This window comes from Duganella sp. CF517 (genome assembly GCF_900110275.1).
Lineage (GTDB): Bacteria > Pseudomonadota > Gammaproteobacteria > Burkholderiales > Burkholderiaceae_D > Rugamonas.
Window position 1 is genome coordinate 111115 of sequence record NZ_FODC01000008.1, and the last position, 115343, is coordinate 226457.

Below are 115343 nucleotides of genomic sequence, written 5' to 3' on the forward strand. Positions count from 1 at the left end.
AGCCATCACAATGCATGACCGCAGTCATCGTTTGTAGATAAAATGGCACAATAGGCGGAAAAGCAAAGCCGTTCGCCACCTCAACGGTGGGATCGGCGGCCGAAGATCGGCTATGATGGAAGATCGAGCGCCGATTTCACGCCTTAGGAACAATGGGAAAGATACACACTCACTATGACAACCTGAAAGTGTCGCGCATGGCGCCTCAGGAAGTCATACGTGCCGCCTACAAGGCCCTCAGCCAGAAATACCACCCGGACAAGAATCCGGGTGATGAAAAGGCTGCGCGCATCATGGCCATTCTCAACAGCGCCTACGACACCCTGTCCGACACCCAGCGCCGCCGCGAGCACGACGAGTGGATCGCCGCCGAGGAGTGGGAAATCGAATGGCTCGAGAGCACCCGCAACGAGGACCGCGGCGATAAAATGCGCCACGACGCCGACCGCTGGAATCCGGAGCCGGTCGACGACCCGCAACCGTTGCCGGCGCCGCTGCGCAAATGGAAGTGGTGGGCCGGGCTGGCCGGCTGCCTGGTGGCCGGCTGGATCGGCGGCACGATGGCGTCCGAGTCGGCGCTGCTGGAGGCGGCGCTGGGCGGCAAGGTGCGCAGCGGCGCCAAGGCCGAGGCGCAGCGCGCCGCCAAGGCCGAACCGCGCGAGCGCGACGACTGGGCCGGGCACAAGCCGTTCTACCCGGAGGCCGACACCTCGCCCGCGCCCAAGGGCGCGCCGGTCAAGGTGGTGGCGATGTCGCAGATCGTGCTGCCCGGGGTCACGCCCGATTGCGACAACGACAGCCAGACGCTGGTCGCGCCCAACGGCGAGCCGTGGCCGGCCAACTCCGGCTATATCGAGGGTTTCACCATCGGCAACAAGGGCGACGACATCCAGCTGATGCTCGACAACGCCAACAACGCCTCGGCGGTGTTCATCAAGGTCTACGACGTCGAGCGGCGCGCCAACGTGCGCTACGCCTACGTGCAGGCGCACGACAAGCTGATGGTCGACAAACTATCGAACGGCAAGTACGAGATCCGCTACCAGAACCTCGACCCGGGCGGCGGCCGGGGCGGCTGTTCCGGCGCCGGTCCCGGCACCGCCGCGGCGCCGAGCCGCACCGCCGCCGCCGGCGGCGCAAACACGCCGCCGCTCGGCAACTAGCCGGCCACCGTCTCCATCAATCCCATCTCCTCGCTCGACATCAGCTTGTCGATATTGACCAGGATCAGCATGCGCTCGTCGATGGTGCCCAGGCCGATCAGGTAGTCGGAGCTGAAGGCGGTGCCCATCTCCGGCGCCGGCTTGACCTGCTCGGGCGTCAACGTGGTCACGTCGGACACCGAGTCGACCACCATGCCGACCACGCGGCCGTTGATGTTGAGGATGATGACGACGGTGAACTGGTCGTACACCGGCTCGCCCAGGTTGAACTTGATGCGCATGTCCACCACCGGGATGATGATGCCGCGCAGGTTGATGACGCCCTTGATGAACTCCGGCGCGTTGGCGATGCGGGTGACCGCCTCGTAGCCGCGGATCTCCTGCACCTTGAGGATGTCGATGCCGTATTCCTCGGAACCGAGCGTGAAAGCGAGGAACTCCCTGCCGGCGATATCGGATGCGTTTTCTTGCATGGCGATGGTCCTTTTTTGTGTCCTTGTTGTGGTCCTTGAAATGTTGATCCGCGTCGGCGGCCTCCCGCTAAGAGTATCAGAGTCGGCGCGCCGTGACGAGCGCTGAAAAGGCGCCGTTTGGTAAACGGCGGCGCGCTGTTGCTATCGCTTCCAAGGAGCTTGTCACAGGGGGGGAATCTGATTATGCTAGCCTTAGCCCAGGCACGCGGCGCGGCCGGACGCCGGACCTTCCAGGAGACTTGTGTATGACAGATTCAACCGCCTCAGACGACGACTGGCTGATCGAGGAAGACGAGGAAGCACAGCCGGCCGATGGGGCGGGCGCTCCCGACCAGCGCCAGTGGCGCGTGCTGATCGTCGACGACGACGTCGACGTCCACGCCGTCACGCGCCTGGCGCTGCGCAACGTCAGCTTCAAGGGCCGCGAGCTCGAACTGTTCTCCGCCTACAGCGGGCGCGAAGCGTTCGACATCCTGCGCGACACGCCCGACATCGCGCTGGTGCTGCTCGACGTCGTCATGGAGACCGACGACGCCGGCCTGATACTGGCGCGCCGCATCCGCGAGGAGCTGCACAACGCCATCGTGCGCGTGGTGCTGCGCACCGGCCAGCCGGGCCAGGCGCCCGAGCAGCGCGTCATCATCGAATACGACATCAACGACTACAAGGCCAAGACCGAGCTGACCACGCAGAAGCTGTTCACCACCGTGATCTCGGCGCTGCGCGCGTACGAGAGCCTCAACATGCTCGAACGCAGCCGCATCGGCCTGGGCAAGATCCTGGCCGGCGCCACCAATTTGTACCAGATCCACTCGCTGCGCGAATTCGCCTCCGGCGTGCTCAATCAGGTCAGCGCGATCCTCGACGTCGGCTCGGACGGCGTGCTGTGCCTGATGCAGGGCGACACCGGCGTCACCAGCGTGGTGGCGGCCACCGGCGGCTACGCGCAACTGAGCGAGGCGGAGCTGATGCCGACCGGCCATCCGCTGTGGCCGACCATCGCCAAGGCCTTCGCCGAAAAGAAAAGCCAGTTCGACCACCCGGCCAACGTGCTGTTCATCCACACGCGGGAAAACCGCGAGGTGGCCATCTCGGTCACGCCGCCGTGGCCCCTGGCGCAGATCCAGCGCGACCTGCTGGAGGTGTTCTGCCAGAGGATAGCGGCGGCCTTCGACAACCTGTACATGTTCGGCCAGTTGCGCAAGGCGCAGGAGGCCACCGTGGTGGCGCTGGCCGACCTGGCCGAGTTCCGCGACAGCGGCACCGGCGGCCATGTGCGGCGCGTGCAGCAGCTGTCGTCGTCGCTGGCGGCGCGGCTGGCCGAACGCGGCTCCTATCCCGACGAGGTCACGCCGCAGCTGCTGGAGATGATCGGGCTGGCGAGCATCCTGCACGATGTCGGCAAGGTCGCCACGCCGGACCACATCCTGCTCAAACCAGGGCCGCACACGCCGGAGGAGCGCGCCGAGATGCAGACCCACGCGGCGGTGGGGCGCGCGATCCTGGAGCGCGCCGCCGGCATGGTCGACGGCGTCAGCTACCTGACCTACGGAGCGGCGATCGCCGGCGGCCACCACGAGCATTTCGACGGCAACGGCTATCCGAACCAGCTCAAGGGCACCGCCATTCCGATCGCCGCGCGCATCGTCGCCGTGGTCGACGTCTTCGACTCGCTGCTGCACGAGCGGCCCTACAAGGAGCCGTGGCCGCACACCGAGGTGATGGCCTACATCACCGAGCGCGCCGGCAAGCAGTTCGATCCGGAGGTGGTGGCGTCGCTGCTGGAGCTGATCGAGCGCGATCCGACCATCGGGCGCACGCCCGATTGATCGCCGCCGATTGAGCGCCGCCGATTGAGCGGCGTGGCGGCCGTTACGCCAGGTTGATCCGGCTCACGCGGTTGCGCTGCTCCGCGTCCTCGCCGTTCTCGTTCGCCGCCATCGCTTCGAATTGCGCGGCCGGCATCGGCCGCGCGAACAGATAGCCCTGCGCCTCGTCGCACTGCTTGGCGCGCAGGAAGTCGCGCTGCGCCTCCGTCTCCACCCCTTCCGCCACCACGCCCAGCCCCAGCGAATGGGCCAGCGCGATGGTGGCCGCGACGATCACCGCGTCGTCCGGATCGGTCTCGATATCCTTGACGAAGCCGCGGTCGATCTTGATGCGGTCGATCTCGAACAACTTCAAGTAACTGAGCGACGAATAGCCGGTGCCGAAATCGTCGATCGCCACCTTGATGCCGCGCGAGCGCAGCTCGACCAGCAGCGCGCGGCTGCGCTCCGGGTCCTGCATCGCCGCCGATTCGGTGATCTCCAGTTCCAGCAGCGCCGGGTCGATGCCCTGGCTGGCCAGCAGGTGGTCGAGGTGCGGCAGCAGGCCGGCGCCGTGGCACTGGCGCGCCGACAGGTTGACCGCCAGCCGCAAATGCGCCAGCGGCGTGCCGCGCCACGACGCCAGCAGGCCGGTGGCGCGCTTGAGCACCCAGTCGCCCAGCGGCAGGATCAGCCCCGACTCCTCGGCGATCGGGATGAAGCGGTCCGGCCCCACCATGCCCAGCTCCGGATGGTGCCAGCGCAGCAGCGCCTCGGCGCCGATCACGCGCTGCGTGGCCAGCTCCACCTGCGGCTGCAGGTACAGCTCGAATTCGTCCTGCTCGAGCGCCTGCCACAGGCGGTTCTCCAGCATCAGCCGCTCGTGGGTGGCGATGTTCATCTCGGCCGAGAAGAACTGGAAGTTGCCGCGTCCCTGGCTCTTGGCGGCGTACATCGCGGTGTCGGCGTGGCGCATCAAGGTGCTGCCGTCGTCGCCGTCGGACGGGAACATCGCCACGCCGACGCTGGCGCCGCTGTGGATGCTCTTGCCTTCCAAATCGTAGGGCGCGGTCAGCGATTCGACGATGCGCACGGCGATGTGGGTGACGTCGTCCGGCGTGATGCCGCCGGAGGCGACGACGATGAATTCGTCGCCGCCCAGGCGGGCGATGATGTCGACCTCGCGCAGCAGCTCGCGCAGGCGCTGGGCCACGGCGACCAGCAGCAGGTCGCCGGTCTGGTGGCCGTGCGTGTCGTTGATCTTCTTGAAGTGGTCGAGGTCGATGAACAGCACCGCGGCGGCGCCGTGCGCGCGCCGCGTCTGCGCCAGCAACTGCTCCAGGCGCAGGTTGAGCGACAGGCGGTTGTCCAGGCCCGTCAGGGTGTCGTGGTGGGCCAGGCGGTGGATGCGCTCCTGCGCCATGCGCTGCTCGGTGAGGTCGTGCAGGATGGCGACGAACAGGTGCTCGTCGGGCAGCTCGACCTCGCTCACCGAGATCGCCAGCGGGAATTCGCCGCCGTCGCTGCGCCAGCCGGTCAGCGTGTAGTCGTGGGTGACGCCGCAGGCGATCATGCGCAGCAGGCCGGCCGCGTCGAGGCCGTCGGACTCGCCGACGCCGACCGGGATCAGGCGCTCGAGCCGCAGGCGCGTCATCTGCTCGGGCGTGTAGCCGAACAGGCGCCCGGCGGCGGCGTTGGCCGACATCAGCAGGCCGTCGCCGTCGATGGTGAGGATGGCGTCGGCGGCCTTGTTCAAGATCGCCTGCAGCCGCGCTTCGCGCTCGCGCAGGCGCGCCGTGCTGTCCTTGACCTGCGCCTGGATGCGCGCCCGCTCGCCGCTGATGAGCAGCATCAGCGTGCCCAGCAGGCCGGTCAGCAGCAGGCCGCAGGTCAGCACGGTCCAGCTTTGCCAGCCGCGCTGCTGTTGCAGGTAGGCCGGCGTCGGCGCCAGGGTCAGCTCGTAGATGCGCCCGCCGAAGTGCAGCTGGTGCTGGAAGTCGCCCGCCGCCGGCGCGCGCAGCAGGCTGTCGCGCAGGGCGCGGCCCGGGGTGTCGTCGTCCATGTCCTCGAAGCGCACCAGGAAGTGCTCGAACTCGGAGCGCTTGAGCGCCTGGTCGAGGTAGGCGTCGAACTGCAGCGCGATCAGCAGCGCGCCGACCGGCTGGTGCTGGGCGTTGTTGGGGTACACCGTTTGCAGCAGCAGCACGCCGTGGCCGGGCAAGGTGCGCGCGAACTGCAGCGGCGCCGTCGCCGTCGGCTGGCCCGACTGGATCGCCCGCTCCAGCGCGGCGCGGCGCTGGTCCTCGGACAGGAAGTCGAGGCCGACGTAGTCGCGGCCCTCGGCCGGTTCGACGAAGGTGACCGGGAAGTAGTGCGGGCGCCGCGCCGCCGCGCGCAGCGCGCCGCTCAGCGAGCGCTCGCGGATTTCGAACGACGGCGCCACGTGCTGGCGCGCCCAGGCCTCGAACGTGGCGCGCTCGGCGCCGGCCACCGGCACCAGCCAGCCCATCGACAGCAGCTCGGGGCGCTGGTCGAGGTAGCCGTGCGCCAGGTTGCTGAAGTCGTCCGCGCCCAGTATCCGGCTGGGATCGTTGAGCGCCTTGGCCATGGCGTAGATGAAGCGTTCGTGTTCGCTAAATTGCGCTTGCAGCAGATCGCCGGTCTGCTGCGCCTTGAGGCGGAAGGTTTGCAGCTGCTGGTTGCTCTCCCATTTGTCGGCCTGCACGTAGATGGCGATGAAGGCGGCCGCCGACAGCACCAGCGGCAGGCCCACCAGCATGCGGCGGCGCTCCCACAGCGCGCGCGGGCGGCCGATGGCGATCCACGTCAGCGGCGCGGCCAGCAGCACGCCGATGGTGTCGCCCATCCACCAGGCCAGCCAGTCGCCCACCAGGCCGTCCCAGCGCATCACGCCGGCCAGCAGCATGCCCGACAGCGAGACGGTGCAGCTGATGACGGTGACGCTGGCGGCCAGCAGGATGAAGCGCACCACGTCGCGCCCCGAGCCGAGCGCCGGATCGATGTGGCGGCGGAACAGGCTGGCGCCGACCCAGGCTTGCAGGGTGGCGCCGGCGGCGGTCGCCAGCGCGCCCAGCAGGGCGGACGCGGTGACGCCGCCGAAGCCCTGCCAGGACGGCAGCAGGTTGACCCACAGCGAGCCGAGCGCGACGGCCGGCAGCAGCCGCAGGCCGCCGATGGCGCAGGCGGCCAGGGCGATGCCGGCGGGCAGGAAAATCGGCGAGGCGTAGCCGGGCGGCAGCGCCAGGAGCAGGCCGAGGCGGCCGGCGATCACATAGGCGGCCAGCAGGGCCAGCATGGCCGGCATGGCCGGCACCACGGTACGTCGGTCGGCGCCAGGGGGCGTCAGCTGCGGGTTGTTCAACTGCGGTGCTCCCGGGTCGCGTGGAGGTTGGTCGAAAAGCGTCGAGTGGCGTCGAAAGCGGGTCGATCGGCGCGCCGATCTGCGACCGATTGTATAGGAAATCATTCGACGTAAAAACAACACTTGCACTTTTGCACGCGGTCCAGTTAAAATCTCGCCCCGAAGCAGACGGTTCATCCTCACGGACGCAAAATATCGCAGTCCAGGCGTTATTGGAGGGTTGACAGGTCAAAGTAATTGCTTCATACTCTGCGGTTCCTCGCGGAGGGGTGGCCGAGTGGTTAAAGGCGACAGACTGTAAATCTGTTCTCTATGAGTACGCTGGTTCGAATCCAGCCCCCTCCACCAAGTTGTTGCGGTGAGACTGAGTAGCAAAAGTGAAATGAACGATACCTCGCGGGTGTAGCTCAATGGTAGAGCAGAAGCCTTCCAAGCTTACGACGAGGGTTCGATTCCCTTCACCCGCTCCAGTGTTGTTGCAATGCAGATGCGCAGGCAGGGCATCAAATAGCAGTACCCCATCAGCCCTTTTAGCTCAGTGGTAGAGCACTCCCTTGGTAAGGGAGAGGCCACGTGTTCAATCCACGTAAAGGGCACCAGAATTCGCAGTGCATAGTAATCAGCAGCACGTCGGCAGAGATAGCAGCATGTGCAGCAAAAAATGCAGCAAAAAATCAGCAGCAAAAAATTCAGCAGCAAAAAATTCAGTAGCAACAAATTCAGCAGCATTCACAGACAGTCGGGCGCGAGCCCGGGCAATCACACCAAATCGTTAGGAGTCTAAAATGGCAAAAGGTAAATTCGAACGGACCAAGCCGCACGTCAACGTCGGCACCATCGGCCACGTCGACCACGGCAAGACCACCCTGACCGCTGCGATCGCAACCGTTCTGTCGAAGAAATTCGGCGGCGAAGCTAAAGCATACGACCAGATCGATGCGGCTCCGGAAGAAAAAGCACGCGGCATCACCATCAACACCGCGCACGTCGAGTACGAGACCGCCGCTCGCCACTACGCCCACGTTGACTGCCCAGGCCACGCCGACTACATCAAAAACATGATCACCGGTGCTGCCCAGATGGACGGCGCGATCCTGGTTTGCTCGGCGGCCGACGGCCCGATGCCACAGACCCGCGAGCACATCCTGCTGGCCCGTCAAGTTGGCGTTCCATACATCATCGTGTTCCTGAACAAGTGCGACCTGGTCGACGACGCGGAACTGCTGGAACTGGTCGAAATGGAAGTTCGTGAATTGTTGTCGAAATACGAATTCCCAGGCGACGACGTGCCGATCATCAAAGGTTCGGCCCGTATGGCGCTGGAAGGCAAAGAAGGCGAAATGGGCGTTGACGCGATCATGCGCCTGGCCGACGCGCTGGACAGCTACATCCCTACGCCAGAGCGCGCAGTCGATGGCGCCTTCCTGATGCCAGTGGAAGACGTGTTCTCGATCTCGGGTCGCGGCACCGTGGTGACCGGTCGTATCGAGCGCGGCATCATTAAGGTCGGCGAAGAGATCGAAATCGTCGGCATCACCGACACCGTCAAGACCACTTGCACCGGCGTGGAAATGTTCCGCAAGCTGCTGGACCAGGGTCAAGCCGGCGACAACGTCGGTCTGCTGCTGCGCGGCACCAAGCGTGAAGACGTCCAGCGCGGCCAGGTTCTGGCCAAGCCGGGTTCGATCAAGCCGCACAACCACTTCACCGGCGAGATCTATGTCCTGTCGAAAGATGAAGGCGGCCGTCACACCCCGTTCTTCAACAACTATCGTCCACAGTTCTACTTCCGTACGACTGACGTGACCGGTTCGATCGAACTGCCAGCGGACAAAGAAATGGTTATGCCAGGCGACAACGTGTCGATCACCGTCAAGCTGATCAACCCGATCGCGATGGAAGAAGGCCTGCGCTTCGCGATCCGCGAAGGTGGCCGTACCGTTGGTGCAGGTGTTGTTGCGAAGATCATCGCTTAAGGAATATCCTGATCTACCACCAGGGGCGTCTCTGGTGGTATAATCGATATCCTTTGTAGTTTTACGTAGGGACGTAGCTCAATTGGCAGAGCGTCGGTCTCCAAAACCGAAGGTTGGGGGTTCGATGCCCTCCGTCCCTGCCACCGTTTTCAGGTGCAGGGCACCGAAAGTAAATTAAATGTCAAATCAATCCGTGCAGACCGTCAGCACGTCGAATGACAAGATTAAGGTTGCGCTGGCAATAGCCGTTGCAATCGCAGGCGTGGTGGGGTTTTATTACCTGTCAGACAAACCAGCTCTCGTACGCGCAGGCGCACTTGTAGCTGGTTTGGCTTTTGCCGTTCTGCTCTTGTGGACTTCGTCGACTGGCCGTGATTTCCTGAATTTCGCCAAAGAAGCCGTGCGCGAGACGAAAAAGGTCGTTTGGCCCACCCGTCGCGAAGCGGCCCAGATCACGGGCATCGTGTTCGCCTTCGTGCTGGTGATGGCGCTGTTCCTGTGGGGCACGGATAAGACGTTGGAATTCCTGTTGTACGATCTCATTCTGGGCATACGAAAATAATGAACGAAAACGTGCAAGATGATGCGGCAGGCGAATCGGTGACCGGTGAAGCGCCGGCGACCGAAGCCGTCGCGGCGCCGGTAAGCGTTCCGGTGAGCAACAAGCGCTGGTACGTTGTTCATGCGTATTCCGGTATGGAAAAAAGCGTGCAGCGCGCGCTGACCGAGCGCGTCGAACGCGCCGGCATGCAAGACCAGTTCGGCCAGATCCTGGTGCCGACCGAAGAAGTGGTCGAAGTCAAGAACGGTCAAAAGTCCGTCACCGAGCGTCGTTTCTTCCCGGGCTATGTCCTGGTCGAGATGGAAATGACCGACGAGACGTGGCACCTGGTGAAAAACACCAACAAGGTGACCGGCTTCATCGGCGGCAAATCGAACAAGCCGACGCCGATTCCGGCGCGCGAGATCGACAAGATCATGCAGCAGATGCAAGAGGGTGTCGAGAAGCCGCGGCCGAAAGTGCTGTACGAAGTGGGCGAGCAAGTCCGCATCAAGGACGGCCCGTTCACCGACTTCAACGGCAACGTCGAGGAAGTCAACTACGAGAAATCGAAAGTGCGCGTCTCGGTCACCATCTTCGGCCGCGCCACACCAGTCGAGCTCGAATTCGGCCAGGTCGAAAAAGTATAAATACCGTTCGCCAGAACGGGCGACGGTGTAAAAACCCCGACAATCTGGCACCAGAGGAGCCCCGCCATGCAATCGATCGCATGGCGGGGCGCTACTACTCATACCCAAGATAGGAGCCATCATGGCAAAGAAAATCATTGGTTTTATCAAGCTGCAAGTGCCAGCTGGTAAAGCAAACCCATCCCCACCGATCGGTCCAGCGCTGGGTCAGCGCGGTCTGAACATCATGGAATTCTGCAAAGCGTTCAACGCGCAGACCCAGGGTATGGAACCAGGCATGCCGATTCCGGTCGTCATCACCGCGTTCGCCGACAAGTCGTTCACCTTCGTGATGAAGACGCCGCCAGCGACCTACCTGATCAAGAAGCACTCGGGTATCACCAAAGGTTCGCCGAAGCCACATACCGACAAAGTCGGCAAGCTGACCCGCGCGCAAGCTGAAGAAATCGCTAAATTGAAAACCCCAGATCTGACCGCTGCCGACATGGATGCCGCTGTACGCACCATCGCCGGTTCCGCACGTTCGATGGGCATCACGGTGGAAGGTCTGTAATCATGGCAAAACTGTCCAAACGCGCTAAAGTTATCAAATCCAAAGTTGATAGCACCAAGACCTATGCCTTCGACAACGCCGTCGCGTTGATCAAAGAGCTGGCCACCGCCAAGTTCAACGAATCGATCGACGTGTCGGTCCAGCTGGGCGTCGATCCTAAGAAGTCGGACCAGGTCGTTCGCGGTTCCGTCGTGCTGCCAGCCGGCACCGGCAAGACCGTTCGCGTCGCCGTGTTCGCTTCGGGCGAAAAAGCCGAGCAGGCCAAAGCCGCCGGCGCCGATGTGGTTGGTATGGAAGACCTGGCCGAGCGCGTCAAAGCCGGCGACATGCCTTTCGATATCGTCATCGCGTCGCCAGACACCATGCGTATCGTCGGTACCCTGGGTCAGATCCTGGGCCCACGCGGCCTGATGCCTAACCCGAAGGTCGGCACTGTTACCCCTGACGTCGCTACCGCCGTGAAAAACGCGAAAGCCGGTCAAGTCCAGTACCGTACCGACAAAGCCGGTATCATCCACGCAACGATCGGCCGCAAATCGTTCGCCGACGCCGATCTGAAGAGCAACCTGGTTGCCCTGATCGACGCGCTGAACAAAGCCAAGCCGGCCTCGAGCAAAGGTGTGTACCTGCGCAAGGTATCGCTGTCGTCGACCATGGGCGCTGGCGTCCGTGTCGACCAGGCTACCCTGGCTGCTTAAGTAAAAAATCAAGTCGTCGAGCTGTCAAGCTTGGCGCAGTTCTTTGGGCTGGTCGGTGTTGCTTGCAATGCCGGCCAGACAATCAAAGACCGTTGGGCTCGGCGCAGCAGGCAGGCGCCGGGTTAATTGGATTTTCCGCCCAACGCAGATGGTGTACCCGATCAAGTTTCGTAGTCCATTGGACTCCTAAACCTCGGACGCCGTTGTTCGAACCGATGGCAGGCAGTCGCCCGTCATCATTTAAGGAGGTTGACCGTGGGTCTCAATCTGAATGACAAAAAGGCCGTCGTCGCCGAAGTTTCCGCAAAAGTAGCAACTGCGCAAACGATCGTCGTGGCCGAATATCGTGGCATCCAGGTTGCTCACTTGACGCAACTTCGTGCCAAAGCGCGCGCTCAAGGCGTGTACCTGCGTGTGTTGAAAAATACGCTCGCTCGTCGCTCCGTCGAAGGCACGCAGTTCGCCAGCCTGGCAGACAGCATGACCGGTCCGTTGATCTACTCGATCTCGGACGATGCCGTTGCAGCAGCTAAAGTCATCGCCGACTTCGCTAAAACCAACGACAAACTGGTCATCACCGCAGGCAACTACGCAGGCAAGCAGCTGGATAAAGCAGCTGTTACCGCGTTGGCGAGCATTCCTAGCCGTGAAGTCCTCATTTCGCAGTTGTTGGGCGTTATGCTGGCTCCGGTGTCGGGCTTTGCACGTGGTCTGGCTGCTCTGGCAGCGAAAAAATCCGAAGGCGCTCCTGCCGCAGCTGAAGAAGTTGCTGCAGAAGAAGCCCCAGCCGCTTAATAGCGACTGTGTCCCGGCCTGGCCGGGGCGGATTTTTCTCAAGTACCAATCTGATGTACTAACGAATCAATAAATTATTGGAGTTTCAAATGGCAATTAGCAAAGACGACATCCTGGCAGCAGTTAGCGAAATGTCCGTAATGGACCTGAACGAACTGGTCAAAGCTTTCGAAGAAAAATTCGGCGTTTCGGCCGCAGCAATGGCAGCTCCAGCAGCTGGCGGCGCCGCAGCTGGCGCGGTTGCTGAAGAGCAAACCGAATTCAACGTTGTTCTGACCGAAATCGGCGCGAACAAAGTTGGCGTGATTAAAGCTGTTCGCGAAATCACCGGTCTGGGCCTGAAAGAAGCCAAAGACGTGGTTGATGGCGCTCCTAAGACCGTCAAAGAAGCCCTGTCGAAAGCTGACGCTGAAGCCGCTAAGAAGAAGCTGGAAGAAGCTGGCGCCAAGGCTGAACTGAAGTAATCAAGTTGTACGGCGCCTAGCTAGTAATTAGCGCCTCGAGCCAAAGCTGCGGATTTCCTTCTGAAAGGGAGGAAATCCGGCTTTGGCTCCTTTGTCGTCCTCGTCGTATTTGTAGCGTTTTGTCCGACGCTGCAGTGGTTAGTAGTTTATTCAAATCAGCTGGAAATGGTAGAGATTTCAGGTTTCGTCTGTGTGACATGCAGCCGAGATTGTTGCTGAAGTGGCTGTGGATCGATTGATATTGGTCATCCGCGCACTGGCAAAACCTGAATTTTTTATCCTTTCTGTCACTCACGGAGTGTCCATGCACTACTCATTTACTGAGAAGAAACGCATTCGCAAATCATTCGCGAAGCGCGCCAACGTTCACCACGTTCCGTTCCTGCTGGCTACCCAGCTCGAGTCCTACCATAGTTTCCTGCAGGAAGACGTCGCACCGTCGACCCGCAAGAACGACGGCCTGCAGTCGGCCTTTACCTCGATATTCCCCATCGTGTCGCACAATGGCTTTGCGCGTCTCGAATTCCTGTCGTACGTCCTGGGCGACCCCGCCTTCGACGTCAAGGAATGCCAACTGCGTGGCCTGACGTTCGCGTCGCCGCTGCGCGCCAAGGTGCGTCTGGTGATCCTGGACAAGGAATCGCCGACCAAGCCGGTCGTCAAAGAGATGAAGGAACAGGAAGTCTACATGGGCGAACTGCCTTTGATGACGACCACCGGTTCGTTCGTCATCAATGGTACCGAGCGCGTCATCGTTTCGCAGCTGCATCGCTCCCCTGGCGTGTTCTTCGAACACGACCGCGGCAAGACCCACTCGTCGGGCAAACTGCTGTTCTCCGCGCGTATCATTCCTTACCGCGGCTCGTGGCTGGACTTCGAGTTCGACCCGAAAGACATCCTGTTCTTCCGCGTCGACCGCCGCCGCAAAATGCCGGTCACGATCCTGCTCAAAGCCATCGGCATGTCGCACGAGCAAATCCTGGCGAACTTCTTCGTCTTCGACAATTTCAACCTGCGCTCGGAAGGCGCGGAGATGGAATTCGTTGCCGAGCGTCTGCGTGGCGAAGTCGCCCGCTTCGACATCGTCAACAAGGAAGGCAAGACCCTGGTGCTGAAGGACAAGCGCATCAACGCCAAGCACGTGCGCGACATCGAATCGAACGGCATCAAGCATATTTCCGTGCCGGAAGACTACCTGCTCGGCCGCGTGCTGGCCAAGAACATCGTTGATCCGGAGACCGGCGAAGTCGTCGCGTCCGCCAACGACGAGCTGACCGAAGACGTGCTGGGCCGCCTGCGCGAAGCCAACATCAGCGAAATCCAGACCTTGTACACCAACGATCTGGACCAGGGCGCCTACATTTCGCAAACCCTGCGCATCGACGACACCGCCGACCAGATGGCCGCCCGCGTCGCGATCTACCGCATGATGCGTCCTGGCGAACCGCCAACGGAAGACTCGGTCGAAGCGCTGTTCAACGGCCTGTTCTACAGCGCCGACCGCTACGACCTGTCCGCCGTCGGCCGCATGAAGTTCAACCGCCGCATCGGCCGCGACGAACTGACCGGCGCCATGACCTTGTCGAACGAAGACGTGCTGGCCGTGATCAAGATCCTGGTGGAACTGCGCAATGGCCGCGGCGAAGTCGACGATATCGATCACCTGGGTAACCGCCGCGTACGTTGCGTCGGCGAACTGGCCGAAAACCAGTTCCGCGCCGGCCTGGTGCGCGTCGAGCGCGCCGTCAAGGAACGCCTCGGCCAAGCCGAAGCGGACAACCTGATGCCGCACGACCTGATCAACAGCAAGCCGATCTCGGCCGCGATCCGCGAATTCTTCGGTTCGTCGCAGCTGTCGCAGTTTATGGACCAGACCAACCCGCTGTCGGAAATTACGCACAAACGCCGCGTTTCCGCCCTGGGACCTGGCGGTCTGACCCGCGAACGCGCCGGCTTCGAGGTGCGCGACGTGCACCCGACCCACTACGGCCGCGTGTGCCCGATCGAAACGCCTGAAGGCCCGAACATCGGCCTGATCAACTCGCTGGCGCTGTACGCCCGCCTGAACGAATACGGCTTCCTGGAAACCCCGTACCGCAAGGTCGAAGGCTCCAAGATCACCGATCAGATCGACTACCTGTCGGCGATCGAAGAAGGCCGCTACATCATCGCTCAGGCGAACGCGACCATCAGCGCCGAAGGCACGCTCAGCGATGAGCTGGTCTCGGCCCGTGAAGCCGGCGAAACCATTCTGGTGTCGCCGGAGCGCATCCAGTACATGGACGTGGCCCCAGGCCAGATCGTGTCCGTCGCCGCGTCGCTGATTCCGTTCCTGGAACACGATGATGCGAACCGCGCATTGATGGGTGCCAACATGCAGCGCCAGGCCGTTCCTTGCCTGCGCCCTGAAAAAGCACTGGTCGGTACCGGTATCGAACGCACCGTGGCAGTCGACTCGGGCACCACCGTGCAGGCTCTGCGCGGCGGTATCGTCGACTACATCGATGCGGGCCGTGTCGTGATTCGCGTCAACGATGACGAAGCAACCGCCGGCGAAGTGGGTGTCGACATCTACAACCTGATCAAGTACACCCGTTCGAACCAGAACACCAACATCAACCAGCGTCCGATCGTCAAGGTTGGCGACCGCGTCGCCAAGCGCGACGTGATCGCCGACGGCGCATCGACCGACCTGGGCGAGCTGGCGCTGGGCCAGAACATGACCGTGGCCTTCATGCCGTGGAATGGTCTGAACTTCGAGGATTCGATCCTGATCTCGGAAAACGTCGTCAAGGACGACCGTTACACCTCGATCCACATCGAAGAACTGAGCGTCGTTGCTCGCGATACCAAACTGGGCGCGGAAGAAATCACCCGCGACATCTCGAACCTGGCTGAGAACCAGCTGGCTCGTCTGGATGAGTCCGGTATCGTCTACATCGGCGCCGAAGTGCAAGCCGGCGATACGCTGGTCGGTAAAGTGACGCCGAAGGGCGAAACCCAGCTGACCCCGGAAGAGAAGCTGCTGCGCGCGATCTTCGGCGAGAAGGCTTCGGACGTCAAAGACACCTCGCTGCGCGTGCCTTCGGGCATGATCGGCACCGTCATCGACGTGCAAGTGTTCACCCGCGAAGGCATCGTCCGCGACAAGCGCGCGCAACAGATCATCGACGATGAACTGAAACGCTTCCGCCTGGACCTGAACGACCAGATGCGTATCGTCGAGGGCGACGCCTTCCAGCGTCTGGAAAAAATGCTGATCAACCAGGTCGTCAACGGCGGTCCGAAGAAGCTGGCCAAGGGCGCCAAGATCACCAAGGAATACCTGGACGATCTGGACAAGTACCACTGGTTCGACATCCGTCCTGCCGACGACGCCGCCGCCACCGCCCTCGAAGCGATCAAGGAATCGATCAACGAGAAGCGTCACCAGTTCGATCTGGCCTTCGAAGAGAAGCGCAAGAAGCTGACGCAGGGCGACGAGCTGCAACCTGGCGTGCAGAAAATGGTCAAAGTGTATCTGGCCGTTAAGCGCCGCCTGCAGTCGGGCGACAAGATGGCGGGTCGCCACGGTAACAAGGGTGTGGTTTCCCGTATCGTGCCGGTCGAAGACATGCCATACATGGCCGACGGCACGCCGGCCGACGTGGTGCTGAACCCGCTGGGTGTTCCTTCGCGTATGAACGTGGGTCAGATCCTCGAGACCCACCTCGGTTGGGCTGCCAAGGGCCTGGGTATCCGTATCGGCGAGATGCTGCAACAGCAGATCAAGGTCGAAGAGATGCGCAAGTTCCTGACCACCGTCTACAACGAGAACGGCCGTCCGGAAGATCTGGACCAGTTCGACGACGAAGAGATCATGAAGCTGGCGAACAACCTGAAAAAGGGTGTTCCGTTCGCCACCCCGGTGTTCGACGGTGCGCACGAATCGGAAATCCGCCGCATGCTGGACCTGGCGTACCCGGACGACATCGCCACGAAGCTGGGCATGACGCCGTCGAAGAACCAGGTCACGATGTACGACGGCCGCACCGGCGAAGCGTTCGAGCGCAAGGTCACCGTTGGCGTGATGCACATGCTGAAACTGCACCACTTGGTCGACGACAAGATGCACGCGCGTTCGACCGGTCCGTACTCGCTGGTGACGCAGCAGCCACTGGGCGGTAAAGCCCAGTTCGGCGGCCAGCGCTTCGGTGAGATGGAGGTGTGGGCACTGGAAGCGTACGGCGCATCGTACGTGCTGCAAGAAATGCTGACCGTGAAGTCCGATGACGTCAACGGCCGTACCAAAGTGTACGAAAACCTGGTCAAAGGCGACCACGTGATCGACGCCGGTATGCCGGAATCGTTCAACGTGCTGGTCAAGGAAATCCGTTCGCTGGGTATCGATATCGACCTCGAACGAAACTAAAAGACAGTCCACTGTCATTTGGTTTGAGAAACACAAAGCCCGGCTGGGTAACCAGTCCGGGCGATGTAGTCTCAGGAATTAGAAGTTTAATCACCTCTGGAGTGATACATGAAAGCACTGCTCGATCTATTCAAGCAAGTACAGACGAACGAGACCTTTGACGCGATCAAGATCGGTCTCGCTTCGCCTGAAAAAATCCGTTCGTGGTCCTACGGCGAAGTTAAAAAGCCGGAAACCATCAACTATCGTACCTTCAAGCCTGAGCGCGACGGCCTGTTCTGCGCCAAGATCTTTGGTCCTATCAAGGACTACGAATGCCTGTGCGGCAAGTACAAGCGCCTCAAGCACCGCGGCGTGATCTGCGAAAAGTGCGGCGTTGAAGTCACCCTGGCCAAAGTGCGCCGCGAGCGCATGGGCCACATCGAGCTGGCCTCGCCGACCGCGCACATCTGGTTCCTGAAGTCGCTGCCGTCGCGTCTGGGCATGGTCCTGGACATGACCCTGCGGGACATCGAACGCGTGCTGTACTTCGAGGCATACGTGGTCACCGATCCGGGCATGACCCCGCTGAAGAAGTGCCAGATCATGTCGGAAGACGACTACGCCGCCAAGTACGAAGAGTACGGCGACGACTTCACCGCCTTCATGGGCGCCGAAGGTATCCGTGAACTGCTGCGCTCGATCGACATCCATCGCGATGCCGAGACCCTGCGCGTGGAACTGAAGGAATCGAAGTCCGAAGCGAAGATCAAGAAATACGCCAAGCGCCTGAAAGTGCTGGAAGCGTTCCAGCGTTCGGGCATCAAGCCCGAGTGGATGATCATGGAAGTGCTGCCGGTGCTGCCGCCGGAACTGCGTCCGCTGGTCCCGCTGGACGGCGGCCGTTTCGCGACCTCGGATCTGAACGATCTGTATCGCCGCGTCATCAACCGTAACAATCGCCTCAAGCGATTGATGGAGCTGCGCGCGCCTGAAATCATCACGCGCAACGAAAAGCGCATGCTGCAAGAAGCGGTCGACTCGCTGCTGGACAACGGCCGTCGCGGCAAAGCGATGACCGGCGCCAACAAGCGTCCGCTGAAATCGCTGGCCGAGATGATCAAAGGTAAGGGCGGTCGTTTCCGTCAGAACTTGCTGGGTAAGCGCGTCGACTACTCGGGCCGTTCGGTCATCGTGGTGGGTCCGCAGCTCAAACTGCACCAGTGCGGTCTGCCGAAGCTGATGGCCCTCGAGCTGTTCAAGCCGTTCATCTTCAACAAGCTGGAACTGATGGGCTTGGCGACGACGATCAAGGCCGCCAAGAAGCTGGTCGAGATCCAGGAACCGGTCGTCTGGGACATCCTGGAAGACGTGATCCGCGAACACCCGATCATGCTGAACCGTGCGCCTACGCTGCACCGTCTGGGCATCCAGGCTTTCGAGCCGGTCCTGATTGAAGGCAAGGCCATCCAGCTGCACCCACTCGTCTGCGCGGCGTTCAACGCCGACTTCGACGGTGACCAGATGGCTGTGCACGTTCCGCTGTCGATCGAAGCGCAGATGGAAGCGCGCACCCTGATGCTGGCGTCGAACAACATCCTGTTCCCGTCGAACGGCGAACCGTCGATCGTTCCGTCGCAGGATATCGTGCTGGGTCTGTACTACGCGACCCGCGAAGCGATCAACGCGAAAAACGAAGGCATGCTGTTCCAGGACGTGTCGGAAGTCATCCGCGCGTACGACAACAAGGAAGTGGAACTGACGACCCGCATCACCGTGCGTATCGTCGAGAATCCGAAAGATCCAGTGACCGGCGAATTCGTCCGCACCGTGACTCGCTACGAGACCACGATCGGCCGCGCCATCCTGTCGGAAATCCTGCCGAAAGGCCTGCCTTTCTCGGTGCTGAACCGCGCGCTGAAAAAGAAAGAAATTTCCAAGCTGATCAACACTTCGTTCCGCAAGTGCGGCCTGCGCGCGACGGTCGTGTTCGCCGATCAACTGATGCAGTCGGGCTTCCGCCTGGCGACCCGCGCCGGTATTTCGATCTGCGTTGACGACATGCTGGTACCGCCACAAAAAGTCACCCTGATTTCGGCCGCCGAGTCCGAAGTCAAACAGATCGAGCAGCAGTACGCCTCGGGTCTGGTGACCTCCGGCGAGCGTTACAACAAGGTCGTCGACATCTGGGGCAAGACCTCGGACGAAGTCGGCAAGGCCATGATGGACCAGCTGAAAGTGGAAGACGTCATCAAGCGTGACGGCACCAAGTCGACCCAGGAATCGTTCAACGCGATTTACATGATGGCCGACTCGGGCGCCCGCGGTTCGGCGGCGCAGATTCGCCAGCTGGCCGGTATGCGTGGTCTGATGGCGAAACCGGATGGTTCGATTATCGAAACGCCGATCACCGCGAACTTCCGCGAAGGTCTGAACGTTTTGCAGTACTTCATTTCGACCCACGGCGCTCGTAAAGGTCTGGCCGATACGGCGCTGAAAACCGCGAACTCGGGTTACCTGACCCGTCGTCTGGTCGACGTGACCCAGGATCTGGTCGTCATCGAAGATGATTGCGGCACGACCAACGGCACCCTGATGAAGGCGATGGTCGAGGGTGGTGAAGTGATCGAAGCGCTGCGCGACCGTATCCTCGGCCGCGTGGTGGTCAACGACGTCGTCAATCCGGAAACCCAGGCTACCTTGTACGAAGCCGGCACCCTGATGGACGAGGACATGGTTGAAGAGATCGAGCGTCTGTCGATCGACGAAGTCAAGGTCCGTACCCCGCTGACGTGCGACACGCGCTTCGGCCTGTGCGCCAAGTGCTATGGCCGCGATCTGGGCCGTGGCATGCTGGTCAACGCCGGCGAAGCCGTCGGTGTGGTCGCCGCGCAGTCGATCGGTGAACCAGGTACCCAGCTGACCATGCGTACGTTCCACATCGGTGGTGCGGCGTCGCGTGCGGCGGTGGCCTCGTCGGTCGAAGCAAAGTCGAACGGTACCATCCGTTTCACCTCGACCATGCGTTACGTCACCAACGGCAAGGGCGCGCAAATCGTCATTTCCCGTTCGGGCGAAGTACTGATCACCGACGACCACGGCCGTGAGCGCGAGCGTCACAAGGTGCCGTACGGCGCGACCCTGATCGTCAAGGACGGCATGGTCATCAAGGCCGGTACGGCCCTGGCGACCTGGGATCCGCTGACCCGTCCGATCATCACCGAATACGCCGGTGTGGTGCGTTTCGAGAACGTCGAAGAAGGCGTGACCGTTGCCCGTCAGGTGGACGAAGTGACCGGTCTGTCGACGTTGGTCGTGATCGATGCGAAACGTCGCGGTTCGTTGACCAAAACGCTGCGTCCACAGGTCAAACTGTTGAACGACTCGAACGAAGAAGTCAAGATCGCCGGCACCGAACACTCGGTGGCGATCGGCTTCCAGGTCGGCGCGCTGATCATGGTGAAAGACGGCCAGGCGGTATCGGTCGGCGAAGTGCTGGCACGTATCCCGACCGAATCGCAGAAGACGCGCGATATTACCGGTGGTCTGCCGCGCGTTGCCGAGCTGTTCGAAGCACGTTCGCCGAAGGACGCCGGTATGCTGGCTGAAGTGACCGGTACGGTTGCATTCGGTAAGGAAACCAAAGGTAAGCAGCGTCTGGAAATCACGGACATGGACGGCAACAAGCACGAGTTCTTGATCACCAAGGACAAGCAAGTGCTGGTCCACGACGGCCAGGTGGTGAACAAGGGCGAGATGATTGTCGACGGCCCGGCCGATCCACAAGACATTCTGCGTCTGCTGGGTATCGAAGCGCTGGCGCGTTATATCGTTGACGAAGTGCAGGACGTTTATCGTCTGCAGGGCGTTAAGATTAACGACAAGCACATCGAAGTCATTGTGCGTCAGATGCTGCGTCGCGTTCAGATCGTTAATGCCGGCGACACCAACTATATCGTTGGCGAGCAGGTCGAGCGTTCGGAACTGCTGGATGAAAACGACCGTATGAATGTGGAGAATAAGATTCCCGCAACCTACGAAAACGTTCTGCTGGGTATTACCAAGGCATCGTTGTCGACCGATTCGTTTATCTCGGCCGCATCGTTCCAGGAAACCACCCGCGTTCTGACGGAAGCCGCGATTATGGGCAAGCGCGATGGTCTGCGCGGTCTGAAAGAAAACGTCATCGTTGGTCGTCTGATTCCAGGCGGCACCGGTCTGGCATTCCACCGCGCTCGCAAAGAGAAAGAGCAGTGGGAAGTGGAAGAGCGTCAAGCTCTGCTGCTGGCAGAAAAAGCCTCGATGTCCGGCGGCGATGTGGAAGCGACCGAAACGGTTGCCCCGCACGACGGCGAAGCGTAATAGAAATAAAGCGCAATATAGAACGGCACCTTCGGGTGCCGTTTTTTTATGCCCGCGCTTAATAACCAGCCGCCAAGCGCCGCCAACCGCGCGCGCGCGCCCACGCCCCTACGCTATAGTCCGTGTAGCAATGGCAGGCCTGATCCCGGGGTTTGCGCCAGTTACGAGTTCGTTCATGCTAAGATCTGGCTCATGATTGCTCAAGCCCTCTTCACTCCCGCCCAGCAGAAACTGCTGGGCTTGCTGTTTGTACGTGTCAATCAAGGTTTCCACTTGAACGAGATCATGCGACTGACCGGCCTGGGCAGCGCCTCGGCGCAGCGCGAGCTCAAGCGCCTGCACGAATCGGGCGTCATCACGTCCGAGCGCATCGGCAATGTGCGCCGCTTCAAACCCAACAAGGAATGCATCGTCTTCGGGGAATTGAGCAGCCTGGTCAAGAAAACCTTCGGCCTGGTCAGTGTATTGAATTCCGCATTGGCGCCGCTGCAGCACGTATTGAACGTGGCGTTTGTTTATGGCGCGACCGCCAAGGAACAAGAGGGCATGGATACGCCGGTGGAGTTGCTGCTGATCGGCGAAAACACCAGCTACGGCGAGCTGTTATCGCGGCTGCCGGTCGCCGAGCGCCTGTTGCGCCGGAAAATCAATCCCAACCTGTATTCGATTCCCGATTTTAAGCGCCGTCTGCGCGAGCAGCAGCCTTTTATCTTGCAGGTATTACGGGAACAGAAAATCTATGTATTGGGTGATGAAAGCGATCTGGAAAAGGTCAGCGGCGAAGAGGGTGCCGCTTAATCACCCGGCGGGTTTATTCAGTGGCCTGGCCATCGGCGCCGGCGTCGTCACCGGTTTATGTGGAAACGATAAAGAAAATCGCGTGTACGATCCCGCCTGCGATTCACATTGAATTTGTCCGCCGAACGCGGTAATTACCCGCTGGCAAAACGCCAGGCCCATACCGGTGCCGCCGCCATTATGCCGGGTGCTGTAGAACGGTTCGAAAACATGCGGCAGGACGTCATCCGGAATTCCCGAGCCGGTATCGGTCACCAGCAGTTTATTCACTCCGCCGGTATTAAAGAATTCGATCTCCAGTTCGCCATGGCCTGCCGACTTGATCGCGTGTAGCGCGTTTTTGAATAAGTTGTACAACACGTAAACCAGCAAAACGTCCGAACCGTAAAAGGTGAAATCGTACCCGCCCTTGACCACGACCTTTTCGCGCGTTGTACTTTCGAACGGATAACAAGCCAGCGCTTCATCCACACATTTCTTGATCGAATAATTGGCGAAGTCGCTGCGGTCGAGCGTGCCCGCGCGCGCCGAGGCCAGCATCATGTCGACGACGAAATTCGAACGGCTGATCTCGGCGTCGATGTGCTGCGTCAGCTTGCTGAGATAGGCAAGTTGCGAAGCCTGCAACGTCGGCTCCATCAGATTGTGTTCGACCGCGCGGTGGTACCCGGCCAGCAGCTCGGGCAGGTATTTCGCGAGCACCCGCGACTGGCTGCGGATGGTCGCCAGCGGCGTGCGCATTTCGTGCGCGATCGTGGCGGCCACCTCCATCGGGTCGGCCAGCAGGTTGTGGCGCACCATCGCCTGGGCGATCAGTCCGAGACTGGCGGCAACGAACAGCACCCCCGGCGGATAAAATTGCACGCCGTAATTGCAGAGATAGTCGACCGCGGCGAAGAAGTAGATCAACAGGCTGACCAGACAGTAGCGCAGCCGGGTTTTCTCGGTGGAGACCGCCTGCAATTGTCGGCGGTATAACAGCCACAAGCCGCGACACACGACGACGCCGGTCTGTAGCAGGTGCAGCGGGTGCAGCACGCCGGCCTTGGGGTAAAAGCCGAAGAAATAAGAATGGAGCCCGGCGACGATCCAGTCGCTGCTCAGCAGGACCACGCCCAGCAGCCCGGCGATCACGTACGACAGCTCGACCCAGCGGCGGTCGCCGCGTTGGGCGGTGAGTTCGGCGATGAAGTGGTACAGGGTGGTCGGCAGGAACAGGATCAGTAAGTAGCCGAGCTTGGCCGCCGCGAGGGCCTCGTCAGGGTCGCGCAGCAGGAACAGCACCGCCCACGAGAACTGCCAGCAAAAGGTGGTGGCGCACAGCAGGAAGAACGTCAGGCTGATGCGGCTGACGCCCCGCGACCGCAGTACATATATCCCGTAGGACAGAAATAGCAGCGAGACGACGGCGGGCAGGAGAGAGTGCATGTGCGCGTTTGGCTTGGACAATAGTCGCAGTATTGCGCGACATGCGGCAAGTTGCTTGTATTTCGGAAAAACACTTGCGTTACATCAAAGAAGCCGCATTCCATCCCGCATTAAGTGGACGGGCCCGGTCACCGGGCGACGCCGCCGGCCGCCCGGCCGGGGCACACTTCAAAGGGGATTACCATGTTACTGCACGCCACCGAAGTTGAAATCGCCGACATCACCGCCTCCCTCGCCGCCAACGCCAGGCAGACGTTCACCCACGCGCTGACGGTGTATCTGAAGGATTCCAACGCCTATGGCAACACCTACTTCGCGCGCTATTTCGAGTGGCAGGGGATTTGCCGCGAGAAGTGGTTTTACGATTGCATCGCGCGCGACATGTTGCAGAATGAAGGGGTGTTCATCACCAAGCACGCGCAGCAGGACTACCTGCGGGAGACCGTCCCGTTCCAGGACGTTCATTGCGAGATGAATGTTTATGACGTCAAGAAGTGCTCGTTTTGGCTGGAGTTCCGCTTCTTTTCGGGTGGAATGCCGGTCTCGGTCGGACGTCAGCAGATCGTCTTCGCCAACCATGCCAAGCAAATTACCGCGTTGCCCGAGTTGGTGATCAAGCGCATTAAACGCTACGAAAAGTAATCGGCAAGGCGGGCTGGCCGGCTCGACGCCGGCCGGCCCGCCCGGCATTTATCGCTGGGACGCGATCCAGCGGTCGACCTTTTCCTCCAGCAGGGCCAGCGGCACGGTGCCGTCGCCCAGCACCACTTCGTGGAACTTCGGCAGGCTGAAGCGCTCGCCCAGCGCTTCTTCCGCGCGATGGCGCAGCTCGACGATCTTAAGCGAACCGATCTTGTAGCCCAGCGCCTGGCCCGGCCACGCCATGTAGCGCTCGGTTTCGGTCTTGGCGTAGTCGTCGTAGCCCAAGGTGTCGCGCATGTACTGGATGCTTTGCTCGCGGGTCCAGCCCTGCGCGTGCATGCCGGTGTCGACCACCAGGCGGGTGGCGCGCAGCAGCTCGTCGTTCAGGTGGCCGAAGTACTGCGCCGGATCGTCGAACAAGCCCATCTCCTTGCCCAGCGTTTCGGAATACAGCGCCCAGCCTTCGGTGAAGGCATTGTTGCCGCCGTATTTGCGGAAGTCGGGCAGGTTCAATTCCTGCATCAGGGCGATATGGAAGTGGTGGCCTGGCTTGCCCTCGTGCAGGAAGAGTGTGGTCATGCCGGTGCTGCCGTATTTGGCCGGGTCGTTGACGACCGACCAGAACACGCCCGGACGCGAGCCGTCGCCGGCCGGCGCCGTGTAGTGGTCGGACGCGGTGGCGCGGCTCAGTTCCGGCTCCAGGCGCAGGTCCAGTTTGGCTTTCGGCATCAAGGTGAACATTTGCGGCAGCTTGGTGTCGAGCACGTCGTTCAGCTTGTGGAACACGGCCTGCACTTGTTCCTCCGTCTTGAACGGGCGGAACTTGTCCTGCGCGGCGACCCACACCGGCAAGCCCTTGGCCGGGCCGTTGTAGCCGAGCTTGGGGCCGAGTTCGGCGAATTGCTGCTGGATGCGCGCCACTTCGCGCAGGCCGATGGCGTGGATCGCGTCCGGTTTGAGCGTGGTGGTGGTGGCGTTGGCCACGCGCGCCTGATACCAGGCGGCGCCGTCCGGCAACGCGCCGAGGCCGGTCGAGCCGCGGCAGGCCGGCAGGTAATCTTTTTCCAGGAAGGCGGCCAGGCGGGCCAGCGCCGGCATGATGTCGTCGCCGACGGTCTTGCGGTAGGCGGCCGTCAGGCGCTGCTTGTCGGCGTCGCCGAAGCCGGCCGGCAGTTTCTTGATCGGCGTGTAGAAGATGTTCGCTTCGGCCGTGTCGCTGACCAGTTTCTTGAACTGCGGCAGCGCCGAGATCATGATCGCCTTCGGCTGCGTGATGCCTTTTTTCATGCCTTCGCGCATGTTGGCGATGGCTTGGTCGATCCACGCAGGCATTTGCGAGATGCGGCGCAGGTAGGCGTCGTATTCCTTGACGGTGGCGATCGGCTGCGACGCCTCGCCGCCGGCGTAGTTGGCCAGCACGACCGGCACGCTGTCCATCTGCGTGATCGGCAACAGGTGCTCGGGGAAGCGCTCCATCGCCAGCAGGCCGCGCAGCTCGTAGGCGAGGATGTCGTAGTTGATGCGGTCGTCGGCGTTCAGGTGGGCGCGCTTGATGGTCTTGAGCCGCTTGCTGAAATCGCGGTACATCTTGAATTGCAGCGCGCGCTTGCCCGGCGAGATGCTCAGGCCCAGCTGGTCGTCGTAGCGGTTGTCGCCGTTCTCGGTCGCGCCGATCGGCTCGTAGCGGGCGACGGCGTCGTAGTATTGGTCGGCGATGGCCAGCAGCGCCTGGTGCGCCGGGGTGGCGCTGACCCGTGGCACGGCGGCTTCCGGCGCCGCCATGCTATTGCTGATTGGAACGAAGACCAGCGCGAGCGCGGCCGCGACGCTGGCAAGACGGGTTGCATGCTTCATGTTTGTTTCCTGGTCAATGAGAACTCTGGCGGCGACTAGCATAAAGCATAGCGTCGACCGCCCAAGAAACAAATTGTATCAAGCCCCGTCAGGCGGCCGCTTCGGCGAAACGGCTTTCGTACAGCGCCGCCACCAGGTCCGATTGCGTGATGATGCCGGCGAAGCGCTGCTCGTCGTCGACCACGGGAATGTGATGGAAGCCGGAGTCCGCCATCAGCGGCACCAGGTCGACGATGGGCGTGTCGAGCCGCGCCGTGGTCGGGTGGTGGCTCATGATCTGGCCGACCACCTCGGCTTTTTCGGTGTGCGTGACGCCGCTCTTGCGCAGGAAGCGCCGCAGCTGGCTGCGGATATCGCCGTAATTATCCAGCCCGCCATGGTCGAGGAAGTCGGTTTGCGTGACGATGCCGATCACCCGGCGCGCGCGGTTGAGCACCGGCAAGGCCGCCACGTGATGGCGCCGCATCAGCTGCCACGCCTGTTCCAGATCGGTGCCGAATTCGGCGCTGACGATGTCGCGCGACATGATGTCGGCGCAGTTGATGATGCCGAAGCGGCGCTGGTAGGCGCGCTGCTCGGTCTGCATGAACAGCGATTCCAGATCGTCGCGGCTGATGTCGAGCACCTGGTCGTGTTGCTTGAGCACGGCATCCAGGTCCTCGGGCTTGAAGCCCAGCCGCACGGTCGGCACCGCGTCCCCGGTGCCGTGCGGATTCGGATGGACGGCCTGCTGCGTGTGCGGATAGCGGCGTCCGGTCAGGTTGTTGTAGAGGATCGCCACGCCGGTCAGCAGCGCGGTATTGACCAGCACCGTCAGCAGCGCGAATTCGAACCCGGCCGCGTGCACGGCGGGGCCGCCGATGACGGTGGTCAGCGCCACCGCGCCGCCGGGCGGATGCAGGCAGCGCAGCGCGAACATGGCGGCGATCGCCGCGCCGACGGCCACGCCGCACAGCACCGGCATCGGCAGCGATATGGCCGACCCCGGCCCCAGCCAGCGCACGCAGGCCGCGCCCACCAGTCCGCTAACGACATTGCCGCCGATGGCGGACCAGGGCTGGGCCAGCGGGCTGGCCGGCAGCGCGAACAACAGCACGGCCGAGGCGCCCACCGGCGCGACCATGAAGATGGCGGCGCTGCTGGGCTCGAGCAGGAAATGGCTGAGGACGGCGGTGATGAGCAGGCCGCACAGGGCGCCGACGGCGGCGCGCAACTGTTCGGCGCCGCTGGCGGTGGTCGGGCTGGGGAGCCAGCGGTCGAGGAAAGCGCGCATGGGCTTAATGAGTATTTGAAATAACTATTATCCCATGCCGGGCCGGCCCATGCACTTTCCCTGCACCTTATTGGTGCGTGTCGCGGTGGGCCACCAGCTCCAGCGGCAGCGCGGTCGTGTATTTGATCTGCTCCATCGAGAACGCCGACGACACGCCGGTGAGCTGGCCGACCTTGATCAGACGCTTGTAGAACGCATCGTAGCCGTCGATGTCGGTGGTGACGACCTTGAGCAGGTAATCGACGTCGCCGCTCATGCGGTGGAATTCCTGCACTTCCGGCAAGGCCATGACGGCGGCGGCGAAGCGGTCGAGCCACTTGGCGTCGTGCTGGCCGGTGCGCACGCTGACATACACGGTCACCGGCAGGCCGACCTTGCGCCGGTTGACGATGGCGACGCGGCTTTCGATATAGCCGTCCTCTTCCAGCCGCTTGACCCGTTTCCAGCAAGGCGTGCTGGACAGGCCGACCTTTTCGCTGAGCGCCGCGATCGAGAGCGTGCCGTCAACCTGGAGCGCGGCCAGGATGGCACGGTCGAATTTGTCGAGTGAATTCATGTCGAATCTGGTGAAAAATGAGGATGAACGTTCCGTACCTTATCAATTTAGGGCATGGAGCCGCGTTGCAAAAGATGATTTCTACCGAATTGATCGGTAAACCAGCATGCCCATGCTGCCAAGGGTGTCAATCGCAGACTATTTTGGCATATTTTCTCCAGGTCGGCTGGGTAAACTGTCCAGCTGACTTGTCCATTTCCTCAGCCAACCCCATGACCACTGAAATCTACCTCGACGGCAACGCCACCACCGCTGTCCTGCCCGCCGCCATCGGCGCCGCCATCGACGCCATGGGCCAGCGCTTCGGCAATCCCAGCAGCACCCATGCCACCGGGCTCCAGGCCAAGGCGGTGCTGGACCAGGCGCGCGCCTGCGCGGTGCGCCTGCTCGGCGTCGGCGACGGCCGCATGATGTTCAACAGCGGCGCGACCGAAGGCATCCAGACCTCGGTGCTGTCGGCGCTGGTCGCCGTGCGCGAGCGCCAGGCGCGCGGTGAGGCCATCGGCAGCCTGCTGGTCTACGGCGCCACCGAGCACAAGGCCGTGCCGGAAAGCCTGGCGCACTGGAACCGTCTGCTGGGCTTGAATCTGACCCTGCACAAATTGCCGGTCGACGCGGACGGCGCCCACGACCTGGCGCTGCTGCGGCAAGTGGCCGGCTCGGCCGCGTTGATCTGCACCATGGCCGCCAACAACGAAACCGGCGTCGTCAGCGATCTGGACGGCATCGAAGCGGTCATCCGGGAAACCGGCACGGCCGCCTATTGGATGGTCGATTGCGTGCAGGCGCTGGGCAAGCTGGCGTTGGACCTGGCCGCCACCCGCATCGATTACGCGCCGTTTTCCGGCCACAAACTGTACGCGCCCAAAGGCGTGGGCATGCTGTACGTGCGCGCCGGCGCGCCGTTCACGCCGCTGATCATGGGCGGCGGCCAGGAATCGGGCCAGCGTTCCGGCACCGAGAACATGGCCGGCATCGCCGCGCTCGGCGTGGTGCTGGCCGCGCTCGAACGCGGCGACACCTTCCGCGGCCATGACGAGCTGTGGCGTTTCCGCGCGCGCCTGGCCGATAGCCTGCGCGCCGCCTTGCCCGGCGTGGTGTTCAACAATCCGTTCGACAAGGCGCTGCCGACCACGCTGAACTTCTCCGTGCCGGGCCTGTCGAGCCGCGAGTTGATGGACGTGTTCGACGCCGCGCAGGTGCGCGTCAGCGCCGGCAGCGCCTGCTCGTCGGCCAAGGCCGCGCCCAGCTACGTGCTCGACGCGATGGGCGTGCCGCTGTGGCGCAGCGCCGGCGCCATCCGCATGTCCTTCGGTCCGCTGGCCGACGCGGAGCTGATCGCCGCCGCCTGTGCCCGCATCGAGCGCTGCGGCGCGGCGCTGCGCGCCAGTTGCCTGATCGCTTCCGACTCCGCCGCCGTGGCGCATGACGGCTTGCTGCAACTGGGCGTCGAAGGCGCGTGCTGCTGGCTGGTGCAGGACGCGGCCAGCGGCGCTTGCGTGGTGATCGATCCGTTGCCGGAACTGACGTCGCGGATCGCTTCGTATGTGCGCTGCCAGGACTATCGGGTGCTGGCGGTGGTCGGCACCTTGCCGGACGCCGCGCGCCAGTCGCTGGTGGAGGCGTTGGGCGCGCACTATGTCGCCGGTTGCGTGGACGAATTCGGTTGGCCGGCCGCCGCGCCGCTGGCGTTCGACGTGGCGCTGGAGAACGGCGCGGCCGCGCGCGCGATCGGGCTCGGCGCGCAAGTGCTGGCCAGCGTGGCCGCCGGCGCCGCGCGCGCGTATCTGCTGGGAACCGCCGACGGTGGCCGCTTGCCGGCGGCGTCGGTTCGCTTCGCGTTCAGCGCCGGTGCGCGGGAGCCGGTGCTGGCGGCGGTTGGCGGACCGCGCACATTGCTGTGTCCGACCCGCGACGACCAGAATCAGTTCTGCGCCAGCATGCCGAGTCACTCGCCGGCAACGTCGACTGCCGAGCCGCAACTAACCATGCATTCGGACATGCAACTCGACAGCGCCGACCTCGACGCTTTTCTGAGCGCGCATCCGGACGCCGTGTTGATCGATGTGCGCGAGGCCTACGAATTCGCCGCCACCGCCGTGCCCGGTCCGGCAGGCCGCGTCGCGCACAGCGTGCCGTTGAGCCGCCTGGCCGGGCAGGCCAGCGTCTGGTTGCGAGAGCAACAGCGCCCGCTGGTGTTTTTCTGTCGCAGCGGCAATCGCAGCATGAAAGCGACGCAATGCCTGCGTCGGCTGGGCCACAAGCAAGCGTACAGCCTCAGCGGCGGTCTGGCGCTCGCGGCGTAGCGGGATACCCAAATATGCAAGCGACAAAAAGGGCCGGGATGGCCCTTTTTTATTTGCCCCATATTTAACACTCACCTGCTGTATGTTCGGCAGCGTACAGTTCACTTCCGTGCGCCCCAGTACGATGCAGTAGCACATAATTTCCCATTCGCAGATTCGTCGCGCCTGTACCCGGAGCGCGGCCGCGTCTCGCATGCAACATAGCGAGGTATAAGTTGAAAAAGTCCAATCCCCTAATGCCCGACCTGACGCTCGGATTCCGCGAATCAACGACGGCCTCCCTGGTCTCCGACGAAGACGATGAAGACCTGCCCTTACGCGCCGAACTCTTCAGCGCCGCGCAAATGGGCGCGCACGGCAGGACGCTGGCCGCCCACCACGAACTGAGCACGCGCGGCGGTCCCGACCAGCTGCTGTCGCGCCTGTCAGAGAATGCCGACTTCATCAACACAACCTGCGACGAACTGACCGAGGCCGTCAAGGCCGGCAGGCAGATCACGCCCGCCTCCGAATGGCTGCTCGATAATTTCTATCTGATCGAAGAGCAGATCCGCATCGCCCGCCGCCACCTGCCGAAGGACTACAGCAAGGAGTTGCCGCGCCTGAGCCGAGGCGCGCCGGAAGGCTGCCCGCGCGTCTACAAGCTGGCGCTGGAGATCATCTCGCACGGCGACGGCCGCGTCGACTTCGAGTCGCTGTGCCGCTTCGTCGCCGCCTACCAGGAAATCGCGCCGCTCAAACTGGGCGAATTGTGGGCGATCCCGATCATGCTGCGCCTGGCGCTGATCGAGAACCTGCGCCGCGTCGCCGTGCGCGTGGCCGACAACCGCGCCGACCGCGATCTGGCCAACAGCTGGGCCGACCAGATGACCGAGGTGGTGGAAAAAAATCCGAGCGGCCTGATTTTGATGGTGGCCGACATGGCCCGCTCCAATCCGCCGATCACCAGCGCCTTCGTCGCCGAACTGGCGCGCCGCCTGCAGGGCCAAAGCTCGGCGCTGACGTTGGCGCTGTCGTGGATCACGCACCGCCTGGCCGAATCGGGCCACACCATCGAACAACAGATCCAGGCCGAGATCCAGCAGCAGGCGGCCGAACAGGTGTCGATCGCCAACAGCATCGGCAGCCTGCGCTTCCTCGGCACCATGGACTGGCAGGAATTCGTCGAGACCATGAGCGTGGTCGAGCAGACGTTGCGCCAGGACCCGGCCGGCGTCTACGGCCGCATGGAATTCGCCACCCGCGACAATTACCGCCACTCGGTCGAGAAGATCTCCAAGCATTCGCGCCTGTCGGAAGTCGAAGTCGCGCAGCATGCCTTGCAACTGGCCGTGGCGCACGCCAACAGCGGCGATGAGCGCCACAGCCACGTCGGGTTCTATCTGATCGGCGGCGGACTGCCGGCGCTGGAGAAGCAGACCGGCATGCGCCGTCCGTGGCGCGAAGTGTTCCGCCACACGTCGGGCGCCTCGCCGCTGACGTCCTACCTCGGCGCGATCGCCGCCATCACCTTCGTCGCCACCGCGCTGCTGCTCGAACGCGCCGCCTTCCATGGCGTGAGCGGCATCGTGCTGGTGGCGCTGGGCGTGCTGGCGCTGCTGGGCAGCAGCCAACTGGCGCTGAGCCTCGTCAACTGGGTGACCACGCAGATCACCCGTCCCAATCCGCTGCCGCGCATGGACCTCGAAGACGGCATTCCCGCCGAGGGCAGGGCGCTGGTGGTGGTGCCGACGCTGGCCTACAGCAAGGACAACATCGAGGAGCTGTGCGAACAGCTGGAAGTGCGCTTCCTGGCCAACCGCGATCCCAACCTGGTGTTTTGCCTGCTGACCGATTTCGCCGACGCCTCCGCCGAGACGCTGCCGGGCGACGCCGCGCTGCTCGACCAGATGCAGCACCGGATCGAACAACTCAATCGCAAGTACGCCGTCCATCCGAGCGGCGACCCGGCCATGCCGTTCCTGCTGCTGCACCGTCCGCGCCTGTGGAATCCGCAGGAAGGCGCCTGGATGGGGTATGAGCGCAAGCGCGGCAAGCTGCAGGACCTGAACCGCTTCCTGCGCGGCGGCGCGCGCGACAAGTTCTCGGTGGTCGTCGGCGACGTCGGCCAGCTCGAAAGCATCAAGTACGTCATCACGCTCGACACCGACACCCAGCTGCCGCGCGACGCGGCGGCCCAGTTCATCGCCACCATGATGCACCCGCTGAACCGCCCGCGGGTGGACGCGGCGCGCGGCTGCGTGGTCGAAGGCTACGGCATCCTGCAACCGCGCGTGGCCGTCAGCCTGCCCAGCGAAAACGCCTCGCATTACGAAAAACTGTGCGGCGGCGAGCCGGGTATCGACCCGTACACCCGCACCGTCTCCGACGTCTACCAGGACGTGTTCCTCGAAGGTTCCTTCATCGGCAAGGGGATCTACGATGTCGACGTCTTCGAGCAGGTGCTGGGACACCGCCTGCCCGACAACCAGGTGCTCAGCCACGATCTGCTGGAGGGCTGCTATCTGCGCGCCGGCTTGCTGAGCGACGCCCAGTTGTATGAAGAATATCCGAGCCGCTACAGCGACGACGTCAGCCGCCGCCAGCGCTGGATACGCGGCGACTGGCAGCTGATCTCATGGCTGTTCGGCCGCGTGCCGGGCCCCGGCCGCAAGCGCGAGAAAAATCCGCTGTCGCTGCTGTCGCGCTGGAAGCTGTTCGACAACCTGCGCCGCAGCCTGACCGCGCCGGCGCTGGTGCTGTCGCTGGTCGTCGCCTGGCGCTGGCTGCCCGACCCGTGGTTGTGGACCGGCGCCGTGCTGACCGTGATCTTCCTGCCGCCGTTCGTCAGCGCGCTGCACGACCTGCTGCACCGTCCCAAGGACACCTTGTGGAGCCAGCATCTGAGCGCCACCATGCGCCGCACCGGCCTGCATTTCTCGCACGCGGTGCTGATGCTGGTGTTCCTGCCGTACGAGGCTTACTTCAGCCTTGATGCGATCGCGCGCAGCGTCTATCGCATGACGGTGTCGCATAAACACATGCTCGAGTGGCGCGCCTCGGCGCTGTCGCGCAGCGGCGCCAACGCCAGCACCTGGGTCAGAATGTGGCCGGCGCCCGTGCTGGCGCTGTTCATCGGCGGCATGCTGCTCGGCTGGCGTCCCGCCAGCCTGGCGCCGGCCGCGCTGTTCCTGCTGGCGTGGCTGGTGGCGCCCGCCGTGGCGGACTGGATCAGCCGCCCGATCAAGCGCAAGGACGCGCAACTGTCGCCTGAGCAGAACGTATTCCTGCACAAGCTGGCGCGCCGCACCTGGGCCTATTTCGACCGCTTCGTCGGCCCGGACGACAACTGGCTGCCACCCGATAACATGCAGGAGCATCCGGTGCAGGTCATCGCGCACCGCACCTCGCCGACCAACATCGGCATGGCGCTGCTGGCCAACCTGAGCGCCTGCGACTTTGGCTACATCACCGTGTCGCAGCTGATCGCGCGCACCGGCGCCACCCTCGATGCGATGGATAAGCTGGAGCGCCACCAGGGCCACTTCTATAACTGGTACGACACGCAAACCCTCAAGCCGCTGCATCCGATCTATATCTCCACTGTCGATAGCGGCAACCTGGCCGGCCACCTGTTGACATTGCAGCCCGGCCTGACGGGGATGTTCGACCAGCCTATCCTCGGCCCGCAAATCATCGACGGCATGCTGGCCACCGCGCGCGTGCTGGAGGAGACGCTCAACGACGCCGCCGCCGCCGGCGCGTCCGCCACCGGCGGTGCCGCCGCGACCGCGACCAGCACCGCCGCCGTAGCGGCTGTGGAGGGCGCCGCCGACCGCGTCCTGCCAGCCACCGTCGACCAGGGCGTCGAATCGATCGCCACGCCGCCGGATCTGGCACCGCTGCTGGCGCTGCTGGCCGCCAAGCCCGATCCCACCCATCTGCAGCAACTGAATGCATGGCTGGTGCTGGCCGCGCAGGCCGCCGAAGCGCTGCACGCGCAGATCGACCCGCAAAGCGACGCCGCGATGTGGAGCGGCTCGCTGGTCGAGCAAAGCCACGCCGCCCTCGACGAGCTGGCGGCGCTGACGCCGTGGGTCAACCTGTCGGCCGACACCGTGTTCGACACCAGCATGACGCGCGTGCCGACCCTGCGCGAACTGGCCAGCCTGTCCCACGCCAGCGACGCCATTCCGGTGACCGACCTGGCGCCGGCCGAGCGCGAACGCCAACAACAACTGGCGCAGCTGCTCGAACAGGGCAGCGCCGCCGCGCATGAACGCATGCGCGCGCTGGCCGAACTGGCCCAACGCAGTTGCGGCTTCGCGCAGATGGAATACGGTTTCCTGTACAACCCGACCACCAATCTGCTGGCGATCGGCTACAACGTCAGCGAGCGTCGCCTCGACGCCAGCTACTACGATCTGCTGGCGTCCGAGGTGCGCCTGGCCAGCTTCATCGCCATCGCCCAGGGCCAGCTGCCGCAGGACCATTGGTTCGCGCTGGGCCGCCAGTTGTGCATCGTCGCCGGCAAGCCGGTGCTGCTGTCCTGGAGCGGCTCGATGTTCGAGTACCTGATGCCGCTGCTGGTGATGCCGAACTACCCGAGCACCTTGCTCGACCAGACCTACAACGCCGTCATCGACGCGCAGATCGATTACGCCAAACGCCGCGGCGTGCCGTGGGGGATTTCCGAGTCCGGCTACAACACCGTCGACACCAGCCTCAATTACCAGTACCGCGCCTTCGGTGTTCCCGGCCTGGGCCTCAAGCGCGGCCTGGCCGACGACCTGGTGATCGCGCCGTACGCCACCATGATGGGACTGATGGTGCAGCCGGAAGCGGCCTGCCTGAACCTGCAGAAGATGGCGGGCCTGGGCTTCATGGGACGCTACGGCTTCTACGAGGCGATCGACTACACCGCTTCGCGCCTGCCGCGCGGCCAGAGCTGCGCCGTGGTGCGCTCGTTCATGGTCCACCACCAGGGTATGGGCCTGCTGTCGCTCAGCTATCTGCTGCACGACCGGCCGATGCAGCGCCGCTTCGAATCCGATCCGCTGCTGCAATCGACCTTGCTGGTGCTGCAGGAACGCAGCCCGCAGGCCGGCGCCTTCTACTCCAACACCACCGATCTGGCGGTGCTGCGCTCTGCCGCGCCCGACCAGCAGGCCGCGCCGATGCGCGTGCTCACCCAGCACAGCACGCCGGTGCCGGAAACCCAGCTGCTGTCGAACGGCCGCTATCACGTCATGGTCACCAACGCCGGCGGCAGCTATAGCCGCTGGCGCGACCTGGCGGTGACCCGCTGGCGCGAGGACAGCACCCGCGACAACTGGGGCAACTTCTGCTACGTGCGCGACCTGGACGACGGCCAGTTCTGGTCCACCACCTATCAACCGACCCTGGTCGATCCGCGCAAGTACGAAGTGATCTTCTCGGAAGGGCGCGCGGAGTTCCGCCGCTCCGACCGTGGCCTGGAGCTGTACACGGAAATCGTGGTCTCGCCGGAAGACGACATCGAACTGCGCCGCACCCGCATCACCAACAAGAGCGACAGCGTGCGCACCATCGAGGTGACCAGCTACGCCGAAGTGGTGATGGCGCCGGCCGCCGCCGATGCCGCCCACCCGGCGTTCAGCAAGCTGTTCGTGCAAACCGAGATCCTGCGCGGCCAGCAGGCGATCCTGTGCACCCGCCGTCCGCGCGGTGCCGACGAGGCCATGCCGTACATGCTCCACTCGATGACGGTGCATGACGCGCCGGTGGTCGAGGTGTCGTTCGAGACCGACCGTTCGCGCTTCCTCGGTCGCGGCAACACCGCCGCCGCGCCGCGCGCGCTGCTGGAAAGCGGCCCGCTGGAAGGCGCCGAAGGCTCGGTGCTCGATCCGGTGGTGGCGATCCGTTACACGATCACCCTCAAGCCGGACCAGACCGCGATCGTCGATATCGTGACCGGCATGACCGAGCAGCGCGACGCCGCGCTGCACCTGATCGACAAATACCAGGACCGCCACCTGGCCGACCGCACCTTCGAACTGGCGTGGACCCACAGCCAAGTGGTGCTGCGCCAGCTCAACGCCAGCGAGGCGGACGCGCAGCTGTACGGCCGCCTGGCCAATTCGGTCATCTATCCGAACGCCGCGATGCGCGCCGACGTCGGCACCCTGGTCAAGAACCATCGCGGCCAGTCCGGCCTGTGGGCGTACGCGATCTCCGGCGACCTGCCGATCGTCCTGCTGCAGATCCGCGACCCCGCCAACATCGATCTGGTGCGCCAGATGGTGCAGGCGCACGCCTACTGGCGCCTCAAAGGCCTGGTGGTCGACCTGGTCATCTGGTACGAGGACCAGTCGGGGTATCGCCAGCTGCTGCACGAGCAAATCATGGGATTGATCGCCTCCGGCATCGACGCCCAGGCGGTCGACCGTCCGGGCGGCATCTTCGTGCGCCTGGCCGACCAGATCTCCAACGAGGACCGCATCCTGCTGCAATCGGTGGCGCGCGCCATCCTCAGCGACAGCCGTGGTCCGCTGGCCGAGCAGATCAAGCGTCCCGGCCCGCAGTCGATGCGCATGCCGCCGTTGCTGGCGGACGGTCGCGGCGAGTATGGCGACGTCGTGCCGGTGGCCCGTCCCGCGCGTCCGCTGATGCTGGAGAACGGCATCGGCGGCTTCACCCCGGACGGCCGCGAATACGTGATCACCACCCGCGAAGGCCAGCGCACACCGGCGCCGTGGTCGAACGTGATGGCCAATCCGCAGTTCGGCACCGTGATCTCGGAAAGCGGCCAGGCCTACACCTGGCACGAGAACGCGCATGAATACCGCCTGACGCCATGGCACAACGACCCGGTCAGCGACGCCAGCGGCGAAGCGTTCTATTTGCGCGACGAGCAGACCGGCGAGTTCTGGTCGCCGGCCGCGCTGCCCGCGCGCGGCGCTGGCGACTACGTCACGCGCCACGGCTTCGGCTACAGCGTGTTCGAACACAGCGAGAACGGCATCGCCACCGAGATGACCACCTTTGTCTCGACCGACGCGCCGATCAAATACACGGTGATCAAGGTGCGCAACGATACGCTGGTGGCGCGCAAGCTGTCCGTCACCGGCTACGTCGAATGGGTGCTGGGCGACATGCGTTCCAAGTCCGGCATGCATATCCTCACCGAGGTCGATGCGGTCAGCGGCGCGATGTTCGCCCGCAATCCGTACAACACCGAGTTCACCGGCCGCGTCGCCTTCTTCAATTGCGACGCAAGCCTGCGCTCGATCACCGGCGACCGTGGCGAATTCCTGGGCCGTAACGGCTCCCTCGCCGCGCCGGCGGCGCTGCGCCGCTCGCGCCTGTCCGGCAAGGTTGGCGCGGGGCTCGACGCCTGCGCCGCCATCCAGGCGCCGTTCGACCTGTTGCCGGGCCAGGAGCGCGAGATCGTCTTCGTGCTCGGCGTGGCCGGCCGCCGCAACGCCGACGCCAGCGGCATGGTGCAAAAGCACCGCAGCGCCGGCGCCGCGCAGGAGGCGCTGGCCGCCGTTCACGCCCATTGGGAGAAGACCCTGGGCGCGGTGCGCATCGAAACGCCGGAACCGGAGCTCGACGTCATCGCCAACGGCTGGCTGATGTACCAGACCATCGCCTGCCGCATCTGGGCCCGCAGCGGTTACTACCAGTCCGGCGGCGCGTTCGGCTTCCGCGACCAGCTGCAGGACGCGATGGCGACCATTCACACGCAGCCGCACCTGTTGCGCGACCAGCTGCTGTTGTGCGCCGCCCACCAGTTCCTGGAAGGCGACGTGCAGCACTGGTGGCATCCGCCGTCGGACCGTGGCGTGCGCACGCACTGCTCGGATGATTATCTGTGGCTGCCGCTGGGCGCCTGGCGCTATGTCGCCAGCACCGGCGACATGAGCGTGCTGGAGGAAAGCCTGCCGTATCTGGAGGGCCGCGCCGTCAAGCCGGAGGAGGACTCCTACTACGACATGCCGAGCCGCTCGGGCCAGAGCGGCACGCTGTACGAGCATTGCGTGCAGGCGATCCGCCACGGCCTGCGCTTCGGCGAACACGGGCTGCCGCTGATCGGCAGCTGCGACTGGAACGACGGCATGGACAAGGTGGGCGAGCATGGCAAGGGCGAGAGCGTGTGGCTGGCCTTCTTCCTGTGCGAGGTGCTGCAACGCTTCGCCGACGTCGCCGACATGAAGGACGACACGGTGTTCGCCGCCGAATGCCGCGAGGAGGCCAGGAAGCTGGCGGCCAACGTCGAATTGAACGCCTGGGACGGCGAGTGGTATCGCCGCGCCTATTTCGACGACGGCACGCCGCTCGGCTCCCACACCAACGAAGAATGCCAGATCGATTCGATCTCGCAGAGCTGGGGCGTGCTGTCCGGCGCGGCCGATCCGGCGCGCGTGCGCGGCGCCATGGAGCAGGTCAACCAGCGCCTGGTGCGGCGCGACTCGGGGATCATCCAGCTGCTCGATCCGCCGTTCGACAAGGCCGGCCCGAACCCGGGCTACATCCGGGGCTATGTGCCGGGTGTGCGCGAGAACGGCGGCCAGTACACCCACGCCGCGATCTGGACCGCGATGGCGTTCGCCCGCCTGGGCGACACCGAGCGGGCCTGGGAGCTGGCGCGCATGATCAATCCGGTCATGCACGGCGGGACGGCGGAGGGCACGGCCAAGTACAAGGTCGAACCGTATGTTGTCACGGCCGACGTGTATGCCGTGGCGCCGCACGTGGGGCGCGGGGGCTGGAGCTGGTACACCGGCTCCTCGGGCTGGATGTACCGCCTGATCATCGAGTCCCTGCTTGGCCTGACGCGCAGCGCGCAGCAACTGACGCTGACGCCGCGCATGCCGGCCGGCTGGAACAGCTTCACGCTGACCTATCGTTACGAGAGTTCGTCGTACGTGATCCGCGTGCTGCATGACGACGGCACGGGCGCCGGCACCAATGCGGTGCCGGTGTTGACGGTCGACGGCGTGCCGCAGCAGGAGCAGGCGATCGCGCTGGTCGACACGGGCATGACCCACCAGGTCGAACTGCGCCTGCCGGCGCGGTCCGCAATCCTCGGAACGGAACCCGCGTGATCGTTGACTCGCTCTAGCGGGCGAAGGCCTGCCCGCCGAGTCAGCCAACCAGCGGGGTCAGTGCCGACATTCGGACACGGCCTCATGCTCAACAGCGGGGTCAGTGCCGACATTCAGACACGGCCTCATGCGAAATGGCGCCGCTAAGGCTGAGCTCGTGTCCGAATGTCGGCACTGACCCCGGGGGGGGAGACGATAAGGCTGAGCTCGTGTCCGAATGTCGGCACTGACCCCCGGGGGTTAGACGCCGATGCTGGCGCCGGCGCCGAGCAGCGTCGCCACGCCCAGCACCGCGAAGACGGCGGCGGCGATGCCGTGCACCAGCTTGAGCGAGACGCGCCCGGCGATCCGGTCGCCAAGGTAGACCGCCGGGACGTTGGCGATCATCATGCCGAGCGTGGTGCCGCAGACGACGGCGATGAGCGCGTCGTAGCGCGCCGCCAGCGCCACCGTGGCCACCTGCGTCTTGTCGCCCATCTCGGCGACGAAGAAGGCGATCAGCGTGGTCATGAACACGCCGTAGCCCGCCAGGCGCGCGTCCTCGTCATCGAGCTTGTCGGGCACCAGCGTCCATACGGCCATCGCCAGGAACGACGCGCCCAGCACCCAGCGCAAGATGTCGGGGCCCAGCAGCCCGGTGATCCAGGTGCCGATGGCCGCCGCGAACGCGTGGTTGGCGATGGTGGCGATGAAGATCGCGGCGATGATCGGCAGCGGACGACGGAACTTGGCGGCCAGGACGAAAGCGAGCAGCTGGGTTTTGTCGCCGATTTCCGCGAGAGCGACAATGCCGGTGGAGACGAGGAATGCTTCCATTGGGATGATGTGTGTAGTACGCGGGCCGGAAACGATTAACCAATGATCCAGGCGCGACTCCGGCCCATCATGGCCGCCCCTCGATCATGGTCTCGTCAAGTTTTTCAACCACCTGCACCACGGTCTGCGGACCGATTATGTTGATACAGGTTCCTGCGCCGGGAGGCGCAAGCCGACTACTCCCCAATTACGGCGCGTATTTTAACACAGCCGATCGTCACGACACTGCGCCGCTCCCGTTGGCGGCTTTACACATATCCGATACATGCCTGTGATATTCTGCATCGCGCTTCAGACCAACATTGAAAAGATCACCATGCCTATCAAGAAGACACTGTCCGCGTTGGTGCTTACCGCACTGACGTCGCTTGCCGCCCACGCCGATCCGCTGAGCTACGCGCGCTACGACCAGGTCCGCACCAGCGACCTGTATCTGGACCTGAAGGCCGATTTCGGCCGCAAGACGCTGGGCGGCTACGCCGAGCTGACATTGAACTGGATCGACAAGTCGGCCCGCACCCTGGTGCTGGACACGAATGAGCTGAGTATCGCCAAGGTGCAGGTGCTCAATCCGAACGGCCGCTGGACCTCGGCCTCCTTCATGCTCGACAAGCTCGATGTGCAGAAGGGCCGGGCGCTGCGCATCGCGCTGCCGTTCCAGCCGCAGAAGGTGCGCGTCTACTACCGCACCGCGCCGTCGGCCGCCGCGCTGCAATGGATGTCGCCGGCGCAGACCATGTCCGGCAAGCGTCCGTTCATGTTCAGCCAGTCGCAGGATATCAACGCCCGCTCGTGGGCGCCGGTGCAGGATACGCCCGCCGTGCGCTTCACCTACAGCGCCCGCATCGACGCGCCGGCCGGCCTGCGCGTGCTGATGAGCGCCGACAACGATCCCGCCGCCACCGGCGACGGCGGCTGGAAGTTCAAGATGGCGCAGCCGATTCCTTCCTACCTGCTGGCGATCGCCATCGGCGAGATCGAGGTGCGCAAGCTTGGTCCGCGCTCGGCGGTCTACGCCGAGCCGGCCCGCATCGAGGCCGCCGCCAGCGAACTGGCCGACACCGAGAAGATGATCGGCGCCGCCGAGAGCCTGTACGGCCCTTACCGGTGGGAGCGTTACGACATGATCGTGCTGCCGCCGTCGTTCCCGTACGGCGGCATGGAAAATCCGCGCCTGACCTTCCTCACGCCGACCATGATCGCGGGCGACCGCAGCCTGGTCGACCTGATCGCGCACGAACTGGCGCACTCCTGGTCCGGCAACCTGGTGACCAACGCCTCGTGGAAGCACATGTGGCTCAACGAGGGCTTCACCACCTACGTCACCACCCGCATCGTCGAAAAGATCTACGGCCCCGAGATCGCCGAGATGAACCTGCAGGTCGAACAGGAGGAGGCGCTGGTGTCGCTGTTGACGGTGCCGGTCTCCAAGCAGGCCCTGTCCACGCGCGGCCCGGACACCGATCCGTCGACCTACGCCGACGGCGGCCTGATTTATCCGAAGGGCGCCTGGTTTCTGCGCACCATCGAGCAGCGCGCCGGACGCGAAGTGTTCGATCCGTTCCTGCGCGGCTGGTTCGACCAGCACGCGTTCAAGTCCGCCACCACCGACGAATTCGTCGAGTACCTGAAAAAGAACCTGCTCGACGCGCACCCGGAGTACATGCCGCAGGCGGAGCTCGATGAGTGGCTGTACGCGCCCGGCATTCCGGCGAGCGCCGTGCGCGCGGCCTCGCCGCGCCTGGCGGCGCTCGACGCGCAGCGCGCCGCGTGGCTCAAGGGCGAATTGCCGACCGCCGAGTTGGGCGGCAAGGGCTGGATCGCGCTCGAGTGGATGCACTTCCTGAACGCCATCGAGGGCAAGGCCAGCGCCGCGCAGATGCAGGAGCTGGACCAGGCCTTCGGCCTGGCCAAGACCGGCAACAACGAGATCGCGTACCGTTTCTACCTGGGCTCCGTCAAGGCGGGCTACAACGTGCGCGATCCGCTCAACAAATTCCTCATGAGCGTGGGCCGGCAGAAGTTCGTCGTACCGCTGTATGGCGCGCTGCTGAAGAACCCGGGCGACAAGGACTGGGCGCGCGCGGTCTACGCCAAGGCGCGCGACCATTATCATCCCGTGACACAGGCCTCGGTCGACAAACAATTCAAACTGAATCGATGATGAAGTTCTCCCGCACCTTCGTATCGGCGGCGCTGACGGCGGCGCTTTGCACGGCCTCCTGCACGGCGCTCGCCGCGCCGGACGCCGCCACCGCCACCGCCACCACTGCGGCGGCGCCCGCGTTCGACCTCGACGCCGACGTCAATCGCGCCCTCAAGACCTTCGGCGTGCCGGGCATGGCCATCGCCATCGTCAAGGACGGCAAGGTGGTCGCGGCCAAGGGATACGGCGTGCGCAAGCTCGGCGAGCCCGCACCGGTCGACGCCAATACGCTGTTCGAGGTGGCGTCCAATTCGAAGGCCTTCACCGCCGCCGCGCTGGCGATGCTGGTCGACGAGGGCAGGATCGCGTGGGACGATCCGGTCACCAAGCACCTGCCGGGCTTCCAGATGTACGACGCCTACGTCACCGGCGCGATGACGGTGCGCGACCTGCTCACGCACCGCAGCGGCCTGGGTCTGGGCGCCGGCGATTTGCTGTGGTGGCCGACCACCAGCTTCAGCACCGACGAAATCATTTCGCGGCTGCGCTACATCAAGCCGGCCACCAGCTTCCGCAACAGCTACGCCTACGACAACCTGCTCTACATCGCGGCCGGAAAAATCATCGCCGAGAAGGACGGCAAGCCGTGGGGCGACGCCATCCGCGACCGCATCCTGACGCCGCTGGGCATGGACGGCACCACCACCAGCGTGGCCGCGATGCTGGCCAGCGCCGACCACGCGGCGCCGCACAGCAAGGTCGATGACAAGCCGGTGGTGGTCAGGCCGATCCCGGTGCCGAACGCGGTCGGCGCGGTGGGCATCAACACCAGCGCCGCGGATGTGGCGCGCTGGATGAATCTACTGCTCAACGACGGCAAGGCGCCGGACGGCAAGCAGCTGATCGGCGCCAAGCAGCTGGCCGAGATGTGGACCCAGCAAACGCCGATGCGCATCCGCGAACCGAAACCGGCGCTGGCGGCGACCAAGCCCAACTTCTCCGCCTACGGCCTGGGGTTCAGCCTGCGCGACTACAAGGGCCGCAAGATCGCCATGCACGGCGGCGCGCTGGTGGGATTCTATTCGACGGTGTTGATGGTGCCCGACGAAAAACTCGGCATCGCGATCCTGACCAACGCCGAAAACGGCCCGGCGATGGCGGCGCTGTACTGGCGCATCCTCGACCAGTACCTGAAGGTGCCGGCCACCGACTGGATCACGCTGTACGCGGAGCAGGAGGCGGCCTCCCACAAGGAGGAGCTGGAGCGCCTGCGCAAGGAGCACACGGCGCGCGCTGCCAGGTCGTCGCCGTCGCTGCCGCTGGCGTCCTACGACGGCGCGTATGAAGACCCGTGGTACGGCAAGGTCACCATCGCGGCCGAAGGCGGCAAGCGTGTGATGCGCTTCGCCCGCACGCCGGACCTGACCGGGGAGCTCGAGCACTTCCAGCACGATACCTTCATCGTGCGCTGGAAGGAGCGCAGCTTCAACGCCGACGCCTATGTGACGTTCGCGCTCAACCCCGACGGCAGCATCGAGCGCATGAAGATGGCGCCGATTTCGACCGAGACGGACTTCAGCTACGACTTCCGCGATCTGACCTTCACGCCGTCGCCTAAATAAATGGCAGCAGTAGCCGCATGAGTCCGGCTAGTGATATGATATCGCCCTCGCATTGCATCGAGTCCCGCAAAGGTACTTTGGCAAGCTTGAATGATTACTAATCGAGGGATGAAGAAGATGTCTATGCAACGAGTTATGCTGCGTGCCAAGCTGCACCGGGTTACGGTCACGCAGGCGGATCTGAACTACGAGGGTTCGTGCGGGATCGACATGGATCTGCTGGAGGCGGCCGATATTCTGCCGAACGAGCATATCGATCTGTATAACGTGAACAACGGCGAGCGTTTCGCGACCTACGCGATCCCGGGCCTGCGCGGCACCGGCGAGATCTCGCTGAACGGCGCGGCGGCCCGCAAGGCGCACCTGGGCGACCTGCTGATCATCTGCACCTACGCGCCGATGACCGAAGAGCAGATCGCCGACTACAAGCCGAAGATCGTGTTCGTCGACGCGCAGAACAAGATCACAGGCATGAAGAAGTAAGACCGCTACACCGGTCAGGAAAAAGCGTCCCGCGGGACGCTTTTTTTTCGCCCCGCGGTTCGCGTCGGCGTATGGCTAATTGCGTTGGTTGTCGGCCGCGTCCTGGCGCAGCAGCTGCGACATGTACTGCGGCGTGACGCCGAGGAACGACGCCACCACCTTTTGCGAGATGCGGTGCTCCAGGCCCGGATAGTCGCGCCGGAACGCCGCCAGCCGGCCCAGCGCCGGACACACGCTCAGGTAAAGCCGTTTGCCCTGGTCGATGATGCCATGCTCGGAGGCCTTCAGATAATAGTCGCGCAGCACGCCGTGGCGCTCGGCCAGACCGGTCAGCGCGACCCAGTCGATGCGGTAGCCATGGATCGCCGTTTCGGCGATGACGAAATTGTGCGACAGCTCGTTGCGGTTGGCGCGCAGCAGATCGTCGTGGGCGGCGGCGGCCTCGCCGTCGGTGCGGAAGTACAACGTGACCTCGTTGCCCGCGTCGCTGACGAAGCCGGTGCGCGCGACGCCGCTGTGCAGCCAGAACACGCTGTGCGCCAGCACGCCGATGCGTTGCAGGTACTCGCCCTTGCGCATGCTGACCGGTGCGGCGATCGGCGCCAGCAGGTGCGATACCTCGTCGTACATTTCCGGGGTCACGCGATAGCGCTGTGTGACGACGTCCCGGTACCTTGCCCTGTGCTCTAAGAATGCCTGATTCATGTTTCGATGGCGCGGCTGAAGCAACCGGCGATGGTGGAATGGATGCCGGTATGTGAATAGCCGACCACGCGAGGGTGCAGTGTAAACCTTTTCGCGCCGGAGGGTGCGGCGGTGCGCGAAAGCGCCGGAGCGGGGCCGGTCCGGGCCGGAGCGGCGGGACGGATCGAAGGAGCTGGCGAAGCCGCCCGCCATGTCGAAACCGGCCTTGCCGGTGGCGGTCACATACCGCACGCCCATGGGGGGGGCGAGGCTGCCATGGCAGCTATGCAACCTTGCCAATTTACCTCGAGCGCCGAAATTTTCGCGGAGCGACGGTCCGCTGCGGCCTCCACGAAAGTACCGTTTTGCTAGTCTCTATAAGGCTCCGTTCGTGGTTGCGCGGGTGCAACAGGATGTTGCAATCGACGTATCGGATTTAAAGTTTATGAGAACAAACGCGGTTCAAGTGCGATAGAGTTGGGCCTTCAGGCGCTCCCATCGGCGGCGTTTTTGAGACCTCATCGGGTGGTGGTTAGTGAAGACAAGATCATTTGTAATGGACAAAAGCGTGGCGGCGCCGTTCGCGCTCGCCGGCGCCGGCGCGGTGGGAACGATGGCCGCCGGCTGGGGTGCGTGGGGCTGGTATACCGTGCTGTGGGCCGCGCTGTTGTTGGGCGCCGCCGCGTGGTGCGCGTTCGCGCAGGGCGCCGTCGCCGCCGGCGGTGGTGGTGGATCGTCGATGGTCGACGAATACCTCGACGGGCGCGAACGCTTCGGCGACGCCGTGCTGCCGATCTGGTGCCGCCATATCGAAAACTCCCGCACGCAAATGGAGGAAGCCGTCGCCGACCTGGCCGGACGCTTTTCCAGCATCGTCGATAAGCTCGACAACGCGCTGCACGTCTCCAGCCTGGAGGGCGGCAAGGGCGCGCCGTCGATGACCGAGGTGTTCGCGCGCAGCGAGTCCCAGCTTGGCTCGGTGGTGACGTCGATGAAATCGGCGATGACGTCCAAGCACGCCATGCTGGCGCAGATCAAGGACCTGGAGCGCTTCACGCGCGAGCTGCGCGACATGGCCGAAGGGGTGGCCAGCATCGCCGCGCAAACCAACCTGCTGGCGCTCAACGCCGCGATCGAGGCGGCCCGCGCGGGACCGGCGGGACGCGGCTTCGCGGTGGTGGCGCAGGAGGTGCGCAACCTGTCGAGCCGCTCGGCCGAGACGGGCCGCAACATCTCCAACCGGGTCGGCTTGATCAGCAGCGCCATCCTCGCCGCCAGCCAGGCGGCCGAGCAGTCGAGCGAGCAGGAAGACCGCTCGATGCAATCGGCCGAGGGCATGATCGACACCGTGCTGGCCGACTTCCGCAGCATGACCGACGCGCTGGTGCAGTCGTCCGACCTGCTCAAGCAGGAGAGCATCGGCATCCAGGGCGAGGTGGGACAGGCGCTGGTGCAGCTGCAGTTCCAGGACCGCGTCAGCCAGGTGATGGCGCACGTGCGCGAGAACATGGAGCTGCTGCCGTCGCTGCTGCGCGAGAACCGCGTGCGCTACCAGGCGGACCATGTGCTCGAGCCGCTCGATCCGCAGCCGCTGCTGCACGAGCTGCAAAAAACCTATGCGATGGCCGAGGAGCACGCCGTGCATGGCGGCTCGAAGCACGCCGCGCCGGCGCCGGCCGACGCCGACGAGATCACTTTTTTCTGAAACCACAAGGTAGATAGGGTATATAAGCCATGGCAAAAACGATTATGGTGGTCGACGATTCCGCGTCTCTGCGCCAGGTGGTGGGCATCGCGCTCAAGGGCGCGGGCTACGATGTCATCGAAGGCCGCGACGGTGTCGACGCGCTGTCCAAATGCACCGGCCAGAAAATCCATCTGGTGGTGTGCGACGTGAACATGCCCAACATGGACGGCATCACCTTCGTCAAGGAGTTCAAGCAGCTGCCGAACTACCGCTTCACGCCGGTCATCATGCTCACCACCGAATCGCAGGAGGGCAAGAAGGAAGAGGGCAAGGCTGCCGGCGCCAAGGCGTGGGTGGTCAAGCCGTTCAAGCCGGAGGTGCTGCTCGGCGCCGTGGCCAAACTGGTGCTGCCGTGAGTGAGGACGGCGACACCGGCGCCGCCGGGGTGACCCGCATCGCCGTCGACGGCGAGCTGACGATCTACCGCGCCGCCGATCTGAAGGTGACGCTGCTGGAGGCGCTGCGCAAGTCGCCCGTGCTCGAAGTGGACCTGTCCGGCGTCACCGAGCTCGATACGGCCGGCCTGCAGGTGCTGATGCTGGCCAAGAACACGGCCGCCGCCGACCAGCGCGAACTGCGCCTGCTGAACCACAGCCCCGCCGTCGTCGAGATTGTCGAGATGCTCAACCTGGGCGCCTTCTTCGGCGACGCCCTGCTGATCCACAGCTAGAATCATCGGAGGGCCAGTCATGAACCTGGACGAAGCGCTACAGACCTTCATCACCGAAAGCCGCGAACTCCTGGAGGACATGGAGAACGCGCTGCTCAACATCGACATCGCCGGCGACCAGGGCGAGGCGATCAACGCCATCTTCCGCGCCGCCCACACCATCAAGGGCTCGGCGGGCCTGTTCAGCCTCGATCACATCGTCGCCTTCACCCACGTGGTGGAAAGCCTGCTCGACGAAGTGCGCGACGGGCGCGTGGTGATCAACGATGAAATGATCGTGCTGCTGCTGTCGTGCTGCGACTATTTGTCCGGCATGACCGAGGCGCTGGCCGCCGGCCGGCTGGAGGCCGATCCCGACACCGCGCCCGAGGGTGAAATGCTGCTGCACCAGCTGCGCCGGCACATGTCGGGCGGCCATGGCGGGGATGATCCTGCCCAGGGGGCATCCCATGCCCCGGCGTCGGCGCAGTCGCTGACGGTGCAGTCGGAGCCCGGCGTCGAACGCATCGACAAGGTGGCCGGCGACAGCGACTACTGGCACATCTCGCTGCGCTTCGGCCGTGGCGTTTTGCAGAACGGGATGGACCCGATCGCGTTCCTGCGCTACCTGGCCAAACTGGGCAAGATCGTCGGCATCGCCACCGTCCCCGACGCCATGCCGGCGGCCGAGGAGATGGACGCGGAGCTGTGCTACCTGGGCTTCGAGATCGCCTTCGACAGCAACGCCGACCGCGAGGCCATCGTCGGCGTGTTCGAGTTCGTGCAGGACGACTGCGAGATCCGCATCATCCCGCCGCACAGCAAGGTGTCGCAGTACGTCGATTTGATCCGCGCCCTGCCGGAACAGCCGGCGCGCCTGGGCGAGATCCTGGTCCTGTGCGGCAGCGTGACCGCGTCGGAACTGGCCGGCGCGCTGCAACAGCAGTCGAGCGGCGAGGCCAATGGCAAGGGTGACGGCGACGAGCCGCCGCCGCGCCTGGGCAGCATCCTGGTCGCCGCCGGCAATGTGCCGCCGGTGGTGGTGGAGGCGGCGCTGGCCAAACAGAAGCAGGTGGTCGAGCAGAAGGCGCAGGAGAGCCGCTCGATCCGTGTCGACTCCGACAAGCTCGATCGGCTGATCGACCTGGTGGGGGAGTTGATCATCGCCGGCGCCCGCGCCAGCATGATCGGCCAGCAGATCCACAACACCGACCTGCAGGAGTGCACGTCGACCCTTTCGGGCCTGGTGGAGGAGGTGCGCGACGCCGCGCTCGAACTGCGCATGGTCAAGATCGGCGCCACGTTCAACCGCTTCCAGCGCGTGGTGCACGACGTCGCGCGCGAGCTGGGCAAGGACATCGGCCTGATGGTCGACGGCGAGGACTCGGAGCTGGACAAGACGGTGGTGGAAAAAATCGGCGATCCGCTGATGCACCTGGTGCGCAACGCGATGGACCACGGCATCGAGCCGGCCGACGTGCGCGTCGCCGCCGGCAAGCCGGCCAAGGGCATGATCAAACTGAACGCCTTCCACGAATCGGGCAGCATCGTCATCGAGGTGAGCGACGACGGCGGCGGCCTGCGCAAGGAGAAGATCCTGGCCAAGGCGGTCGAGCGCGGGCTGGTCGATCCGGAGCGCAAACTGAGCGACAGCGAAATCTACAACCTGATCTTCGAGGCCGGGTTCTCGACGGCGGAGAAGGTCACCAACCTGTCCGGGCGCGGGGTCGGCATGGATGTCGTCAAGCGCAACATCACCGCGCTGCGCGGCAGCGTGGACGTCAGCAGCAGAGAGGGCGCCGGCACCACCGTCACCGTGCGCCTGCCGCTGACGTTGGCCATCATCGACGGCTTCCTGGTGCAGGTCGGCGGCTCGGTGTTCGTCATCCCGCTCGACATGATCGAGGAGTGCATCGAGTTCGCCACCGAGCCGGGACAGGACTACTGCAACCTGCGCGGCCAGGTGCTGCCGTTCATCCGTCTGCGCTCGCTGTTCCGCATCGACGGCGCGGCCACGCGGCGCGAGAGCATCGTGGTGCTCAAGCTGGGCACCACCCGCGCCGGGCTGGTGGTCGACACCTTGCTGGGCGAGTTCCAGACCGTCATCAAGCCGCTCAGCCCCATGTTCAGCGAAGTCAAATGCATCAGCGGCTCGACCATCCTTGGCAGCGGCGAGGTGGCGCTGATCCTGGACGTGGCCTCGCTGATGCAGGCCGTCGGCGGCAAAGGCACCGTGGCCCTGGCGGCCTAGTGAAACGAGGAGACTACGCATATGGTTAACCAGCCGGCCAACGCCGCCGCCAGTCCGCTTTCGGCGAACAACGTCGTCACCTACGGCAGCAGCGCGATCGTCGCGCTGCAAAGCGGGGCGGCGCTGCCGAGCCAGTTCCTGACTTTCATGCTGGGCGAGGAGCAGTTCGCCGTCGGCATCCTGCACATCAAGGAGATCATCGAATACGGCAGCCTGGCGACGGTGCCGATGATGCCAACCTGCGTGCGCGGCGTGATCAACCTGCGCGGCGCGGTGGTGCCGGTGATGGATTTGTCGGCGCGCTTCGGCCGCAACCCCAGCGCCATCACCAAGCGCAGTTGCATCGTCATCGTCGAAGTCGCGGGCGCCGGCGGCGACGGCAAGCAGGTGCTGGGCATGCTGGTCGACGCCGTCAACGCGGTGGTGGAAATCGCCGCCGGCGACATCGAGCCGGCACCGTCGTTCGGCACCCGCATTCGTCCCGACTTCATCGCGGGGATCGGCAAGTTCAATGGCAAGTTCGTCATCCTGCTGGCGATCGACCGCGTGCTGTCGACCGAGGAGGTGGTGGAGATGGCCCGTTCCGGCGCCGGCGACGCCGCCGCCGCCCACCCGCTGCTTTCCTGATTTTTCCAGTCTTCTGAATGTGACGCATCATGCCTTTGGTAGCCATTTCCGACCGTGAGTTCATGCAGTTCCAGCGCTTCATCTACGACGCCGCCGGCATCACCATGTCCAACGGCAAACAGGCGCTGGTCAGCGGCCGCCTGGCCAAGCGCCTGGCGCATTACCAGCTCGATAGCTACAGCGACTATCTGCGCCTGCTCGAAAGCCGCTCGGACCCCGCCGAGCTGCAGATGGCGGTCGATCTGCTGACCACCAACGAAACCTATTTTTTCCGCGAACCCAAACACTTCCAGCTGCTGCGCGAGCTGGCCGTGGAAGCGCGCGAGAAGCGGCAGACGATGCGCGTGTGGAGCGCCGCCAGCTCCAGCGGCGAAGAGGTCTACAGCATCGCGATGGTGCTGGCCGACGTGCTGGGCGACGCCGCCTGGGAAGTGCTGGGCACCGACATCAGCACGCGGGTGCTGCAGCGCGCGCGCAGCGGCCACTATCCGATGGAACGCGCCAGCCAGATGCCGCAGGATTACCTGAAGCGGTTTTGCCTCAAGGGCCAGGGCAGCGAGGCCGGCACCATGCTGATCGAACGCGCGTTGCGCCAACGGGTCCAGTTCCAGCAGGTGAACCTGAACGAGCCGCTGCCCAAGATCGGCTGCTTCGACGTGATCTTCCTGCGCAACGTGATGATCTACTTTAACCTGGAGACCAAGCGCCAGGTGGTGGCCCGGTTGCTGTCGCAGCTGCGCCCGGGCGGCTATTTCCTGATCGGCCACTCCGAGACCCTGAACGACATCAATGACACCTTGTCGGTCGTGGCGCCATCGATCTACAGGAAAGCATAGCGGCGCCATGCCCGATTCCAAACTTATCGATATCTTTCTGATGCCGGGTGATTATTTCGTCGGCGACGAGCGCTATCGCGTGCGCACGCTGCTGGGGTCCTGCGTCTCCGTCGCGCTGTGGCATCCGGCGCGGCGCATCGGCGCCATGTCGCATTTTCTGCTGCCGGGCACCCCGCATCGCAAGTCCCACGACAAGCCGGGCATCTACGGCGACGATGCCATGCGCCTGCTGCTCGACGGACTGGCGCGCCACGACGTGGCGCCGTCCCAGTGCCAGGGCAAGATCTTCGGTGGCGGCGCCATGTTCCCGCGCAATCCGAAGGCGCGCGACATCGGCCTGCAGAACGGCGACTTCGCGCGCCACATGCTGCACGAGAACGGCATACACGTGGTGTCCGAGAGCCTGTTCGGCGAAGGACACCGGCAATTGATCTTCACCATCCGCAGCGGCGAGGTACTGAGCCGCCAGATTCCGCCGGAATCGCAAGCAGTGCGCACCAGGGAAAACGCATGAGTGTAATCAACGTCATGATCGTCGACGATTCGGCTGTAGTGCGGCAAGTCCTCAGCGGCCTGCTCAACGCGGCGCCGGGCATCGCCGTCAGCTACGCGGTGGCCAATCCGCTGCTGGCGATGGAACGCATGAAGGTGCAGTGGCCGGATGTGATCGTGCTCGATGTCGAGATGCCCAAGATGGACGGCATCACCTTCCTGCGCAAGATCATGGCCGAGCGGCCGACGCCGGTGGTGATCTGTTCGACGTTGACGGAGAAGGGCGCGCAGACGTCGGTCGAGGCGCTGGGCGCCGGCGCGGTCGCCATCATCACCAAGCCGCGCCTGGACCTCAAGCAGTTCCTGCACGATAGCGCCGATGAACTGGTGTCGGCGGTGCGGGCGGCTTCCGGCGCGCGCGTGGGCAGGCTGGCGGGGCGGGCGCCGGCGCCGCCGGTGGCGGCCAAGCTCAATGCGGACGCCGTGCTGCCGCCGGCCGACGCCAGGCCGATGACCGCCACCACCGAGCGCGTGGTGGCGATCGGCACCTCCACCGGCGGCACGCAGGCGCTGGAGGAGGTGTTGACATCGCTGCCGCGCGTGTGTCCCGGCATCGTGGTGGTGCAGCACATGCCCGAGAAATTCACCGCGGCCTTCGCGGCACGCCTCGACAGCGTGTGCGAGGTGCGCGTCAAGGAGGCGGCCAACAACGACCGCGTGCTCCAGGGCCAGGTGCTGATCGCGCCTGGCGGCAGGCATATGCTGTTGCGCCGCACCGGCGCCCAGTACTTTGTGGAGGTGGTCGACGGCCCGCTGGTCAACCGCCACCGGCCGTCGGTCGATGTGCTGTTCCGCTCCGCCGCGAGGGCGGCCGGCGCCAACGCGCTGGGCGTGATCATGACCGGCATGGGCGACGACGGCGCCGCCGGCATGCTGGAGATGCTCAAGGCGGGCGCGCGCACCGTCGCCCAGGACGAGGCCAGCTGCGTGGTGTACGGCATGCCGAAGGAAGCGGTCAAGCGTGGCGGCGTCGAAAAAACAGTGGCACTTAATGCGATCTATCGCGAAATCCTGCAGCAACTGTCCCTATAAATCGCTTTTATCCGCATTAACACGGAAGGAAATCATCATGTTATCAACCTTGACGGTCAGGACCAAGATCCTGGCATTGCTGGCGGTGGCCATCCTGTCGCTTGTCGTTGTGGTCTTCATCGCCTTCTCCGGCCTGAAGACGCAAGGAGCGATGCTCAATGAACTGGGCAAGAACCGCATGCCCTCGATACGGGCTCTGATGGTCATCAACGAAGCCCAGACCGCGCTGCGCTCGTCGAGCCGCCACATCGACGCCATGGGCATGTTCCCGGAGGACGCCAACGACATCGCCGACGAAGTCAAACGCAAGCAGGATATCTGGCGCGCGGTCGATGCGGCCTGGAAGGAGTACGACGCCCTGCCGCAGGAGACGGAGGAGGCGAATGTGTGGAAAACCTTCGTCAAACAGTGGGAGACGTGGAAGGCGCGCGACATGGCCGTCACCGATCTCGCGGCGCAGATAACCCGCGCCGAGCCGGGCAAGCGCAAGGAATTGTTCGCGCTCCTGCATAAAACTCTGCAGGAGAACCGCCCGGCGTTTCTCGCCGCCGAGGAGAGCCTGAACAAGCTGGTGGCGCTGAACATCCAATACGGCGATAACGACGTCAAACAGGCCGATGCCGGCTCCGCCAGCGCGATGAGCAGCATGTACGTCAGCGGCGCAGTGGCGCTGGCGCTGCTGGCGGCGATCGGATTGATCATCCTGAACGGCATCATGCGCCAGCTGGGCGGAGATCCGGGCTACGCGGCGGAGATCGTGCGCAAGGTGGCCGACGGCGACCTGAGCGCCGACGTGCACGTCAAGGCGGGCGACACCACCAGCCTGCTGGCGGCGATGAAGGGCATGATCGACAAGCTCTCGCAGGTGGTGCAGGACGTGAACAACGGCGCCGAGTCGCTGGCCAGCGCCTCCGAGGAGGTCAGCGCGACGGCGCAGTCGCTGTCGCAGGCCGCCAGCGAGCAGGCCGCCGGCACCGAGGAGACCAGCGCCTCGGTCGAGCAGATGACGGCGTCGATTTCGCAGAACACCGAAAACGCCAAGGTCACCGACGGTATCGCCAGCAAGGCGGCGGTGGAGGCGGTCGAGGGCGGCGAGGCGGTCAAGTCGACGGTGGCGGCGATGCAGCAGATCGCCAAGAAGATCAGCATCATCGACGATATCGCCTATCAAACCAACCTGCTGGCGCTGAACGCGGCGATCGAGGCGGCGCGCGCCGGCGAGCATGGCAAGGGCTTCGCGGTGGTGGCGGCCGAGGTGCGCAAGCTGGCCGAACGCAGCCAGATCGCGGCGCAGGAGATCGAACAGGTGGCCAGCAGCAGCGTGCAGCTGGCCGAGAAGGCCGGCCACCTGCTCGATGAAATGGTGCCCAACATCCGCCGCACCTCCAACCTGGTGCAGGAGATCACGGCGGCGTCGGAGGAGCAATCGGCCGGCGTGGGCCAGATCAATTCGGCCATCACGCAATTGAGCCAGACCACGCAGCAGAACGCCTCCGCCTCCGAGCAGCTGGCCGCCACCGCCGAGGAAATGAGCGGCCAGGCCGAGCAGCTGCAGGAGACCATGTCGTTCTTCAAATTGTCGGGCGCCTCGCGGCCGATGCGCACCACCCGGGCGCCGGCCCGGCCGGCCAAGCCGGGCAACGGGCGTGGGCGGCCCGGCCACGGCAGCAGCAAGCAGATGATGGACATGGCCGATCCGGACGAGTCGCATTTCGTTAAATTCTAGACGGGGCGGATGATGAGTAATACACAAGGCGCCGAGCCGCAATATCTCAGCTTCATGCTGGGCCAGGACATGTTCGCGATGGGTATCCTGGCCGTGCGCGAGATCCTGGAGTACGCGGGCGTGACGCCCGTGCCGCAAATGCCGCCCTGTATCAGCGGCGTGATCAACTTGCGCGGCACGGCGGTGCCGGTGCTCGACCTGGCGTGCCGGCTCGAGCGCGAGCCGGCGCCGGTCAGCAAACGCACCTGCATCATCGTGGTCGAAGTCGACGGCGATGGAGACACCGGCGGCGCCTTCGTGATCGGCATCCTGGTCGACGCGGTCAACGCGGTGCTCGACATTCCGCCGTCCGAGGTGGAACCCGCGCCGAGCCTGGGCGCGCAGGTGCGCGCCGAGATGCTGCAAGGGATAGGCAAGGTCAATGGCCGCTTCGTGCTGCTGCTTGACGTGCGGCGCGTGGCCTCGGTCGGCGAACTGGCCGCCATCGCGCCCGCCGCCCTGGAACACGCTTAGCGGCGCGCCCGCCGGCACCAACGCCGCACCGCCGCCGCACCAACGCCACACCAACGCACCACCCTGGAGAACCAACATGTTTAAGAAAATGAAAATGGAGACCCGGCTGCACGCCGGATTCGGCCTCGTCGTGCTGCTGGTCGTCGTGCTGGGGATTATCGCCTTCGCCAAGCTGACCGCCCTGCACGAGCAATGGAGCGCCTTCGAGAGCGTCACGCTGGAGCGCAAGAACGCGGTGCTCGAAGGCGTCATCTCGCATGGCCACGCGGTGCGTCATTTCAAGAACTACGTCCTGCGCGGTGGCGACAACAATACCCAGTTCCGCGCCGAACTGGCCAACATCGACAAGGAGATGGCCCGCTACAAGGCGGGCGGGAATCTGAGCACCGACGAACAGGTGCTGCTCGACGAGGTGTCGGCCGGCGTGAAGAGCTACGCGGACAGCATGACGCAGTTGGAGGCGATGCAGGCCAAGGGCATGACGCCGATGGAGATGGACAAGGCCATCAAGGGCGCCGACGCGGCCATCGCCGGCGCCTTCCGCAAGCTGCTGAAAGTGAACGAGGCGGAGACCAAACGCGAATCGGCGTCGATGACGGAGGTGACCGATTCGGCCAAGCGCCTGATCCTGTCGGTCGACGTGGTGATCGCGATACTCGGTTGCGTGCTGGCGGTATGGCTGGCGCGCAGCCTGTCGGGCATCGTGCGCGAGGTGCAGCTGGTGGTCGCAGGCCTGGCCGGGGCCTCGCAGGAAGTCAGTTCGACGGCGCAGTCGCTGTCGCAGGCGGCCAGCGAGCAAGCCGCGGGCGTGGAGGAGACCAGCGCCTCGATCGAGCAGATGACGGCGTCGATCGCGCAGAACACGGAGAACGCCAAGATCACCGACGGCATCGCCACCCAGGCCGCCGTCGACGCGACCCGCGGCGGCGAAGTGGTGAAGGCGACGGCGGCGGCGATGCGCCAGATCGCCAGCAAGATCAGCATCATCGACGATATCGCCCTATCAAACCAATCTGCTGGCGCTGAACGCGGCCATCGAGGCGGCGCGCGCGCACGAACACGGCAAGGGCTTCGCGGTGGTCGCGGCCGAGGTGCGCAAGCTGGCCGAACGCAGCCAGGTGGCGGCGCAGGAGATCAGCAAGGTGGCCGCCGACAGCGTCGACCTGGCCGAGCAGGCCGGCGTGATGTTCGATGCGCTGGTGCCCAATATCCGCAAGACGTCGGACCTGGTGCAGGAGATATCGGCGGCGTCCGAGGAGCAGAGTTCCGGCGTGCGCCAGATTAACAGCGCGGTCAATCAGCTAAGCCAGACCACCCAGGTCAACGCGGCCAGCTCGGAGGAACTGGCGGCGACGTCGGAGGAGATGAGCGCCCAGGCCGAGCAGCTGGGCCAATTGATGGCGGTGTTCAAACGCTATGCGGTTGAGGAGCGGGTGCCGGCGCGCCGTGCGGCGTCCACCAGGGGCGGCGGCGCGGCGGCGCCGATGCCACGTCCGGCGCGCGCCGTATCCATTGCCGCCCCGGGAACGCCGGACGAGAACAAGTTCACCCGGTTCTGATCCCGCCGCGCGCTTACGGCTTGACGAATTTGAGCGTCATGCGGTCGCTCTCGCCGATGGCCTGGTACTTCGCGCGGTCCTCGTCCTTGTTGGCGTAGGTCGGCGGCAGCGCCCAAACACCGCCTTTGTGGTCGGCGGTGTCTTTCGGGTTGGCGTTCACCTCCGACTTGGCCGCCAGCTTGAAGCCCGCCGCTTCGGCCAGGCCGATCACATACTTCTCGTGCATGTAGCCGCTGCTGGCCGTGTCGTCCTGGGTCTTGTTGGCCGGCAGGCGATGCTCGACCACGCCGAACACGCCGCCCGGTTTCAGGCTGGTGTAGACGCTGGCGAACAGCGCTTTCATATTTTCCGGACCGGCCGGTATCCAGTTGTGGATATTGCGGAAGGTGAGCACCATGTCGACGCTGCCGGCCGGCGCGAATTCATATTTGCGCGGCGGCGAGAACACGCCCAGCGCCACCTTGCTGTACACCGGGTTGGCGTTCAGGCGCGCCATGAAGCGTTCCGCGCTTTTGCGTTCGCGCTCGTCCGGCGCGGCCAGGTCGTTGCCGGCGGCGATCAGCTTTCCACTGTCGCGCAGATAGGGCGCCAGGATCTCCGTGTACCAGCCGCCGCCCGGCGCCAGTTCGACCACCGTCATGTTCGGGCGGATGCCGAAGAACGACAGCGTCTCGTAAGGGTGGCGGTAGGCGTCGCGCTGCACGTTGGCCGGGGTGCGGGTGGTGGCGGCGATGGCGGCCTTCAGTTTGGCGTCGGCGGCTTCGGTGGCGGCGTTCGCGCCGCTTGCGGCGAACAGCGTGGTGGTGGCCAGGGCGGCCACGATATAACTTTTCATGCAAAGTCTCCTGAGGGTTCGGTTGGCGGCGCGCGGTCGCCCGCCCAGCGCGATCATCGGGCATGCATGCGAGGAGGTCAAGCGAATTGCGACGGCCGCACCACCGGGGTGCGGCGGGCGCCCGCCACGCGTTGAACCGGGCTGCGTAGCGCCGGGCGCGGACACTCGCGGACACCGGCCGGACACTTCGCGGACACTTTCGCGGACACTTTTCCCCGTTTGACGCCCCATCGCAGGACTCTTGTAACACAGTGTTTCGTTGTGGTGGATGGCATACATTTTGCCTATCCCGATTCCTGATCCGGCGCTAAGATTGGCGATCGTGCGGAAACGGCGACGGATATTCAGGTGTCACAGTAAGAAGCAAGAGCTATAAGAGTAGGACTCGCTAGAAGAGCAAATAAAAGCTAAGCAGAACCCTGGGCGGCTGGCCCACAATCATTGCCTTACGTTTGGAGATACGATGGAACGACGTGCATTCCTCAATATTAGTAGTCTGGCCCTGGGCACGATGCTGCTGCCCGCCTTCGGTCGCGCGATCGCCGCCGAGGAGTTGCTCGCGCCGGTCGCCCTGCAGTTCAAGAAAATGCTGGCCGATACCGCGATGACGGCGGCCACCCAGGCGGGCGCCTCGTACTGCGACGTGCGCGTCGGCCGCTATCTGAACCAGTTCATCACCACCCGCGACCTGAACGTCGAAAACGTCGTCAATACCGAATCGGCCGGTGTCGGCGTGCGCGTCATCTCCGGCGGCGCCTACGGCTTCGCCGCCACCAACGACATGACCCCGGACGGCGTGGCGGCGGCCGCCCGCCAGGCGGTCGCCATCGCCAAGGCCAACGCCAAGCTGCAAACCGAACCCGTTCAACTGGCCCCGGTCAAGGGCGTGGGCGAGGTGTCGTGGGCCACGCCGATCGTCAAGGACTGGCGCACCGTTCCGATCAAGGAGAAGGCCGAGCTGCTGATCGCCGCCAACAAGGCCGGCATGGACGGCGGCGCGAGCTTCATGCAATCGTTGCTGTTCCAGGTGAACCAGCAGAAGTACTTCGCATCGACCGACGGCTCCTACATCGACCAGGACCTGCACCGCCTGTGGATGCCGGTGTTCGCCACCGCCGTCGACAAGAAGACCAACAAGTTCCGCTCGCGCCAGGGCTTGTCGGCGCCGGTCGGCATGGGTTACGAATACCTGGATGCGCGCCCCGAGCACAAGATCAAGGCCGCCGGCGGCGTGACCACGCTCTACACCGGCTCCTATGACCTGATCGAGGACGCGCGCGCCGCCGGCAAACAGGCCAAGCAAAAGCTGACCGCCAAGTCGGTCGAACCGGGCAAGTACGACCTGGTGCTGTCGCCCGAGCACCTGTGGCTGACCATCCACGAGTCGGTCGGCCACCCGACCGAACTCGATCGCGTGCTCGGCTACGAGGCCAACTTCGCCGGCACCAGCTTCGCCACGCTCGATAAGTGGCAGAGCAAGAAGTTCAAGTACGGCGCCGACATCGTCAACATCGTCGCCGACAAGACCACGCCAGGCTCGCTGGCCAACGTCGGCTACGACGACGAGGGCGTCAAGTGCAAGCGCTGGGACATCATCAAGGACGGCATCCTGGTCAACTACCAGGCCACGCGCGACCAGGCCCACATCATCGGCGAGAAGGAATCGCACGGCTGCTCGTACGCCGACAACTGGAGCAGCGTGCAGTTCCAGCGTATGCCCAACGTCTCGCTCCAGGCGGGCAAGAAGAAGATGACGCCGGACGAAATGATCAAGGACGTCAAGAAGGGCATCTACATCGTCGGCGACGGCTCGTTCTCGATCGACCAGCAGCGCTACAACTTCCAGTTCGGCGGCCAGCTGTTCTACGAAATCAAGAACGGCAAGATCGGCCAGATGCTCGAAGACGTCGCCTACCAGTCCAACACGCAGGAGTTCTGGAACGCCTGCGCCGGCATGTGCGACGAGCGCGATTGGCGCATGGGCGGCTCCTTCTTCGACGGCAAAGGCCAGCCTTCGCAGTCGTCGGTGGTGTCGCACGGCGCCAGCACCACGCGCTTCAACGGCATCAACGTCATCAACACCGCACGCAAAATCGGCTAAGCCTGGAGAACAGAGAATATGAAGAATTTGAGTCAAGAAGAGACCAAGCGTATCTGCGACAAGGTGCTGTCGCTGACCAAGGCCGACCAGTGCGAGGTGAACCTGAGCGGCAGCCGCACCGGCAATATCCGCTATGCGCGCAACGCCGTGTCGACCGCCGGTTTGATCGAGGACACCCAGCTGGCCGTATCGGTCGCCTTCGGCAAGAAGCAGGGCGTCGCCACCATCAATGAGCTGGACGACAAGTCGCTGGAGAAGGCCGTGCGCCGCGCCGAGGACCTGGCCCGCCTGGCGCCGGAGAACCCGGAGTTCATGCCGACGCCGGGCAAGCAGCAGTACAAGGCCAGCGAGACCTTCTTCCAGAAGACCGCCGACATCGATCCTGAATTCCGCGCGCAGGTGGCGGCGTACAGCATCGAGAACAGCAAGAAGAACAAGCTGGTGGCGGCGGGCTTCTTTACCGATACGTCCAAATTCACCGCCATCGCCAACTCGAACGGCGTGTTCGGCTTCCAGCGCGATACGGGCGTCGATTTCACCGTCACCGTGCGCACCGAGGATGGACGCGGCTCCGGCTGGGCCAAGCGCAGCGTCGGCGACGCGGCCTTGTTCGATGCGCGCGAAGCGTCCGACGTGGCGATCGAGAAGGCGCTGCGTTCGGTCGAAGCCAAGGCGCTGGAACCGGGCCGCTATACCGTGGTGCTGGAGCCGGCGGCGACCTCGGATATCCTGGTCTATATGTTCAACGATTTCGACGCCCGCCAGGCCGACGAGGGCCGCAGCTTCCTGTCGAAAAAGGGCGGCGGCAACCGCATGGGCGAGAAGCTGTTCGACGAGCAGGTCAACGTCTGGACCGACCCGTGGGACAAGAATGTCGCGGTGCTCCCGTGGGACAACAACTCCATGCTGGCGCGCGAGCATCAGGACATCATCAAGAACGGCAAGATCAACGCCATGAACTACTCGATGTACTGGGCGAAGAAGCAGGGCAAGCGCGCTATCGGCGCTCCCGGCAACATCATCATGGCCGGCACCAACAAGTCGACCGAGGAGCTGATCGCCAACACCAAGAAGGGCGTGCTGGTGACCCGCACCTGGTACATCCGCATGGTCGATCCGCAGTCGGTGCTGTTGACCGGGCTGACGCGCGACGGCACCTTCTACATCGAGAACGGCAAGATCAAGCATCCGATCAAGAACTTCCGCTTCAATGAAAGTCCGGTGTCGATGTTGAACAATATCGATGAACTGGGCAAGCCGGAGATCTTGTCGGGCGACGAATCGGAATACCAGTTGCTGATTCCGGCGATGCGGGTGCGCGACTTCAACTTCACGTCGCTGTCGGACGCGGTGTAACACGCGTAGCTTGGCGCGCGCCCCGCTGTAAACGGGACGCGTGCCGGCTCGATCATTTTTTTCAGGAGTTCATGTGGAACGTCGTTCATTTCTAAAAGTCGGCGCCGCCGGCGGCGGCAGCTTGCTGATCCCGGTTTTCGGCAACGCCATCGCGGCCGAGGAGCTGCTCAACCCCATGGCCGTGCAGTTCAAAAAATCGCTGGCCGACGCCGCGATGAACGCCGCCACCAAGGCCGGCGCCAGTTATTGCGATGTCCGCATCGGCCGCTACCTGAACCAATTCATCACCACGCGCGACCTGAATGTGGAAAACATCGTCAACACCGAATCCTCCGGTGTCGGCGTGCGCGTGATCGCCGGCGGCGCCTACGGCTTTTGCTCGACCAACGTCATGACCCTGGACTCGGTGGCGGAAGCGGCGCGCCAGGCGGTCGCCATCGCCCGCGCCAACGCCAAGCTGCAAACCGAGCCTGTGCAACTGGCCCCCGTCAAGGGCGTGGGCGAAGTCGCCTGGGCCACGCCGTTCAAGAAGGACTGGCGCACGGTGCCGATCAAGGAAAAAGCCGAGATGCTGATCGCGGCCAACAAGGCCGGCATGGACGCCGGCGCCAACTTCATGCAGTCGATGCTGTTCCAGGTGAACCAGCAGAAGTACTTCGCCTCCACCGACGGTTCCTACATCGACCAGGATATGCATCGCCTTTGGTCGCCGCTGACCGCGACCGCCGTCGACAAGGCCACCAACCGCTTCCGCACCCGCGACGGCCTGTCGTCGCCGGTCAGCATGGGCTATGAATTCTTCGACGCCAAGCCGGAAAACAAATTCAAGGCCGCCGGCGGCGTCACCACGTTGTACAAGGGCGCCTACGATCTGATCGAGGACGCGCGCGCCGCCGGACGCCAGGCGCGCGAGAAGCTGACCGCGAAATCGGTCGAACCGGGCAAGTACGATCTGGTGCTGTCGCCGGAACACCTGTTCCTGACCATCCACGAGTCGGTCGGCCACGCCACCGAGCTCGATCGCGTGCTGGGCTACGAGGCCAATTACGCCGGCACCAGTTTCGCCACGCTGGATAAATGGCAAAGCAAAAAATTCCAGTACGGGTCGGAGCGCGTCAATTTCGTGGCCGACCGCACCACGCCTGGCTCGCTGGCCTGCGTCGGCTACGACGACGAAGGCGTGCCGGCCAAGCGCTGGGACATCATCAAGGACGGCATCCTGGTCAACTACCAGGCCACGCGCGACCAGGCGCATGTCATCGGCGAGAAGGAATCGCATGGCTGCTCTTACGCGGACAGCTGGAGCAGCGTGCAATTCCAGCGCATGCCCAACGTCTCCCTGCAGGCCGGGAAAAAGCCGCTGACGCCGGACGACATGATCAAGGACGTCAAAAAGGGCATCTATATCCTCGGCCGGGGCTCGTTCTCGATCGACCAGCAGCGCTACAACTTCCAGTTCGGCGGGCAGCTGTATTTCGAGATCAAGAACGGCAAGATCACCAATCCGCTGGAGGATGTGGCTTACCAGTCCAACACCCAGGAGTTCTGGAACGCCTGCTCGGCGTTGTGCGACGAGCGCGATTGGCGCATGGGTGGCTCGTTCTTCGACGGCAAAGGCCAGCCGAGCCAGGTCAGCTGCGTGTCGCACGGCTCGCCGACCACGCGCTTCAACGGCATCAACGTCATCAACACCGCTCGCAAGATAGGATAAATAATGAAGATGCTGAATCAACAGGAAGCGAAAGCGGTGTGCGACAAGGTCATGGCGCTGTCCAAGGCCGACGAGTGCCGCGTGCAGATCAGCGGCAACCGCAGGGGCAATATCCGCTACGCGCGCAACAGCGTGTCGACGGCCGGTCTGGTGGAGAACACGCAGCTGACCGTCAGCGTCGCCTTCGGCAAGCGCCAGGGCACCGCGTCGGTCAACGAGTTCGATGACAAGTCGCTGGAAAAAGCCGTGCGCCGCGCCGAGGAAGTGGCACGGCTGGCGCCCGAGAATCCGGAGTTCGTGCCGGCCATTAAAACGCAGCTGTACAAAAACTCGAACACCTACAGCGCGGCCACCGCCGCCATCGATCCGGAGTACCGCGCCGAAGTGGCCGCGCAGAGCATCAACTCTGCGCGCAAGAAAGGGCTGGTTGCGGCAGGCTTCTTCAGCGACAGCACCGGCTTCGAAACCGTGGCCAACTCGAACGGCGTGTTCGGCTACCAGACCCTGACCAACCTTGGCTTCACAGTGACCACCCGCACCGAAGACGGCCGCGGTTCGGGATGGGTAACCCGTTCGGCCAACGACGCCGCCAAATTCGACGCGCGCGAAGCATCCGATGTCGCGATCGAAAAAGCGCTCAAGTCGGTCGACGCCAAGGCGCTGGAGCCGGGCCGCTACACGGTGATCCTGGAACCGGCGGCGACGTCGGAGATTATCGGCCGCATGTTCGGCGCCTTCGATGCGCGCCAGGCAGACGAGGGCCGCAGCTTCCTGTCGAAGAAGGGCGGCGGCAACCGCCTGGGCGAGAAGCTGTTCGACGAGCAGGTCAACCTGTGGGCCGATCCGTGGAACCCCGACGTGCCGGTGCTGGCGTGGGACAACGCCTCGATGCTGGCGCGCGAACGCACGGACGTGATCAAGGGCGGCAAGATCGAATCGCTGGACTACACCGATTACTGGGCGCAGAAGCAGGGCAAGCGCGCCTTCGGCCGTCATGGCAACATGATCATGTCCGGCGGCGGCAAGTCGACCGAGGAGCTGATCGCCTCGACCAAGAAAGGTGTGCTGGTCACGCGCACCTGGTACATCCGCATGGTCGATCCGCAATCGCTGCTGCTCACCGGGCTGACGCGCGACGGCACCTTCTACATCGAGAACGGCAAGATCAAGCATCCGATCAAGAATTTCCGCTTCAACGAAAGCCCGGTGACGATGTTGAACAATATCGACGAACTGGGTAAGCCGGTCGTCATCGGCGGCGACGAAGTGCGCTTCCAGATGATGATTCCGCCGATGAAGGTTCGTGATTTCAACTTCACCTCCTTGTCGGACGCGGTGTAAGGACAAGGACAGCGCGTGGCCAACTACGATTTCTACTTCACCCGCCTGACCTACGAGTCGGGCGACTGGGATGTCGATGTCCGTATGCCGAGCAACGTGCTCAATTCGCTGGTCGAATATACGACCTTGCGGGTCGATCCCGTCGAGCGCATCGTCGCGCTGTCCGATCCCAAGATGCTGGAGGCGCCGTTCTGCTATTTCGCCGGCCACAAGCTGGTGCAGTTCACGGCGGCCGAACGCAGGAACCTGGAGCGCTACATCAAGGGCGGCGGTTTTTTGTTTGTCGACGACTGCAATCACGACATCGACGGCCTGTTCGCCAAGTCCTTCGAAGGCGAGATCGCCAGTATCTTCGGCAAGAGGGCTTTGCAGAAGATCGCCAACAACCATCCGGTGTATTCGAGCTTTTTCAAGTTCGACGGCCCGCCCAACACCAGCGTGGAGTTGAACGGCTGGGGCGACGATCTGGTGCACGACTATCTGAAGGCGGTGGAAGTCGGCGGCCGCGTGCGGCTTTTGTACAGCAACAAGGACTACGGTTGCGAGTGGGACTACGACTTCCGCAACAAGCGTTTTCTCGCCATCGACAACACCCGCTTTGCGGTCAATATCATTCAATACGCGTTGGGAGCTTAAAGATGGGCGCAATCGCCTGGAGTGAAAGTGAGATCGGCGCGTTGAGCGCCAAGGTGGCGGCGCTGAAGGCGAGCATGTCGAAGGTGATCATCGGCCAGGAGAACGTGATCGATTCGCTGATCATCTGCCTGCTGGCCGGCGGCCATGCGCTGGTCGAAGGCGTGCCGGGCCTGGGCAAGACCTTGCTGGTCAAGTCGCTGTCGCAGGCGACCGAGATGGACTTCCACCGTGTGCAGTTCACACCGGACCTGATGCCGTCCGATATCGTCGGCACCGAGATCCTGGAAGAGGATCACGCCACGCGCAAGCGCGAGTTCCGTTTCCAGCAAGGCCCGGTGTTCACCCAGGTGCTGCTGGCCGACGAGATCAACCGCGCGCCGCCGAAGACGCAGTCGGCGTTGCTGGAGGCGATGCAGGAGCGCAGCGTGACCTTCGCCGGCCAGACGCACGTGCTGCCCAAGCCCTTCTTCGTGCTGGCGACGCAGAATCCGATCGAGCAGGCCGGCACCTATCCGCTGCCGGAAGCGCAGCTGGACCGCTTCCTGCTGCGCATCGATGTCGTGTATCCGACCGAGGCGGAGGAGATCATGATGGTGTCGGCCACCACCAACGCCGGCCTCAAGGACGCCGAACCGGTGATGGACGTGGCGACCCTGCTGCGCCTCCAGCAGCTGGTGCGCGACATCGAAATCGGCGACCATCTGCTGGCGTACGCCACGCGGCTGGTGCGCGCCACCCGGCCCGCGCTGACGACGGTGCCGGCGGTGACGAAGCACGTCGGCTGGGGCGCCGGACCGCGCGCGGGCCAGGCGCTGGTGCTGGCGTCGAAGGCGCGCGCGTTGATGCACAACCGGCTGGCCGTCACGCGCGAGGATATCGGCGAGATGCTGCTGCCGGTGCTGGCGCACCGCGTGATCCGCAACTTCGAGGCGGAAGCCGACGGCGTGGCGATCGCCGACATCCTGCTGGCCCTGCGCGAGCATATTCGTCCGGATTGATGCAAGCGAACCGCAAGCCGGCCGACGCCACAGCAACGATGATGGTGCGGACCAAGGATCTGGAGCTGGTCATTCGCCACGTGCTGGCGGGGCTCGGCCATGGCCTGCACGCCGGCCGCGAACGCGGCGCCGGCGTCGAGTTCTCCGAATACCGGGCCTACGCGCCCGGCGACGAGTGGCGCCGGGTCGACTGGAAGCTGCTGGCGCGCGCGGATCGCTACTACGTGCGCGAGGCGGAGCGCGACAGCCATGTCGCCACCTGGCTGTGGCTCGACGCCACCGCCTCGATGGCGGAACCCAGCCGCGAGATCGAGGGTGTCGATAAGCTGTGGTTCGCCCGCACCGTGCTCGCTTGCGTGGCGGCGATCGCGCAGCGCCAGGGGGACGCCTTCGGGCTGGTGGTGTGCAGCGGTGGCAAGGTCGAGTTCACGCAGGCGACGCGCGGCCCGCGCCAGTTGCAGCGCGTGCTGGCGCAACTGTCGAACGCGCGGCCCGAGGGCGGACTGCCCAGCGCCGAGGTGCTGAAGGCGAACCTGCATTTCGCGCGATCGCCGAGTCTCATCTTCGCCGCCAGCGATTTCCTCGACTGGCCGTCGCCCTTGAGCGAGGCGCTGCTGCGGTTGCGCAATCTGCGCCATGACGTGCGCTTGCTGACCTTGCGCACGCGGGCGGAAGTCGACGCCAGCTTCAAGTCCGGCGCAGGGTACCGCGATCCTGAACGCAGCGACGGCTTCCACCGCATGAGTAACCGGGACCGCGAAAGCTACAAGCAGCAAAGCCGCGCGCACTTCGACGGCGTCGCCGGCAGCTGCCGGCAAAACAATATCGTCCACTACGAGGCGTGCATCGAGCAGGAGCTGGGCGCGGTGTTGCGCAGCTGGCTGCGACTGGCGGGAGCGCGGGCGAAATGACGATTGTGACATTGTGATGGATAGCCGATGCTGAGTTCTTATCCGTTCTGGTGGTTCGCGCTGCCGGTATTGCTGTTGCCGATATGGTGGCACCGCCAGAAGCGGCAGCGGCTAAAGGCGCAACCGCTGGCGACGGCGCGCTTTCTGCCCGTCGCCGCGCCGGAGCAGTTGCGGGTATGGCAATGGCGCGACCGCGTCCTGCTGCTGGTGCGCTGCCTGCTATTGCTCGCGCTGATCGCCTGGCTGGCCGCCACCATCGTTCCATGGCGCGGAAATACCGTGCTGCTCGACGCGGGGGCCGACAAGGCGTGGGCGGAACGCGAGATCGGCAGCGCCGGTTTCGCGGATGCGCCACGCGTCGATCTGCCGCCGGACGCGTTGCAATGGCTACGCCGGCATGAGCGTGACTGGCGTCCGGACGCCAGGCTGCTGGTCGTGGCGCGCGCCGGGCAAATCGCCATGCCGGCGCGTATGCCGCGGTTCGATCACCAGGTGGAGGTGCGAACCATGCCTGCCGCTGGCCAGGCCGCCGAGCCGGCGGTTGCGCGTCACCCTGTGGTGCTGTCCGCCGCCTCGGGCGCCGATGCCGCCTGGCGTTCGCTGTTTGCGGCATTCGATAAAGCGGGAGATGCCGGCAACCGTTATCCGATCGGCGCCGCGCCGGATGCCGCCACCGAGCTGCTTGTTTGGGATATGCCGGGCGAGGCGCCGCCCGCCGGCTGGCGCGCGCCGCATTGGTGGATCGCCACCGCATCCGCAAAAATTACGGCTTTCCCCGAGCTGAAAAATGCGGCCGCCGTCACCATCAATGGCCTGGCGTTGCAGTATGCGGACGGTCCGCGCGGTCGCCTGTGGACCTCGCAGGCTTTTCCGCCGCGCGACGCCGATACCGCGCGCGCCCTTTACGAAACCTGGCGGTCGCTGGGCGCCGCTCCCGCGCCGGCGTATCCGATGCCGTCGCGAGCCATGATGACGAAACGTAGCGCGTTTTCCGCGACGATCGATGCCAAGCCCGCGGCCTGGCTGGCCTACGTTTTGCTCGCGTTGTTTTTACTGGAACGGATACTTGCCCATGCACGGCGAAACTGACTTCCTGCGCCGCCGCTTGTGGGCCGCCGTCCTGCGCCGTCGTCTGCCGCATTGGCTCGCCGCGCTGCTGCCGCTGGCGGTCGCCGCCATCTTGTTGCCCTCCGCCCGGCTAATCGCGCTGGCGGCCATCGTCATATGGGCGATCTGGCTCGCTGCCGACATCCACCGTCTGCGCCGGCGGATCGCCGATCAATGGCCATCGTGGCTGAACGCCGCCATCCCGGCGCTGGAAGACAGCAGCACCTTGCTAGCCGCCGAGGCGAAGACACCGATCGCGCGCTTGCAGCAGCAACGCCTGCAATCCCGGCTCGCCCAGGTGCTGACCGGCGACGACTATCGCCGCATCGCGCATACCCGCGTGCGGCTCGGCCTCGTCCCTCTGGTGGCAAGCCTGATCGCCGCCGGCGCGGCCTGGGGCTTTCAGGCGAAACCCGCCACCACCCATGCAGCGGCAACCTACGCTCCCGCCAACAAGCCGATTGTGGATGGCGAGGTGTATTTGCGCGTCGCTCCGCCGGCCTACACGGGTGTCGCCGGATTCGAGACCGCAGCGCGCGACATCCAGATTCCACAATACTCCGAAGTGCGCTGGTGCGTGCGCAAACCCGCAGGGGCGCAGCCGGTGGTGGAGCTGGGCGACGGCCAGGCGCTGTCCATCACGGCCGATTGCGCGTTCAAGCGCGTCGAGGACTCGCTGTTCTGGCGCGCGCGCGGCGCGGGCGGCATGCGCTACAACATCCGCGTCGCGCCCGACCTGCCGCCGCAAGTGACGATCATCGAACCGACGGAGCTCATACAGCTGCTGCCCAAGGATGTAAAAGCCGTTCAGCTATCGGTTCTGGCGAAGGACGACTACGCGATATCGCGCGCCAGCCTGCACATGACACTGGCGCGCGGCAGCGGCGAGAACGTGCGCTTCACCGACCGTGAAGTGCCGCTGCCTAAATCGGCGGATGCCAGGTCGCGCGGCTGGAAGAAGCAATGGACGTTGGCGGAACTTGGCATGGAGCCGGGCGATGAACTGTACTTCTTTGTTCGCGCCACCGATAACGCGCCGGACAACCCGCACACCACGCAATCGCCCACTTATACGTTGCGCCTGCCCGGACCCGATGCGGAAAGCCTGGATTCGACCGCGCTGCCTTCCATGGTCAAGCCGGAGAATCTGCGCAGCCAGCGCCAGATCATCATCGATACCGAGCAGCTGGTCGCCGATCTGCGGTCCAATCCCGGGATGTCGGCCGCCACGCTGCGGTCGCGCAGCGAAGGCATCGCCGCCGACCAGGCCGCGCTGCGGCTACGCTATGGTCAATTCCTTGGCGAGGAATCGAGTTTGTTCGGCGACGAGCACGGTCATGGCGGCTCGGGGCATAAGGACGACGGGCACGAGGAAGATGGACATAAAGGGGACGACCAGGAAGCCGGCGGCCACGGCGGGGAGGAGCATCACGGCGGCTCCGCGAAGATGGGCAGCGAGGTAGCTGCCATGCACCAATTCGGCCACGTCCACGATCAGGAGGACAACGCCACCATCTTCGATCCGCAAACCAAAGCGGTGCTCAAACGCGCGTTGTCGGCGATGTGGGAGGCTGAAAAATCGCTGCGCGCCGTCTCGCCCAAGCCGGCGCTGCCGCCCGAGTACAAGGCGCTGGAGGCGATCAAGGAGTTGCAGGCGGCGGAGCGGGTCTATCTGCATCGCACCGCCTTCGTGCCGCCGGCGTTGAAGGAGGAGAAGCGCATGAGCGGCGATATCGTCGGCGCGATGAGCTACAAGCGCGCGCAGGGCGCCGCCAGCGACAGCGTGCCGGCCGAGGTGCGGGAACTGGTGCAGGCGCTGTCATCCGACGGCGCGTTGCCGGCCTTGTGGAGCAAATCGGCGCGCGACACGATCGCCGCCCGTATCGCCGACCAGGAGCAGAAACTGAGCGCGCAGCGCGCCGTGCAGGACGTGATGGACGGCTGTGCGCCATGCCGCGCCGAATTGCGGGCCTGGCTGCGAGGCACGCTGACCGACGCGCCGGTACTGCTGCAGGCTCGGTCGTCGGTCGACAGTGCGTTCGCGCGGGCTTGGCGTGGCAAGGAGCATGCACGATGAGCGGCGCCTCGGTCTCCATCATGAATATCGCCACGGTCGATGGCGCCGCGCTGGTGGCCCCTGGGCTGGCGTTGGCCGCCGGCCTGGTTAGCGCGGTCCTTTTCGGACGCAAGCGGCGGTGGGTCAATGCGCTATTGATGGCCACTGGCGCGGCGGCATTGGCGATCGCGCTCGCCGACATCCGTGTGCCATTCAAAGACGCGGAGGCGCTGGCGGTGGTTACGGATGCCGGCGGTGGCATTGACGAGCCGGCGTCGCACGCCATGGCCGGCGCCGGCGCAATTGCCTTGAGCGGAGACGGACTGCGCGACGCCGAGTGGCGCGATCTTCCCGGGCGGCCGCTCCAGTGGAAACCGGCGCAGGCGGATTTGCTGTCGCTCGACTTCCCGCGCACAATCCCTTTGGGGCGGATATTCACGCTGACGGTGCGACGCCCGCAGGCATCGGCCGGATGGCGCTTGCAGCTTCTGGCCGAGAACAAGCAGGTGCTGGCCGATTCCGGCGCCATCACGCCGGCCACCGCGCCTGCGGCGCAATTGTCCATCCAATGGCTGCCACCCGTGGCCGAGGCGATGGTGCTGCGCGCCCGCCTGTTGGATACGAAGGGTAAAACGATCGCGGAGGGGCCGGTGCCGCTGCAAGTGATCGAGGCGGTGCCGCTGCAAATACAGGGACGCTTCGATGCGGCGTCATTCGATGCGCGCGCCTTGAACCGGCTGCTGTCCGACAGCGGTGCGATTGTCGACTGGAGCGTCACGCTGGGCAAGGCTATCGCTCGCAGCGAAACGGCGCGCGAGCCGCTCACCGCGCCGAACGCGATGTTCGCCGATGCCGCCTACGTGGAAAAGCTGTCGCCTTCGGCGCGCGCCGCGCTGCTGGCGGCGGCAGGGCAGGGCGTGCCGCTGGTGGTTCTGGGGGCGAATGCCGCCGATGCCGGATTCTGGCAGCGGGAGCTGGGGTTGCGCCTTCAGCCGCAATCGCCGACGACGGAGAAGGAAGATCAGCGGCACTTCAATGTCGGCGGTGTTGCGTTGGACATGCCGCCGTCGGCGCTGAATCCGGACGATCGTGGCGGGGGACCGTGGTCGGTGCTGGCGTGGGACAGCGGCAAGCGGCCGTGGCTCTGGCAGCGTGATTTGCGCCAGGGACGCGTGATCTGGGTTGGCGTCTCGGAGTGGCATCGTTACGCGATCAGCGCACCGCAGGCGTTGACATTGTGGTGGCAGGACGCCATGGACCGGATGGTGCTGGCCGGTGCGCAAAAGACGCAATGGCGGTTGTCGGACCCGATGCCGGTGACGGGGCTGCGCAGCGAGGTGTGCGCGCAGGGCGCGGAGGCGGGCGCTTTGCTGCGCGTCGACGGTGGGCCGGAGTTGTCCTTGCAAGCGCGTGTCGACAAGGCCGATGGACGCTGCGCGGCGTGGTGGCCGCAGCGCGCGGGTTGGACCCGCTTCAGCGCCGCCGGCATGCCCGCGCCGGGGATGACGTATGTGTATGCGGCCGAGGACTGGCCGCTGTGGCAGCGCTCCTTGCGGCGCGAGGCGACGGCGCGTTATGCGGCGCGGGCGCCGGCGCCCGGCGTGGCGGGCAAAGCGGAACGGCCGCTGTCGCCGACACCGTTCGCGTTGCTGTTCGCCTTGTGCATGCTGATGCTTTGGTACCGGGACCCGAGATCCGCTTCGGAACCACGTGGGGCCGATTAGCGTATCGGCCAGCGATGAACCGTCGAAGGCGCATCGATGGCCGATGACGGCGGTCCTCTAGAACTTGTAATTCACCCCGAACAAAACAGTGCGCCCGTACTTCGCATACTCCAGCTGACGGTCCTTGCTGTTGGCGTAGGTTTCATACGCTTCGTTGGTCAGGTTGTTGACCTGCAGGAGCACCCCCAGTCCCTTGTATGCGCCGTCGTTGAAGGTATAGCCGATCTGGAAGTCGACCGGGCTGTCGCCGACCACGTAGCGCAACTGGCGGTCGCCGGCGAAGTTGCCGATCTCGCCCACGTAATCCGAGCGCCGGCGCGTGCTGACCCGCGTCGAGAACCCCGCCTTCTCGTAGTACAGCGTGACGTTGGTGACGTGGCGCGACATGCCCGGCAGCTCGATCTTGCCGATCGATGCGTTGACTTCCTTGATGTCGATGCCGCTCTTGGTGTACGAGCTGCTGGCCAGTACGCCGAAACCATCCAGCACCGGCGCGACCAATTCAAGCGGCACCGACACCGACAGCTCCGCCCCTTTGAGCGTGCCGCCGTTGCCGTTATAGGACGTCGTGAACTGGCCGGAGTTGGTGATGGCGATGGTGCCCGCCGTGTACTGCGAGAAGTCGCGCGTTTCCGAGAACTTGTAGATGTAGGTGTCGAGCTTTTTATAGTAGCCGGCCAACGCCACGTAACCCTTCTTGGCGAAGTACTTCTCCCACGACAGGTCGAAGGCCTTGGCGCGCCACGGATCGAGCCTGGCGTTGCCGCCGCTGCCGCTCGGCAGGCGCGTGCCGGTATCGACGGTGAAGTTGAAGCCGGCGTTGAGTTCATCCACGCGCGGGCGGGCGATCTGCTTGGCCAGCGAGACGCGTACCGTTTGATCCGACGGCAGGCCGAAGGCGAGGTTCATGCTCGGCAGGACGTCGTTGTAGGTTTTGCCGTCAGTGTAGGGGCGGGCCACGCCGGCGGCGTCCGCGTACAGCGAGTCGGATGACTGGTCGGTGCGCAGCAGCTGCGCGCCGATGTTGCCGCGCACGGCGACGCCGCCCCATTCGCTGTCGATGTTGGCGCGCGCGTAGCCGGTGGTGATTTTCTCGTGGACGTCCCACGCGCGGCTGATGGTGCCGGCGTTGTTGGCCAGGCTGTAGTTTATCGGGTTGAAGTACTTGGCGATCACGCCCGGCACATTCCATGAGGGGACGACGCCGGCGCCGGCGAAACCCAGGTCCACCGGCGCGTACAGCAGGTCGCTGGAGATGGTCGGGTTCCCGGTGGCGAACAGGTCGCCCGCCGGCTGGCGCTTGGTCTTGGTGCGGTCGCTGTAATTGATGCCGACATCGAAGCCGCGCAGGTAGGCGTCCAGGCTTTCCGGGGCTGGCAAGGTGGCGGCCAGCTTGAAGCTCTTGAGCGTGTCCTTCAGGTGCGGCGCGTAGGTGCTGCCGTATCCGTAAATCGAGTTCCCCGTGAATAGCTTGGCCGGATCGCTGTAATCGAGCTTGCCGGCGATGGTGGCGAAGCGGCCGGTGTTCCAGCCGACAGTCATCAGCGGATCGTTGAACGCGCCGCCCGCCGCGCTTTGCAGCTGCAGATTGTTTTCGAGGTAGGTCTCATCGCGCCTGGCTTGCGAGTAGTTGGCGTCCGCCAGCAGCGACCAGCTGCCGAAGTTGAATTTGTTGGCCCAGCCGGCGGTGCGGATCTGGTCCTTGCGATGGTTGTACTGGCCGCGCACCAGCGGATAGGCGCCGGTGGCGGTGCCGCCCAGCAGCGTGCCGTTGACGATGTTGGTGCTGGCGTAGTTGAAACCGACCGGGTTGTTGCTGCCGTTGTAGCCGCCCAGGTTCACTTCGAACTGGTTATTGGTGTCCACCTGCTTGAACTCGGAGGCGAACAGGTCGACGGTGCTGGACCACTGCTTCGACGGGCGGTATTCGAGCACGCCGATCAAGCCGGTGCGTTTCAGCGTGCCGCTCTTGGCCAGCGCCTTGACGCCGGCGGTGACGAAGGTGCCCGCCGGGACGCCCGCCACGCGGGTCTGGTCGAACGGCTCGTAGGTGCCGGTCTGGTTTTCGAGGATCGGCGTCTCCAGGCTGGCCACGCCGATCGCGACGCCGATGGTGCGGTTCGCAAACTGGTCGATGTAGCTGGCGCTGAGCCGATGGCCGGTGTCCTTGGTGTCGGCGATCTTGCCCATCGAGTTTTTCTCGCCGCGCAGGTTGACCGAGAAGGTACGCCCCGGGAAGGCCAGCGGACGCACGGTCTGCATGTCGATGGTGCCGGACAGGCCCTGGCCGACCAGGCCCGCGTCCGGCGTTTTGTAGACGGTGACGCCGCTCAGAAGCTCCGATGGATACTGGTCGAATTCGACGCTGCGGTTGTCGCCGGTGCTGACCTGTTCGCGGCCGTTGAGCAGCGTGGTGGCGAAGTCCGGCGACAGGCCGCGAATGCTGATCACCTGCGCGCGGCCGCCGACGCGCTGCGCCGCCAGGCCTGGAAGGCGCGCGATCGATTCGGCGATGCTGACGTCGGGCAGTTTGCCGATATCCTCGGCGGAGATGGATTCGACGATGGAGGTCGACTCTTTTTTGACGGAGATGGCGTCCTCGATGCCGCGGCGGATGCCGGAGACGACCACTTTCGAAATCGGCGCCTCGCCCGTTTGTGCGGAGGCCGGGGTATCGGTCTGGGCGTGCAGCGGGGTGGAAAAGGCGGCGACCAGCAGCGCGCATGCGGCTGCGACGGGCGTGAGGGGAAGCGCGGCGCGGACGCCGCGCGGGTTTGGACTGGCTTGCATTATCTTGTCTCCAGATGTTTTACATGGGGTCGGGTGCTCGGCGTTCTCATGACGCCTGAGGCCGATCTTGTATTAAAACTAGAAAACAAGTCAAATTAAGTTTGATCTTATGGCATCGAAATGCCGAATGCATGCCCAGTTATAGCCGTTGAAAACGCTTTCAGTTGCGTTTTTACTACAAAACGCCCCGGTTCGATGTAGTCGTACTACATTCCCACTGGAGGACGTAGTCGGGCGCGTCGATGGTGCATTCGGCATGCCGTTGCGGCGCCATCGGGGTTCGCGCCCACGGCAGCACGCCGGCCCACACCGGCCATTGCATGTCTTCCTCGTCGTCGCTCGGGCCGCCGCTGCGCACCTTGCACGCCGCTTCGTCCAGCGGGATACGCATGATGGTGGTGGCCGCGTACTCCTTGTCGTTGCCCGGGCGGACCTGCGCCTGGCGTCCCGGCGCCAGCTTTTCCATGAACGCTTCCAGCGTGCGATGGCGCTCCGCCTCATCGGTCACCACCTCGAAGCGCCCGTAGATCATCGCCGAGCGGTAGTTCATCGTATGGCTGAAGGCCGATCGCGCCAGCACCAGGCCGTCCAGATGGGTGATCGTCACGCAGGTCTCGCTTTCCGTCAGGCGCTTGAGCATGCGGCTACCGTTGGAGCCATGGATATACAGATGCCCGTCCTCGCGCCAGCAAGCGGTCGGAATGCAATGCGAACCCTTGGCGTCGCCAAAGGCGATGTGGCACAGGTAGGCGTCGTCGATGATGGCGTGCAGGGTGGCGGTGTCGTACTTCGCCTTGTCGGCGCTGCGGCGCACGCGGGTACGGTCGCTGGGGGCGATGGCGGCTTGTTGCGCGGGGGTGGCTGCTGCGGTCATGATCTCCATCCAAAATAAGTGAAACATCAATATAATGGCTTGCTGGCCCTGAAAACAGGTCCAGAAATATTAGATTTGATGGAGCCAAGAATGGATATCTCGCTGCTGATCACCGGTTATGCGGCGCAGCACAGCCACCGGGGCTGGCCGCGCCAGCGCATGCTGCACGAATGCCTGCGCGCGGCGATCCGCAGCGGCACGCTGGCCGCCGGCACGCGGCTTTCCGCTTCGCGCGCGCTGGCCGAGGAGCTGGGACTGGCGCGCAACACGGTGCTGTACGCGTACGAACAACTGGCCAGCGAAGGCTTCGTCACCACCGACCGGCGCGGCACCGTGGTGGCGAGCGTCGCGGCCGAGCGCAAGCCGTCGCCGTCGCCGCGGGCGTTGGCGCAGGCGGGCCTGTCGCAACGCGCGCGCGGGCTGCGGCCATTGCCCGGGCCGGCCGACAGGATGGGCGCCTTCGTTCCCGGCGTGCCGGCGCTCGACCATTTTCCGTTGACCTTGTGGCGCCGCATGCTGGAACGCGCATGGCGCTCGCTGACGGTGGCGCAGCTGAACTACGGCGATCCGGCCGGCGAGCCGCTGCTGCGCGAGGCCATCGCCGACCATCTGCGCGCGGCGCGCGGCGTGGTGTGCGACGCCGGCCAGGTGTTCATCACCGATGGCACGCAGAGCAGCCTGGATTTGTGCCTGCGCGCGCTGGCCGATGCCGGCGACACGATCTGGATCGAGAGCCCGGGCTATGGCGGCGCGCTGGCGGGGGCGCGCGGCGCCGGCTTGAATGTGGCGGGGATCGAGGTGGACGACGACGGCATCGCGCCGACGCCGGACGACTGGCTGCTGCGGCCTCCGCGCCTGATTTACACGACGCCGTCGCACCAGTATCCGGTGGGCAGCGTGCTCAGTTTGCGGCGCCGGCTGGCGCTGATCGAGGCCGCGCGCGGCGCCGGCGCGCTGATCATCGAGGACGATTACGACAGCGAATTCCGGCACGACGGCGCGCCGCTGTCGGCGATGCAGGGGCTGGCGCCGGACGCGCCGGTGGTGTATCTGGGGACGTTCAGCAAAACCATGTTTCCGTCGCTGCGGATCGCATTCGTGGTGGTGCCGCCGGCGCTGGAGGCGGCGTTCGCGCTGATGCGGGCGCAGTCGCATGCGAGCGGCCGTGTGGCGGAGCAGCTGGCGCTGGCGGAGTTCCTGCGCAGCGGGCAGTTCGCCTTGCATGTGCGGCGCATGCGCCGGCTGTATCGTCAGCGGCGCGACGCGCTGGTGGCGTCGCTGGAGCGGCATATGGGGTCGGTGGCGACGGTGCACGGGGGCTCGGCCGGCATGCATCTGGCGCTGCGGTTCAGGGACGAATCGATGGACGATGTGGCGGTGAGCGCGCATGCGCTGGAACACGGGATCGTGGTCAACGCCTTGAGCCGGCACGATATGTACGATGCGCCAGGGGCGTCGGGATGGCGGGGGTTGATGCTCGGTTACGCGCAGGTGCCGGCCGAGCGGATGGATGATTTGGTGAAGCGGTTGGCGGCGATCGTGCACCTTGCGGCGTTTGCCGCCAACCGTTCACGCTAAGCCGTTAAAACGCGGTATCCATGCGGATGTACATCGAGCGGCCGTTGACGCCGATCGGGCAGGTTTCCCAGCAGCGGGTGAAGCCCAGTTTCGGGAAGTCGCCGCCGTTGGTCCATTCCGACGGCAGTTCGTTGAACATGTTGTTCACGCCGACGCTGAGGAAGGTGCGCTTGCTGAAGCCATAGCGTACCGACGCATCGACCAGCCACTTCGCGTCCCACGTATGCAAGGGGCTGAAGCTTTGCGCCTGCACTTCGCCATAGTAGTTGGCGCGGGTGTTGACGTTCCACGCGCCGGCGGTGTAGTCGGCCGCCACCACGTGGTGCTTGCGCGGCTGGCCGCGTTCGATCAGCGTCACCTGCGCCTGGTCGAACAGCTGCTCGCCGGTCAGCACCGTCGATGTCGAATGGCGCTTGCTCACCTCCGTCTTGTTGAAGCCCAGTTGACCCGACAGCACCAGCGACGACGCCGCGAACCGCGAGGTGTGCTCGGCGACGATATCGAGGCCGCGCGTGCGGGTGTCGACCGCGTTGGTGAAGAACTGCGCCTGGCCCACGCCCAGCGGACGCAGGATGTTGGTGATCGGGCCGCCGCCGGACTCCGGCGCGATTTCGCTGGAGAAGACGATGCGGTCCTTGATCTTGATCTGGTACGCGTCGACCGTCAGAGACATGTTCTTGGCCGGGCGCAGCACCATGCCGACGCTGCCGCTGGTCGAGGTTTCCTCTTTCAGCGGGGCGATGCCGAAGGCCTGCGTGACCGAGCTGCCTTCGCGCGCGGTCAGCGTTTCGGTCAGCACGCCGTTATTCAGGTTGGTCGACACGGAGCTGTAGAAGCGCTGCTGCACGCTTGGCGCGCGGAAGCCGCTCGAGACGCTGCCGCGGAAGCCGACCGTCTTGGACGGGTCGTAGCGGGCGCTCAGCTTACCGGTGGTGGTGTTGCCGAAGTCCGAGTACTTCTCGAAGCGCACGGCGCCGGCCAGGGTCAGGTTCTCCAGCGGCTTGTGTTCGGCGTCGAGGAACAGCGCGATGTTGTGGCGGCCCGAGTCGACGGCGGTGGCCGGCGTGTAGCCGGGGAAGCCCTGGATGCCCGCCGCCGCCGTCGCGCCGCTCGGCGTGGTGATGCCGATGGCCGGATTGTTGGTGCGGCCGTACTGGTAGGAGACCGGGTCGCCGGCGACGATCTGGTAGTTGTCGCGGCGGTACTCGAAGCCGGTGGCGACGAAGACGCTGGCGTCGCCGATCTTGACCGGACCCTTGATGTCGGCGTTGATCGTGGTCTGGTCGAACTTGAGCGTGCCGGTGTCGGCCTCGCGCGGCGATTCGGCGTAGATGCCGCCGCCCGGCTTCGGCTCGTACCAGTAACTGGTGTTCAAGCTGTCCGATTCGTGGAACGCCAGCTCGCTGGCGCCGTGGTTGATGCTGATGTCGGCCTTCCAGTCGTTGGGCAGGTCGCGGCGGTAGCCGAAGGCGAACGAGGCGTCCTTGATGTCGGTGTGGATCGCCGGCAGGAAGCCGTTAGGGTAGACCGCCTGCACGGTGCGGTCGTCGCCGGCCGAGCGGAAGAAGCCGAACGAATCGCTCTTGCGCTTGGACAGGCCGCCGAAGGCGTAGAACTCGCTGCCCTTGTCGATCGGGATCGCGCCGTTCCACCAGAAGTAGGTGTCGCGGGTGTTGCTGTCGCCCAGATGCTGGGTCACGCGCGGCGGGTTCACGCGCAGCGAGTCGGGACCGGCGCGGTTGGTTTCGCCGCGCTTGCGCGCCTCGACGGTCAGGTTCAGGAAGCCGCCGTCCTGGCCCAGCGCGAAGCCGGTGTTGGCGCTGCCGGAATACAGGTCGCCGTCGCCTTCCGAGGTGGTGCCGACGGTGCCGCTCAAGGTGGTTTCGTTGGTCTGCGTCTTGAGCACGATGTTGATCACGCCGGCGATGGCGTCCGAGCCGTATTGGGCGGCGGCGCCGTCGCGCAGCACCTCGATGCGCTGGATCGCCGCCAGCGGAATGGCGTTGATGTCGGTGCCGGCCGAGCCGCGTCCGACGGTTTGCTGGACGTTGACCAGCGCCTGCTGGTGGCGGCGCTTGCCGTTGATCAGTACCAGCACCTGGTCCGGGCCGAGCGAGCGCAGGGTGGCCGGACGGATGCTGTCGGTGCCGTCGCTGACGAAGGTGCTCGAGAAGTTGAACGACGGGTCCAGGGTTTGCAGCAGCTTGCCCAGTTCCAGCGGGCCGGCGGTTTGTATGTCCTTCAGGCCGATCAGGCCGACCGGCGACGAGGTGTCGAGCGCCGTCTTGGCGACGGTGCGCGAACCGAGGACGACGACTTGCTGCTCCTTGGCCAACTGCTCGTCGGCGGCGGCCTGGGTTTGCGCCAGGCCCGGACCGGCCACCAGCAGCAGAATGGCGCTGGCGAGCAATGTGCGCTTGAACCGGGGTGCTACTGTCAGTGCTCTTGTCATGTATTTCTCTCTTTTTTTTGTGGGGACGCCGCTGGTAGCGGTCGTTGAGAAAATACTATCTTGAGCCGTCGCGGGGCCGCAACGCGGCATGCACCAACTTGTTGCAGAATGTGTACGATTGCTAATATTGCTCGCGTTGCGCAGGGATGTGGCGTAATCTGGCCGACGGCCCGCGACTTAGCTGCCGCAAAACGGTGCGAAACTGTGGCGCGCCTGCATCGGTATGAGGCGCTTGCATATCGATAGTCGAAAAATGCGCTAAGCCGGTGCGTGGTTCGGCGCCGCGTTTAAAGGCTGACTATTGCTGGTCCAGCATCCATCCTTTGAGACCGTTGACCCAGGATTTGGCCGGCAGGTTCAGCGTCTTTTTGATGGCGCCGGCGCGCTCGTACAGCACCGCGAAATCGATCACCGGCGACTGCTTGAACGCGATCACGACGATGTTGGCGTCGTGGACCTCGGGCAGCCACACCACGGCGTCGAACACCTGCTCCATCGTCTGCAGATTCTTGTCGTAGTTGGAGAAGTCGCCGAACACGTTGGTGGTCATGATGCCGCCGTCGCGCAGGCAGTCGTGGCAGGCCTGGTAGAACTCGGGCGAGTCGAGCACCGGGCCGCGCGCCTCCTCGTCGTACAGGTCGACCTGCAGCACGTCGACGGTGCCGTGGTTGGCCGGGTCCAGCACGAAATCCATGGCGTCCATTTCGATCACGTTCAGGCGCTCGTCGTTCGACGGCAGGCCGAATTGCGCGTTGCAGATGGCGATGACGTTGGGATTGAGCTCGACCGCCGTCACGCGCGCCTGCGGCAGGCGGCGGTGGCAGAACTTGGTCAGCGCCGCGCTGCCCAGCCCCAGTTGGACGACGTGGCGCGGGCTGTCGTTGAACAGTAGCCACATCATCATCATTTGCACGTATTCGAGTTCGATGTTGTCCGGCTTGGACAGGCGCATCGCGCCCTGCACCCAGGAGGTGCCCAGGTGCAGGCTGCGCACGCCTTCGAATTCGGTGATGGTGGCCGGCGGATGGCCGGGCTGGTCGTAGCGGACGGCGTTTGGGGCGGTGCTCGGGGCGGAGTGTGGGGCGGACTTGGAGGACATGCCGCCAGTTTAACAGGCCAGCGGCAGGATGATGGTCACCGCCAGCCCGCCGCCGTCGCGGTTGGCCAGCGTGATGCGGCCGCCGTGGGCCTCGGCGATCTCGCGCGCCAGCGCCAGACCCAGGCCGGTGCCGCTGCGTTTGGTGGAGTAGAAGGGCACCAGCGCGTTGGTCAGCACCGTGTCGCTCATGCCCGGACCCCGATCCAGCACGTCGATGCGCACCGCTTCGTGCAGGCGCCGCACTTCCAGGCTGACCTCCGATGCCGGCGAACCCGATTCGTGCGCGTTCTTGAGCAGGTTCAGTAGCGCCTGTTCCAGCTGCGCCGCGTCGAAGGCGCAGGATTCGGCCGGCGGCTCGCCCGCCAGGGCGAATTCGACCTGCTGCGACAACCGCGCCAGGAAGTCCGGCCAGCGTTGCGGTTCGAGCCGGGGCGTCGGCAGCTTGGCGAAGCGCGCGTAGCCGAGGATGAAGCCCTCCAGGTGGCGGGTGCGCTCCTCGATCGTCTCGAGGATCTGCGGCAGGCGCTCGGTCTGGCCGCGCCGCACCAGCTCCGCGCCCGAATGGGCCAGCGACGTCAAAGGCGCGAGCGAATTGTTCAATTCGTGGCTGATCACGCGGATGACTTTTTTCCACGTCTGCACCTCTTGCCGGCGCAGCTCCATCGTCAATTGGCGCAGCAGCAGCAGTTCGTGGCGCCGTCCGTTCAGGTTGAAGCTGCGGCGCGCGAGGTGGTAGACCTCTTCTTCATCGATCTGGTTGGCCTTGTCGCCGTCCTTGGTGGTGAACAGGCCGTCGCCGCCGCGCGCCATCGCCTCCACCAGCGCCGGCGAGGCTTTCGCCAGCACGTCGTCGAGGCGGTGGCCTTCGAGCTTGCGGCCTTCGTTGAGCAGCTGGCGCGCGGCGATGTTGGCATACACCACCGGCCCCGATTCGCTCACCAGCAGCATCGCCACCGGCGTGTTCTGGACCATGGTGTCGAGCAGCAGTTCGCGCTGCACCAGGTCGAGCCGCTGCTGGCGCAGCACGTCGCCGAGCGCGTTGTGCGCGGCCACCAGGTCGCTCAGTTCATCGTTCTGCGGCCAGTGCAGGCTGAACGAAAAGTCGCCGTCGCGGTAGCTGGCGACGGTGCCGGTCAGCGCGCGGAACAGCGAGAGCATCGATTCGAGCTGCGAGCGGATCGTGATGATGGAGATCGGCAGCACGCAGAGCAGGCACACCGCCAGCACCAGGCCGGGATTGTCGGGGAAGAAGCGGGTCAGGGCCAGCGCGATCAGGATGCCGACGGTGAGCAGGGTGCCGATCAACGCCGTCCAGCGCGTGAGCAGCGATAGGCGAAAACCCTGGCGCAAGCCTTTCGGCGGGGAAGCCGGCGCCGCCATCAGGGTCGGGCGATGCCCAGCCGTTCCATGCGGCGGTACAGCGCCTGGCGCGACAGGCCCAGTTCCGCCGCCGCCTGCGCCACCACCCCGCCGGCGCGGCTCAGGGCCAGGCCGATGGCGTCGCGGTCCGGCTCGCGCACGGCGTCCTCCGTCGCCGCGGCGGCGGCCGCCGGCAGACCGAGGTCGCCGACCTTGATGGTGTCGCCGTGGGCCAGCAGGCCGGCGCGCGCCATGACGTTTTTCAGTTCGCGCACATTGCCGGGCCACGGGTGGGCCAGCAGCGCCGCCTGCGCCGACGGATGCAACTGCAGGTTGTGGTGCGCGCCGAGGAAATGGCGCGCCAGCGGCAGGATGTCGGCCTGGCGCCCGGACAGCGGCGGCAGCCGCAGCTCGATCACGTTGAGGCGGTAGAACAGGTCCTCGCGGAAGCTGCCGGCCTTGATCATCGCCTGCAGGTCGGCGTTGGTGGCGCTGACCACCCGCACCTTGACCTGGCGCTCGCGGTTGGAGCCGAGGCGCTCGAAGCGGCCCGTCTCCAGCACGCGCAGCAGCTTCATTTGGCCGGCCAGCGGCAGGTTGCCGATTTCGTCGAGGAACAGCGTGCCGCCGTCGGCCGCCTCGAACTTGCCCTCGCGCGCCTTGGAGGCGCCGGTGTAGGCGCCCGCCTCGGCGCCGAACAATTCGGCCTCGATCAATTCGGCCGGCAGCGCGCCGCAATTGAGCACCACGAACGGGCCGTCGCGCACCGAGGAATTGGCCTGGATGATGTTGGCGATGCATTCCTTGCCGGTGCCGTTGGGGCCCGAGATCAGCACCGGCACGTCGGCGCGCGCGACCTGGCAGGCCAGGTGCACCACGCGCTCGGTGGCCGGGTCCTGCCACACCATGCCGCACAAATCGTAGCCGCGTTCGAGCTCGCGCCGCTGGCGCAGCTCCGTTTGCAGCCGCTGGTGCAGCGCGCGCTTGGTCACACCGAGTTCGATCAGGTTGTTGACGGTGGCGATCAGGCGGTTGTCGTCCCACGGCTTGGCCAGGTAGTCGGCGGCGCCGGCCTTGACCAGGTCGACCGCCGCGTCCAGGTGGGTCCAGGCGGTCAGCAGGATCACCGGCAGGTCGGGGTGGCGTTCGCGGATGGCGCGGAACAGCGCCGTGCCCTCCTCGCCGGAGGTGGTGTCGGCGCTGAAGTTCATGTCCTGGATCACCAGGTCGACCGGCTGGCGCGCCAGCAGCGCCAGGCCGGCGTCGGGCGAGGCGGCGCGCACCGCGTCGATGTCGTGCAGCGAGAACAGCACTTCGAGGGCGATGGCGACGGCGGCGTTGTCGTCAATTATCAGAACGGTAGGCATGGCGTTAGCATAACATTGTCGCGCCATGCCGGGGGCGGCGATCAGCACTTGCCGGCCGCCGTCACGCGCTGCGCGTGGCCGTGGCCGGCGAGATGGTGGCGGCGCGCCACGCCGGCCCGTAGACGGCGGCCACGCCCAGCGCCAGGAACACGCCGGCGCCGGCCAGCAGGTAGCCGGCCGGCAGGCGCGCCATTTCCAGTTTGCTCACCAGCAGCTGGTTCAGTCCCAGCGCCAGCAGCACGCCGGCCGCCACGCCGGCGCTGGTGATCATGACGTTCTCGGTGACGAAGTAGCGCAGGATGTCGATCCGGCGGGCGCCAAGCGCGCGCCGCACGCCGATCTGCTTGCGCCGCTGCGTCACCCACAGGCTGGCCATGCCGACGATGCCGCTGGCGGTGACGAGCAACAGCAGCACGCTGACCGTCACCAGCATCCACGCCATCGCCTGGTCGGCGCGGTAGCGGGCGGTGCGGATTTCGTTCATGGTACGGGTCTTGATGATCACCGGCGTGGGCGAGGCGGCCGTCAGCGCGGCCGAGGCCTCCTTGATAACGCGGTCCAGCTGCCCCGGTTCGGCGCGCACGGTGTAGCTGTGGACGTCGTCGCCGGTCAGGCGCACCGGCACCAGCGTGGAGTACTCGCCGTCCTCCTTGATCTGGGCGCCCGGCGTTTGCAGCTTCTCGACCACGCCGATCACGCGCACCTCCTTGGCGTCGTTGCCGGCGCCGAAGAAGAAGGTCTTGCCGACGAAACCGGCCTGGCCCGGCCACAGTTTTTCGCCGAGCGCCCGCGTGATGATGGCGATCTTGGCGAAGTCGTTGCTGGTGTTCTGGTCGATTTCCGGCACCTCGCTGGGCACGAAGTCGCGGCCTTCGACCAGCTGCAGGCCCCAGGTCTTGATCAGTGAATCGCCACCGAAGTAGGTGGTGGTCTGGGTGATGGTCTTGAGCTGCTTGCGGTCGATGGACAGGCTGCTGTAGTTGCCGGAGCGCGACAGCGGCATCTGGCTGGTCGCCGCCACCGACATCACGCCCGGCACCGCGCGCAAGGTGGCCGTCTCGGCGCGCTGCACGGCCAGCTGGTCCTGGTGGCTGCCGTATTTGAGGTGGCGGATCTGCAGGCTCAGAACGTCCTGCTCATTGGCGATGCCGCTGGTGCGCGCCGACACGGCCTGGCGCACCTGCACGATGTGCAGCGCGTTGGCCAGGATGGCGAGGCTGAGCGCGACCTGCACCGCCACCAGTATCGGGCCGGTCTTGTTGCGCAACAGCGCGGAGAGGATGGGACGGATTTCCATGATGGGTCTCTCCTATTGGGATTTGAGTTGCAGCGCGGGAGTGACCTGGCAGGCGCGCCAGGTCGGCAGCAGGCCGGCCAGCACCGCCGACAGCACGGCCAGCGCGAAGGTGGTCAGCAGCATGACCCAGTCCATATGCGCGACCGCCGTCAGCGCCTTCGACTGCATGGCGATCAGCGCCAGCGCGCCGAAGGCGAGCAGCAGTCCGAGCGCGCCGCCGGCCAGGCCGACCACCGTGGTCTCGATCAGGAACTGATGGAAGATCTCGCGGCGCGAGGCGCCCAGCGCGCGGCGGATGCCCACTTCGGCGGCGCGCACCGAGAACTTGGCCAGCAGCAGGCCGATCGTGTTGACCAGGCACAGGACCAGGAAGCCGAACGCCAGCCAGGCCGACAGCTTGCTGTCGTTGGCCACCACCTTCAGGTAGTCGAGCCATTCGCGCACGTCGTAGAGCATGTTGGGGGCGTTGCGCTTGAGGCGCCCCAGCTTGCGCTGCTCGATGGCGTAGCTGTCGAGGAAGCTTTGCAGTTCGGCGCGGTCGGCGCCGCTGCGCGTCTCGAACCAGAACTGGATCCAGGTGCACTCGGAATCGAGGAAGGCCTGGAAGCCAGGGCCGAAATCGCTGCTGCAACTGGTGCTGCCGTTACGCTGCATCTCATGGCGGATCGCGCTGCTGAACGGGATGTATAGCTCCTCCTCCTCGCTGAAGGCGCCGTCCTTGGCGCCGATCACGCGGTGGAAGCGCGGCACCACGTTCCAGGTATCGAGCACGCCGACGATCTGGTACTGGAAGCCGCCCATGGTCATGCGCCGGCCCACCGGATCGGCGTCGCCGTAGAGCTTTTCGGATAGTTTGCGGCTCAACACGACGACGTCGGCGCCGGCCTTGTCGTCGGCCGGGCTCCAGCCCTGGCCGTGCAGGAAGGGCGCCTCGAACATGTTGAAGAAATCGCCGCTCGGCGCGATGCCGCTGGCGTTGAATACGCCGATGTCCTTGCGCGCCGGCTCGATCGCGACGGCGATGCCGTAGATCGCCGTGCGGCGTTCGCCGGCTTTGCTATTGAGCAGATTGACGGCGTCGCGGTAGCTGATTTGCTTGTCGTTGGGGCCGTCGGCGGGCGACCAGCCCTCCAGCGGGCCGTTATCGACCAGCGGCACGAACAGGCGGTCGCTCTTGCCTGGTATCGGATCGCCCGACATGACGTGCAGGATGGTCAGGGTGGCGATGCTGGCGGCGACGCCGATGGCCAGCGTCAGCACCATCAGCGCGGTCAGCGCCGGATTGCGGCGCAGGCTGCGCAGGCCGAGCATGAAATAATATTGGAACATGCCGCTCCCCTTAGGCGACTTGCGACTTGCCGTCGGCCTTGGCGTCGAACAGCGACGGCGCCTTGCGCACCAGGTCCGACACCTGGCCGTCGATGATGTGGACATTGCGCTGCGAGCGCACCGCCAGCTCCGGATCGTGCGTGACCATCAGGATGGTGGTGCCCTGGGCGTTGATCTCCTCCAGCAGTTCCATGACGCCGCGCGCCATCTGCGTATCGAGGTTGCCGGTCGGTTCATCGGCCAGCAGCAGCTTGGGCGAGCCGGCCAGCGCGCGCGCGATCGCCACGCGCTGCTGCTGGCCGCCGGACAGTTCGGCCGGATAGTGTTTCATGCGCGAGGCCAGGCCGACCTTGGCCAGCGCGTCCTCGATGCGCTCCTTGCGCTCGGCGGCGTTGAAGCCGCGGTAGCGCAGCGGCACGTCGACGTTGTCGAACAACGACAGGTCCGGAATCAGGTTGAAGCCCTGGAAGATGAAGCCCAGTTTTTCGTTGCGCAGGCGCGAGCGCGCGTTGTCGTCCATGCCCTTGACGTTGATGCCGTCGAGGATGTACTCGCCGTCGGTGAATTCCTCGAGCAGGCCGGCGATGTTGAGGAAGCTGGTCTTGCCGGAGCCGGACGGACCGGTGACGGTGACGAATTCACCCTGCTTGACGTTGATCTCGAAGCCGCGCAGCGCGTGGGTTTCGATCATATGGGTGCGATAGACTTTGCTCAGATTTTGCATGCGCAGCATGGTGGATTCCTTCGAGTTGGTGTCGATGAGGTGTCGAGTAAATCAGTTGTTGATCGAGACGCGCGCGGCGTTCTCGAACGTTTCGCTGCCGGCGATGACGATCTTGTCGCCCTGTTTCAGGCCGTCGAGGATCTCCACGGCGGAGACGCTGGTGGCGCCCATCTTGATCGGAGTGCGGATGGCGATGCCGTCGCGCACCACATAGGCGAAGCGGCCGCCCTCGGATTCGACGAACGGGCCGCGCTGCACCATCAGGGTGTTGGGCTTTTCGTCGATCAGCAGGCGCGCGGTGACGCGCTGGTTCTGGCGCAGGCCGGCCGGCTGGGCGCCGTTGAAGCGCACCCGCGCCAGCACCTGGTTCTTGACCACCTCCGGCGACAGCGCCGACAGCTTGCCGGTGGCGGTGCCGGTGCCGACGTTGATCTCGGCGCTCATGCCCAGGCCGATGTCGGCGACGTAGGTCTCGGGCACCTCCAGCTCGACCTCCAGCTTGGACAGGTCGACAAGGGTCATCAGCGGCGTGTTGAGCGGCACCACGCTGCGGTTGGCCACCGACAGCGTGCCGATGAAACCGTCGACCGGCGCGCGCACCGTCAATTCGTCGACGCGGCGCTGGGCGTTCGACAGCACCATGCGCTGCTGCTCCAGCTGTTTGACCTTCGAGGTCAGCTCCAGCGCCACGTTGTCGCTTTCCAGTTCGGCCGCCTGGCCGGCGTGGCGGGCGCGGATCTCGGCCGAGTTCAACGCGTCCTTGGCCTTCTGGTAGTCGATCTTGGCGACGATGCCGTCGTTGGCCACGGCGTCGTAGCGCTCCAGCGTGCGCTGGGCCGACAGGCGGTCGATTTCGGCAGTGTCGGCGTCGCGCCGCGCCAGCAGCTTTTGTTTGCGGGCCAGGATCTTCTGGCGTTCGACGTCGGCCTCGATTTGCGCGTAGGCCGACTGTTCGCGTTTGAGCGCGTCCGACAGGTCGGGCGATTCGAGCACCGCCAGCACGTCGCCTTTTTTGACGGTGTCGCCGGCGGCCGCCTTCAGCGTGACGGTGGCGGCGGAGGTCGAGTACAAGGTGGGACTGATGGCGGCGACGATGCGGCCGTTGACGGCGGCGTCGCGGATCAGCGTGCCGCGCGTGACTTCGGCGATGCGCAGGCGCGAGATGTTGACCGAGTGGTCGCTGCCGCTCCAGGTGTGGAACAGATAGTAGCCCGCCGCCAGCAGGGCGGCCGAGGCGGCGGCGATGACGAGGCGGCGCTTGGCCGTTTGGCCCTTGGGGGCGGCGATGACGGCGTCTTGGCTGGAGGTGTCGCGGATCATGGTAGTCGTAGAGATAAGGATAGCCGGATCTTTGCAGGATTCGTGCCACCATGTAAGTGCTTGAATTTGCTGGGTTTTGCCGCGCCCTGTCCGCTGTCCGGGTGTCCGGGGCTGTCCGCGCTTGTCCATGGCCGCGTCGGCGTCGGTTGATATTTTGCCAATTGGCACTATATGGGCTGCTGCTCCCACTATTTTTTTTCCCATGACTCTGATCGACAGACTTGCCCGGTTTCTGCTGCCCGCCATGCCGGCCGACGACATCGGCGACTTCCCTTTTGTCGCCAGCGATGTGGCGCTGTACCGGCGCGCGCTGCACGGCGACCGCGGGGCGATCGACGCGCAGACCTGGGACGATATGCTGCTGCCGCAATACAGCGCGCAACTGGCGCGCGGCACCAGCATCCTCGGCCAGCAGGAGCTGCACCGCCGCCTGCACGCGCCCGACGATGGCGGCGCGCCTGTCGCCGCCTCCGCCGCGCGGGTGCGGACGCTGGTGGCGGACGGCGGACAGCGCGCGCGGTTGCTGACCGCCTGCGAGGGTCTGCGCCGCGCCGACCGTGAAGTCAGCGAGACTTTGTTCGGCGCCGCGCTGGCGCCGACGCCGCGCTGGGCGCCGTATCTGCCTTGGCTGCCGGTGGCGTTCCTGCTGTCGGCCGTGTTGGCGCTGGTCAGCGGCTTCCTGCCGCTGTGGGGAGTGACCCTGGGACTGTGGTTGTCGCTGTCGCTGGTGCAGATGCGGTTTGGCGAGGCGGCGGCGGAATGGGGGCGCATCCTCAAGACGCTGCAGCAGATGCTGCGCGCGCATACGCTGCTGGCCAAGCTCGACGTCGCGATGACGTCGGACCTGGGCGGCGACGCCGCCCGCGCCGGCAAGGTCAATCGCGGCATCGGCCAATCGCCGCTGACCCACCTGCCGGGCGTGCGCGAATACGGCGACTGGCTCTGGCTGATGAACATCCGCCACTACTTCAAGAGCCGCGAGGTGGTGCGCGCCAACCTCGATCTGCTGCGCGCGAGTTTCCAGCGGGTCGCGGCGCTGGAGGCCGACCTGGCGCTGGCGCGGCACCTGGCGCAGACGCCACGCTATTGCTGGGCCGCGCGCGGGGCGGACGTGGCGCTGGACCATGCCGTCCATCCGCTGCTGGCCGAGCCGGCGCCGTTGTCGTTCGCGCTGGGGCGGCAGGGCGCCTTCGTCTCCGGCCAGAACGGCATCGGCAAGAGCACCCTGCTGCGCACCGTCGGCTTGAATCTGATCGTGGCCCGCGCCTTCGGCTTCGGTTACGCCGACGCCGCCGTCACGCCGGCGCAGCCGGTTTACTCCAGCATGCAAAACGAGGACGCGCTCGAAGGCGGCGAGAGCCTGTACATCGCCGAGTTGCGCCGCGCGCAGGAGCTGCTGGCGCTGGCCGACGAGGCGCCGGCGATCTTCATCATCGACGAGATCTTCCGCGGCACCAACCATCTGGAATCGATATCGGCCGCCGCCGCCGTGCTGCACACGCTGTCGGCGTCGGGCCGGGTGATCGTCTCGTCGCACAACCTGGTGCTGGCGCCGCTGCTGGGCGGGGCGCTGGCGCCGTGGTGCGTCGGCCGCGTCGACGGAGCGCTGCGGCTGGCGCCGGGAGTGTTGAAAGAAACCAACGGTATCGCGCTGCTCGCCGCGCGCGGCTTCGACGCCGGCATTTCGGCCAAGGCCCTGCGCGTCCACGCCTGGCTCAGCGATTACATGGCCCATCCGCTCGATTGCGAGGCGGTGCTGGCGGTGTAACAACGCATTTTTCATCGCCCGAATGTCAATTTCTTGGTATATTCGGGATTCACACTATTGCCAATAGGCAATGATCATGCGATGAATGCGGGGGAAAAATGAACAATGTGACGGTGCGGGCGAGTTTGTTGGGTGTGCTGCTGCTGTTTGCGGGCATGCTGGTGGTCGGGGCGGGCCTGGGGATTTACGCGCTCAAGCAGTCCAACGAGGCGATCGCGACGGTGCACCGGATCGGCGCGCAGGTGATCGTCATCAACGACGCCTACAAGGATACGACGCGGACCCGCTCGGCCTTGACGCGCGGCTACACCACCGTCAAGGAAGGCGGCAGCAAGGACGACCGCGACTCGGCGCTGGCCAGCGCCGGGAAGTCCTACCAGCGCACCCTGGACTTCATCGACAGGTATGAGAAGGCGGCGGCCTATCCGGGCCAGGACGCGCAGCTCAAAGCCGGCCTGATCGAGGCCGGCCGCGCGCAGTCCCGCGTGCTCGAGCGCGCCGCCGCCGCGCTGGCCAGGGACGACACCGACACCTACACCACCATCAACACGAAGGAGCTGACGCCGACCGGCGCCGCCTTCTCGGCCCAGCTGGAGAAGTACCAGAAGCTCAGCGACGAACAGATCAACGAGCTGATGGACGCCGGCGCGCGCGAATACAAACTGGTCATGTGGCTGGTCGCGTTCGGCCTGGCCGGCGCGCTGGCGCTGGTGGTCGGCGTGCACCTGCTGCTCAAGTCGATCGTGCTGCGTCCGCTCGAGCGCGCGGTGGCGCTGCTCGACCAGGTCGCGCACGGCGACCTGACCGCGCACATCGACGAATCGGGCGACAACGAGATCCAGCGCCTGCTGGCGGCGATCCGCCGCATGCAGCAGGATCTGCTGTCGACCGTGTCGCGGGTGCGGCGCGGCGCCGAACTGATCAACACCGGCTCGCAGGAGCTGGCGGCCGGCAACATGGAACTGTCGTCGCGCACCGAGACCCAGGCCAGCTCGCTGGAGGAGACCGCCGCGTCGATCGAGGAACTGACCAGCACCGTCAAGCAAAACTCGGAAAACGCGCAGCATGCGCACGCGCTGGTGGAGGACGCCTCCAGCACGGCCGCGCAGGGCGGCGAGGTCATGCACCAAGTGGTCACCACCATGAACGACATCAACGAATCGTCGCGCAAGATCGTCGATATCACCGGTGTGATCGACGGCATCGCCTTCCAGACCAACATCCTGGCGCTGAACGCGGCCGTCGAGGCGGCCCGCGCCGGTGAACAGGGACGCGGTTTCGCCGTCGTCGCCAGCGAGGTGCGCAACCTGGCGCAGCGCTCGGCCGCCGCCGCCAAGGAGATCAAGTCGCTGATCGATAAGTCGGTGTCGAACATCCAGCTGGGAACCGATCTGGTCGAGCGCGCCGGCACCACGATGAACACCCTGGTCGGCAACGTCCACCAGGTGACGCAGATCGTCGGCGAGATCGCCGTCGCCAGCCGCGAGCAGAGCGAGGGCATCGAGCAGGTCAACCAGGCGATCGCGCAGATGGACCAGGTCACACAGCAAAACGCCGCGTTGGTGGAGGAGGCGGCCGCCGCCACGCAATCGCTGCAGGACCAGGCCGGCGAACTGGCGCAGACGGTCAGCATCTTCAAGATCGACGCCGGCGGCGCCGCGCCGGGCGCGGCGCGGGCCGGCGCGGCGGCCGGGCGGCGGCTGGCGCTGGCGTGACCCGGGTTTGTCGCGGGGCGCCGCTGTTCGCTTGAATGGCGGCTTGACAGCGCGCGCTTGGAATTCTATGATTTCTGTAACGACAGAAATGAAAGAATCCCATGATCCTCGCGCCGACCATCCAGAAATACATCCTGCACTGGGGCGAGATGGGCACGCGCTGGGGCGTCAACCGCACGGTGGCGCAGATCCACGCGCTGCTGTTCCTGTCCAACCAGCCGCTGCCGGCCGAGGAGATCGCCGAGACGCTGGCCGTGGCGCGCTCCAACGTCAGCAACAGCCTCAAGGAGCTGCAAAGCTGGGGACTGGTGCGTATCACCCACCTGGCCGGAGACCGGCGCGACCATTTCGTCGCGCTGCAGGACGTGTGGGAGATCTTCCGCGTCATCGTCGAGGAGCGTAAAAAGCGCGAGATCGATCCGACCCTGGCGGTGCTGCGCGAATGCGCGCACGAGGCGCGGCACGACCCGGCGCTGGAGCCGGCCACCAAGGTCAAGATGGACCAGGTGCTCGACTTCCTCGAAATGCTCACCGCCACCTACGGCGACTACAAGCACCTGCCCCCGGCCACCATGCAGCGCTTCCTGAAAATGGGCGGCAAGGTCGCGCGCCTGCTCGGCGGCGACGACACGACGGGGGCGGGCAAATGATGATCCCGTCCGAAGGGGAACTCTTTAAAAAAATACTCGGCCCCGAATGGGGCAAGCTGCATCCGCACATCCAGGCGCGCTTCGACAAGAATCCCTTGCCCGGCAAACCGCTGTACTACACGGGTTACCTGTCCGAGCTGACGTGTTCGCGGGTCGGCCGCGTGCTCGGTTATTTGAGCATGCCCTTCGTCAAAGGCGCGCTGATGCCGTACAACGACGCCGATTTCCCGGTCGATATCCAGGTCTACTCGAAGCGCGACTGCGCCTGGATCTTCAAGCAGCGCACCTATCGCCTCAACGCCCGCCGGCCGGTGATGTTCACCTCCTACATGGCCGAGAGCCCGCGCGGCGAAGTGCTGGAATATGTCGGCGCGGGCCTGGGCATGAAGCTGGTGCTCGACGTCCGCGACGGCAATCTGCATTTCGAGAGCGACGGCTATTTCTGGCAGCTGTTCGGCATCCGCATTCCGCTGCCGGGGCTGCTCACGCCGGGCAAGACCTTCCTGTGCCACCGCAATAACAACGCCAACCAGTTCGACATCCGCATCGAGATACGGCATGCGCTGTTCGGCACCACATTCACGCAAGCCGGCGTTTTCAAGGAGGTCTCGGCATGAACACTCATTTATTGGCGCTGCAGCTGATGGCGTTCCAGGGCTGCCTCGGCGCCTTCGACACGCTGTACCACCACGAACTGACCGAAGCCTTGCCGGGCCGCGCCAGCGCGCGGCGCGAGCTGTCGATCCACGCGGCGCGCGCCCTGATTTACAGCGCGATGTTCATCGGCCTGTCCTCCTGGTCCTTCCAGGGCGCCTGGGCGGTGCTCCTGCTGCTGGTGTTCGTGGTCGAAATCGTGCTGACGTTGTGGGACTTCGTGGTCGAGGACCGCACCCGCCTGCTGCCGGCGACCGAGCGTGTCACGCATACGGTGCTGGCGATGAACGGCGGCGCCTTCATCGCGCTGCTGGCGTTGAACACGCCGGCGCTGGCGGCCATGCCGACGGCGCTGGTGTGGCAGCCGCAGGGCGCGTTGGGCGTGTTCCTCGCCTTGTGCGGCGTCGGCGTGGGCCTGTCCGGGCTGCGCGACGCCTGGGCCGCGCGCGCCATCGGCAAAATGGCGCAGCGCGAGGCGGCGGCGCCTTCGGTGCGATTCGCCGACGGCGAGCGCAGTTTCCTGGTGACCGGCGCGACCGGCTTCATCGGCCAGCGGCTGGTGCGCGCCTTGCTGCGCGACGGCCACCGCGTCACGGTGTTGAGCCGCCAGCCGCGCCAGGCCGCGTGGCTGTTCGACGGCCGGGTCGAGTGCATGGGCGACCTGGCGCAGTTACCGCCGTCGCGCCGCATCGACGTCGTTGTCAATCTGGCGGGCGCGCGCATTTTGGGCTGGCGCTGGACGGCCGCGCGCCGCGCCGCGTTGCGCAAGAGCCGCGTCGCGTTGACGCGCAAGCTGGTCGACTGGATCGCCGCCGCCGAGCATAAGCCGGCGATGCTGCTGTCGGCGTCGGCGATCGGCTACTACGGCATCCAGCGGCGCGGCGACGATACGGTGCTGACCGAGAACGATGGTCCGCGGCCGATGTTCATGTCCGACCTGTGCCGCGAGTGGGAGGAGGCCGCGCAAGGGGCCGAGGCGCACGGCGTGCGCGTGGCGCGCATGCGTTTCGGGCTGGTGCTGGGCACGCAGGGCGCGCTGCCTATGATGCTGCTGCCGATCAAGCTGGGACTGGGCGGGCCGCTGGGCGACGGCGCGCAGTGGCTGTCGTGGATCCACGTCGACGACCTGATCGCCGGCATCGCCCACCTGTGCCGTGGCGGCGAGGGCGGCGCGTACAACTTCACCGCGCCGGAAGTGGTGCGCCAGGCGCAATTCAGCCGCACGGCCGCATCGGTGTTGAAGCGGCCGTACGGCTTGCCGACGCCGGGCTGGCCGATGCGGCTGGCGCTGGGCGAGCAGGCCGACCTGCTGCTCGAAGGCCAGCGCGTCTTCCCCGCGCGGCTGACGGCCGAAGGCTTCGTGTTCCACCACCCCACCCTGGACGGCGCCTTGCGCAGCCTGGCATAATCCCGGCGGTTATTTCTCTTGTTTCAGCGGCTTGCCCTTGTCGATCACTTCGCGGCAGTCGCCTTTGAAGCTGGCGTTGTCGTAGTTGCTCCAGCCGTAGCTGTCGACGTAGCGCTTGTGCGGCTTGAAGCGCTTGCTGATGAAGCTCCATTCCAGCCGCTCGTCGCCGTACTGGATGTCGCCCAGGTCGAGCAGCGTGTGGAAGATGTTTTCCGTCGCCAGCCTGGCCTTGCGGTGGCGTAGCAACTGCTTGACCTTGTCCGGGTAGCGCTCCCGGTACTCGTCCGAATACCAGACCAGCGCCGGCACGTGGAATTCGTGTTGCGTGTTGTGGCCGTGGAAGGCGAGGTTGCAGCTGCCGTCGTACAGGGTCTGGCCGTGGTCGGCGACGTACATCATCGATGTCAGCTGCGCCGTGTCCTTGAGCTGGCCGATCACCTGCGCCAGGAACCAGTCCGTGTACAGGATCGAGTTGTCGTAGCTGTTGTTCATTTCCGGCTTGATCTTGATGTCGGTGTGCGCCGGCTTGTCGACGCCGTACAGCGACGGCTGCCATTTGTCGAACTCCTTCGGGTAGCGCTGGCCGTAGTTCCAGTGGCTGCCCAAGGTGTGCAGCACGATCAGCTTTTTCGGCGCCGGGTCGGCGATCGCGTGCCGCAACGGGTCGAGCAGGATCTGGTCGAGGTTGGAGCGGCTTTTGTAGCCGCCCAGGTTCATGAACTGGATCACGTCCGCTTCCTTGGCGAACACCGACACCGGCGTGTCGAACTCGCCGAACGAGATCTGGTTCGACAGCCACCAGGTCTTGAAGCCGGCTTCCTTGTAGGCGGTGAGGAAGGATTTCTCCGAGAAGCCTTCCTTGAGGCTTTGCATGGCCGGCTTGCGCGAGATGATGACCGGGATCGACAGCCGCGTCGCCGACACCGCCGTGATGACGTCGCTCAGCGCGACCAGGTTCGGTTCCTGGCGCAGCAGCGGCGTGGTGTCGCGCGCGTAGCCGTTGACGCCCCAGCGGTCGTAGCGCGACGATTCGCCCAGCACCATGATGACGATCTCCGGCCGCTCGTTGGCCTGCGGCTGGCGCGCCTGGAACCGGAAGGCGCTGCTGCGCTCGCCGAGGCGCGCCAGGTATTGGCGCTCTTTATAGAAGTCCAGCCCGCGCGCGGGCAGCCCCAGCGGCCACGACGAGGCGAAGTCGTTCAAGCTCAGCGGCGAGCGGCCGTTGGCCGCCAGCCCGCCCAGCACTATTAATATGGCGAGCGCGATCGAGCGGCTTTTGCCGCGCCACGCCAGCGCCGGACTGCGGCGTGCCGCCAGCTGGATCGCCAGCCACCAGCCAAGCACGGCGAGCAGCACCAGCGCCATCGGCCAGACCTTGTTGCCGAGAAATTCCATAGCCTCCTTGGGGCTGCTCTCGGCGATGATGCCCAGGTGGTGGGTGGAGATGCCCTGGCCGTAGTACATGAACAGGTACATTTCCGTCGGCAGCGCCAGCAGCGCCGGCAGCAGCAGCCAGTGGAACCACGCGGGGCGCTGGAACACGGCCCACGCCGCCACCCAGGCCAGCGCTTCGGCGGCGAGGACGCGCCCGAGGTCCGGCACTTGTCGACCCAGCAACAACGGCACGCACGGCACCAGCGACAACAGCAGGTAGCTGGCGAGCACGAACAGCGGGGCGGGGCGCAACAGCGGGGTCGGGGACGGTACGGAGAAGAGGCGGCGCATCGCAGGGGCAAGATGTGTTAATGTGTGCCATTATCAGCCGTTTCCTTGCTTCCAGGCCAGCTTTTAGGGGCCTGTCATGTCGCATGTTGCCGCGAAAAAGTTTGACTGGTCACCCGATCACGTCTATACTCGCGAGTTCTCTATTTAGTCTGCGCATCGTATACGCTGTTTCAGGCCGCTCCCCGCGAGTGGCTATTCGCGCCTCCGCTGCACATTAGATCGGGACTAGGTTTTAGTCCCCGGACATGTTGTCCGGGTGTTCAACGTTGTTATTTAGTTGGGTTTAGAACGATGCCAACCATCAATCAACTGATTCGCAATCCACGTGTCGCTCTGACCGTGAAAAGCAAATCGCCGGCGCTGGAAAACAGCCCGCAAAAGCGTGGTGTTTGCACCCGTGTGTACACCACCACTCCTAAGAAGCCTAACTCGGCTTTGCGTAAAGTCGCCAAAGTGCGTCTGACCAACGGTTTCGAAGTCATTTCGTACATCGGCGGTGAAGGCCACAACTTGCAAGAGCACAGCGTTGTCCTGCTGCGCGGCGGCCGCGTAAAAGATTTGCCGGGTGTGCGTTACCACATGGTTCGCGGTGCACTGGATACCCAGGGCGTCAAAGACCGTAAGCAAGCCCGCTCGAAATACGGTACCAAGCGCGCTAAAGCTGGTAAGAAGTAATCTGCATTAAAAATACAAAAGTTTTCGCTCGGTGGCAGCTAGCTAAGTGAATGTAATCGACCGCAACTGGTCGAGTAAGTGGATGGCTATGATGGCCCTCCGCGAGAGTGCGAATCCCATATCTGCGCACCTCAACTGAAGATTGAAAGGAATTGATATGCCACGTCGTCGTGAAGTACCCAAGCGCGAAATTCTGCCGGATCCAAAATTCGGCAACACGGATGTCGCCAAATTCGTGAACGTTCTGATGCTGTCCGGTAAAAAATCGGTCGCAGAAAACATCATCTACGGTGCCTTCGAGCACATCGCTTCGAAATCCGGCAAAGATCCGCTGGAAGTGTTCGCTACCGCGATCAACAACGCCAAGCCACTGGTTGAAGTCAAATCCCGTCGCGTCGGTGGTGCAAACTACCAGGTGCCGGTCGAAGTACGCCCAGTGCGCCGTATGGCCCTGTCGATGCGTTGGTTGCGCGAAGCCGCGAACAAGCGCAGCGAAAAATCCATGCCACAACGCCTCGGCGGTGAGCTGATGGAAGCGGCCGAAGGCCGTGGCGGTGCGATGAAGCGTCGCGATGAAGTGCACCGCATGGCTGAAGCGAACAAGGCGTTCTCGCACTTCCGCTTCTAATAAAATCGGCCGGATCCTCCGTGGTCCGGCTGTTATCTGTTGTTCGAGGCCGGGCTCATTTTTTATCCAAAAAATGGTGCTCGGTTTTGTCCATTCAAAGATTTAGGAATAACTATGGCCCGCAAGACCCCCATCGAGCGCTACCGCAATATCGGTATCTCCGCTCACATCGATGCAGGTAAGACCACCACCACCGAACGCGTCCTGTTCTACACGGGCGTGAACCACAAGATCGGTGAAGTCCACGATGGCGCCGCCACCATGGACTGGATGGAGCAGGAACAAGAGCGCGGCATCACCATTACGTCGGCCGCAACCACCTGCTTCTGGAAAGGGATGGCTAACAATTTCCCTGAGCACCACATCAACATCATCGACACCCCGGGCCACGTCGACTTCACCATTGAAGTCGAACGTTCGATGCGCGTGCTCGACGGCGCCTGCATGGTTTACTGCGCAGTGGGCGGTGTTCAGCCACAGTCGGAAACCGTATGGCGCCAGGCCAACAAGTACAAAGTGCCGCGTCTGGCCTTCGTCAACAAGATGGACCGTACCGGCGCCAACTTCTTCAAGGTCTACGAGCAGATGCGCGCTCGCCTGAAGGCCAACCCGGTCCTGATCCAGATCCCGATCGGCGCCGAAGAAAACTTCAAGGGCGTGATCGATCTGGTCAAGATGAAAGCCATCCTGTGGGACGAAGCGTCCCAGGGCATGAAGTTCGACTACGTCGAGATCCCGGAAGAGCTGGCAGCATCGGCCGCCGAGTGGCGCGAGAAGATGGTTGAAGTGGCCGCCGAAGCGACCGAAGAACTGATGAACAAGTACCTGGAAGAGGGCGACCTGTCCGAAGCCGAGATCAAGAAAGCGCTGCGCGATCGCACCATCGCTTCGGAAATCGTGCCGATGATGTGCGGTACCGCTTTCAAGAACAAGGGCGTGCAAGCCATGCTGGACGCGGTCATCGAGTACCTGCCGTCGCCACTGGACATCGAAGACGTCGGCGGTACCGACGAGGACGAACAGCCGACCACCCGCAAGCCGTCCGACGAAGAGAAGTTCTCGGCGCTGGCGTTCAAGATCATGACCGACCCGTTCGTCGGCCAGCTGGCCTTCTTCCGCGTGTACTCGGGCGCCGTCAATTCGGGCGACACCGTCTACAACTCGGTCAAGGGTCGTAAAGAGCGTCTGGGCCGTATTCTGCAGATGCACGCGAACCAGCGCGAAGAGATCAAGGAAGTGCGCGCCGGCGACATCGCCGCCGCCGTTGGCCTGAAAGACGTGACCACGGGCGAAACCCTGTGCGATCCGACCTCGATCATCGTGCTGGAGCGCATGGTCTTCCCTGAGCCTGTGATTCAGCAGGCCGTGGAACCAAAGACCAAGGCCGACCAGGAAAAAATGGGCCTGGCGCTGAACCGCCTGGCACAGGAAGATCCGTCGTTCCGCGTCAAGACCGACGAAGAGTCGGGCCAGACCATCATCGGTGGTATGGGCGAGCTGCACCTGGAAATTATCGTCGACCGCATGAAGCGCGAATTCGGCGTGGAAGCGACCGTCGGCAAGCCACAGGTCGCGTACCGCGAAACGATCCGCAAGACCTGCGAAGAATCCGAAGGCAAGTTCGTCAAGCAGTCGGGTGGTCGTGGTCAATACGGTCACGTGGTGCTGAAGATCGAACCGCAAGAACCAGGTAAAGGTTTCGAATTCGTTGACGCCATCAAAGGCGGCACGGTTCCACGCGAGTACATCCCTGCGGTTGAAAAGGGTGTGCGCGGTACCCTGAACACCGGTGTTCTGGCCGGCTACCCAGTGGTCGACGTCAAGGTCACGCTGTTCTTCGGTTCGTACCACGATGTGGACTCGAACGAAAACGCGTTCCAGATGGCCGCTTCGATGGCGTTCAAGGAAGGCTGCCGCAAGGCCTCGCCGGTTATTCTGGAGCCGATGATGGCTGTGGAAGTGGAAACGCCGGAAGACTACGCCGGTACCGTGATGGGCGACCTGTCGTCCCGCCGCGGTATGGTGCAGGGCATGGACGAGATCCCAGGCGGCGGTGGCAAGATCATCAAAGCTGAAGTGCCGCTGTCCGAAATGTTCGGTTACTCGACCACGCTGCGTTCCGCAACGCAAGGTCGTGCTACCTACACGATGGAATTCAAGCACTACTCGGAAGCGCCTAAGCACGTTATCGACGCGATCGTCACTGCTAAAGCTAAGTAATTTTCGACTTTTTGCGCTTCGGGGAGATCCTCCGGAGCGCATATTTAAAACATTGTTCTAAGGAAGAATAAAATGGCAAAAGGTAAATTCGAACGGACCAAGCCGCACGTCAACGTCGGCACCATCGGCCACGTCGACCACGGCAAGACCACCCTGACCGCTGCAATCGCTACCGTTCTGTCGAAGAAATTCGGCGGCGAAGCTAAAGCCTACGACCAGATCGACGCGGCACCGGAAGAAAAAGCACGCGGCATCACCATCAACACCGCGCACGTCGAGTACGAAACCGCCGCTCGCCACTACGCCCACGTTGACTGCCCAGGCCACGCCGACTACATCAAAAACATGATCACCGGTGCTGCCCAGATGGACGGCGCGATCCTGGTTTGCTCGGCGGCCGACGGCCCGATGCCACAGACCCGCGAGCACATCCTGCTGGCCCGTCAAGTTGGCGTTCCATACATCATCGTGTTCCTGAACAAGTGCGACCTGGTCGACGACGCGGAACTGCTGGAACTGGTCGAAATGGAAGTTCGTGAATTGTTGTCGAAATACGAATTCCCAGGCGACGACGTGCCGATCATCAAAGGTTCGGCCCGTATGGCGCTGGAAGGCAAAGAAGGCGAAATGGGCGTTGACGCGATCATGCGCCTGGCCGATGCACTGGATTCGTACATCCCTACGCCAGAGCGCGCAGTCGATGGCGCCTTCCTGATGCCAGTGGAAGACGTGTTCTCGATCTCGGGTCGCGGCACCGTGGTGACCGGTCGTATCGAGCGCGGCATCATCAAGGTCGGCGAAGAGATCGAAATCGTCGGCATCACCGACACCGTCAAGACCACTTGCACCGGCGTGGAAATGTTCCGCAAGCTGCTGGACCAGGGTCAAGCCGGCGACAACGTCGGTCTGCTGCTGCGCGGCACCAAGCGTGAAGACGTCCAGCGCGGCCAGGTTCTGGCCAAGCCGGGTTCGATCAAGCCGCACAACCACTTCACCGGCGAGATCTATGTCCTGTCGAAAGATGAAGGCGGCCGTCACACCCCGTTCTTCAACAACTATCGTCCACAGTTCTACTTCCGTACGACTGACGTGACCGGTTCGATCGAGCTGCCAGCGGACAAAGAAATGGTTATGCCAGGCGACAACGTGTCGATCACCGTCAAGCTGATCAACCCGATCGCGATGGAAGAAGGCCTGCGTTTCGCTATCCGCGAAGGCGGTCGTACCGTCGGCGCCGGTGTTGTTGCCAAGATCATCGCCTAATTAATTTTGCGTGATTGAAACAGGGTCGGCATGGTGTGATACCATGTCGACCCTTACGCGTTACAACTCGTTCTTTTAAATATTGCTGGCGCTACATAGTTGCCAGTTCGCTCTTTTCAAGGAAAAATCATGTCCGCACCAAACCAGAAAATCCGCATCCGCCTGAAGGCTTTCGACTACAAGCTGATCGACCAGTCCGCACTGGAAATCGTTGACACCGCCAAGCGCACCGGCGCCGTGGTCAAAGGCCCGGTCCCACTGCCAACCCGCATCCAGCGTTTCGACGTGCTGCGTTCGCCACACGTCAACAAGACCTCGCGCGACCAGTTCGAAATCCGCACCCACCAGCGCCTGATGGACATCGTCGACCCAACCGACAAGACCGTTGACGCGCTGATGAAGCTGGACCTGCCAGCTGGCGTCGATGTCGAAATCAAACTGCAATAATCATTGCTGAACCGGTGGGCGGGGTCGTTCCCGTCCACGGTTGTAAGAGCCGGGCCTGTTCGCCAACGCGAGCACGCCCGGCTTTTTTACGTCATGCGCGCGGCAGCCAGCCGGCGCCCTGGCCGCCGAACGGGCGCATCAGGTGATGGCGCGCCATGGCGGCGCCGCCGATGGCGATGGCGTTGGCGCCGAAGTGGGGCGTGCGGATGACGGGCGCCGGCAATTGCGTGGCCTCGGCGTAGGCGCGCAGCACGGCGCGCCCCGGCGCCAGGAAGCGCTCGCCGAGGCGCAGCGCGGCGCCGCCGACGACGATGCACATCGGATCGAACGCCACCCACAGGTTGTTGAGCAGCACGCCCATGTGGCGCCCGGCCGCCTCGACCGCCTGGCAGGCGGCCGGCTCGCCGGCGCCGGCCTGCGCGAACAGGCGCTCGAGCCGCTCCGGTTCGGGCGGGCACGGCTGGCCGTACACCGCATCCATCAATGCCTGCAGGCCGATCAGCGCGTCGGCGCAGCCGCGCCGCCCGCACGAGCAGCGCGGCCCGCCCTGCTGCAAAATGGTGTGGCCGACCTCGCCGGCGAAGCCGTACAGGCCGGTCAGCAGGCGGCCGTTGACGACGATGCCGGCGCCCACGCCGTAGCCGATGCTCAGGTAGATCAGCGGGTCGGCGCCGACCTGGCCGGCGAATTCGAGCTCGGCCAGCGCGGCGACGTTGGCCTCGTTCTGGATGAACAGCGGCAGCCCGGCCAGCGCGGTGCCGGCGCAGTGCGCGCGCAGGCGCCCGAGCACGTCGACGTCGCGCCAGCCCAGGTGGGGCGCGTAGCGCAGCACGCCGGTGGCGTCGTCGACCACGCCGGGCACGCCGATGCCCAGCCCCAGCGGCGCGCGTCCGGCCAGCGCGCCGCCGGGCGCCGCCATCGCCACCAGCGCGTCGGCGATCAGCCCCACGCAGGCGGCCGGATCGGCGGGGTCCGGGTAGGGCAGGGCGCGCTCGGCCAGCACCGTGCCCAGCAGGTCGGTGGCCACCACGCGCGCGCCGCCGATGCCCAGGTCGGCCCCCAGCAGCGCCAGGCGGCCGCTGTCGAGGCGCAGCGGCGTGGCGCGCCGCCCCAGCGCGCCGGTGGCCACCAGTTCGCTCTCGCTGAGCCAGCCCTCGTCGAGCAGCTCGCGCACCAGCAGGCTGACGGTGGACTTGGTCAGGCCGACCGCCTCGGCCAGCGCGGCGCGCGACAAGCCGGGCGCGCCGCACAGCTGGCGCACCAGGGCCATGCGGTTGATTTGTTTGAGCAACTGCTGGTCGCCGGCGACGATCATGGGGGGAACGTTTCAAAGTGGGACTGCGGGCGATCATACGCCCGCCGGCGCGCCCGCGCGCGGTTTTCTCCCCGTTTCGGGGCACGCCGGCGCGCGCAATTGGGGCTTCTTTACAACACTGCACGAATTTGGCGCGGTAATTCGTTCGATCAATTGACTAATGGTTTTTTTGAACTTATTCTGGCAAGGCCTTATTGATTTGTTATTCGACTGAAAGCAGATCGACAGTAGTTGCGGTTGTTTGTAGTGATGCCACTTCCGACGTTGCCTCGACCCTGCTCGACACGTCGGAGCGATAAATATAATTAAGGAGATGTAAGTGCGTAAAAATTTGAAAACGTTTTCAGAGCGTCCTCTGAGCCAGCGCCGGTTGATCTGCCTGGCAGTTGCCGGCGCCTGCGCCACCTTCGTTCCGGCGTTCGCGCAGACCGCCGGCGTGCCGGGCGACGGCGCCGACGGCCCGAAAGTGGTCGTCACCGGCATCCGCGCCAGCATGCAGTCGACCATGAACATGAAGCGCAACGCCGACGGCATCGTCGACGGCATCGTCGCCGACGACATCGGCAAATTCCCCGACACCAACCTGGCCGAATCGCTGCAGCGCATCTCCGGCGTGTCGATCGACCGCAGCAACGGCGAGGGCCAGAAGGTCACCGTGCGCGGCCTCGGCCCCGACTTCAACCTGGTGCTGCTCAACGGCCGCCAGATGCCGACCACCGACCTGAGCGACCTGTCGGGCCGCTCGTTCGACTTCTCCAACCTGGCGTCGGAAGCGATCTCGCAGCTGCAGGTGTATAAAACCGGCCGCGCCGACAGCCCGAGCGGCGGCATCGGCGCCACCATCAACGTGATGACCGCCCGTCCGCTGGACAATCCGGGCATGCGCGCCAGCATCGGCGCCAAGGCCGTCAAGGACGACTCCAACAAAGAACTGCCCGGTTCGATCAAGGGCGACAGCGTCACGCCGGAAGTGTCGGGCATCTATAGCAACACCAGCGAAGACGGCCGTTTCGGCATCGCTGTTAGCGCTAGCCACCAGCGCCGCGACTCCGGCTTCAACCGCGCAGGCCTGGCCAACGGCTACCAGGGTCCGTACCTCGGTTCGGCGACCTTGCCGGAGGGCGCGACCCTGCCGCAGCCTGGCCAGCCGGGCTCGCAGAACATCACCAACCGTCCCGGTCCGACCGACCTGTATCTGATCCCGCAGAACTTCGGCTACGGCGTCAATGCCATCTCGCGTCAGCGCACCAACGGCCAGCTGGTGCTGCAATTCCGTCCGGTCAAGGAATTGACCACGACCCTGGACTTGACGTATTCGGAACAGAAGATCCAGACCAAGCGCAACGAGCTGAGCGTGTGGTTCGGCCAGACCCCGACCTCGACCAGCACCTGGCCGGGCGGCGCGGTGCAGACCCCGCTGACCTACATGGAGACCTACAAGACGCCGCAGGACATCTCGGTGGTGGGCGGCGACTACGCGACCAAGACCAAGAACAAGTCGATCGGCTTCAACACCGTATGGAAGGCCAGCAACGACCTGCGCCTGGAGCTCGACCTGCACCATTCGAACGCCGAATCCGGCGCCGACAGCCCGTGGGGCAGCGAGAACAACCTGTCGAACGCCAGCTACAGCCGCGGCAATACGATGGTCGACTTCACCAAGGAGTTGCCGATTGTGAGCATGCCAGCGGCCAACCTGGCCGCCGCGCCGATCCAGGCCACCGGATCGTGGTTCCACAACAGCTGGCAGAAGGCCACCATCAACCAGGCCCAGACCAAGGGTAACCTGAAGCTGTTCGAGGCGTCCGAGCTGAACTTCGGCGTCGGCTACACCGACTCGACCAACCGCTCGACCTACTCGAACGTGCAGAACAACAGCTGGGGCGGCGCCTCCAAGGCGTCCGATTATCCGGGCAGCCTGTTCCAGGCCAATTCGCTCGGCTCGTTCTTCAAGGAGTTCGGCGGCCACAATGCGCCAGAGCTGTTCGGTTCGCTCTACACCTTCGACTTCGGCAAGGTGCGCGCCGCCACGGCCGCAGCCACCGGCCTGTCGACCTACCTGCCGAATTTCGACAGCGCCGACACCGACCGCGAACTGAAGGAAAAAACCAGCTCCGGTTACGTATCGTTCGGCACCGACTGGGATGCCGCCATCCCGTTCCATACGTCGATCGGCGTGCGCATGGAACACACCAAGGTCACCTCGGTGGCGCAAGTACTGGTGGGCACCGGCGTCGTGTGGGAATCGCAGAACGAATTGCCGCTCAAGTTCGCCGGCGCGTCGTTCAGCACGCAGGAAGCCAGCTACAACAACGTGCTGCCGGCCCTGAACTTCGACGCCGACCTGCGTCCCGACATGAAACTGCGCGCCAGCGTCGGCACCACCATCGGCCGGCCGCGCTATGACCAGATGCAGGGCGGCTTGACGCTCGGCACCATCGGCAACGTCTTCACCGGCGGCACCGCCTCGGTCGGCAATCCGGCGCTGAAACCGGTCAAGTCGAAGAACCTGGACTTGTCGTGGGAATGGTATTACGACCAGCAGAGCGTGCTGTCGATCGCCGGCTTCCACAAGAAGATGGACAACTACGCCGGCCAGACGGCAACCTCGACGCCGCTCTACAACCTGCACACGCCGGTCGGCGGCGCGTACTACACCGCCGCGCGCAACGCCGGCTGCTCGGCGGCCGACACCAACTGCCTGCGCAACTACATCCTGACCAACTTCCGCGGCCAACCGGGCGTGGAATACCTCGGCGTCAAGTCGGACGGCAACCTCGACGGCAAGATCACCGGCCAGCCGGGCGATCCGCTGATGCCTTTCCTGCTGACCTCGTATGCCAACCAGAAGTCGGCCACCGTCAAGGGCGCCGAGATCAACGTGCAGCACATGTTCGGCCGCAGCGGCTTCGGCGTCCAGGCCAACTACACGTACGTGACGTCGCCGACCAAGTACGACGACGCCAACGTCCAGGATCAGTTCGCGATCCTGGGGCTGAGCAACTCGGCCAATCTGGTGGGTATCTACGAAGACCAGAAATGGTCGGTGCGGGTGGCCTACAACTGGCGCGACAGCTTCCTGGCCGCGACCATCGACGCCGGCGGCGGCCGCCCGGCGCCGGTCTATACCGACAAGTACGGCCAGACCGACATCAGTGTTGGGTACAATGTCACCGACAAGCTGAGCCTGCAGGCCGAGGTCATCAACCTGACCAACGCCACCCAGCGCCAGTACGGCCGCACCGAGCGTTCGACCCTGAACGTGACGCAAGCCGGTCCGCGTTACATGCTGGGCGCGCGCTACAAGTTCTGAGATTGAACGGTAGCGTCTAGCCGGGCCACGGGCCGTCGCGATGCGACGGCCTTTTTCATTGGGGAAGTCCATGCAAGCGATAGTGGAAGTGGACGGCGGCGCGCCGCTGTCCGACGCAATATTGGCCTCGCCGGTGCCGCTGGTGCTGCGCGGCCTGGTGGCCGGCTGGCCGCTGGTGCGCGCCGCGCGCGAGGGGGCCGGGCGGGCCGACGCCTACCTGCGCCGGTTCTACCGCGACGCCACCGTGCTGGCCAGCCACAGCCCGCCGGGCACGGGCGGGCGCATCTTTTATAACGACGACCTCAGCGGCTTTAATTTCACGTCGCAGATGGTGCGCTTCGACCAGGTGCTCGACGCGCTGATGGCGCACCTGGACGCGGCCGACCCGCCGACCTTGTACGTGGGCTCGACCACGGTCGACACCTGCCTGCCGGGCCTGCGCGCGGAAAACGATGTCGACCTGGGCGCGCGCGATCCGCTGGCCAGCCTCTGGATCGGCAACCGCACGCGCATTCCGGCCCATTACGACGTGCCGGACAACCTAGCCTGCGTGGCGGCCGGGCGCCGCCGCTTCACCCTGTTTCCGCCCGAGCAGTTGAAGAACCTGTATGTCGGGCCGCTGGACTTCACGCCGGCCGGGCAATCGGTCAGCCTGGTCGACTTCGCGCGCCCGGACTTGGAGCGCTTCCCGCTGTTCGCCGAGGCGCTGCGGCACGCGCAATCGGCCGAGCTGGCGCCGGGCGACGCGCTGTTCATCCCCAGCATGTGGTGGCACCACGTCGAGGGACTCGAGCCTTTCAATATCCTGATCAATTACTGGTGGCGCCAGTCGCCGGACTGGATGGACACGCCGGCCGGCACCTTGTCGCTGGCGTTGATGACCCTGCGCGACCTGCCGCCGGCGCAGCGCGCGGCGTGGAAGGAGATCTTCCGCCACTACGTGTTCGACAGCGACGGCGGCGAGGCGGCGCACATCCCGCCGGCGGCGCGCCACTCGCTGGCGCCGCTCGACGACGATGGCGCGCGCATGCTGCGGGCGCAGATCCTCAGGCGCCTGAACCGCTAGGGGGGGCGGTTTTTGCGGCCGGAGACCTCGGGTGATTTGCGGTGCGCCGCGGCGGTCCCCTCGGCAACCGTCGCGTCTATATTTGAATTTTCAGAGGGGGGCGACATGAAATACCGAGTTGCGCTTCATAAATCCGAAGAGGGCTACAGCGTCTCTGTTCCAGGGTTGCCAGGTTGTTGTTCGCAGGGGGCGACCGAGGAAGAAGCCCTTGAAAATATCAAATCGGCGATCGCCGAGTATCTTGAGGTCGTGGAGGAAAATCTCCACGGCGCCATCATGCGTGAAGTGGATGTGGTGCGTTAGCCATGGTCCGCGTTCCGGGTGTCAATCACTTGGATGTGGTCAAACCCGGTCAACGCTTTTACGCTCGGCGCCATCCTGCGCGGCGCCGGGTTGAGCGTGGAGCGGTTCCGTAGCTAGTTGTGATTACCAGCGCAGTTCTGGACTGAATCTTCTGACGCCGGTAGGTCGTTGTTCATCGTCTCACCGGAACCGCCATGCGTCGGGGTGCCCGCCGGGCCGCGCTGCCCGCCAGCAGCAGGCCGGCCAGCGTCATGCCCCAGGAGGCCGGCTCCGGCACGGCGGCCGCCGTGACGGCAATCTCCGTGTAGGCCAAGAAGTTGACGCTCACTGCCATGGCGGCCGCTCCCGGATTGGCGAAAGCCAAGGTGAAAAACTCGTTGTTGCCAGCCGCGCTAGTCTGCTCGCCCCAGATCAGCGCGCCCTCGCGCGACAAAGAGCTGCCCGTGTGCATTTCGCTATCGGTGATATCGACCGAGGCCCAACTAAAGACGCGATATCCTTCGCCCGCGTCCAGCGAGCGGGCGGCGTCGGTGAAGACGTTGCCGGACACCGTCAGCAATGTATGCGGAGCCAGGGTCAACCACATCCATTGCTGGCTGTCCGCGCTGACAAGGTTGTCGAGCCCCAGCGCGGTGCCGGTGCTGGCATGCGCGGCGACATTGCCCACCGCGCCGGTGGTGCCGGCGCCGGCGGCGGCCGAGCGATAAGCCATTTGTGCGTTGCCGGCGGCGTAGGGTGGCGGATAGACCGTGGTCGGATGGATGCCGCCGCCGGTGTTGCTGGTGTCGGTGTAGACCATCAGCCGGCTTTCGAAGGAATCGATGGCGTACCCGGCGCTGGCGCCGTCCTGCGGCGTCAGGTCGATGACGCCCAGCGTGACATTGCCGATGGTGGTGGCGCCGCTGGCGCCGGCCAGCGCGGGGCCGGCGGCAAGGCTGGCGCAGGCGGCCAGCAAGGGCAAGATCGTGCGCAACAGTTCATTCATGATGTCTCCTGGGTGGGGGGCGGGCGCGGTTTTTATCGGTGGGAAAAAGCAGGGGGCGCGCCAGCGATCGCGGGTGGGACTTCCATGCTACCGGCGCCGGGCACCATGCGATTGATCCCGCTCAGCCGCTGATTAAACCAAGGGCCGCCCCTGCGCGTTAGCATCTGCTTGCGCCGGCTGTAGTGCTGCATCCTGGTCTGTGCCGAGCCTTGAGTTTTAGCAATTAGGAATCCTTTTAAGGATTGCCGGATCTCCGCCGCAACCCGCATGCGGCCTCGTTTTTCCCGGAACGGCCACAGCCGCCCAATAAATCCGCGTAAACCCGACATACCCCGTACTTAGTTGTTGCGTCAACCCCTTTTTCACGCTACACTAGCCGGCTTCGGTATGGATTCGACCTTTTATTGGTCCGTACTAATTTTGTAGTTCAACATATCCCCGCCCAATCGTAGGTGGGAATTGGAGAAAAAATGAGCCTTGGCCTCCTCGGTCGCAAGGTTGGTATGATGCGCATCTTCACGGATGAAGGGGACTCGATCCCTGTCACCGTGCTGGACGTATCGAACAACCGTGTTGCGCAAATCAAAACTCCTGAAACTGATGGTTACTCCGCAGTTCAGGTCGCATTCGGTCAACGTCGCGCTTCCCGCGTAACGAAGGCTGTTGCTGGTCACCACGCTAAAGCTGGTGTTGAAGCCGGTACTCTGTTGAAAGAGTTCCGCGTCGACGCCACCAAGGCAGCAGAATTGAAAGCCGGCGATGTCGTTGCCGCTTCGCTGTTCGAAGTCGGTCAAAAGATCGACGTTCAAGGTGTCACGATCGGTAAAGGCTATGCCGGTACCATCAAGCGTCACCACTTTGCTTCGGGCCGTGCCACCCACGGTAACTCGCGTTCGCACAACGTTCCAGGCTCCATCGGTATGGCGCAGGATCCAGGCCGCGTGTTCCCAGGTAAGCGCATGACCGGTCACCTCGGTGACGTCACCCGCACCGTGCAGAACCTCGAAATCGCCCGTATCGACGCCGACCGTCAGCTGCTGCTGGTCAAAGGCGCGATTCCTGGCGCGAAAAATGGCCAGGTCGTCGTATCGCCTGCTGTCAAAGTTAAAGCAAAGAAGGGAGCTTAAACGATGGAACTCAAGCTCTTGAACGCTCAAGGTCAAGCCGCCTCTAACGTCGCCGCCGCCGATACCATTTTCGGCCGCGACTACAACGAAGCGCTGATCCACCAGATCGTCGTCGCCTACCAAGCCAATGCTCGCAGCGGCAACCGTAAGCAAAAAGACCGTGAAGAAGTCCACCACACGACCAAGAAGCCATGGCGCCAAAAAGGCACCGGCCGCGCTCGTGCTGGTATGTCGTCGTCGCCACTGTGGCGCGGCGGTGGTCGCATCTTCCCGAACTCGCCCGACGAGAACTTCACCCACAAAGTGAACAAGAAGATGTACCGCGCAGGTATCTGCTCGATTCTGTCCCAGCTGGCCCGCGAAGAGCGCCTGGTTGTGGTCGAAGACTTCGCGATCGAAGCGCCAAAAACCAAGCTGCTGTCGCAAAAGCTGACCGGCATGGGCTTTGACTCGGTACTGATCATCACCGACGTCGCCAACGAAAACCTGGAACTGGCTTCGCGCAATCTGCCGAACGTCCTGGTCGTTGAACCACGTCACGCAGATCCAATGTCGCTGGTGTTCTACAAGAAGATTGTAGTGACCAAGGCCGCATTGGCCAAGATTGAGGAGATGCTGGCATGAGCGCATTGAAATTTAGCGAAGAGCGCCTGATGAAGGTGCTGGTAGCTCCGGTCATTTCCGAGAAGGCCACCATGGTCGCGGAAAAGAACGAGCAGATCGTGTTCCGTGTTACCACCGACGCGACCAAGCCAGAAATCAAGGCCGCCGTTGAACTGTTGTTCAAAGTCGAAGTGGAATCGGTGCAGACCGTCAACCGCGAAGGTAAGCAGAAGCGTTCCGGCGCCCACACCGGCCGCCGCAACCATACCAAGCGTGCTTTCGTGTGCCTGAAGCCTGGCCAGGAAATCAATTTCTCCGAGGAGGCTAAATAATGGCACTCGTTAAGATGAAGCCAACCTCGCCAGGCCGTCGCGGCATGGTGAAGGTTGTGAACCCGGACCTGTACAAAGGCCGTCCGTTCGCAGCCCTGGTTGAGAAAAAATCGAAGACCGCCGGCCGTAACAACAACGGCCACATCACCACCCGTCACATCGGTGGTGGTCACAAGCAACACTATCGCCTGATCGACTTCAAGCGTCAGAAGGATGGCATTCCTGCGAAAGTGGAACGTATCGAATACGATCCAAACCGCACCGCGAATATCGCCCTGCTGTGCTACGCCGACGGCGAGCGTCACTACATCATCGCCACCAAGGGCATGAGCGTGGGCGACACCGTCATGAACGGCTCGGAAGCGCCGATCAAGTCGGGCAACTGCCTGCCGATCCGCAACATCCCGGTCGGTACCGTCATGCACTGCGTCGAAATGCTGCCAGGTAAGGGTGCCCAGATGGCCCGTACCGCCGGAGCCGGCGTCGTCCTGATGGCCCGCGAAGGCACCTACGCCCAGGTCCGCCTGCGCTCGGGTGAAGTCCGTCGCGTGCACATCGAGTGCCGCGCCACCGTGGGTGAAGTCGGCAACGCCGAACACAGCCTGCGCAAGATCGGTAAGGCCGGCGCGATGCGCTGGCGCGGTGTTCGTCCTACCGTTCGCGGTGTGGTCATGAACCCGGTCGATCACCCGCACGGTGGTGGTGAAGGTAAAACCGCAGCTGGTCGTCATCCAGTGTCGCCTTGGGGCCAACAGACGAAGGGTAAGAAGACCCGCAGCAACAAGCGCACTTCTTCCATGATCGTCTCGCGCCGCGGCAAGAAATAAGGGGTAGCACATGACTCGTTCATTGAAAAAAGGGCCGTTCTGTGACGCCCACCTGGTGAAAAAAGTCGAAGCGGCGCAAGCGGCCAAAGACAAAAAGCCAATCAAAACCTGGTCCCGTCGTTCGACCATCATGCCTGACTTCATCGGCCTGACGATCGCCGTCCACAATGGCAAGCTGCACGTGCCGGTGTACGTCTCCGAGAACATGGTTGGTCACAAGCTCGGTGAATTCGCGCTGACCCGCACGTTCAAGGGCCATGCCGCTGACAAGAAGGCGAAGAAATAATGGAAACCAAAGCAATCCTCAAGGGTGTGCGCTTGTCGGATCAGAAAGGTCGCCTCGTGGCCGACCAGATCCGCGGCAAGAAAGTTGACGCAGCACTCAACATTCTGCAATTCAGCCCGAAAAAGGGCGCGACCATCATCAAGAAAGTGCTCGAGTCGGCGATCGCCAACGCCGAGCACAACGATGGCGCCGACATCGACGAATTGTTCGTCAAAGTCATCTACGTCGAAAAGGGTCCGATCCTCAAGCGCTTCACCGCACGCGCTAAGGGCCGGGGTGATCGCATCTCGAAGCAATCGTGTCACATTTACGTGACCGTCGGCAACTAAGGAGCTATAGCATGGGTCAAAAAATCCACCCAACCGGCTTCCGCCTGTCGGTTACCCGTAACTGGGCCTCGCGTTGGTATGCTGGCAACAGCAACTTCGCTTCGATGCTGAACGAAGACTTGAAGGCGCGCGCCTACCTGAAGACCAAGCTGAAGAACGCTTCGGTCGGCCGCATCGTCATCGAGCGTCCAGCCAAGAACGCGCGCTTCACGATCTACAGCTCGCGTCCGGGCGTGGTCATTGGTAAAAAAGGCGAAGACATCGAAGTACTGAAGTCGGCGCTGACCAAGATCATGGGCGTGCCTGTCCACGTGAACATCGAAGAAATCCGCAAGCCGGAAATCGACTCGCAGCTGATCGCCGATTCGATCGCCCAGCAGCTGGAAAAGCGCATCATGTTCCGCCGCGCGATGAAGCGCGCCATGCAAAACGCCATGCGTCTGGGTGCCCTGGGCATCAAGATCATGTCGTCGGGCCGCTTGAACGGTATCGAAATCGCTCGTAAAGAGTGGTACCGCGAAGGTCGTGTGCCACTGCACACCCTGCGCGCCGACATCGACTACGGCACCAGCGAAGCTTCGACCACCTACGGCATCATCGGTGTCAAGGTCTGGGTATACAAGGGTGACCGCGCGCCGAACGGCGACGCACCAGTCATCGATACCCCGCCGGACGAGAAGAAGCCACGTGGCCCACGTCGTGACGACGGCAAACCAGCTGGCCGTCCGCGTCCAGCCGGCGCCGGCGCCGGTGCTAAACCAGCCGCCCCGGGCGCAGCACGCGTTCGTAGCGCCGCTGCCGCCAAGCCGGCCGAGAAAGCAGGAGAATAATCATGCTGCAACCAGCACGCAGGAAGTATCGTAAAGAGCAGAAAGGCCGTAACACCGGCATTTCGCATGGCACCGGCACTTCGGTGTCGTTCGGTGAATTCGGTCTGAAAGCCGTCGCCCGTGGTCGTATCACGGCACGCCAGATCGAAGCCGCTCGTCGCGCCATGACCCGCCACATCAAACGTGGCGGCCGTATCTGGATCCGCATCTTCCCGGACAAGCCGATTTCGAACAAGCCAGCCGAAGTTCGTATGGGTAACGGTAAGGGTAATCCAGAGTACTACGTCGCCGAAATCCGTCCGGGCAAAGTCCTGTACGAAATGGACGGCGTCGACGAAACCTTGGCGCGCGAAGCATTCCGCCTGGCCGCTGCCAAACTGCCGCTGGCGACGACCTTCGTGGTCCGCCAAGTCGGCCAATAACAGGAGTGAAATATGAAAGCATCTGAACTCCGCGGCAAAGACCAGGTAGCTCTGCAAAAAGAGCTGACTGACCTGTTGAAGGCCCAGTTCGGCCTGCGCATGCAAATCGCGACGCAGCAGCTGAGCAACACTTCGCAGCTCAAGAAGGTACGTCGCGACATCGCACGTGTAAAAACGGTAATGAACACCAAGGAAGCCAAATGACCGAAACAGTGAACAAGCCGCTCAAGCGCACGCTGGTCGGTAAAGTGGTGTCCGACAAAATGGACAAAACCGTTACCGTTCTGATCGAACGTCACGTCAAGCATCCTTTGTACGGCAAGATCATCATGCGCTCGAACAAGTATCACGCGCATGACGAGACCAACCAGGTGAAAACCGGTGACACGGTGGAAATCGTGGAAGGTCGTCCGATCTCCAAAACGAAGGCATGGACCGTGACGCGCGTGGTGCAAGCCGCGCAAATCGTTTAATTGAAGCCGTCGCCTCCGGTCCACACGGGCCGGGGGCGGTTTTCAATTAGTTCTTGCAAGCCCGCGAGTTGTATGACATACTTGCGGGCTTCGTTCATGTAACGCCGCAAAGTGTCTGGCCACAGACGCAGAACCGTGCGGTCGGTCGCAGTACGAAGGTCAAGCACCCAAACATCGGGCCCTGCATGGGCGCGCTGGCGGGACCAAGACTGACCGCAGGTCCGCATTGTGTGGATTCTTCGGCTTAAGTTGGGAAAGAGAATACTATGATTCAAACTGAAAGCCGGCTCGAAGTGGCCGACAATACCGGTGCCAAAGAAGTAATGTGCATCAAGGTATTGGGCGGTTCCAAGCGCCGTTATGCTGGCATTGGCGATGTGATCAAAGTGACTGTCAAAGTCGCCGCGCCACGTGGCCGTGTCAAAAAAGGTGAAATTTATAACGCCGTGGTTGTGCGCACCGCTAAAGGTGTTCGCCGCCAAGACGGTTCCCTGGTGAAGTTCGACGGCAACGCCGCCGTTCTGTTGAACGCCAAGCTGGAACCGATCGGTACCCGTATTTTTGGACCAGTGACGCGCGAGCTGCGCACTGAAAAGTTCATGAAGATCGTGTCCCTGGCACCGGAAGTCCTGTAAGGAGTCGTAATGGATAAGATTCGTAAAAACGACGAAGTCATCGTTCTGACCGGGAAAGACAAGGGCAAACGTGGCGTCGTTTCGCGTCGTGTAGATGCGGAGCATGTCGTGGTTGAAGGCGTCAACGTCGCGAAAAAAGCGACCAAGCCGAACCCAATGACTGGCGTACAAGGTGGTATCGTCGACAAGACTATGCCGATTCACGTGTCCAACGTCGCGTTGTTCAACGCGGCTAGTGGCAAGGCAGACCGTGTCGGTTTCAAAGAAGTGGATGGCAAAAAAGTCCGCATCTTCAAATCGTCCGGCGAAGTAGTGAAGGCTTAAGAAATCATGGCACGTCTCCAAGAATTCTACAAAGATAAAGTCGTCGCCGACCTGACCGCGAAATTCGGTTACAAGTCGGTGATGGAAGTTCCACGCCTGACCAAGATCACCCTGAACATGGGTGTTGGTGAGGCCATCGCGGACAAGAAAGTCCTCGAACACGCCGTCGGCGACCTGACCAAGATCGCTGGCCAAAAGCCAGTGACGACCAAGTCGCGCAAAGCTATCGCGGGTTTCAAGATCCGTGAAGGCTACCCGATCGGTACCATGGTCACCCTGCGTGGCGCTCGCATGTACGAGTTCCTCGATCGCTTCATCACCGTGGCCCTGCCGCGCGTGCGCGATTTCCGTGGTGTCAATGGTCGTTCGTTCGACGGCCGCGGCAACTATAACATCGGTGTCAAAGAGCAGATCATCTTCCCTGAGATCGAGTACGACAAGATCGATGCGCTGCGTGGTATGAACATTTCGATCACCACCACCGCCAAGACCGACGACGAAGCCAAAGCTTTGCTCGCCGCCTTTAAATTCCCGTTCAGGAACTAAGAAGATCATGGCAAAACTCGCACTGATTAACCGTGAGCAAAAGCGTGTGGACCTGGCGAACAAATTCGCCGCCAAGCGCGCTTCGCTGAAGGCCATCATTGATGACCAGTCGAAGTCGGAAGAAGAACGTTACGAAGCGCGCCTGAAGCTGCAAGCGCTGCCACGTAACTCGGCTCCGACCCGCCAGCGTAACCGCTGCGCAGTCACCGGTCGTCCTCGCGGCACTTTCCGTAAATTCGGTCTGGGCCGTATCAAGCTCCGTGAATTCGCCATGCGTGGTGAGATTCCGGGTATGACTAAAGCAAGCTGGTAATAGGAGAATATGCAATGAGTATGAGCGATCCTATCGCCGATATGCTGACCCGCATTCGTAACGCCCAGGGCGTGCAAAAAACGACCGTGGCCATGCCATCGTCGAAAGTCAAAATTGCGATTGCCAACGTCCTCAAGGACGAGGGTTACATTGAAGATTTCGCCGTAGCCGAAGCTGGTGGCAAAGCGGAACTGAAAATCGGTTTGAAGTATTATGTTGGCCGTCCCGTCATCGAGCGCCTTGAGCGCGTGTCCCGTCCGGGCCTGCGCGTCTACAAGGGCAAAGACGAGATCCCTACTGTGATGAATGGCTTGGGTGTGGCGATCGTGTCGACTCCGCAAGGCGTCATGACTGACCGCAAAGCACGCGCTACCGGTGTCGGCGGCGAAGTTATTTGCTACGTCGCATAAGGAGTTAGACATGTCTCGTGTAGCTAAAATGCCAATCGCTGTGCCAGCTGGCGCTGATGTCGCCATCTCCGCGCAAGCGATCACTGTCAAGGGCCCGTTGGGCGTCTTGACCCAGGTCCTCAACGGCCAGGTCAAAGTGGAAAACAAAGAAGGAACCCTCAATTTCGTCCCGGCCGATGACAGCCGCGAAGCCAATGCCATGTCCGGCACGCTGCGCGCCCTGGTCAACAACATGGTCACCGGCGTCACCAAGGGTTTCGAGAAAAAGCTGAACCTGGTCGGTGTGGGTTACAAGGCGCAAGCGCAGGGCGACAAGCTGAATCTGTCGCTGGGCTTCTCGCATCCTGTCGTGCACTCGATGCC

At 64.2% G+C, this 115343-nt stretch carries 91 protein-coding genes, 4 tRNA genes, 1 pseudogene and 1 riboswitch (2 of these 97 only partly in view); of the genes and pseudogenes, 74 read left to right on the forward strand and 22 right to left on the reverse strand.

The window, feature by feature from the left end; all coding sequences use genetic code 11:
- Together BMX85_RS25975 and BMX85_RS25980 are read left to right on the forward strand one after the other, a co-directional pair.
- A protein-coding gene (locus BMX85_RS25975; RefSeq protein ID WP_090325670.1) for a class I SAM-dependent methyltransferase crosses the window boundary here: on the forward strand, positions 1-37 show its 3' end. It extends 1115 nt beyond the left edge of the window; only the last 37 of its 1152 coding nucleotides appear in the window; the start codon falls outside the window, past its left edge; the stop codon is at positions 35-37.
- A gap of 115 nt (positions 38-152) precedes the next feature.
- A complete protein-coding gene (locus tag BMX85_RS25980) occupies positions 153-1163 on the forward strand; it encodes a J domain-containing protein (protein WP_090325672.1) in 1011 nt (336 codons plus the stop codon).
- On the opposite strand, the gene BMX85_RS25985 is transcribed toward BMX85_RS25980, so the two are convergent.
- Positions 1160-1636: a chemotaxis protein CheW gene (locus BMX85_RS25985; protein ID WP_090325674.1), complete on the reverse strand. Its 477-nt coding sequence runs from the start codon at positions 1634-1636 to the stop codon at positions 1160-1162. The two genes, BMX85_RS25980 and BMX85_RS25985, sit on opposite strands and share 4 nt — an antisense overlap.
- Positions 1637-1881: 245 nt before the next feature.
- Between BMX85_RS25985 and BMX85_RS25990 the strand changes: the two genes are divergently transcribed.
- The gene (locus BMX85_RS25990) at positions 1882-3465 is read left to right on the forward strand and encodes a DUF3369 domain-containing protein (RefSeq protein WP_090325676.1); all 1584 of its coding nucleotides are present in this window, start codon (positions 1882-1884) and stop codon (positions 3463-3465) included.
- A 43-nt stretch (positions 3466-3508) separates the two neighbouring features.
- On the opposite strand, the gene BMX85_RS25995 is transcribed toward BMX85_RS25990, so the two are convergent.
- Positions 3509-6826, reverse strand: coding sequence for an EAL domain-containing protein (locus BMX85_RS25995; protein WP_229210672.1), 3318 nt, complete (start codon positions 6824-6826; stop codon positions 3509-3511).
- A 263-nt stretch (positions 6827-7089) separates the two neighbouring features.
- Between BMX85_RS25995 and BMX85_RS26000 the strand changes: the two genes are divergently transcribed.
- The 14 genes from BMX85_RS26000 to BMX85_RS26065 all read left to right on the forward strand — a co-directional run bounded on the left by BMX85_RS26000 (position 7090) and on the right by BMX85_RS26065 (position 22053).
- Positions 7090-7174, forward strand: a tRNA-Tyr gene (locus BMX85_RS26000).
- 48 nt (positions 7175-7222) lie between these two features.
- Positions 7223-7296 (forward strand) — tRNA-Gly (locus BMX85_RS26005).
- 54 nt (positions 7297-7350) lie between these two features.
- A tRNA-Thr gene (locus BMX85_RS26010) sits at positions 7351-7425 on the forward strand.
- Positions 7426-7611: 186 nt separating this feature from the next.
- Complete coding sequence (gene tuf / locus BMX85_RS26015; RefSeq protein ID WP_090325678.1) at positions 7612-8802, forward strand: elongation factor Tu; 1191 nt, start codon at positions 7612-7614, stop codon at positions 8800-8802.
- Positions 8803-8869: 67 nt separating this feature from the next.
- Positions 8870-8945 (forward strand) — tRNA-Trp (locus tag BMX85_RS26020).
- Between the two features lie 35 nt (positions 8946-8980).
- Positions 8981-9364 carry a preprotein translocase subunit SecE gene (secE, locus tag BMX85_RS26025; RefSeq protein WP_090325680.1) on the forward strand — a complete coding sequence of 128 codons (384 nt, stop codon included), beginning with the start codon at positions 8981-8983 and terminating at the stop codon, positions 9362-9364.
- Complete coding sequence (nusG, locus tag BMX85_RS26030; RefSeq protein WP_090325682.1) at positions 9364-9993, forward strand: transcription termination/antitermination protein NusG; 630 nt, start codon at positions 9364-9366, stop codon at positions 9991-9993. Before secE ends, nusG begins: the two co-directional genes overlap by 1 nt.
- A gap of 121 nt (positions 9994-10114) precedes the next feature.
- Complete coding sequence (gene rplK, locus BMX85_RS26035) at positions 10115-10546, forward strand: 50S ribosomal protein L11 (protein WP_090325685.1); 432 nt, start codon at positions 10115-10117, stop codon at positions 10544-10546.
- Between the two features lie 2 nt (positions 10547-10548).
- The gene (gene rplA, locus BMX85_RS26040; protein ID WP_090325687.1) at positions 10549-11244 is read left to right on the forward strand and encodes a 50S ribosomal protein L1; all 696 of its coding nucleotides are present in this window, start codon (positions 10549-10551) and stop codon (positions 11242-11244) included.
- Positions 11245-11499: 255 nt separating this feature from the next.
- The gene (rplJ, locus tag BMX85_RS26045) at positions 11500-12039 is read left to right on the forward strand and encodes a 50S ribosomal protein L10 (protein ID WP_090326110.1); all 540 of its coding nucleotides are present in this window, start codon (positions 11500-11502) and stop codon (positions 12037-12039) included.
- An 89-nt stretch (positions 12040-12128) separates the two neighbouring features.
- The gene (gene rplL / locus BMX85_RS26050; protein WP_090325689.1) at positions 12129-12503 is read left to right on the forward strand and encodes a 50S ribosomal protein L7/L12; all 375 of its coding nucleotides are present in this window, start codon (positions 12129-12131) and stop codon (positions 12501-12503) included.
- Between the two features lie 304 nt (positions 12504-12807).
- The gene (rpoB, locus tag BMX85_RS26055; RefSeq protein WP_090325690.1) at positions 12808-16914 is read left to right on the forward strand and encodes a DNA-directed RNA polymerase subunit beta; all 4107 of its coding nucleotides are present in this window, start codon (positions 12808-12810) and stop codon (positions 16912-16914) included.
- 108 nt (positions 16915-17022) lie between these two features.
- On the forward strand, positions 17023-21255 hold the full coding sequence (gene rpoC / locus BMX85_RS26060) for a DNA-directed RNA polymerase subunit beta' (RefSeq protein ID WP_090325692.1): 4233 nt from the start codon (positions 17023-17025) through the stop codon (positions 21253-21255).
- 48 nt (positions 21256-21303) lie between these two features.
- The gene (locus BMX85_RS26065; protein ID WP_229210673.1) at positions 21304-22053 is read left to right on the forward strand and encodes a winged helix-turn-helix domain-containing protein; all 750 of its coding nucleotides are present in this window, start codon (positions 21304-21306) and stop codon (positions 22051-22053) included.
- Here BMX85_RS26065 and BMX85_RS26070 read toward each other — a convergent pair whose 3' ends face one another.
- A complete protein-coding gene (locus BMX85_RS26070; RefSeq protein WP_090325696.1) occupies positions 22054-23481 on the reverse strand; it encodes a sensor histidine kinase in 1428 nt (475 codons plus the stop codon).
- Positions 23482-23664: 183 nt separating this feature from the next.
- Here BMX85_RS26070 and BMX85_RS26075 point away from each other — a divergent pair, with 183 nt between their 5' ends.
- Positions 23665-24123: an acyl-CoA thioesterase gene (locus tag BMX85_RS26075; protein WP_090325698.1), complete on the forward strand. Its 459-nt coding sequence runs from the start codon at positions 23665-23667 to the stop codon at positions 24121-24123.
- A gap of 48 nt (positions 24124-24171) precedes the next feature.
- Here the strand turns inward: BMX85_RS26075 and BMX85_RS26080 are convergent, their stop codons facing one another.
- The 3 genes from BMX85_RS26080 to BMX85_RS26090 all read right to left on the reverse strand — a co-directional run bounded on the left by BMX85_RS26080 (position 24172) and on the right by BMX85_RS26090 (position 27806).
- Entirely contained in the window at positions 24172-25977 is a 1806-nt protein-coding gene (locus tag BMX85_RS26080) for a DUF885 domain-containing protein (protein WP_090325700.1), read from the reverse strand.
- An 88-nt stretch (positions 25978-26065) separates the two neighbouring features.
- Positions 26066-27250 (reverse strand): HPP family protein, encoded by a 1185-nt coding sequence (locus tag BMX85_RS26085; RefSeq protein ID WP_090325702.1) that lies wholly within the window; start codon positions 27248-27250, stop codon positions 26066-26068.
- Positions 27251-27317: 67 nt separating this feature from the next.
- A complete protein-coding gene (locus BMX85_RS26090) occupies positions 27318-27806 on the reverse strand; it encodes an Lrp/AsnC family transcriptional regulator (RefSeq protein ID WP_090325705.1) in 489 nt (162 codons plus the stop codon).
- A 212-nt stretch (positions 27807-28018) separates the two neighbouring features.
- Here BMX85_RS26090 and BMX85_RS26095 point away from each other — a divergent pair, with 212 nt between their 5' ends.
- A complete protein-coding gene (locus BMX85_RS26095) occupies positions 28019-30112 on the forward strand; it encodes an aminotransferase class V-fold PLP-dependent enzyme (RefSeq protein WP_090325706.1) in 2094 nt (697 codons plus the stop codon).
- Between the two features lie 236 nt (positions 30113-30348).
- Complete coding sequence (locus tag BMX85_RS26100; protein ID WP_090325708.1) at positions 30349-39180, forward strand: GH36-type glycosyl hydrolase domain-containing protein; 8832 nt, start codon at positions 30349-30351, stop codon at positions 39178-39180.
- Between the two features lie 240 nt (positions 39181-39420).
- Here BMX85_RS26100 and BMX85_RS26105 read toward each other — a convergent pair whose 3' ends face one another.
- A complete protein-coding gene (locus BMX85_RS26105; protein WP_090325710.1) occupies positions 39421-39996 on the reverse strand; it encodes a TMEM165/GDT1 family protein in 576 nt (191 codons plus the stop codon).
- 13 nt (positions 39997-40009) lie between these two features.
- Positions 40010-40193, reverse strand: a riboswitch (yybP-ykoY riboswitch).
- A 119-nt stretch (positions 40194-40312) separates the two neighbouring features.
- On the opposite strand from BMX85_RS26105, the gene BMX85_RS26110 reads away from it, so the two are divergent.
- The 3 genes from BMX85_RS26110 to panD all read left to right on the forward strand — a co-directional run bounded on the left by BMX85_RS26110 (position 40313) and on the right by panD (position 44247).
- The gene (locus tag BMX85_RS26110; protein ID WP_090326114.1) at positions 40313-42160 is read left to right on the forward strand and encodes a M1 family metallopeptidase; all 1848 of its coding nucleotides are present in this window, start codon (positions 40313-40315) and stop codon (positions 42158-42160) included.
- The gene (locus BMX85_RS26115; protein ID WP_090325712.1) at positions 42160-43764 is read left to right on the forward strand and encodes a serine hydrolase; all 1605 of its coding nucleotides are present in this window, start codon (positions 42160-42162) and stop codon (positions 43762-43764) included. Before BMX85_RS26110 ends, BMX85_RS26115 begins: the two co-directional genes overlap by 1 nt.
- Positions 43765-43887: 123 nt before the next feature.
- Complete coding sequence (gene panD / locus BMX85_RS26120; protein WP_090326118.1) at positions 43888-44247, forward strand: aspartate 1-decarboxylase; 360 nt, start codon at positions 43888-43890, stop codon at positions 44245-44247.
- A gap of 75 nt (positions 44248-44322) precedes the next feature.
- Here the strand turns inward: panD and BMX85_RS26125 are convergent, their stop codons facing one another.
- Positions 44323-44889 carry a Crp/Fnr family transcriptional regulator gene (locus BMX85_RS26125; protein ID WP_229210674.1) on the reverse strand — a complete coding sequence of 189 codons (567 nt, stop codon included), beginning with the start codon at positions 44887-44889 and terminating at the stop codon, positions 44323-44325.
- A 598-nt stretch (positions 44890-45487) separates the two neighbouring features.
- Here BMX85_RS26125 and BMX85_RS31165 point away from each other — a divergent pair.
- The 11 genes and pseudogenes from BMX85_RS31165 (at position 45488) to BMX85_RS26180 (ending at position 56423) form a co-directional block, all read left to right on the forward strand.
- A complete protein-coding gene (locus BMX85_RS31165) occupies positions 45488-46636 on the forward strand; it encodes a methyl-accepting chemotaxis protein (protein ID WP_090325725.1) in 1149 nt (382 codons plus the stop codon).
- A gap of 29 nt (positions 46637-46665) precedes the next feature.
- Entirely contained in the window at positions 46666-47034 is a 369-nt protein-coding gene (locus BMX85_RS26135; protein WP_090325726.1) for a response regulator, read from the forward strand.
- The gene (locus BMX85_RS26140) at positions 47031-47348 is read left to right on the forward strand and encodes an STAS domain-containing protein (protein ID WP_229210675.1); all 318 of its coding nucleotides are present in this window, start codon (positions 47031-47033) and stop codon (positions 47346-47348) included. The genes BMX85_RS26135 and BMX85_RS26140 overlap by 4 nt, the downstream gene beginning before the upstream one ends.
- Before the next feature lie 19 nt (positions 47349-47367).
- Positions 47368-49578: a chemotaxis protein CheA gene (locus tag BMX85_RS26145; protein ID WP_090325728.1), complete on the forward strand. Its 2211-nt coding sequence runs from the start codon at positions 47368-47370 to the stop codon at positions 49576-49578.
- Positions 49579-49599: 21 nt separating this feature from the next.
- Positions 49600-50205 (forward strand): chemotaxis protein CheW, encoded by a 606-nt coding sequence (locus tag BMX85_RS26150; RefSeq protein WP_090325730.1) that lies wholly within the window; start codon positions 49600-49602, stop codon positions 50203-50205.
- Positions 50206-50234: 29 nt separating this feature from the next.
- Positions 50235-51041 carry a CheR family methyltransferase gene (locus BMX85_RS26155; protein WP_090325732.1) on the forward strand — a complete coding sequence of 269 codons (807 nt, stop codon included), beginning with the start codon at positions 50235-50237 and terminating at the stop codon, positions 51039-51041.
- Between the two features lie 7 nt (positions 51042-51048).
- Positions 51049-51555: a chemotaxis protein CheD gene (locus tag BMX85_RS26160; RefSeq protein WP_177196890.1), complete on the forward strand. Its 507-nt coding sequence runs from the start codon at positions 51049-51051 to the stop codon at positions 51553-51555.
- Entirely contained in the window at positions 51552-52625 is a 1074-nt protein-coding gene (locus BMX85_RS26165) for a protein-glutamate methylesterase/protein-glutamine glutaminase (RefSeq protein WP_090325734.1), read from the forward strand. The genes BMX85_RS26160 and BMX85_RS26165 overlap by 4 nt, the downstream gene beginning before the upstream one ends.
- Positions 52626-52662: 37 nt before the next feature.
- Positions 52663-54351, forward strand: a complete 1689-nt coding sequence (locus BMX85_RS26170; protein WP_090325736.1) for a methyl-accepting chemotaxis protein — start codon at positions 52663-52665, stop codon at positions 54349-54351.
- A 12-nt stretch (positions 54352-54363) separates the two neighbouring features.
- Positions 54364-54864, forward strand: coding sequence for a chemotaxis protein CheW (locus tag BMX85_RS26175; protein WP_229210676.1), 501 nt, complete (start codon positions 54364-54366; stop codon positions 54862-54864).
- A gap of 76 nt (positions 54865-54940) precedes the next feature.
- A pseudogene (locus BMX85_RS26180) lies at positions 54941-56423 on the forward strand (methyl-accepting chemotaxis protein).
- Positions 56424-56436: 13 nt separating this feature from the next.
- On the opposite strand, the gene BMX85_RS26185 reads toward BMX85_RS26180, so the two are convergent.
- A complete protein-coding gene (locus tag BMX85_RS26185; protein WP_090325740.1) occupies positions 56437-57258 on the reverse strand; it encodes a class I SAM-dependent methyltransferase in 822 nt (273 codons plus the stop codon).
- A gap of 463 nt (positions 57259-57721) precedes the next feature.
- Here BMX85_RS26185 and BMX85_RS26190 point away from each other — a divergent pair, with 463 nt between their 5' ends.
- The 10 genes from BMX85_RS26190 to BMX85_RS26235 all read left to right on the forward strand — a co-directional run bounded on the left by BMX85_RS26190 (position 57722) and on the right by BMX85_RS26235 (position 71199).
- Entirely contained in the window at positions 57722-59359 is a 1638-nt protein-coding gene (locus BMX85_RS26190) for a TldD/PmbA family protein (RefSeq protein WP_090325742.1), read from the forward strand.
- 18 nt (positions 59360-59377) lie between these two features.
- On the forward strand, positions 59378-60715 hold the full coding sequence (locus BMX85_RS26195) for a TldD/PmbA family protein (protein ID WP_090325744.1): 1338 nt from the start codon (positions 59378-59380) through the stop codon (positions 60713-60715).
- 73 nt (positions 60716-60788) lie between these two features.
- Positions 60789-62426 carry a TldD/PmbA family protein gene (locus BMX85_RS26200; RefSeq protein WP_090325746.1) on the forward strand — a complete coding sequence of 546 codons (1638 nt, stop codon included), beginning with the start codon at positions 60789-60791 and terminating at the stop codon, positions 62424-62426.
- 3 nt (positions 62427-62429) lie between these two features.
- A complete protein-coding gene (locus BMX85_RS26205; protein WP_090325757.1) occupies positions 62430-63767 on the forward strand; it encodes a TldD/PmbA family protein in 1338 nt (445 codons plus the stop codon).
- A 15-nt stretch (positions 63768-63782) separates the two neighbouring features.
- Positions 63783-64403 carry a DUF4159 domain-containing protein gene (locus BMX85_RS26210; protein WP_090325758.1) on the forward strand — a complete coding sequence of 207 codons (621 nt, stop codon included), beginning with the start codon at positions 63783-63785 and terminating at the stop codon, positions 64401-64403.
- Positions 64404-64405: 2 nt separating this feature from the next.
- A complete protein-coding gene (locus tag BMX85_RS26215; RefSeq protein ID WP_090325760.1) occupies positions 64406-65401 on the forward strand; it encodes an AAA family ATPase in 996 nt (331 codons plus the stop codon).
- The gene (locus BMX85_RS26220) at positions 65401-66312 is read left to right on the forward strand and encodes a DUF58 domain-containing protein (RefSeq protein ID WP_090325762.1); all 912 of its coding nucleotides are present in this window, start codon (positions 65401-65403) and stop codon (positions 66310-66312) included. The genes BMX85_RS26215 and BMX85_RS26220 overlap by 1 nt, the downstream gene beginning before the upstream one ends.
- 27 nt (positions 66313-66339) lie before the next feature.
- Positions 66340-67401: a hypothetical protein gene (locus tag BMX85_RS26225; protein ID WP_090325763.1), complete on the forward strand. Its 1062-nt coding sequence runs from the start codon at positions 66340-66342 to the stop codon at positions 67399-67401.
- Positions 67385-69496 (forward strand): DUF4175 family protein, encoded by a 2112-nt coding sequence (locus BMX85_RS26230; RefSeq protein ID WP_090325764.1) that lies wholly within the window; start codon positions 67385-67387, stop codon positions 69494-69496. Before BMX85_RS26225 ends, BMX85_RS26230 begins: the two co-directional genes overlap by 17 nt.
- Positions 69493-71199, forward strand: a complete 1707-nt coding sequence (locus tag BMX85_RS26235) for a hypothetical protein (RefSeq protein ID WP_229210677.1) — start codon at positions 69493-69495, stop codon at positions 71197-71199. The genes BMX85_RS26230 and BMX85_RS26235 overlap by 4 nt, the downstream gene beginning before the upstream one ends.
- A 57-nt stretch (positions 71200-71256) precedes the next feature.
- On the opposite strand, the gene BMX85_RS26240 is transcribed toward BMX85_RS26235, so the two are convergent.
- Both BMX85_RS26240 and BMX85_RS26245 read right to left on the reverse strand, forming a co-directional pair.
- Positions 71257-73989 carry a TonB-dependent receptor gene (locus tag BMX85_RS26240; RefSeq protein ID WP_090325765.1) on the reverse strand — a complete coding sequence of 911 codons (2733 nt, stop codon included), beginning with the start codon at positions 73987-73989 and terminating at the stop codon, positions 71257-71259.
- Positions 73990-74164: 175 nt separating this feature from the next.
- A complete protein-coding gene (locus BMX85_RS26245; RefSeq protein WP_090325766.1) occupies positions 74165-74872 on the reverse strand; it encodes a pyridoxamine 5'-phosphate oxidase family protein in 708 nt (235 codons plus the stop codon).
- 81 nt (positions 74873-74953) lie between these two features.
- Here BMX85_RS26245 and BMX85_RS26250 point away from each other — a divergent pair, with 81 nt between their 5' ends.
- Positions 74954-76441 (forward strand): MocR-like pyridoxine biosynthesis transcription factor PdxR, encoded by a 1488-nt coding sequence (locus BMX85_RS26250; RefSeq protein ID WP_090325767.1) that lies wholly within the window; start codon positions 74954-74956, stop codon positions 76439-76441.
- Between the two features lie 4 nt (positions 76442-76445).
- Here BMX85_RS26250 and BMX85_RS26255 read toward each other — a convergent pair whose 3' ends face one another.
- The 8 genes from BMX85_RS26255 to BMX85_RS26290 form a co-directional block, all read right to left on the reverse strand.
- Positions 76446-78893 (reverse strand): TonB-dependent receptor plug domain-containing protein, encoded by a 2448-nt coding sequence (locus BMX85_RS26255; RefSeq protein WP_229210678.1) that lies wholly within the window; start codon positions 78891-78893, stop codon positions 76446-76448.
- Positions 78894-79191: 298 nt separating this feature from the next.
- Positions 79192-79992, reverse strand: a complete 801-nt coding sequence (locus BMX85_RS26260) for a spermine/spermidine synthase domain-containing protein (RefSeq protein WP_090325769.1) — start codon at positions 79990-79992, stop codon at positions 79192-79194.
- Between the two features lie 9 nt (positions 79993-80001).
- Positions 80002-81342, reverse strand: coding sequence for a sensor histidine kinase (locus BMX85_RS26265; RefSeq protein WP_373924176.1), 1341 nt, complete (start codon positions 81340-81342; stop codon positions 80002-80004).
- Positions 81343-81371: 29 nt separating this feature from the next.
- A complete protein-coding gene (locus tag BMX85_RS26270) occupies positions 81372-82718 on the reverse strand; it encodes a sigma-54-dependent transcriptional regulator (RefSeq protein ID WP_090325776.1) in 1347 nt (448 codons plus the stop codon).
- 61 nt (positions 82719-82779) lie between these two features.
- Positions 82780-84015 carry an FtsX-like permease family protein gene (locus tag BMX85_RS26275; RefSeq protein ID WP_090325780.1) on the reverse strand — a complete coding sequence of 412 codons (1236 nt, stop codon included), beginning with the start codon at positions 84013-84015 and terminating at the stop codon, positions 82780-82782.
- Between the two features lie 12 nt (positions 84016-84027).
- On the reverse strand, positions 84028-85344 hold the full coding sequence (locus tag BMX85_RS26280; protein ID WP_090325784.1) for an ABC transporter permease: 1317 nt from the start codon (positions 85342-85344) through the stop codon (positions 84028-84030).
- Between the two features lie 10 nt (positions 85345-85354).
- Positions 85355-86077, reverse strand: coding sequence for an ABC transporter ATP-binding protein (locus BMX85_RS26285; protein ID WP_090325789.1), 723 nt, complete (start codon positions 86075-86077; stop codon positions 85355-85357).
- Between the two features lie 42 nt (positions 86078-86119).
- Positions 86120-87388, reverse strand: a complete 1269-nt coding sequence (locus BMX85_RS26290; RefSeq protein WP_090325794.1) for an efflux RND transporter periplasmic adaptor subunit — start codon at positions 87386-87388, stop codon at positions 86120-86122.
- 202 nt (positions 87389-87590) lie between these two features.
- Between BMX85_RS26290 and BMX85_RS26295 the strand changes: the two genes are divergently transcribed.
- The 5 genes from BMX85_RS26295 to BMX85_RS26315 all read left to right on the forward strand — a co-directional run bounded on the left by BMX85_RS26295 (position 87591) and on the right by BMX85_RS26315 (position 93583).
- Positions 87591-89156 (forward strand): MutS-related protein, encoded by a 1566-nt coding sequence (locus BMX85_RS26295; protein WP_090325798.1) that lies wholly within the window; start codon positions 87591-87593, stop codon positions 89154-89156.
- A gap of 98 nt (positions 89157-89254) precedes the next feature.
- Entirely contained in the window at positions 89255-90871 is a 1617-nt protein-coding gene (locus BMX85_RS26300; RefSeq protein WP_090325803.1) for a methyl-accepting chemotaxis protein, read from the forward strand.
- Positions 90872-90972: 101 nt separating this feature from the next.
- Positions 90973-91521 carry a GbsR/MarR family transcriptional regulator gene (locus BMX85_RS26305; RefSeq protein WP_090325808.1) on the forward strand — a complete coding sequence of 183 codons (549 nt, stop codon included), beginning with the start codon at positions 90973-90975 and terminating at the stop codon, positions 91519-91521.
- Positions 91518-92138 carry a DUF4166 domain-containing protein gene (locus tag BMX85_RS26310; RefSeq protein WP_090325811.1) on the forward strand — a complete coding sequence of 207 codons (621 nt, stop codon included), beginning with the start codon at positions 91518-91520 and terminating at the stop codon, positions 92136-92138. Before BMX85_RS26305 ends, BMX85_RS26310 begins: the two co-directional genes overlap by 4 nt.
- Positions 92135-93583 carry a TIGR01777 family oxidoreductase gene (locus BMX85_RS26315; RefSeq protein ID WP_090325814.1) on the forward strand — a complete coding sequence of 483 codons (1449 nt, stop codon included), beginning with the start codon at positions 92135-92137 and terminating at the stop codon, positions 93581-93583. The genes BMX85_RS26310 and BMX85_RS26315 overlap by 4 nt, the downstream gene beginning before the upstream one ends.
- A 9-nt stretch (positions 93584-93592) precedes the next feature.
- Here the strand turns inward: BMX85_RS26315 and BMX85_RS26320 are convergent, their stop codons facing one another.
- Positions 93593-95308 carry a phosphoethanolamine transferase gene (locus BMX85_RS26320; RefSeq protein WP_090325816.1) on the reverse strand — a complete coding sequence of 572 codons (1716 nt, stop codon included), beginning with the start codon at positions 95306-95308 and terminating at the stop codon, positions 93593-93595.
- 291 nt (positions 95309-95599) lie between these two features.
- Here BMX85_RS26320 and rpsL point away from each other — a divergent pair, with 291 nt between their 5' ends.
- From rpsL to rpsJ, 5 genes are all read left to right on the forward strand, one after another.
- A complete protein-coding gene (rpsL, locus tag BMX85_RS26325) occupies positions 95600-95983 on the forward strand; it encodes a 30S ribosomal protein S12 (protein WP_025603541.1) in 384 nt (127 codons plus the stop codon).
- A gap of 157 nt (positions 95984-96140) precedes the next feature.
- Entirely contained in the window at positions 96141-96611 is a 471-nt protein-coding gene (gene rpsG, locus BMX85_RS26330; protein WP_090325819.1) for a 30S ribosomal protein S7, read from the forward strand.
- Positions 96612-96725: 114 nt separating this feature from the next.
- Positions 96726-98831: an elongation factor G gene (gene fusA, locus BMX85_RS26335; RefSeq protein ID WP_090325822.1), complete on the forward strand. Its 2106-nt coding sequence runs from the start codon at positions 96726-96728 to the stop codon at positions 98829-98831.
- 72 nt (positions 98832-98903) lie between these two features.
- Positions 98904-100094: an elongation factor Tu gene (tuf, locus tag BMX85_RS26340; protein ID WP_090325678.1), complete on the forward strand. Its 1191-nt coding sequence runs from the start codon at positions 98904-98906 to the stop codon at positions 100092-100094.
- A 129-nt stretch (positions 100095-100223) separates the two neighbouring features.
- On the forward strand, positions 100224-100541 hold the full coding sequence (gene rpsJ, locus BMX85_RS26345) for a 30S ribosomal protein S10 (protein WP_005663509.1): 318 nt from the start codon (positions 100224-100226) through the stop codon (positions 100539-100541).
- Positions 100542-100632: 91 nt separating this feature from the next.
- Here rpsJ and BMX85_RS26350 read toward each other — a convergent pair whose 3' ends face one another.
- Positions 100633-101856 (reverse strand): ROK family transcriptional regulator, encoded by a 1224-nt coding sequence (locus BMX85_RS26350; RefSeq protein WP_090325826.1) that lies wholly within the window; start codon positions 101854-101856, stop codon positions 100633-100635.
- A 319-nt stretch (positions 101857-102175) separates the two neighbouring features.
- Between BMX85_RS26350 and BMX85_RS26355 the strand changes: the two genes are divergently transcribed.
- The 3 genes from BMX85_RS26355 to BMX85_RS26365 all read left to right on the forward strand — a co-directional run bounded on the left by BMX85_RS26355 (position 102176) and on the right by BMX85_RS26365 (position 106538).
- Positions 102176-105169 carry a TonB-dependent receptor gene (locus tag BMX85_RS26355; protein WP_090325829.1) on the forward strand — a complete coding sequence of 998 codons (2994 nt, stop codon included), beginning with the start codon at positions 102176-102178 and terminating at the stop codon, positions 105167-105169.
- Positions 105170-105239: 70 nt separating this feature from the next.
- Positions 105240-106235, forward strand: a complete 996-nt coding sequence (locus BMX85_RS26360) for a cupin-like domain-containing protein (RefSeq protein WP_090325832.1) — start codon at positions 105240-105242, stop codon at positions 106233-106235.
- Between the two features lie 105 nt (positions 106236-106340).
- Complete coding sequence (locus BMX85_RS26365; protein WP_090325835.1) at positions 106341-106538, forward strand: type II toxin-antitoxin system HicB family antitoxin; 198 nt, start codon at positions 106341-106343, stop codon at positions 106536-106538.
- Between the two features lie 172 nt (positions 106539-106710).
- Here the strand turns inward: BMX85_RS26365 and BMX85_RS26370 are convergent, their stop codons facing one another.
- A complete protein-coding gene (locus BMX85_RS26370; RefSeq protein ID WP_090325839.1) occupies positions 106711-107523 on the reverse strand; it encodes a PEP-CTERM sorting domain-containing protein in 813 nt (270 codons plus the stop codon).
- Between the two features lie 470 nt (positions 107524-107993).
- Between BMX85_RS26370 and rplC the strand changes: the two genes are divergently transcribed.
- The 16 genes from rplC to rplF form a co-directional block, all read left to right on the forward strand.
- Positions 107994-108650, forward strand: coding sequence for a 50S ribosomal protein L3 (gene rplC / locus BMX85_RS26375; RefSeq protein WP_090325842.1), 657 nt, complete (start codon positions 107994-107996; stop codon positions 108648-108650).
- A 3-nt stretch (positions 108651-108653) separates the two neighbouring features.
- Positions 108654-109274, forward strand: a complete 621-nt coding sequence (gene rplD, locus BMX85_RS26380; RefSeq protein ID WP_090325845.1) for a 50S ribosomal protein L4 — start codon at positions 108654-108656, stop codon at positions 109272-109274.
- On the forward strand, positions 109271-109585 hold the full coding sequence (gene rplW, locus BMX85_RS26385) for a 50S ribosomal protein L23 (RefSeq protein ID WP_090325850.1): 315 nt from the start codon (positions 109271-109273) through the stop codon (positions 109583-109585). The genes rplD and rplW overlap by 4 nt, the downstream gene beginning before the upstream one ends.
- Positions 109585-110412, forward strand: coding sequence for a 50S ribosomal protein L2 (gene rplB, locus BMX85_RS26390; RefSeq protein WP_090325854.1), 828 nt, complete (start codon positions 109585-109587; stop codon positions 110410-110412). The genes rplW and rplB overlap by 1 nt, the downstream gene beginning before the upstream one ends.
- Before the next feature lie 10 nt (positions 110413-110422).
- A complete protein-coding gene (gene rpsS, locus BMX85_RS26395) occupies positions 110423-110698 on the forward strand; it encodes a 30S ribosomal protein S19 (protein ID WP_008444295.1) in 276 nt (91 codons plus the stop codon).
- Positions 110695-111027: a 50S ribosomal protein L22 gene (gene rplV / locus BMX85_RS26400; protein ID WP_173595008.1), complete on the forward strand. Its 333-nt coding sequence runs from the start codon at positions 110695-110697 to the stop codon at positions 111025-111027. Before rpsS ends, rplV begins: the two co-directional genes overlap by 4 nt.
- An 11-nt stretch (positions 111028-111038) precedes the next feature.
- Entirely contained in the window at positions 111039-111857 is an 819-nt protein-coding gene (gene rpsC, locus BMX85_RS26405; protein ID WP_090325859.1) for a 30S ribosomal protein S3, read from the forward strand.
- A 2-nt stretch (positions 111858-111859) separates the two neighbouring features.
- Positions 111860-112279 (forward strand): 50S ribosomal protein L16, encoded by a 420-nt coding sequence (gene rplP / locus BMX85_RS26410; protein WP_090325864.1) that lies wholly within the window; start codon positions 111860-111862, stop codon positions 112277-112279.
- A 12-nt stretch (positions 112280-112291) separates the two neighbouring features.
- A complete protein-coding gene (gene rpmC / locus BMX85_RS26415) occupies positions 112292-112483 on the forward strand; it encodes a 50S ribosomal protein L29 (protein ID WP_090325867.1) in 192 nt (63 codons plus the stop codon).
- Entirely contained in the window at positions 112480-112752 is a 273-nt protein-coding gene (rpsQ, locus tag BMX85_RS26420) for a 30S ribosomal protein S17 (RefSeq protein WP_090325872.1), read from the forward strand. The genes rpmC and rpsQ overlap by 4 nt, the downstream gene beginning before the upstream one ends.
- A 266-nt stretch (positions 112753-113018) precedes the next feature.
- Positions 113019-113387, forward strand: a complete 369-nt coding sequence (gene rplN, locus BMX85_RS26425; protein WP_008444317.1) for a 50S ribosomal protein L14 — start codon at positions 113019-113021, stop codon at positions 113385-113387.
- A 9-nt stretch (positions 113388-113396) separates the two neighbouring features.
- Positions 113397-113711 (forward strand): 50S ribosomal protein L24, encoded by a 315-nt coding sequence (gene rplX, locus BMX85_RS26430; RefSeq protein WP_090325875.1) that lies wholly within the window; start codon positions 113397-113399, stop codon positions 113709-113711.
- A gap of 6 nt (positions 113712-113717) precedes the next feature.
- The gene (gene rplE, locus BMX85_RS26435; RefSeq protein WP_090325878.1) at positions 113718-114257 is read left to right on the forward strand and encodes a 50S ribosomal protein L5; all 540 of its coding nucleotides are present in this window, start codon (positions 113718-113720) and stop codon (positions 114255-114257) included.
- Positions 114258-114264: 7 nt separating this feature from the next.
- The gene (gene rpsN, locus BMX85_RS26440) at positions 114265-114570 is read left to right on the forward strand and encodes a 30S ribosomal protein S14 (protein WP_008444324.1); all 306 of its coding nucleotides are present in this window, start codon (positions 114265-114267) and stop codon (positions 114568-114570) included.
- Between the two features lie 14 nt (positions 114571-114584).
- Complete coding sequence (rpsH, locus tag BMX85_RS26445; RefSeq protein ID WP_008444325.1) at positions 114585-114980, forward strand: 30S ribosomal protein S8; 396 nt, start codon at positions 114585-114587, stop codon at positions 114978-114980.
- 10 nt (positions 114981-114990) lie between these two features.
- Positions 114991-115343, forward strand: partial view of a 50S ribosomal protein L6 gene (gene rplF, locus BMX85_RS26450; protein ID WP_090325882.1) — the 5' portion only. The gene runs 181 nt beyond the window's last position; 353 of the gene's 534 nt are visible here — the first part of the coding sequence; its start codon is at positions 114991-114993; its stop codon lies beyond the right edge, outside the window.

What these genes read in the sequence shown, in the direction of transcription:
- BMX85_RS25980 (WP_090325672.1), top strand. Translation starts at nt 153, where the DNA reads ATGGGAAAGATACACACTCACTATGACAACCTGAAAGTGTCGCGCATG.
- BMX85_RS25985 (WP_090325674.1), bottom strand. Translation starts at nt 1,636, where the DNA reads ATGCAAGAAAACGCATCCGATATCGCCGGCAGGGAGTTCCTCGCTTTC.
- BMX85_RS25990 (WP_090325676.1), top strand. Translation starts at nt 1,882, where the DNA reads ATGACAGATTCAACCGCCTCAGACGACGACTGGCTGATCGAGGAAGAC.
- tuf (WP_090325678.1), top strand. Translation starts at nt 7,612, where the DNA reads ATGGCAAAAGGTAAATTCGAACGGACCAAGCCGCACGTCAACGTCGGC.
- secE (WP_090325680.1), top strand. Translation starts at nt 8,981, where the DNA reads ATGTCAAATCAATCCGTGCAGACCGTCAGCACGTCGAATGACAAGATT.
- nusG (WP_090325682.1), top strand. Translation starts at nt 9,364, where the DNA reads ATGAACGAAAACGTGCAAGATGATGCGGCAGGCGAATCGGTGACCGGT.
- rplK (WP_090325685.1), top strand. Translation starts at nt 10,115, where the DNA reads ATGGCAAAGAAAATCATTGGTTTTATCAAGCTGCAAGTGCCAGCTGGT.
- rplA (WP_090325687.1), top strand. Translation starts at nt 10,549, where the DNA reads ATGGCAAAACTGTCCAAACGCGCTAAAGTTATCAAATCCAAAGTTGAT.
- rplL (WP_090325689.1), top strand. Translation starts at nt 12,129, where the DNA reads ATGGCAATTAGCAAAGACGACATCCTGGCAGCAGTTAGCGAAATGTCC.
- rpoB (WP_090325690.1), top strand. Translation starts at nt 12,808, where the DNA reads ATGCACTACTCATTTACTGAGAAGAAACGCATTCGCAAATCATTCGCG.
- rpoC (WP_090325692.1), top strand. Translation starts at nt 17,023, where the DNA reads ATGAAAGCACTGCTCGATCTATTCAAGCAAGTACAGACGAACGAGACC.
- BMX85_RS26065 (WP_229210673.1), top strand. Translation starts at nt 21,304, where the DNA reads ATGCCCGCGCTTAATAACCAGCCGCCAAGCGCCGCCAACCGCGCGCGC.
- BMX85_RS26070 (WP_090325696.1), bottom strand. Translation starts at nt 23,481, where the DNA reads ATGCACTCTCTCCTGCCCGCCGTCGTCTCGCTGCTATTTCTGTCCTAC.
- BMX85_RS26075 (WP_090325698.1), top strand. Translation starts at nt 23,665, where the DNA reads ATGTTACTGCACGCCACCGAAGTTGAAATCGCCGACATCACCGCCTCC.
- BMX85_RS26080 (WP_090325700.1), bottom strand. Translation starts at nt 25,977, where the DNA reads ATGAAGCATGCAACCCGTCTTGCCAGCGTCGCGGCCGCGCTCGCGCTG.
- BMX85_RS26085 (WP_090325702.1), bottom strand. Translation starts at nt 27,250, where the DNA reads ATGCGCGCTTTCCTCGACCGCTGGCTCCCCAGCCCGACCACCGCCAGC.
- BMX85_RS26090 (WP_090325705.1), bottom strand. Translation starts at nt 27,806, where the DNA reads ATGAATTCACTCGACAAATTCGACCGTGCCATCCTGGCCGCGCTCCAG.
- BMX85_RS26095 (WP_090325706.1), top strand. Translation starts at nt 28,019, where the DNA reads ATGACCACTGAAATCTACCTCGACGGCAACGCCACCACCGCTGTCCTG.
- BMX85_RS26100 (WP_090325708.1), top strand. Translation starts at nt 30,349, where the DNA reads ATGCCCGACCTGACGCTCGGATTCCGCGAATCAACGACGGCCTCCCTG.
- BMX85_RS26105 (WP_090325710.1), bottom strand. Translation starts at nt 39,996, where the DNA reads ATGGAAGCATTCCTCGTCTCCACCGGCATTGTCGCTCTCGCGGAAATC.
- BMX85_RS26110 (WP_090326114.1), top strand. Translation starts at nt 40,313, where the DNA reads ATGCCTATCAAGAAGACACTGTCCGCGTTGGTGCTTACCGCACTGACG.
- BMX85_RS26115 (WP_090325712.1), top strand. Translation starts at nt 42,160, where the DNA reads ATGAAGTTCTCCCGCACCTTCGTATCGGCGGCGCTGACGGCGGCGCTT.
- panD (WP_090326118.1), top strand. Translation starts at nt 43,888, where the DNA reads ATGCAACGAGTTATGCTGCGTGCCAAGCTGCACCGGGTTACGGTCACG.
- BMX85_RS31165 (WP_090325725.1), top strand. Translation starts at nt 45,488, where the DNA reads ATGGACAAAAGCGTGGCGGCGCCGTTCGCGCTCGCCGGCGCCGGCGCG.
- BMX85_RS26135 (WP_090325726.1), top strand. Translation starts at nt 46,666, where the DNA reads ATGGCAAAAACGATTATGGTGGTCGACGATTCCGCGTCTCTGCGCCAG.
- BMX85_RS26145 (WP_090325728.1), top strand. Translation starts at nt 47,368, where the DNA reads ATGAACCTGGACGAAGCGCTACAGACCTTCATCACCGAAAGCCGCGAA.
- BMX85_RS26150 (WP_090325730.1), top strand. Translation starts at nt 49,600, where the DNA reads ATGGTTAACCAGCCGGCCAACGCCGCCGCCAGTCCGCTTTCGGCGAAC.
- BMX85_RS26155 (WP_090325732.1), top strand. Translation starts at nt 50,235, where the DNA reads ATGCCTTTGGTAGCCATTTCCGACCGTGAGTTCATGCAGTTCCAGCGC.
- BMX85_RS26160 (WP_177196890.1), top strand. Translation starts at nt 51,049, where the DNA reads ATGCCCGATTCCAAACTTATCGATATCTTTCTGATGCCGGGTGATTAT.
- BMX85_RS26165 (WP_090325734.1), top strand. Translation starts at nt 51,552, where the DNA reads ATGAGTGTAATCAACGTCATGATCGTCGACGATTCGGCTGTAGTGCGG.
- BMX85_RS26170 (WP_090325736.1), top strand. Translation starts at nt 52,663, where the DNA reads ATGTTATCAACCTTGACGGTCAGGACCAAGATCCTGGCATTGCTGGCG.
- BMX85_RS26175 (WP_229210676.1), top strand. Translation starts at nt 54,364, where the DNA reads ATGAGTAATACACAAGGCGCCGAGCCGCAATATCTCAGCTTCATGCTG.
- BMX85_RS26185 (WP_090325740.1), bottom strand. Translation starts at nt 57,258, where the DNA reads ATGAAAAGTTATATCGTGGCCGCCCTGGCCACCACCACGCTGTTCGCC.
- BMX85_RS26190 (WP_090325742.1), top strand. Translation starts at nt 57,722, where the DNA reads ATGGAACGACGTGCATTCCTCAATATTAGTAGTCTGGCCCTGGGCACG.
- BMX85_RS26195 (WP_090325744.1), top strand. Translation starts at nt 59,378, where the DNA reads ATGAAGAATTTGAGTCAAGAAGAGACCAAGCGTATCTGCGACAAGGTG.
- BMX85_RS26205 (WP_090325757.1), top strand. Translation starts at nt 62,430, where the DNA reads ATGAAGATGCTGAATCAACAGGAAGCGAAAGCGGTGTGCGACAAGGTC.
- BMX85_RS26215 (WP_090325760.1), top strand. Translation starts at nt 64,406, where the DNA reads ATGGGCGCAATCGCCTGGAGTGAAAGTGAGATCGGCGCGTTGAGCGCC.
- BMX85_RS26220 (WP_090325762.1), top strand. Translation starts at nt 65,401, where the DNA reads ATGCAAGCGAACCGCAAGCCGGCCGACGCCACAGCAACGATGATGGTG.
- BMX85_RS26225 (WP_090325763.1), top strand. Translation starts at nt 66,340, where the DNA reads ATGCTGAGTTCTTATCCGTTCTGGTGGTTCGCGCTGCCGGTATTGCTG.
- BMX85_RS26230 (WP_090325764.1), top strand. Translation starts at nt 67,385, where the DNA reads ATGCACGGCGAAACTGACTTCCTGCGCCGCCGCTTGTGGGCCGCCGTC.
- BMX85_RS26235 (WP_229210677.1), top strand. Translation starts at nt 69,493, where the DNA reads ATGAGCGGCGCCTCGGTCTCCATCATGAATATCGCCACGGTCGATGGC.
- BMX85_RS26240 (WP_090325765.1), bottom strand. Translation starts at nt 73,989, where the DNA reads ATGCAAGCCAGTCCAAACCCGCGCGGCGTCCGCGCCGCGCTTCCCCTC.
- BMX85_RS26245 (WP_090325766.1), bottom strand. Translation starts at nt 74,872, where the DNA reads ATGGAGATCATGACCGCAGCAGCCACCCCCGCGCAACAAGCCGCCATC.
- BMX85_RS26250 (WP_090325767.1), top strand. Translation starts at nt 74,954, where the DNA reads ATGGATATCTCGCTGCTGATCACCGGTTATGCGGCGCAGCACAGCCAC.
- BMX85_RS26255 (WP_229210678.1), bottom strand. Translation starts at nt 78,893, where the DNA reads ATGACAAGAGCACTGACAGTAGCACCCCGGTTCAAGCGCACATTGCTC.
- BMX85_RS26260 (WP_090325769.1), bottom strand. Translation starts at nt 79,992, where the DNA reads ATGTCCTCCAAGTCCGCCCCACACTCCGCCCCGAGCACCGCCCCAAAC.
- BMX85_RS26270 (WP_090325776.1), bottom strand. Translation starts at nt 82,718, where the DNA reads ATGCCTACCGTTCTGATAATTGACGACAACGCCGCCGTCGCCATCGCC.
- BMX85_RS26275 (WP_090325780.1), bottom strand. Translation starts at nt 84,015, where the DNA reads ATGGAAATCCGTCCCATCCTCTCCGCGCTGTTGCGCAACAAGACCGGC.
- BMX85_RS26280 (WP_090325784.1), bottom strand. Translation starts at nt 85,344, where the DNA reads ATGTTCCAATATTATTTCATGCTCGGCCTGCGCAGCCTGCGCCGCAAT.
- BMX85_RS26285 (WP_090325789.1), bottom strand. Translation starts at nt 86,077, where the DNA reads ATGCTGCGCATGCAAAATCTGAGCAAAGTCTATCGCACCCATATGATC.
- BMX85_RS26290 (WP_090325794.1), bottom strand. Translation starts at nt 87,388, where the DNA reads ATGATCCGCGACACCTCCAGCCAAGACGCCGTCATCGCCGCCCCCAAG.
- BMX85_RS26295 (WP_090325798.1), top strand. Translation starts at nt 87,591, where the DNA reads ATGACTCTGATCGACAGACTTGCCCGGTTTCTGCTGCCCGCCATGCCG.
- BMX85_RS26300 (WP_090325803.1), top strand. Translation starts at nt 89,255, where the DNA reads ATGAACAATGTGACGGTGCGGGCGAGTTTGTTGGGTGTGCTGCTGCTG.
- BMX85_RS26305 (WP_090325808.1), top strand. Translation starts at nt 90,973, where the DNA reads ATGATCCTCGCGCCGACCATCCAGAAATACATCCTGCACTGGGGCGAG.
- BMX85_RS26310 (WP_090325811.1), top strand. Translation starts at nt 91,518, where the DNA reads ATGATGATCCCGTCCGAAGGGGAACTCTTTAAAAAAATACTCGGCCCC.
- BMX85_RS26315 (WP_090325814.1), top strand. Translation starts at nt 92,135, where the DNA reads ATGAACACTCATTTATTGGCGCTGCAGCTGATGGCGTTCCAGGGCTGC.
- BMX85_RS26320 (WP_090325816.1), bottom strand. Translation starts at nt 95,308, where the DNA reads ATGCGCCGCCTCTTCTCCGTACCGTCCCCGACCCCGCTGTTGCGCCCC.
- rpsL (WP_025603541.1), top strand. Translation starts at nt 95,600, where the DNA reads ATGCCAACCATCAATCAACTGATTCGCAATCCACGTGTCGCTCTGACC.
- rpsG (WP_090325819.1), top strand. Translation starts at nt 96,141, where the DNA reads ATGCCACGTCGTCGTGAAGTACCCAAGCGCGAAATTCTGCCGGATCCA.
- fusA (WP_090325822.1), top strand. Translation starts at nt 96,726, where the DNA reads ATGGCCCGCAAGACCCCCATCGAGCGCTACCGCAATATCGGTATCTCC.
- tuf (WP_090325678.1), top strand. Translation starts at nt 98,904, where the DNA reads ATGGCAAAAGGTAAATTCGAACGGACCAAGCCGCACGTCAACGTCGGC.
- rpsJ (WP_005663509.1), top strand. Translation starts at nt 100,224, where the DNA reads ATGTCCGCACCAAACCAGAAAATCCGCATCCGCCTGAAGGCTTTCGAC.
- BMX85_RS26350 (WP_090325826.1), bottom strand. Translation starts at nt 101,856, where the DNA reads ATGATCGTCGCCGGCGACCAGCAGTTGCTCAAACAAATCAACCGCATG.
- BMX85_RS26360 (WP_090325832.1), top strand. Translation starts at nt 105,240, where the DNA reads ATGCAAGCGATAGTGGAAGTGGACGGCGGCGCGCCGCTGTCCGACGCA.
- BMX85_RS26365 (WP_090325835.1), top strand. Translation starts at nt 106,341, where the DNA reads ATGAAATACCGAGTTGCGCTTCATAAATCCGAAGAGGGCTACAGCGTC.
- BMX85_RS26370 (WP_090325839.1), bottom strand. Translation starts at nt 107,523, where the DNA reads ATGAATGAACTGTTGCGCACGATCTTGCCCTTGCTGGCCGCCTGCGCC.
- rplC (WP_090325842.1), top strand. Translation starts at nt 107,994, where the DNA reads ATGAGCCTTGGCCTCCTCGGTCGCAAGGTTGGTATGATGCGCATCTTC.
- rplD (WP_090325845.1), top strand. Translation starts at nt 108,654, where the DNA reads ATGGAACTCAAGCTCTTGAACGCTCAAGGTCAAGCCGCCTCTAACGTC.
- rplW (WP_090325850.1), top strand. Translation starts at nt 109,271, where the DNA reads ATGAGCGCATTGAAATTTAGCGAAGAGCGCCTGATGAAGGTGCTGGTA.
- rplB (WP_090325854.1), top strand. Translation starts at nt 109,585, where the DNA reads ATGGCACTCGTTAAGATGAAGCCAACCTCGCCAGGCCGTCGCGGCATG.
- rpsS (WP_008444295.1), top strand. Translation starts at nt 110,423, where the DNA reads ATGACTCGTTCATTGAAAAAAGGGCCGTTCTGTGACGCCCACCTGGTG.
- rpsC (WP_090325859.1), top strand. Translation starts at nt 111,039, where the DNA reads ATGGGTCAAAAAATCCACCCAACCGGCTTCCGCCTGTCGGTTACCCGT.
- rplP (WP_090325864.1), top strand. Translation starts at nt 111,860, where the DNA reads ATGCTGCAACCAGCACGCAGGAAGTATCGTAAAGAGCAGAAAGGCCGT.
- rpmC (WP_090325867.1), top strand. Translation starts at nt 112,292, where the DNA reads ATGAAAGCATCTGAACTCCGCGGCAAAGACCAGGTAGCTCTGCAAAAA.
- rpsQ (WP_090325872.1), top strand. Translation starts at nt 112,480, where the DNA reads ATGACCGAAACAGTGAACAAGCCGCTCAAGCGCACGCTGGTCGGTAAA.
- rplN (WP_008444317.1), top strand. Translation starts at nt 113,019, where the DNA reads ATGATTCAAACTGAAAGCCGGCTCGAAGTGGCCGACAATACCGGTGCC.
- rplX (WP_090325875.1), top strand. Translation starts at nt 113,397, where the DNA reads ATGGATAAGATTCGTAAAAACGACGAAGTCATCGTTCTGACCGGGAAA.
- rplE (WP_090325878.1), top strand. Translation starts at nt 113,718, where the DNA reads ATGGCACGTCTCCAAGAATTCTACAAAGATAAAGTCGTCGCCGACCTG.
- rpsN (WP_008444324.1), top strand. Translation starts at nt 114,265, where the DNA reads ATGGCAAAACTCGCACTGATTAACCGTGAGCAAAAGCGTGTGGACCTG.
- rpsH (WP_008444325.1), top strand. Translation starts at nt 114,585, where the DNA reads ATGAGTATGAGCGATCCTATCGCCGATATGCTGACCCGCATTCGTAAC.